The sequence below is a fragment of the Desulfogranum marinum genome (assembly GCF_016918565.1).
Classification (GTDB): Bacteria; Desulfobacterota; Desulfobulbia; order Desulfobulbales; family Desulfobulbaceae; genus Desulfogranum; species Desulfogranum marinum.
Genome location: NZ_JAFFQD010000002.1, coordinates 1 through 115,343, shown reverse-complemented (window position 1 = coordinate 115,343; position 115,343 = coordinate 1). Strand labels below are relative to the sequence as shown.

Sequence of the window (115,343 nt, the reverse complement as noted above, 5' to 3'; positions counted from 1 at the left end):
TCGGCAAAGGCAGGCATACCACCACCACTCGAGATTTAATCACACTCCCTTCAGGCGGCATGGTGATTGACAATCCAGGCATGCGGGAAATAACTTTCAGCGACGATCACGGCGCCCTTGATACAACCTTTCCGGAAATCGAATTTCTCACTCGATCATGCCGGTTTGCAGACTGCAGTCACACCCATGAACCTGGCTGTCAGGTTTTGGATGGTGTCGCCTCCGGGCAAATCCCCAGGGAACGGTTGGACAGTTATCTTAAAATGCAGCGTGAACTCGCTTTTTTCGCAAACAAAGAGCAGAAATCCGCCCCTCAGATAGAAAAAGAAACCTGGAAAGGGGTATCCCTGAAAATAAAAGCGATGAAAAAAGGAAAAAAGAAGGGATAACATTGCAAGACCAAGAGCTCGAATCAGTTATACACTCGCGGATCAGTCTCTTTAATGATCACATTGACATTTTTTTTATTAAACCCTTTATACCCATCCCGACGTTGGATATTTTCCAGGTGACTGCCGAGCACTCCTTTGTGTAAAAACTGCTCTGCTTTTTCTTGGGTAATTCTTTTTTGCTCCAGGAGATTTTGTACTCGTAAAGGATCGACCTCCCAGATCTCGCCTTTACTAAAGGCCTGTTTCAGGTACTCAAAGTCACTAAAGGGCGCCATAAACGCTACTCCATATTGCTCCACATCCTGAACAAGGTCGCCAAAGAGACAGTCCACGGCAAGGTGATGCATTCCCGCCTTAAGGATCGAATCACCATGCAGCGCGCACCACAAACCAACGGTTCCCAGCTGGTCCCGTTCTTCCAGCGGCTGGGTGGAAAAATCAACACTGACCTCTTCGGGGGCTAGATCAACATCCAAAAAAAGGGACAAACCAGCGGTACTGTTTTCCATCACCTGGGCACCCCACCCGGCTTCTTTGCCTGCGTAAAAACGCTCCCTTTTGGTAAAGCCCAACCGAATGAACAGGTCAACCAGCCGGGTAAAATATTGTCGTGAGCTGCGAAAGGTATGGTGATCGTTGTTTGCCCATCCCATACCAAGGATGTCCTGCCGCATCTTCTGGATGCGAGCCGCATAATTTCTGGAAAGCCAGTAACGACGCTCCCCTTCGCAAACAATGTGGGCGGCTAGATCCGGGCCGAAACTGCGCACAAGGCTGTCTACGGTGGCGAAAATTGCTGAAAAAGCCTGCTCTTCATCGACCAGGCCACGAGGGATAAGCTGCCACTGTTCAAGCCCGGTCTGGTATTGCTGCTGAAAGCCATCTGCAAGCGACACCGTCTGCATTGCCCTGGTTCCCCTTCTCTCTACCGCATACAGAGCGGCACCATTGTCCAGCGACACGCAGCACTGCCGAAAAGGAGCCAATGGAGCCCCCTCGATAGTTCCGTTGAATCCGTTAAACTGAATAAAGTCTGCAATATTCTCCACCCGCAGAGCCACCCCAGGATGATGGCTAAACTTGTTGGCAGAAAAAACCACTGCCGGCAACATGACACCAGGGTACACATAACTGGATACAGGTTCACTCTCTTCCCTAACAAACCCCATTTCGCTCAGTTTGGTACGGATATGGAGAGAATCCTCAACTACAAAATGATCGATCCAGTCAAAAAGACGGGTACTGGTCACAGCCTTTAACTTTGCTTCCAGCTGCTCAAGATCTCGATTATTTCCCCGAAAATCAGCAAGCAACTGAAGAAGAAAAGATTCGACTTCCGGTCGCCGTTGCCAATCAAACTGTTGCTGTTCGCCCATGGTTACCCTCGACTTTTATTATTGATGTTGTCGTAAAAAGTCCGATCTACGGTGTTACAGGTTTTACCCGAGGCTTTGACATACCATATGTATAGTCAAAGCCTCGAGCAAAACACTGCGCCTTGTATATCAAACGTTTGTACTTAGCCATCTTTAGTGAGTGATGGATTTTTTACGAGTCCATCATTACTGGGTGCAGGTTATTATTCAGCAATTCCTGAAACTGATGGATTAATGATATTGTATTTTACTCAGTATGTTGCGGATGATGCCTATTACCTGTTGAATTTCATTGCTGTTGACAATTAAATGGGGCCGAAAGCGGACGGTTTTTTCCCCGGCGCCCAACAGAAGCACTCTTTGCTTGAACAGCTCGCTCAACAACCGGTTTCTTGTCTGCTCTTCAGGCAGGTCAAAAGCGCACATCAGTCCCCTCCCCCGAGCACCGGTTACCATATGCGGGAAATCCCGGCCAAGCTTTTCCAACTCGCTGAGAAGCAGTTCCCCCTGGCGGCGACTGTTGTCCACCAGGTTTTCTTCTTCGATAATACGGAGAAGATGAGCGCATCTTGCCATATCAATCAGGTTGCCGCCAAAGGTGGAATTAATTCGGCTGGATTCCTGAAAGACATTGTTATCCACCTCATCAATACGGCGTGAGGCCAGAATGCCGCAAACCTGTGTTTTTTTGCCAAAGCACAGGATGTCCGGTCTCACGTTAAAATGCTCGTGCGCCCAAAACTTACCGGTTAATCCTACACCACTCTGCACTTCATCCATGATGTAGAGAATATCATGCTGGTCACAAATCTGCCGAAGCTGCTGCAAAAATTGTGGTCGAAAATGATTATCCCCCCCTTCCCCCTGGATCGGTTCAATAATAAGCCCGGCAATATCGTCTCCTTCAGCCGCAATCACGTCGTTAATCTGCTGGACCGCCACTCCTTCGAGTTCAGCTACCTGCTCAAGGCTTTCTTGATTGATGGGAAAAGTTATTTTTGGATTGATGATACGCGGCCACTGCAGAGAAGGGAAAAATTTTGTTTTCCGTGTATCAAAGGTATTGGTCAAGGAAAGAGTGTATCCGGACCTCCCATGAAAGGCCTGCTGAAAATGGATAATTTTGCTCCCTTTCTGGACCTTGGCTCCCTTTACAAAATTCTTACGCACTTTCCAGTCAAAGGCTGTTTTCAGTGCATTTTCAACTGCCGGGGCACCGCCTTCGATAAAAAACACATGGGGGAGAGCTGCAGGCATGGCCAGCTTGGAAAAGGTAGCCACAAATTCGGCAAAGGTTTCAGTGTAGACATCAGAACAGGAAGGCTTCTGGATAACCAGTTGTGCCAGTTGATCCTTAACCGCCAACAGTCGGGGATGATTGTATCCGACGGCCATGGATGCATACATGGAAAAGAAATCAAGGAAACGATCACCGCTGAGTTTGTCAACCAGATAGGAACCACTGGAATTTTCCAAATCCATGACCAACTCAAGCCCGTCTGCCAATATGTGCTTAGCAAGTACAGTTTTCACTTCATGGGGTTGCACCATCTGTTTCCTCCTCAAATAGCCAGAATCGTTTTCCTTCTTTTCTTTTAACCCATAATAAAGTCCTTACACTGTGCTTACAGATACGCTCGCATTCAAAGTTGAAAATTAATACCCTGAGCCAGGGGCATGGTTTTCCCGTAATTCACGGTAACAGTCTGGCGGCGCATATAGGCCTTCCAGGCATCAGATCCTGATTCACGTCCACCTCCGGTCTCTTTTTCACCACCAAAGGCGCCGCCGATTTCGGCACCGGAAGTACCAATGTTAACATTGGCAAGGCCGCAGTCAGATCCGGCAACGGAAAGAAAAGTCTCTGCCTCGCGCAGGTTATTGGTAAAAATAGCCGACGAAAGTCCCTGCCTGACTCCATTTTGCAAGGCTATGGCCTGGTTAACATCACCTTTATATTTTATCAGATACAATATGGGGGCAAAGGTTTCTTCCTGCATAATAGGCAGGTCTGCTGTTGCCTCGACCAGGGTTGGCATAACATAGCAACCAGAGGTGTACCCATTACCGGTGAGCACCTTGCCTCCGAAGAGAATTTTACCTCCCTGTTCCCTGATGGTCTCGATAGCCAGGTTAAAATCACTCACTGCTTTCCGGTTTACCAAAGGACCAACGTGATTAGTGGAATCAAGCGGATTACCGATCCGCAGGCTGCCGTAGGCCTTGACCAATGCTTTTTTCACCTGCTTATACAAGGAATGGTGAATAATAAGTCGCCGGGTGGTGGTACAGCGCTGCCCAGCAGTGCCTACAGCTCCAAATACCACTGCGGGAACGGCCAGCTCAAGGTCTGCCTCTGGAGTAATCACGATTGCATTGTTGCCGCCAAGTTCAAGAATAGATTTACCGAGCCTGCCTGCCACAACACCGGCAGCGTGGCGGCCGGTGGCAACAGAACCTGTAAACGAAATGAGATGTAAGCGGGGGTCGGCAAGCATTTTTTCCCCGATGGTTCTTCCACTGCCGATAAGCAGTGAAAAGATACCTTCCGGCAAATCATTTTTTTGCAGGACCCTGCTAATGATATGCTGCACGGCAATGGCGGTCAGGGGAACCTGTGAAGAAGGTTTCCAGATACAGACATTGCCACAGACTGCTGCAATCATAGCGTTCCACGACCAGACAGCCACAGGAAAATTAAACGCTGTCAGCACTCCCATAAGCCCCAGGGGATGATACTGGTCATACAGCCTATGCTCCGGTCTTTCCGAATGCATGGAAAAACCATAAAGCATCCGGGACTGCCCCACCGCAAAATCACAGATATCAATCATCTCCTGCACCTCGCCGTAACCTTCCTCCAGGGATTTTCCCATTTCACAGGAGACAAGGTGTCCCAAAGCCTGCTTGTGCATACGTAATTCAAGCGCTATTTGGCGAACAATTTCGCCTCGTTGCGGCGCAGGCATTTGGCGCCACATGGCAAAGCCCTCTTGGGCCCGAGCAATAATTTTTTCATATTCTTTTTTTCCTGCTCGGTTAACAGCACCTAATTTTTTTCCGTCAATGGGTGAATGTACCTCAAGCCAATCATCATTAGCCGGAGTAATCCACTTGGCTCCGCTCGCAATCCCATTGTTTCTTTTTTTTATGCCCAGTTCTTTCATGAAATCCATGGTCACTCCTCTACATCTTTGCTCTGCCATATAATGCGGATTTCCGACATGATGGAAAAGATCGTTGCAGTGGTTCATGAGAAAAAAATTGTGCATGCTGCCGTACTCTACAACAGAAGCTTTAACAATTAAACAGTGTGCATTTTACCCCGGTCAGTCAACACTAAGTAAGGAGGCTTACGCAACCTCGGCAGGTAAAAAAAAGTCTGAGAATAATTGTCGTTACGAATCGTAAATGCTCTAATGGGGAAGAGGCCCACCAGGATACGGATCATTAATCCTGGTGAGTCAAGGCTGTGCAAAGCCCAGCGAGCAGAATGTGGCTTATGTACTTGAGCACGTCACTCTATGAAGGCGTGGCAGATTACTTCTGCTCGGCTGTCTTTTTATCAGATTCGCAGCAGCTACGCAAAAAACGGCCGGATACGATCTGCTAAAAACAACTTACGTAAGCAGGTAACGGACAAGCTCCAGTTCTTCATCAGTCAGTGTAAAATCAAAAATATTGAGATCTTGTTCCATGTGCTCAACAGAACAGGTACCGGTAAGCGGTACAACATTGAGCTGGTTGAGATAGCGAAATAAAAGCTGAGGCTCTGTTTTCCCATATTTCCTTGCCATGGTCTGAATCATTGTATTTGCAAGGATATGGGGGTTGGCCGTCAAAATCCAAAACCCCTGGTAAACAATCCCCTTTTCATCACACCAGCGACGAAGAGCGGCATCAAATCCTGTTTCCCGGTAAAATCGATTTTGAACAATCGTAGGTTTCACCACTGCATCGGCATACAATGCCTTGAGCAGGGTGAGGTCATAGCAGTTACAGATACCGAGCTGACGGGCTCCACCGGATTGCTGGATTGCCTCCATCGCCCTCCAGCCGTTCATCAATGCAGAATATGGTCCAAAAGGTGAATGTAAAAGTAACGCATCGATATATTGAGTTTGCAGGTTATCTAACGAGACGGCAAAAGACTGCGCAATCTGTTGTTCCAGTGAAGCATTTTTATCATAAGGAATGTTGTGCGGATCATGTCCTGCCAGGGGAGTAAATTTAGTTTGTAAAAACAATGCTTCACGCTCAATTCCTCTTTCTCGCACCCTGTCCAGAGCAACCCCGACAAGCTTTTCATTATAGTGCTTTGGCTGACATGCGGTATCAATCCCCCTGAACCCTGAACGTACAGCCTGCTCTACCAAGTCTGCAGTCTGTTCCTTTTTCCAGGCTGTGCCGTAAATAATTGGGGGCATTATCGCTCTGGAAGCGGTATTCTCTCCTTGCTGAGATGCCATTACGTCCCTCCTGAAAACTCTAAAAAATTATTTTTTGCTCACTCCCGGGAAGCATTCCCTGCCAATACAGAAAAACAAGCTCCCTGCAACAGTGCCCCAATCAAAATGTAGAAGGATAGTATACATGTAAAAAGTAAACCAAAATAATCAACCATGAGGGGCAGCAACGGTAATTTAATGGCCCTGCTATAAAAAAAAGTCACAATCAGCCGGTCACGCATTCCATGACGGCGTAATTCTTCTATCATGGGATACCAGGCATACATAGGTCCGTGGCTTATTACACCTGCAAGGAGCGCAAGACACCATCCTTTATACCCACTCTCTCTACCAAGATGTTTTACGATCTGCCGAGGTCGCAATGCGGCATTTATTGCTGCAGTACAGACGATAACAACTACAAAAATTGGTACTATTTTGACCAATGAATGCAACCCGTTGTATAATGCGACTCGTGCAGAAGAGAAGTCCCAAACAAACATAATGAGGTATACACATACAACGGCAAGAAAAAAATATTTCCCGCGCAACGTAAAAGGCTGCGTTTGCTCTTTCATGCAAGCACCCCCATAGTCAAGGCGGTGGCCAAGGCAATGAGGACTGTACCCAAAAAGGCCAGTACATTACGATACCAGGTAAAACGCACCCCAAGTATCTCTGCCTCAGCTGGCAAATGAACAAAGCCGAGGGTGACCCAGGAAAGAATAAAGGCAGTTACCGCATAGAGTGAAATCCCTTTTCCCAGCAGCTCACCACCGATGATATAGCTCATCATCGCATTCCCGGAAGCAGCAGAACCGGCAAGGGTGCCGATCAGGGTATCGAACATTGGGTTACCGGAAAAAAAAGCTGTCAGCATCTGTGGAGTAACATAGGTTTGCATAAGCCCGACAAGGCCGATCACCCCCAGCAATATAGGTGTGATGGATAAAAACATAAGACCGCTTCTTTTCAATGCCTCTAAAAAAGACTGAGGAGGAGAATTCCCTTTTTTTTGACCTTTTTCCATACCAAGCAATTATGCGCCATCCCGCGCTTTCAATAATGTTATGGCTACCAAGAGAACAGACTCACATGTCTCCCGAAGCAGCTCTCATACAACTCATACCCATAACCGACACTATATCCTCGACGCTAACTAACTGCTATCACTTTCTTTTCTACAGACAATATCAACCCAGAAAAAGCCGATCAAAAGCCTGCAGAAGCTATATTATCGATACGTTCACCTACACGGATATGGCTCCTTTGAGACACGCTCCAGAACGTATGTAGCCCCCATCAGAGCAATATCCGGCCTCATGAGCACCAATAACCGACATTTATAACCTGGAAAAATAGTGCTCCCAACCGCTGCCGGGCTTGAGATAGTCACCTTTTCGATTGTGATGATCGGTTAAATCCTTTAAGGTGTTTCTCTACATCAAAAATACTTCAGAATCCCTCTTTACATCTCATATATATTCATTACAGGACACCTACAGATCACTCATTCCAGCACATATCGGGTAGGTATCCTTAATTCACTGTCATCTGTTAAAGCTCCTCCACAATTCTATGGCTATTGTACGAAAAAAAAGAAAATCCCAAAAAGCCCCCATGCAGTTCGTTGCTACCTGCGGGGCAGGTATTGAGTCTCTTGTTCAAGAAGAAATCATTTCCTTTGGTGGTAATGAGGTAACGATTACTCCCGGAGCGGTTTCGTGGTCCGGCTCTTTGCAGTCTGCTTACCGTGCCTGCCTCTGGTCCAGATTTGCCTCGCGCATTCTCCTCCAGATCGCCAAGTTCGATGCACCGGACACCGACATCCTTTACGAACGTGTGGGCAAAGTCCTCTGGGACGAACATTTTGACCAAAACACTACCTTTGCCGTGTTTACGACTCTGGTGGATGCAAAAATTACCCACAGCCAGTACGCCTCACTCAGGGTCAAGGATGCCATAGTTGATCAATTTCGAAAACGTTTCGGCAAGCGGCCAACCATTGACGCCTATCAACCACAGGTACGCTTTAACCTCCATGTAAACGGCGTCCATGCAACACTGTCTCTCGATCTCTCTGGAGACAGTCTTCATCGTCGCGGCTACCGAACAACCGGCGGCGAGGCACCGCTTAAAGAAACACTGGCTGCAGCACTTGTACACCTTTCCGGGTTTGTCGAGCAACTCGATGAAGACAGCTACTTGCTTGATCCCATGTGCGGTAGCGGGACTTTGCTGATTGAAGCGGCACTGATGCTCAGTAATACAGCTCCAGGACTCCTGCGCAAACGCTTTGGGTTTATGTCCTGGCTCAAGCATGATCGCCGCCTCTGGGAGCTATTGGTCAACGAGGCTCTGGAGCAGGAAGATGAGGGCGCCCTTCGCAAACTGCCGCAGATTATCGGTTACGATGCAGATCCACGGATCATTGCCGCGGCACGGCAAAATGTTATCGCGGCCGGAATGCGCGAGTTTATTACCATTCGCCACCGTCAGGCTGCCCACCTCCATTGCCCGGGTCCAAGGGGATGCATGATCACCAATCCTCCGTATGGTGACCGACTCTCTGATAAACTGGCTGTCAAATACCTTTACCGTTTTTTCGGCAGACGCTTCCGCAACGAATTCAAGGGATGGCAGATAGCCTTTTTCACCGGTAATCCCGACCTGGCCGAAATGACAACCATCCAATGGCAACAGCGCCATAAATTGTATAATGGCCCTATCAGGTGTCAACTTTTGGTTGGTGATCATGAACCGTTTCCCGAACGCCCCCAGTTGGAGTGGCACCCGGCAGAACCGGCGGAAGATTGTCAGGCACTAGACTTTGCAAACCGCCTTCGCAAAAATTTCCAAACCATTGTCCCGTGGGCGGAAAAAGAGAAGATTAGCTGCTTTCGTCTTTATGACCGTGATATCCCTGAATATAACGTCGCCATTGATATCTACGAAGAATGGGTCCATGTACAGGAATATGCGGCTCCACCATCGGTTGATCCGGAAAAGGCGGCTGAAAGGTTCACTTTGGCCATGCAGACCATCCGTGAGGTACTGGACGTACCTCGCAGTCGCATCTTCATAAAGACCAGGAAAAAACAAAAAGGAAAAGAACAGTACCAGAAAAAGGATCATCAACAGAAAAAAAGCAACAAAGCCGCACCGCTTTATGAAGTAAGAGAAGGTGGTTGCCGTTTTCTTGTCAACTTTACTGACTACCTGGACACCGGGCTCTTTCTTGACCATCGTATCACCCGCAGCCTGATCGCCGAACAAGCGCAGGGCAAGAGTTTTCTCAACCTCTTCGGCTATACCGGATCGGCAACGGTCTTTGCCGCCCACGGGGGAGCATCCGCAACTACCACGGTTGATCTTTCGGAGATCTATCTCAACCGGGCCAGGGCAAATCTATCCCTTAATGGGTATGGGTCCATCCTCCACCAGACAATAGAAGCAGATTGTATGCAGTGGTTAAAAACGGAAAGAAGCCGGTACGGCGTCATCTTTGTTGATCCGCCGACCTTCTCCAATGCCCGGCACCGTCAACAGACCTTTGATATCCAGACCGACCATGAAGAACTGCTGCAACTTGCCATGCAGCGACTATCGCACACAGGGGTGCTGTTTTTTTCAACCAATTCCAAAAAATTCAAGCTCGCAGAAACACTGTCTCAGGATTTTGAGGTCAAGGACATAACCGAGCAGACCCTGCCGTTTGATTTTTCGCGTAAGTCGCCAATCCATAGGTGCTGGACATTTACTCATCACCAGGAGGAAGAAAACGACAGTGTCGAATCAGGATTATAATCCTTCGCAGGAACGCATCCAGATTGTTGACAGAAACGATGTTCCGCTAACAAGCGCCACCCGCGGAGAGATGCGCCGGCAGCGACTTATTCACCGAGCAGCTTATATTCTTGTCTTTAATGAGGCGGGCTGCCTGTTTATTCAAAAAAGGACTATGACCAAGGATATTTATCCCGGCTACTGGGATCTTGCCGCTGGAGGGATTGTGCTGGCCGAAGAAAGTTACGAGGATGCGGCAGCCAGAGAACTAGCAGAAGAGCTGGGGGTGACTGCCGGTCCCTTCCAGCATTTGTTTGACCAGTATTTTGAGGACAGTTCCAATCGAGTTTGGGGACGGGTATTCTCCTGTACCCACAACGGCCCGTTTGTCCTCCAAAAAGAGGAAATTGAACATGGTCACTTCATCCCGCTCAGTGATATAGAGTCTCTCCACGAGCGAGAACCATTTACACCGGACAGCATGCCGCTCCTGAAACGTATTCCGGCATTAGGCAATCCTAAAAAAATGAGCAACAGGTGAGCTGAAGCATACGGAGCTGTGTTCAGTATGTTTTTATCCCTGTTTCCTTTTCCTCCATCCCTTTCTGCGTTTTAATATTTCCAGCAGCTTAAAACTCAAAAAATAGACCACAGCACCACTCACCGCTCCAGCCAGGATGCTGCCAAGAATCAAGGGAGCTATAATGTCCTTGCCCAAATGCATGAATGTCATAACCTGGGCATGGATCTCGAAGATATCAAAACTTGCCAACTTCTTGGTAATTTCAATCAGCTTACTGGAAACTTCCTTAACAGGCGGTCCCTCCAGGAAGAGGCAACCGAGCCAATAATTAAAGGTATATAGCGGTGCCATGGTCACCGGGTTGGTTATCCAGACCGGAACGACGGCAGTAACACGATTCACATTGATTAAGGTTGCCACAAACAATGCCAGTACGACCTGCACCCCGATGGTCGGCGTAAAGGCGATAAAGGTGCCCAGACCAAAACCGCCGGCAATGGCTGTTGTGGAACCACGAAGTTTGATTATCCAGCGCAGAACCGGCCTAAGCTTAAAAAGCAGGTTCTTCCTGGGTACTCCCGGCTCGCGGCCGCCGTTACTTGTCTTCATTCACTTTTTTCCTTCCCAACCTCTGAAAGCTGAGGGGTCCACCCCAGTCAGACTCCTTTTTTATTTCCAGAGTGTCAGCAATTCGTAGACACCCTTGGTCGCAAATGCAGCCATTTGTGGAAATAATTCCGGTGCAAAGGGCTGCCCTTCAGCAGTAGACTGGATCTCTATCCAGCGACCATCGCCACACATCACAAAGTTGGCGTCAACATCGGCGCTGGAGTCCAGAGCATAGTCTAGATCGAGTACCACTTCACCGCCAATAACCCCCACGCTTATCGCAGCTACCGGAAGGATCTCCGGCAAGGTAGCTATTTTCCCCTGGGCAACCATGCTTTCAATGGCTTGACGAAGTGCCAGTGCTCCACCGGTAATAGATGCGCAACGAGTGCCTCCGTCAGCATTGATTACATCGCAATCTACCCTATAGGTATATTCACCCAACTCATTGAGATCAACCATCATCCGCAAAGATCGACCGATAAGGCGCTGGATTTCATAGGTCCTTCCTGATCGACCGGAAACAGCCTCACGTCGACCTCGAGTATGGGTAGCGCGCGGAAGCATGCCATATTCTGCAGTTATCCACCCCTGCCCTTTCCCAGCAAGAAAAGAAGGTACCTTGGCTTCGACAGATACGGCACATAATACATGGGTGTTCCCCATTCGCATCAACACAGACCCCTCGGCTTGGGGCTGTACATCGTACTCCACGGAAAAAGTCCGTAAACTGTCTATAGGACGCTCTTGCATAAAGCTACCTCCACTACATGCATATTGTATTCTGGAATTTTTACAGGATGGAACATCCTTTCGGATACCCGGTAATGCTACAAGATGACCAGAGTTACCCCCGGGTTAGCTCGATTGAGATCGCGATGGTCGGCAAGAAAGGGAAAGCGGCGGAGCAACTGGCGGCCACGGCCGGAGTTGCGGGAAAAATCTTCCCCTGGAATCATATCATTAATCTGGTGCTGATGTTGAAGGTATCTGAGATACTGACGAACCTCACGCCGAATGCCGCCACCCTTGCCGGAAGAGCCATATCCATGGATCAAGGTAATAACCTTTATCCCTTGTCGCCCGCTGAAAAAAAGCTCGTTGCGCAGCCGTTCAAGTGCCTGCTCAACAAGCGGCATTCCCTTTTCCAAATTAATAATGCGATGCAGCACCCCGCCGGTTTGTTTTGTCAAAACAACGCAGGGAGTTTGACAAAAAAGACAGATACTATCCGTCGGTTTAATAGAGTTGCCGCAAACTTCGCAGATTACTGTAAAAGCCATACTCAAAAAGGCCGGTTATCAAACCCTGCGAACCTCGATCACTTCAGGCATTTGTTGTAGATGCTGTTGTAATATCTGCAACTGCTTGAGATCTACAATCTCAATGACTACCTTGATCTCAGCAATATTTTCTACATTTGTCCGGGCGGTCAATTCAACAATATCAGCATCATCAGAACTAATAGTACCACTCACCTCAGCGAGAATACTTTTCCTGTTTTCCGCTTTGATGAAAAGTTCCGTGCGATGCGTGGTTTTTAACGCTCCTGACCAACTCACATCTATCCAACGGGAGGGATCAGTGGCACGAAGATTGGGGCAATCTGCGCGATGAATAGAAATGCCGGAACCTGTGGTTATAAAGCCCATAATATTATCACCAGGAATAGGACGACAACACTGGCTGATTTTAACCAGCATGTCATCTACACCATCAATATCGATCGATTCCTTTGCGGGTGTCTGTGCTCTGTTTTCCTCTGCCCGACGGGTACGCTCAAGCATTTCCGCTTCTCTGCGCTTCTCTTCAGCCTCTCGAAACTCCTCTGGTTGAAGGGATCGTACCAACTGGGGTATGGTAATGCCGCCTGAGCCGACCTTGATCATCAGGTCATCAAGGGAGATACAACGCAGATCTTTTAAAAGCAGACGCAGATGACCACCTTTAACCAATCCACGGATGGAAATATTATATTTCCTGAGTTCTTTTTCACAAATTTCACGACCAAGCTTGAGAGAACGTTCTCGCTCTTCACGTCGTAGCCACTGTCGTATTCTTGTTTTTGCCCGTGATGTTTTAACAATCTGTAGCCAGGCGCGCTTTGGATGTTGCTCTTTCTTGGTTAATATCTCTACGATATCACCACTTTGCAGTTCCTGTTTCAGCTGGACCATCTGCCCGTTTACTTTCGCACCAACACAGGTATCTCCCACTGCGGTGTGGATTGCATAGGCAAAATCAATGGGGGTAGAGCCACGAGGGAGCTCGCGCACCTCTCCGGTGGGTGTCAATGCATAGACATCAGGCTCAAACAGTTCCCCGCGAACGGATTCCATAAATTCGCCTGGATCCTCAACATCTTGCAGCGTTTGCACCAACTTTTTCAGATCCTGGAAAAGCCGAGCATCGCTACCTGAAATCTTTTGCCCTTCTTTATAAGCCCAATGGGCAGCAACACCTTCCTGGGCGACCTTATCCATCTCTTCGGTACGAATCTGGATCTCGATAAAATGCCCATGGGGACCAGCTACGGTTGTGTGCAATGATTGGTAATTATTGGATTTTGGTGCGCTGACAAAATCTTTAATCCGGCCGGGGACCGGCGTCCATTCACCATGCACGGTACCGAGTGTTTCATAGCACTCCTTCACTGTGCGGACAATGATACGGAAGGCAACCTTGTCGTACACCCTCTCCAGTGGTATTTTCTGCACAACAAGCTTTTTATAAATAGAATAAATGTGCTTGGGACGTCCAATAATCCGGACAGGATATACCCGATTATGCTTCAGCTTGTCGTAGAGGATATTGATAACCTCTGTTACATAGGCTTGTCGCTCTTCAAAAGTACTTTCCAGATGCCTGGTAAGGTCTTCATACTCGGCAGGAAAAAGATATTTGAAAGCCAGGTCTTCCAGCTCGCGCTTCAGCCATTCAATCCCGAGACGACTGGCAAGAGGCGCATACAGATCCATGGTCTCACGGGCCTTGTGACGACGTATTTCCTCGTCTACGGAATCCATGATCAGCATGTCCTGCAGACGATCTGCAAGTTTAACCAGCAGTACCCGTATATCTGCCCCTATGGCCAGCAGCAGCTTACGGATATTCTCCGCCTGATGGGCAAGTTTTGAATTATACCGTACGTGGGTAATTCTGGTAGCGCCATCAACTATATGTGCGACATCTTGACCAAACTTTTTTTCCAATTCCGCCAGAGTAGCGACTTCTTCCTTTAAGGTCCCATGGAGCAATCCGGCAACGACCGTATCAAGGTCCAATTTCATCGCTGCCAGGCTGGATGCGACTTCAACCAGGTGCTGTATGTAGGGCTCTCCAGAGGCATGTTTCTGGTCCCCATGCCGTTCGCAGATAAACGCATAGGCGTTTTTCAGCGGAGTCAGGTCTACATCGTGCAGATAACCGGCAGTGAGTGAAAGTAGGTTATTGATATTGGTCATGCTCCCTCCCCTGTGATAAAACTCAAGTCAGGCCCTTTTGAATAAGTTGGCCAACATACTCGGCAGCCTCAGGATAGGGTATGGCTGCAGTTGTTCCGTCCTTACGGATAAGGACCTCGACCTCACCATTTTTTTCATAGGTCTTGCCTACTGTCACTCGGAAAGGGATACCTATTAGATCTGCATCCTTGAACTTAGAACCAGGTCTTTCATCACGATCATCGTACAAGACATCATATCCCTGCTGTTTGAGGTTAAGATACAGGTCTTCGGCTGCTTTGCAAGTCCCCTCATTCTTGAGACTGAGGTTAAGGACAATTACCTGAAAGGGAGCCATGGGAACAGGAAAGATAATCCCATTCCGGTCATGATTTTGTTCTATGGCTGCAGCTACGACACGACTAACTCCGATACCGTAACACCCCATCACAAAATGCTGTTCACCTCCTTCGTTATCCTGGAAGGTGGCGTTCATGGATTCGGAGTACCCCGTACCCAGCTTAAAAATATGGCCGACCTCTATTCCTTCGGTCAATCCCAAAGCACCCCCGCAAAGCGGACAATTATCCTCGGTGGTTATCTGGCGAAGGTCGCCTACAATATCAGGGGTAAAATCACGCCCGGGGACCACCCCTTGCAAGTGATGTCCTTTTTCATTGGCACCCGTCACACAGCTTGCCATTCCCATAATCTCATGATCAGCCACCACCTTCATCTCCAGTCCAACCGGCCCAAGATAGCCGGCAGGCAATTTAGTCCGCGACCAGACCTCTTCTTCGGCAACCGGTTCCACGTCGTCGGCATCTAACAGATTTTTCAATTTAACGCTCTGTACCACTCGATCTCCCCTTACAAGGGCTGCAACCACCACGTCATCGGCAAGGTAAAACATTGTTTTCACAATATCCTTGGCACTAATTTGCAATAGTTCAGCTACACGATCGACTTTCTTGGTTCCAGGAGTTGCTACTTTTTCCATCTGGGGAAGATCTTGGACAATGACGGCTTCTTCTGCAGGCGGGGCAATGGCTGCCTTTTCCACATTGGCCGCATAGCTGCATGACTTGCAGGTGACCAGCGTATCCTCACCGGTATCTGCCAGGACCATAAATTCATGGGAATAAGACCCCCCGATGGAACCTGAATCTGCCTCCACAGCCCGAAAATCGAGGCCGCACCGCTCAAAGACGCGGTAGTAAGCATCACGCATGATTTCATAACTTTTACTGGCCGCGTCATCATCCACATCAAAAGAATAGGCGTCCTTCATTACAAATTCACGGCCCCGCATCAAACCGAATCGGGGTCTGATTTCGTCCCTGAATTTTGTCTGAATCTGATACAAATTCACCGGGAGTTGTTTATACGAGTGCAGCTCTTTGCGGGCAATATCAGTAACGACTTCCTCGTGGGTGGGACCAAGGCAGTAATCCCGCGCATGGCGATCCTGAAAGCGGAGCAATTCGGGCCCATATTTTTTCCATCGGCCGGATTCCTTCCATAAATCACCGGGCTGGACCATGGGCATCAGTATTTCCTGTGCTCCAGCATTGTTCATCTCCTGGCGAACAATTTCAGTTACCTTCTGGAGAACAAGGAGCCCCAGCGGCAAATACGTATACATTCCTGAGGTTAATTTACGGATAAAGCCCCCGCGTAACAGTAACTGGTGGCTGACGACTTCAGCTTCAGCAGGTGTTTCCTTGGTTGTGGGCAATAACAGTTGTGAATATCTCATGGATTGTTCTCCGGACTAGGTGGTGTTCAAGCAACAAATATAAAAATTCTTTTTGGGTCAGGAACCAGTTCAACCTTGTTTTTGTTTTCGTTCCTGTTCCATTTTATCAAGCTCTTCTAAAAAGACAGGGAGTAGTTCTTTTTCCGGTAATTTCTTTAAAATTTCGCCTTTTTTAAAAATGATACCTACCCCATTTCCACCGGCAATGCCGATATCAGCTTCTTTTGCTTCCCCCGGTCCGTTGACCACACATCCCATCACAGCAACCTTCAGGTTACTCTCCATGGTCTGCAGGTGCTGCTCTACTTTTTCGGCAAGACTGAACAAATCTATCCGGGTACGGCCACAGGTTGGACAAGAGATCATTTCCGGACCTCGTTCACGGATACGGAGCGAACGAAGCAGTTCGTAACCGACCTTGATTTCTTCAATCGGATCACGGGTTAATGACACGCGAAAGGTATCACCAATACCATCGTAAAAAAGAATCCCTAAGGCAACACTTGATTTCACGGTCCCGGGTATTAAACCTCCTGCCTCTGTCACTCCAACATGTAACGGGTAGTCAGTGACGGCAGCAAGCTGCTGGTAACCAGCGATAGTTGTCAAGGTATCTGATGATTTTATGGAAATTTTCAGATCAAAAAAACGATGTTTTTCCAGAAGAGCGACATTTCTCAATGCGCTCTGAATAAGGGCATCAGGTTTTTCCGGGGTCGGGTATCCGTATTGCTGGAGAAGATCTTTTTCAATGGAGCCTGAATTAACTCCTACCCTGATGGAAACCCCATGCAATTTAGCGGCATCGACAACCCTGGCTAATTTGTCTTCCCCTCCCAAGTTGCCGGGATTAATTCGGATAGCCTGAGCACCGTGCTCAAGTGCCTCGACAGCCAGCCGGGAATCAAAATGGATATCTGCAATCAAAGGAATGGCAATCCGCGAACGAATTTCGGTAATAGCGCGGGCAGCATCGACATCAGGAACTGCCACTCGTATCAGCTCACAACCGACATCTTGCAAACGGTGAATCTGCTCTACGGTTGACTCCACGTCAGCGGTGTCTGTATTGGTCATCGACTGGACCACGATGGGCGCGTCACCACCAATGGCAACATTACCAACATGTATCTGACGAGTTTTTTTACGGATAATCATAGGGTACAGCCTTTTAACTAAAGGGGCTCAATGGTTGCCGGTTTTCTTTTTTTGGGTATTTATTTCCGCCTCTGACGCACGAGTATACAATGGGGTCAGCGTATCTGGAGGAGGAATATCACCTTTTTGAAGCTGTTCGGCCCCGAGAAACCCAATGAATGAGGCTCTCGGCTGTATACATGTATCAGGCAACACTTCCACCATAGGTTTGGAGAGAAATAGATCCTGATACGGTTTTCCCCCCGGCCCCCCTAAAACAGTGGGCTGGTCAATCCGCAACATCAGTTCCTCGGGCGTCAAGGCCTCGATTGCCCCTTGTCGTTGCATGCTTCGTGTCATGGAATCATACCTGTAAAAAGCGCTATAAACTTGTCCCTTCCGTGCATCAAGAACACAGCAGACCTGTTTGGTCGTTTCCATACACTGCACCGCGAGTCCATCCAGTGAGGCAACTCCAAGTACCGGGATATCAGCGGCCATCGCTATCCCTTTAGCAGCAGCCATACCTATGCGAAGCCCGGTAAAGGAACCTGGTCCGTAACTGACGGCTACGGCGTCGAGTTGGTCCCAAGTGACCTCTGCAGTCACCATTATCTGCTGTATACTTCCCAGTAAGCGTCTTGAATGGGTAATATCAGGACGATGGGTACACTCGGTTACCAGACGGCCTTCATAGATATTCCCGGATGTTAAAGCAACACTGCCACATCCGGTGGCTGTTTCGATGGAAAGAATCAGGGAGCCAGCCAACGTTGCACGATCCTTGCTATGTCATTATAAAATACAAAAACCATCAACGTTCCCAACAGAGCAATCCCTATTTTCTGACTGATTTCCATGGTGCGGTCATCGAGTGGTTTGCGACGAATCCCTTCCAGGGTTAAAAAAACCAAATGTCCCCCATCTAAAACAGGTATAGGCAGTAGATTCAATATCCCAAGATTAACACTGAGTAACCCCATAAAATAAGCAAGATTCATCCAACCCGCTTCCAGTTGCTGGCCTGCAATTTCGGCAATACGAATAGGGCCGCCAAGTTCACTGGCAGGAATAATGCGCTGGATCATTTTCACGATCCCCATAACGGTTAAATAGGATAAGTTCCAGGTCTGTACGAATGCCGCTTTACCGGATTCGAGCAAGGAAACATCCGTATATTCGAGTATCTCGTCACGGACAATGCCAAGCATATACCGCTGACCGACTTCCTCGCCAAACAAATTTTTTACCTGTTGCATTGCAGGTTGGGCGGAAATGGTCAGCTGTTCTCCTTCGCGGTTCACGACAAGGGTCACCGGATTGCCACCACTGGCTTTAATTAACTCAGATACATCCATCCATGATTGAACCTGTCGGCTATTGATTGAAACGATATCGTCCCCCGGTTGCAGCCCTGCTTTTTCTGCTGCAGAGTCAACCGAAACCTCGCCTATCACCGTTGTGTCAACCGATTCCGGTAACCCGATAAAGTTAAACATGCAAAAAAAGAGGAAAACAGCAAACAACAGGTTAAACAACGGCCCTCCGAAAACAATGCAGAATCGTTGCCAGACAGGTTTATGAGCAAATGAACGGTGCTGTTCTTGATTGTTAACAGTGTCCCCGACATGTTCACCATACATTTTCACGTACCCGCCTAGAGGAAAAGCGCTGATAAGGTATTCTGTTTCCCCCCAGGTACGGCTCACCACCTTGGAGCCAAACCCCAGAGAAAACTTTAATACCTTGACCCCAAATGCCTTTGCAATAAGGAAATGACCGAGTTCATGAACAAAAATGAGGATACCTAGAACAAGTATAAGAGAAAACAGGGAGTTCATATGGAAAAATGTGTGTAATAATAAGTACTGAAAATCAGCAGCTACAGATGCGATCGATTGCATCCAAAGCTATCTGGCGAGCTTCATGGTCGGCGGCGAGAATTGCATCGAGATTCATGTCATCTCCAGAGGCAGCCTCTTGAAGGGCAATGGCCACAACCTTGGTAATAGCAGTAAATCCAATACGTCCATCAAGGAATGCATCTACGGCAACCTCATTGGCGGCATTGAGTACTGCTGGTTGCACCCCTCCTGCTGCGAGGGCATCATAGGCCATCTGCAGGGCAGGAAAACGGCCACCATCAGGTGCTTCAAAGGTTAACTTGCCGCACTGGATGAGGTCCAGTTGGGAGAGTTTGAGATCTAAGCGTTCCGGATAAGACAAAGCATAGGCAATAGGAATCTGCATATCAGGGATACCTAGTTGTGCAACCACAGAACCATCCAGATATTCAACCAGTGAGTGAACCACTGACTGTGGGTGCACAACGACCTCTATCTGGTCCGGGGTGACATCAAACAGCCAGCGTGCTTCAATTACCTCCAGCCCCTTGTTCATAAGTGTCGCAGAATCTATGGAAATCTTTCGTCCCATGTCCCAGTTGGGATGGGATAATGCCTGATCCGGGGTGACCTTATGCAATTTGTCTTTTTCAAGGAGCCTGAAGGGACCGCCGGAGGCGGTTAAAAGGAGCTTTTTAACATCTTGTTTTCTCCCGGCTTCAAGTGCTTGAAAGATGGCACTGTGCTCGGAATCAATGGGAAAAAGCCGAACGCCCGCTTCTTTTGCCCGCTGCATGATGAGACTGCCGGCCATAACCAGAGTTTCCTTGTTGGCAAGCCCAATATCTTTACCTGCTTCGATAGCGGCAAGCGCAGGCAAGAGCCCGACACTTCCAACCACTGCAGAGACTAGCATATCTACGCAATCAAGAGCTGCGGCAACACAGTTGCCGGCATTACCACTCATAATCCGTCCCTGAAAATCTGCAGGCAAAAGGGCTGTCAGATCGTCAACAAGCCCCTCTTTGCCGATACACACCAGCTCCGGCTGGAATTCACGAACCTGTTCGGCAAGGAGGTGAATATTGCTGCCGGCTGTTAGTGCAGCTATACGGTATTGCTCAGGAAAACGACGAGCTACGGCAAGTACGTTTTTACCGATCGACCCGGTCGATCCCAAGAGAGATATTGTTTTCATCCCAGTAACCCCCACCAGACGAAATAAAAAAGTACCGGACCGGCGAACAAAAGACTGTCAATACGATCCAAAAAACCACCATGACCTGCCAAAATAGTACCTGAGTCTTTGACGTGAAAGGATCGCTTGATGGCGGATTCAGCCAAGTCACCGATCATGCCGATAACAATAAGCACAGCAGCAGCAGGGAGAAGGCGACTTAACTGGAGTTGAAGCGGTAAGAGGAGCATAATGAGCACAGCTACTCCTGTACCGATACTCAAACCACCTATGGCACCGGCAATGGTTTTTTTGGGGCTGACTGTGGGGAGAAGTTTTTTCTTACCAAAAGTCTTGCCTACATAATAGGCACCTGTATCCGACCCGGCCGTTAGTGCAAGCAAAAGTATAAGCCAGGATGCGCCATGTTCGACGCCACTGAGAAGGGAAAGGTGAGCTAGCAATGCAGAGACATAAAAAGTACCGAAAAATACGGTGCTCAAGTACGTATACACGTTATCAAAGTGAGTGTATTTTTTAAGGACAATAAGCACTGTACCTATAAGGCTGGCAACAACCCCTGCTAAAACATATTCGATAGCACCGAAAAAAGAACAACCGACAGGAACAAGAGCGACCAAAATGGTAAGGCAAAGGGTAGGACCTTTGAGCCAAGGGCATGTCATTCGAAAAAATTCAAGCAGACCGCAAGCCGCAACCAGCACAAAGATGGTCTGAATAAGAAGTACAGATCCCCAAGCGAGCAAAGCCAGGCAGCAAGCAGCCATCAAGACGCCGGGAAGGACTCGACTCATTTCTGATTCCCCAAATCCAGTTGCGCTCCGGTTTTACCAAACCTTCGCTGCCTTTGGTTAAAAACATCTATGGCTTCGAGGAGTTGCTCTTTTTTGAATTCCGGCCATTTCAAATCAGTGAAATAAAGCTCAGCATACGATGCCTGCCATAACAAAAAGTTGGAGAGTCTACACTCGCCACCAGTTCGAATAACCAGATCCGGGTCCACTTGTCCGGCGGTATACAGATGGTCCGAGAGAACCTGTTCATTGATCTCCTCTGGAAGCAAATCGCCGTCAACACATTTCCCTGCGAGTTGCCGGATGGCATGAATAAGTTCCATTCTACCGCCATAGCTCAAAGCAAGATTCAGGTTCATCGTCTGACAGGAGGCTGTTGATTCTACAGTCTGTTGCAATACCTCACGTACTTCTCGAGGGAGACGCTCCTGTTGGCCCAGGCAACGCAATCGAATATCGTTGGAGAGCATGTTCTTAAGCTCTCCAATTAGATATGTTTTCAAAAGAAGCATCAATCCTGAGACTTCACTTTGCGGCCTATTCCAGTTTTCTGTAGAAAACGCATACAGGGTGAGATATTCGACGCCAAGCTCCCGGCAGGCTTCGACAATTTCTCTCACTGAGTCAACGCCGGCTTTATGGCCAAAAAGACGGGGGCGATTACGCTGCTCAGCCCACCTGCCGTTGCCGTCCATGATGATGGCAATGTGGCGTGGTACCAGGTTCGATTTTGATGAAGTAGTCACTTTTAAAATTTCAGGATGGAATTAGACTTCCATAACCTCTTTCTCTTTACCGCTGACGATTTTATCGACTTCTTTAATAAAATCATCGGTTGCCTTTTGCGCATCATCCTGAAGACGAAACATATCATCTTCAGATATCTCTTTTTCTTTTTTCATCTTTTTTAAAGAGTCATTGGCTTCGCGGCGTACATTACGGATGGCCACCTTAAACTCCTCACCAATTTTTTTGACTTGCTTTACCAGCTCTTTACGACGTTCTTCAGTAAGAGGCGGAATATTAAGGCGGATAACATTGCCGTCATTGGCCGGCGTCAATCCTAAATCAGAGGCAAGAATTGCTTTTTCGATGGCAGGCAACATTTGCGGATCCCACGGTTTGATGGCAATCATACTTGATTCTGGAATGGTGAGTGTACCGACCTGATCCATTGGCATTTGCGAACCGTAGGCATCAACTTTAACCCCGTCAAGCAATGCTAAAGACGCTCTTCCGGTTCTAATCTTAACCAGTTCACGCTTAAAGGCATCAATGCTTGCTTCCATCTTAGAATTCATTTGTTGTATAATATCACTGGCCATGAGAGACGCTCCTCAGTGTTTATTAATATCTAAAAATCTTACTATTCAGCTTACCCATAAATGAGCTTAATGATTACTATGGTTATCGTTCGAGATCGAGGTATATCTGATTAATAATCACAGGCATATAATAGCTGTTTCAGGGATTATTATTCAGTATACCGAAGAAATTGGACAAAATGACCGTACATCAACAGGCTCATACATCATGAGCAGATAACTATACAGCATTATGCACTAATCAGGCTACCAATTCCTTCGGCGCCAAGCGCTGCCTTTGTAATATTATCACTTTCCTTCATATTAAATACAAGGATCGGCAGTTCGTTATCTCTTGCCAGGGAAATACCGGCAGCATCAAGGACCTTGAGATCATCACGAAGGACTTTATTATAGCTCAGAGTTGTATACCTCTGTGCATCGGGATAAACTTCGGGGTCTTTATCGTAGACACCGTCAACCCTTGTTGCCTTCATAATGACATCCGCTTTAATTTCTAGAGCACGGAGAACAGCGGCAGTGTCTGTGGTAAAATATGGGTTACCGGTACCTGCTGCAAAAATAACCACTCGGTTATTACCAAGATGATCAAGCGCCTTCACTCTTTCATAGGGTTCACACACATTAAGCATGGTTATGGCAGACATAACTTTACACGGTATACCTACGGTCTCAAGACCATCTTGGACAGCAAGGGAATTTATCACCGTCCCTAGCATACCCATATTATCTGCTGAGCCTCGGTCCATGCCCTTAGCAGCCCCTGCTACCCCTCTAAAAATATTACCTGCACCGATAACCATGGCAATTTCAATTCCGTGGTCGTGCACTTTTTTTATTTCAGATGACAAAAATCGAATCACCTCTGTACTGATACCATAGGAATTATCTCCCATGAGGGCCTCACCGCTTATTTTCAAGAGTATTCTCTTAAATGTCATGTTATCGACCTACTTTGATGTTGAAGAGAGGAAATACTGATACGGAATGTCTTGCCACGGATTGACACTACAGGCATTCACTACATAAGCCTGCCAATGGGGAGTGAAAGGGTTCAGGAAAACCGGGTTAACGGTTTTCCTGAAACGTATAACAGCAATGGAGAAGAGTGTTACGCTCCGATCTGAAAACGAGCAATATTTTTAACAGAAATATTTTCGCCCATCTTAGCAATCAATTCATTAAGTTTATCCTGGACGGTCAAGTCAGGATCCTTTACAAATTTTTGTTCTAACAGACAAATTTCAGAAAGATATTTTTCAATTTTACCGGTAACGATTTTTTCAACAATCTGTTCAGGTTTACCCGAATCGAGTGCTTGTTTTGTATAGATGTCTTTTTCACGATCAATCAGTTCTTGAGGTACTTCTTCTCTACTGATAGAAACCGGATTAACAGCTGCGACATGCATAGCAATATCTTTGGCAAAATTTCTAAAATCATCGGTTTTAGCGACGAAGTCGGTTTCGCACCCTACCTCAATCATAACACCAAGTTTACCTCCACCGTGGATGTATGCTTCAATAACACCCTCTGAGGTCGCACGATCAGCACGTTTTGCAGCAACGGCTAAGCCTTTTTGACGAAGCAGGTCAACCGCTTTTTCCATATCGCCTTCAGTCTCGCCTAGAGCTTTTTTGCAATCCATCATCCCGGCATTGGTCTTGTCACGAAGCTCTTTGACCATTTGGCTTGTAATCTTCACTTTAGCATCTCCTAATATCTATCTTTCAACCGCATAGCAAAAATGTTGCGGGTATACATAATGTTCGACTGGACAACAATAAGGCCGTAAAAAAGCCTTATTGAATTGTATTAAAACAGGCAAAGGCCTGAAAATTATTCGGCTGCTGGTGAATCCTGAGAAGGTGCGGATTCGGCAGCTTGCTCTACGGCGTCAACTGTCATCGCAGCTTCAAGTTCATCATTGCTGACAGGTGTTTCTTCGCCGCGACGTTCTTTACCTTCTAAGATAGCTTGACTGATAGTTGAAGTCATAAGTTTAATGGCACGGATAGCATCATCATTGCCTGGAATAACATAATCAACGCCATCGGGATTACAGTTGGTATCGGTGAGAGCAACTACAGGTATGCCCAGTTTCTGAGCCTCATTAACTGCAATATCCTCTTTATTAGGATCGATGATAAAGAGGACATCAGGCAAACTCCGCATGTTTTTAATACCACCAATATTCCTGTCGAGCTTGACTCTTTCTTTCTCCATTTGCAGGATTTCTTTTTTGGGGAACCGGTTAATAGAACCGTCTTCCTGCATGCTTTCGATTTTTTTGAGCCTATCAACAGAATTCTTAATGGTTTGAAAGTTGGTCATCATGCCACCCAGCCAACGGTGGTTGACAAAGTACATGCCACTGCGTTGTGCTTCTTCCTTGATAATGGACTGTCCCTGACGCTTGGTGCAAACAAAGAGTACCGAACCACCGTCAGCTACAACATCTGCAATATAGCTATAGGCCTTGCGGAACATTTTCATTGTTACATCAAGATTTACAATATAAATGCCGTTACGAGGACCGTAGATATACGGTTTCATTTTAGGATTCCATCGCCTGGTCTGATGACCAAAATGAAGTCCTGCTTCCAGCATCTGCCGCATTGTAATTTGTGCCATAATAAATCTCCTGGTTTTATGGTTATTCCTCCATTCCTGAGCCAAATCTCACTTGTGTGAAACACCATGTGGCGAGCGGAATGTGTGTGTTAAGCCACCGCTGATTGCAGTGGCATGTATCAAACAAAGCTGATTACTCTATCATACATCAGTAAAAAATCAAGAAACCTTTTGCAGGTATCAGGAAGAAAAAAATAGTGTGAAAAATTATTTTGGAACAAGGGTTGGTTTCCGACCAAGATAAAACTGTAGCCATTGGAATCCAAATTTAAGGAGCGCTGAATCATCTTTCTTTATACGATTACGCACCACTTTATCTACTCTAAACTGCTGCACCAACCTGTGTTGTTCTACGTATGATCGAAAATCATCGATATTATAGCAGGCCATGAATGCCAATTGCTGCAAAGGTCCTGCTTCCCCTTCGCCACGCCAAGGATTAGAGGCGAAAAAAGCATCAACTTCCGCCCAAAGTTCATTAAACAAATTGAACTCGTACAAACCTTGATCACGTTCCCATTTTTTAATGGTATAGGTTTTTTGTTCGAAATGACCTTTGCAATAAGGGTGATGAGTCATAAAATAATGAACTTTAAGCCTTGTGGTATCATTCAATTGTTCAACAGCTCTTTCAAGAGGGTAGGTACGACAGGCTGACGGTCGGTCCCGGTACACAGTGCACCCTTCATTGGATAAAAATGGACAAGGCAACCCTTCTGCCGAAGCCATATTCAACATAACCCCTGGAAAAAAAGGATGACTACCTTCCCCTATACGTGTGTATTGACGGAGGAATTGAGCGGAATGCAGATTTAAATGTTGCTTAAGACGAAGTACGTCGTAAGGAAATAAATAAATTTCGGCATTATGGCAGCATTTTAAATAGCAACTTACGCCAGGATGGCAATGAAAAGTAAAGGGCCCTTTGTCTACAAGGGTGCGCCCTTCCAGGAGCATATCAGGTGGATTTGCTTGCCCCATGACTATACCTCAAATAAATAACAAAAAAAAAGCTGGTATGATTTCTCATACCAGCTTTTGTATTCAACAATCACAATCTATCAATCGTCTGAAGTTTCGCCTTCAAGACTTTCCTGATAATTGACGAGTTCAATAATCGCCATGGGCGCGGCATCACCGGCGCGGGTACCAGTGCGGATAATTCGAGTATACCCACCCTGCCTATCCATGTATTGCTCAGACAGTTCGTTAAAAAGTTTATTCACAACTTCATCAGAGCGTATATAGGCAAGAGCTTGTCGCCTTGCATGAAGGTCGCCCCGTTTGCCTAAAGTAATCATTTTATCGGCTACCCGACGTGCTTCTTTAGCTTTGGGTACGGTTGTTACGATCCGCTCATGTTCCAATAAGGAGGTAACCATATTACGAAGCATTGCTTTTCGATGTGCGGTTGTACGATTAAGCTTACGACCTGCTTTTCTATGTCTCATTATCCTGTCCTTCTACGTGGTGTAAGGCTGCAAACTATACGTGTGAGAACGAGTATTACTAGTCTATATTCTCTTCACGCTTTTCGGGTGAAATCCATCCCTCATGCTTCATCCCGAGTGTCAATTCATGTTCAGAAAGAAGTGCCTTAATTTCATTGAGTGATTTACGCCCGAAGTTCTTAGTTTTGAGCATTTCTGCATCGGTTTTTTGAACCAACTGGCCGATATACTGGATCTGTGCGTTCTTAAGACAGTTCGCAGATCTGACAGAAAGTTCCAAATCTTCAACATTTTTATCAAGAAAAGGTGGATAGCTGACATTGTCGTCATCGCTATCCTGTCTGTCTGGAGCCTTTGCCTTTTCTTCATTGAAGTTAATGAATATGGCCATTTGCTCTTTCAGTATTTTAGAGGCAAAGGCCAGTGCATCTTCAGGAGGCACACTTCCGTCTGTTTCTATCTCTAGAGTCAAACGGTCATAATCAGTTTTTTGGCCGACACGTGCTTGACTTACAACGTATTGTACACGCACGATTGGTGAAAACATCGAGTCAATAGGAATAACTCCTATTGGCTGATCTTCTTTTTTATTCAGCTCAGCAGGTACGTACCCTTTACCCCATTTAACTTCAAGTTCGGCACGGAACGTTATATCACTAGTAACCGTACATATCACCTGGTCTGGGTTCATTACATCAACATTTGGTGCTCCGTTGATATCACCTGCAGTTACAGTTCCAGGGCCACTTTTCTCAACGACAACTGTCTGACCTTGAGGAACATTAAGTTTTAAGCGAACCTGTTTCAGATTAAGAATAATCTCTGCGACATCTTCATGAATCCCATTAATACTAGTGAATTCGTGCAGGGCATTATCTATCTTAATTGAAGTAATTGCAGCCCCCCTGATGGAGGAAAGCATAATTCTCCGCAGAGAATTCCCTATTGTTGTCGCAAAACCACGCTCAAACGGCTGACAAATAAATTTGCCATACTGCTCAGTGTGCGTTTCATCGTTAACTTCAAGACGCTCAGGAGTAATAAGGTCGTGCCAGTTTTTATAAAAGGGATTAGTATCCCGTAGTTCCTGTGCCATGTTTACCTGATGCTAATGGTTATTTAGAGTAGAGTTCGACTATCAGTTGTTCCTGAATAGGCATGGTAATCTCTTCTCTATTGGGCATAGCTTTAACGGTGCCTTGCATTTTTGGCTGATCAATTTCAAGCCAGCTGGGCACACCGCGGCGAACCGCACCCTCAAGGTTATCAACAATCAGCTCATTTTTACGGCTTTTTTCTTTCAAGGAAATCACATCACCAGGTGTAACCTGAAATGAAGGAATATTAACCTTTTTACCATTAATGAGAAAATGATTGTGCCGAACCAACTGGCGAGCCTGATTGCGGGAACTGGCAAAACCAATCCTATACAATGTATTGTCTAACCGCCTTTCAAGCATAATCAGCAGATTTTCACCGGTGACGCCTTTGGCCCTGTCAGCACGTTGAAAATATCGCTTGAACTGATCTTCAAGCATACCGTACATTTGCTTGACTTTCTGCTTTTCCCTAAGCTGGATAGCGTAGTCAGATGATTTCCTAAACCTATTCTGCCCATGCTGTCCTGGGGGAAATGCACGTCTTTCAAATGCACATTTATCAGAGTAGCACCGATCACCTTTTAAAAATAACTTTAGGTTTTCACGCCTGCACATCCTGCAGGAAGCGCCTGTGTATCTAGCCAAGATTTACCTCCGTTATATATACTGTATCACTATTGGACACAGCCTGGAGCCTTACGGCCCTATTCTATTATACTCTTCTCCGCTTGGGCGGTTTACAGCCATTATGCGGCAGCGGGGTTACATCTACTATGCGAGTTACATCAAGCTCAAGTGTCGTCAACGCTCGCAGTGCAGCTTCACGCCCAGGTCCGGGACCTTTAACCCGTACTTCAACCTTTCTCAAACCATGTTCTTTTGCTTTTCCTATCGCATCATTAAGAGCGTTTTGCGCAGCAAATGGAGTAGACTTACGAGATCCCTTGAAACCGATAACACCGGCAGTGGACCAAGCAAACGCATTACCCTGCCTGTCTGTGACAGTAATAATGGTGTTGTTAAAAGTTGAATAAATGAAGATTATACCTTCAGAAATATTTTTTTTCTCACGGCGTTTAGATTTTCCTGCCGCTTTACTGGCTTTTGCCATAATAACTCCGTAAACTCTCTGGTTAGAGCAGCCTGATCATCATCAGCAGCTATTTTTTCCGAACTGCAGCGCCACGCTTAGGACCTTTACGAGTGCGTGCATTGGTTTTTGTTCTCTGCCCACGGCACGGTAATCCTCTTCGATGCCTTCGGCCTCGATAAGCACCAAGATCCATGAGACGCTTAATATCCATAGATATTTCACGCCGCCGGTCACCCTCTACAACGTGGTCACTCTCAATAATTTTCCTGATCCTAGTAACATCATCGCCACTGAGGTCGTCACTGTTCATCTGATAAGGTAAATCAGCCTTATCAAGAATCTGGCGGGCTGAGGTCAAGCCAATCCCATAAATATAGGTTAAGGCTCGATCCATATGTTTATTGCGTGGTAAATCCACTCCAGCTATACGTGCCAAGACATTTCTCCCTGTTTAAGTCTCACTCTTACCGCGAGTTTAACCTTGCCGCTGTTTATGCTTCTTATTTTTACAGTTAACTCTTACGACTCCTTTACGTTTCAGAATCTTACAGCTACTGCACATTTTCTTAACTGATGATCGTACTTTCATAGCCTTAACCTGACATCTATTAAAAGTTTATCTTTTTGCTTTGCCGCCTTTTGCCCGAAAGGTGACCCTGCCTCTAGTCAAATCATATGGAGACAATTCAACTGTAACACGGTCGCCAGGTAATATTTTAATGTAATGCATCCGCATTTTACCGGAAATATGAGCAAGTACCTTATGCCCATTATCTAGTTCAACACGAAACATTGCATTGGGCAACGGTTCTATGATTGTTCCTTCTACTTCAATGGCCTCTTCTTTTGCCATACCTATCCACTCTCAGTAATGTGGCCGAAAAGATTTGTTATATATCTAAAACTACAGTTTTAATCAACTCTTTTCTTGCCTTTTGTTAAAAAATCAGTAAGCGGTGACTAGTAACATGCCGACAGGCTTTAATCCAATGTGCTCAGGATGAGGGGCCCGTTATCTGTGACGGCAACGGTATGTTCAAAGTGAGCGGATGGTTTCGAGTCTTCAGTTACAACAGTCCATTGGTCACGAAGAATTCTAACCTTTTCAGTACCCATATTCACCATGGGCTCAATCGCGAGCACCATGCCGGCGAGAAGCCTTGGTGAAGGCATTTTCTGTACATAATTGGGAATTTCCGGGGCCTCGTGCAATTCGCTTCCGATACCATGACCAACAAACTGACGAACAACAGAAAATCCGTTCGCCTCAGCATACGTTTGTACAGCCCTTGAAATATCAGAGATTCTATTGCCGACGAGGACCTGTTCAATACCCTTGTTTAAAGCAACCTTGGTGACTTCAAGCAACCGATCTAATTCAGGGGATATATTGCCAACGGGTAATGTAACGGCCGAATCGCCATAGAACCCCTTGTAATACGATCCAAAATCTACGGATATAATATCACCTTCTTTGAGAGTCACCTTTTGGGAAGGTATACCATGAACAACTTGTTCATTGACTGAGGCGCATAAACTGCAAGGAAAACCACGATACCCCTTAAAAGCAGGAGTTGCACCATGATCGAGGCAGTATTCCTCAGAAATTTTGTCGAGATAGTTCGTGGTAACTCCAGGGACGACCTCTTTTCTTAACATGGCCAATACACCAGCAACAATCTGGTTGGCCTGCTTCATGATTTGAAGTTCCTCTGGAGTTTTAACAGAGATCCGTTTTTTGGTACTTTGCCGGCTCAAAGACTATACCTCAACGTCTGCCTTTAATTCGACCAGCTTTCATGAAACCGTCATAATTGCGCATCACCATATGTGATTCTATTTGCGAAATAGTATCGATAGCAACACCCACTACAATCAATAGTGCTGTTCCACCAAAATAGAAAGGAACGTTAAACTTACTGATTAAAATGGTAGGCATGACACAAACAGCGCTTAGATAAATAGCACCCACCACAGTTAGCCGAGTCAATACCTTATCGATAAAATCAGCGGTCCGTTTACCAGGTCGAATTCCAGGAATAAAGCCACCGTTCTTTTTTAAATTCTCAGCAACGTCATCCGGTTTAAAAGTAACAGCTGTATAGAAAAAGCAAAAGAAGACAACCATTGCTACAAAAAGAACATAATAATATATTGTTCCCGGCGAAAGAGCGGCAGATATGCGCTGTACCCAATCAATCTGAATAAACGACCCGATGGTAGCGGGAAACATCATGATAGAAGAGGCAAAGATCGGAGGTATAACTCCGGACACATTTATCTTTAGCGGTAAATGAGAAGCCTGACCACCATAGACTCTTCTTCCAACAACCCGCTTTGCGTATTGAATGGGTATTCGACGTTGAGCGGTTTCTACAAAGATGATAAACGCAATGATAAAAAACATCGCAATGAGAATAAGTGGAACGAAAATAATGGCAAGCTCACCTGCTTTTATCAATTGGATGGTATTCCCTACGGCAGCAGGACCACGAGCAACAATACCTGCAAAGATAATTAATGATATGCCGTTACCAATACCACGTTCTGTCATTTGCTCACCTAACCACATAATAAATGCGGTCCCGGAAGTAAGTGTGAGCACAGTCATCAATTTAAACTGAATACCTGGATCAATAACAATGGCAGCTCCACCAGGTCCACTCATTCCCTCTAAACCTGAAGCAATGAAGAATCCCTGGATAACAGAAAGTACAACCGTACCATAGCGTGTGTATTGAGTGATCTTGCGACGACCTGCTTCCCCCTCTTTCGAGAGCGATTCCAACTGTGGGATGACGACAGTCAACAATTGGATAATGATCGAAGCCGAAATATACGGCATAATGCCAAGAGCAAATATCGAGAAATTCTCAAGTGCACCTCCTGAAAACATGTTAAACATGCCAAAGAGTGTACTTGCATTCTGTTCAAAAAAAGCACCTAAAGCTTCCCCGTTAATTCCAGGTGTGGGGATCTGGACACCCATACGATAGACAAAAAGCATAAAGAGAGTGAATAACACTCTCTTTCGCAATTCAGGGATGGTGGCAGCGCTGGCAAGACCGCTCATTCATTTACTCCTTTACAGAACCACCTGCATCAGTGATTTTTTGAGCTGCACCCTTACTGACCTTATCAACATCAACGGTAACCGCTTTGGTTATCTGGCCGTTAGCGAGCACTTTAACCTGATTATTGCCGTCTACTAAACCTGCATCAACAAGCGCTTGCTTGTCAACCACTGTCCCAGCATCAAATGAATCAAGGTCAGACAGGGAGACGATACTATATTCAGTTTTAAAAATATTGGTGAAACCGCGTTTTGGTAGTCTGCGGTGCAACGGCATCTGTCCGCCTTCAAATCCAGGGGCTAAGCTATAACCTGATCTTGAACGAGCACCTTTATGACCACGACCTGAAGTCTTACCAAGTCCACTTCCGTGACCGCGACCGACGCGTTTCTTATTTTTTCTCGAACCTTCGTTCGGGCTGAGATTGTTCAACTTCAGCATTATCTATTCCTCCACTCTGACCAGATGCCTGACCTTATTGATCATGCCCCGGATTTCAGGAGTGTCTTTCCTGGTAACGGTTTTGTGCATTTTAATCAAACCAAGTCCAACGAGGGTAGCCCGAATTTTCTTGGTACTGCCTATTCCGCTTTTGACCTGTGTCAATGTAATGGTATCACTCATAATTAATGACCTATAAATCGTGAGGTCTTACGCGACCATATCTTCTTTTTTCAAACCACGCAACTTGGCAATCTGTTCTGCTGAGCGCAGTTGACGAAGACCATCTATAGTTGCCTTCGCAAGATTGTGTGGGTTGTTGGAACCAAGACATTTGGTGAGAATATTGTTGACACCCGCAGCTTCCAAAACCGCTCGCACAGCACCACCGGCAATTACTCCGGTACCATCACCAGCAGGCTTCAACATAACACTCCCAGACTTAAACTTCCCAATGATGTCATGGGGAATTGAAACATCTGTGAGGGCAACGCTTTGCATATCTTTGCGTGCTTTGTCAATACCCTTGCGAATAGCTTCTGGTACCTGGTTTGCTTTTCCAAGACCGTAACCAACTTTACCTTTACCGTCGCCAACGACAACAATGGCACTAAAGCTAAAACGCCGACCACCTTTAACAACCTTTGCTACTCGGTTGATAAAAACTATTTTTTCAATGAGCTCTTCTTGGTTACTCTCTTTAGCTCTCTTAAAATCAGCCAAGAAACACCCCCGTAGGAATTATTGTTCGATTTAAAATCGGTAATTTAAAACTTAAGCCCGCCTTCACGTGCACCTTCCGATAACGCTTTAACACGGCCATGGTAAATGTAACCACCTCGATCGAAAACAACCTGCTCGATACCGGCAGCTTTAGCTTTTTCAGCAACCATGAGTCCAACTTTTTTTGCTTTCTCACATTTTCCTTTTAAATCAGCAGCGTCGAATTCTTTGTTTTCAGTAGACGCAGAAACGAGAGTAGCTTTTTTGAGATCGTCAATTATCTGCACATAAATATGTTTGTTAGAACGGAAAACACGCATACGTGGTTTTTCACTGGTACCTAACATGTTTTTTCGGATACGACGTACCCGTTTATAACGTGCAGTAACTTTTGGGTTTGTTTTAGCCATGATGTTACTCTTTCAGTTAACTATTTATTTGGCTGCACCAGCTTTACCAACTTTACGTACAATTCGCTCATCAACGTAACGAATACCTTTTCCTTTATAAGGCTCAGGTTTTCTAATAGCACGAATTTTGGCAGCAGTAAGACCAACAAGCTCTTTATCGATACCGGATAGGGAAATTTTGTTATCCTTGTCTACTTCTGCACTAATTCCTTCCGGCAGTTGAAATTCAACCGGATTTGAAAAGCCCACATTTAATGTCAGCGTGCTTTTGGCTAGGTTAGCCCGGTAACCAACGCCTTCTACTATCAGTACTTTTACAAAACCTTTATCAACGCCTTCAACCATGTTGCTAACAAGCGACCTAGTCATACCCCAAAAGGCCATAACTCTTTTGCTTGTTCCTTTTGGTGTGAAAAGCAGTTGATTACCTTCTTCAGTACACGAAATCTCAGGCCGCAGGTCTCTTTCCAACGAGCCTTTTGGGCCAGTAACCTTGACGTGTGTACCTTTGATATCAACCTTAACCCCATTTGGAACGGGGACTGGCTGTTTTCCGATTCTGGACATCGTAAACTCCTAGTCGTCAGAATTTGCAGTTACCAGACTTCACAGAGTAATTCACCACCAATACCGCGAGCTCTTGCTTCACGATCAGTGATTACACCCTGAGAGGTGGAGAGGATACCAACACCTAAACCGGTCATAACCATAGGTATATGATCGTTTTTCTTGTATTGGCGCAGCCCAGGTTTACTGACTCTCTTAATACCGGTAATAACTTGTTCATTATTTTGCCCGTACTTGAGGTCAATTTTCAGGGTGCCTTGAACCCCCTGCTCAAGAATATGAAAATCAATGATATAACCTTCTTGCTTGAGCACTTTGGCGACATTTACTTTAAGCTTTGACAGTGGCATTTCCACAGATTCGAAACGTGCTTTTACTCCGTTTCTAATGCGGGTCAGCATATCTGCCAACGGATCACTCATAGACATTGTTTTTTTCCTCTTTTAAAAAGCGTATACTCGGCAGCCGTTGTGTAACCGAAGACTATTGTAATGTTTAACAGTCACCGCCTTGATGCTGCTACCAACTAGATTTAGTAACACCAGTGATTTCGCCCTTTGAAGCGAGTTTCCGAAAACACAATCTACAAACGCCGAATTTTCTCAAAAAAGCTCTTGGGCGCCCACATAACGGACATCTGTTGTAAGAACGCACCTTAAATTTAGGTTTGCGTTTTGCCTTGGCAATGAGTGATTTTTTTGCCACTGCATCCTCCTGAAGAAATTTATTTTTTTAAAAACTGAGGGTATATGGCCCGATTACTTCTTCTTAAACGGCATTCCCATAGCAGATAAGAGGGCCCGCCCTTGCTCATTGTTCTTTGCTGATGTGACAATAGTGATGTTCAAACCACGAATCTTCTCTATTTTGTCATAATCAATCTCAGGGAATATGATATGCTCAGTAATCCCCATTGAATAATTACCCCTACCATCAAAGCCCTTTGGTGATATCCCTCGAAAGTCACGAACTCGAGGAAGAGCGATGTTAATAAGTTTGGACAAGAAATCATACATTTTATCACTACGCAAAGTTACTCGAGCACCAATTGGCATTCCTTCGCGAAGTTTAAATGTAGCTATGGATTTCTTAGCTTTTGTAATAACAGCTTTCTGTCCAGCTATCAGAGTAAGTTCATTGGCAGCTTTTTCCACTGATTTAGGGTTCTGAACTCCCTCACCAATCCCCATATTGAGTACAACTTTTTCAATTTTAGGGATTTCCATTACACTCTGGAAATCAAATTCACTTTGTAAGTGGGGCTTGATTTCAGTGTTATATTGTTCCTTAAGTGTTCCCATCATGTACTCCGTAATCAGTGAGAATCCTTACGATTTAGCGTTTTCAAGTGTTGCCTGACAACTCTTGCAAAAACGAACCTTGGTACCATCTTCCAAGAATTGTTTGCCTGTACGAACTGTTTCGGTACACTCAGGGCAGACGATCATTACATTTGAGATATGGATCGACGCTTCTCGTTCTATGATTTGGCCTGGTTGTGTCGCATCAGTTGCCTTTTGATGTTTCTTGATCATATTGATTCTTTCGACAACAACCCGATTTTTCTCTCGGTCGACACGGAGAATCTTACCAACTCTCCCTTTGTCCTTACCAGCAATAACTTCTACCTGATCGTTTACTTTAAGACTTGTTTGTCCCTGACGCATTGTTATTTCCTCGTTTCCCTCTTTCTCTCGTTAACCTTAGAGCTCTGTCTTTACAGAACTTCAGGGGCAAGGGAGATTATCTTCATAAATCCCAGCGAACGTAACTCGCGGGCAACTGGACCGAAGATACGGGTTCCGATAGGCTCCCCATTACCACTCAAGAGGACGGCTGCGTTCTCATCGAATTTAACAGTGGTATCTTCCGGTCTTTGAAGTTCTTTCTTTGTACGCACGATAACTGCGTCTAAAACATCACCTTTTTTCACCTTCGCATGGGGAATGGCTTCCTTAACTGTGACAACAATAATGTCCCCAATGCTGGCGTAACGCCTCCGTGTCCCTCCAAGCACTCTTATACATAGTACCTTTCTTGCACCGGAGTTGTCGGCAACATTTAACATGGTTTCGGTTTGAATCATAGTTCCACCTGAAATGCAAATTATTAACAGCTGCTTACGATCACTTATAAAGCACCTGATCAAACAGAGCGTTCAATGATTGACCGGACAAGCCAGCGTTTATTTTTGGACAATGGACGACATTCTTCGATAAGGACTACGTCGCCAATATTACACTGATTGGCAGCATCATGTGCCATGTATTTTATCTGACGACGGATATATTTACCGTACATCTTGTGTCGCACTTTTCTTTCAACAAGTACCACGACACTTTTATCCATCTTGTTACTAACCACGGAACCCTGGCGGGTCTTTTTTGTTGTAGCTGTCATCGCTTTAATCCTGTAGGCTTTTGCGCTCTCTTCTGAATTGTTCTATGACCTATTGTTTTTCTGCAATCACAGTCAAAACGCGTGCGATATCTTTTTTCAGTTGCGCGAGTCTTGCAGGATTTTCCAGTCGCCTGATACCATGCTGGAATTTGAGCTTAAACAGGTCTTCACGGAAGTCCTGTTCTTTTTTTCCAAGGTCCTCAAGACTCAATTCTCGTAGATCTTTTATTTTCATACTGTTTCCCTCTTAAGAACGACTTTAGTCGGGAACGGAAGTTTATAACTTGCTAATTTCAAGGCTTCAACAGCAAGATCTTCGGGAATACCTTTCAGTTCGTAAAGAACTTTACCGGGTCGTATGGTAGCTACCCAATATTCTGGGGAACCTTTACCTTTTCCCATTCGTGTTTCCGCCGGTTTTTTGGTAATCGGTTTGTCCGGGAACACGCGGATCCAGAGTTTTCCACCACGTTTGATTTTCCTGTTAATGGTAATACGTGCGGCTTCGATATGCTGAGCAGTCATTCTGCCACAGCCAACAGCCTTTAGCGCGTAATCTCCAAAGGAGATATCTGATCCGCGCTGTGCTTTACCGCGCATTCTACCTTTATGCTGTTTTCTATGTTTTACTTTGCGTGGACTTAACATTTTATTTTACCTGCACATAGGGTTATGCTTACACATTTTCTCGAACGATGGCTTATACCAATTACGGAGAGTTTACTTGCCTGCTTCCATTTCATTGTCAGCCAATACTTCGCCTTTGAAAATCCAGACTTTTACCCCTATTATGCCGTAAGTGGTCTTCGCTTCAGCAGTTCCGTAATCGATATCCGCCCGAAGGGTGTGCAGTGGCACTCGGCCCTCTTTAAACCATTCGGTACGTGACATCTCGGCACCACCAAGTCGTCCTGAACAGGAAATCTTTATACCCTGTACTCCAAAACGCAACGCAGAATTAATGGATTTTTTCATGGCGCGACGAAAGGCGATGCGTCTTTCTAGTTGCATAGCAATGTTTTCTGCAACAAGCTGTGCATCAGCTTCTGGACGGCGAACCTCTTGGATGTCGATCAGACAAGGTCTCCCGAACTTTTGCTCCAGATCCTTTTTCAAACTTTCAATTTCCGATCCTTTCTTTCCAATTACAATTCCTGGACGGGCAGTGAAAAGTTTTACTTTAATTTTTTCTCCGGTGCGCTCAATAACAATACGGGCAATTCCGGCATGATATAAACGTTTTTTAAGATATTTGCGAATAAGCTGATCCTGGTGCAGGTTATTCGCATAATCTTTATCCGCATACCAGATAGATTCCCATGAGCGGGTTATATTTAACCGCAAACCAATGGGATTGACTTTTTGACCCAAGGTGATCCTCCGTTCCCTCTATCTTTAATCTCTATGTATCCTATTACCGTTTATCAGGTCTCTTCGACCACTACGGTAATATGACTTGTCCTTTTCAATATACGAGTTGCTCGGCCCTGCGCTCTAGGACGGAATCTCTTAAGCATAGGTCCACCATTAATTTGAATCTCTTTAACAAAAAGAGTGTCAACATCAATAGCATCATTTTGATCAGCATTGGCCACTGCAGACTCAACAACTTTACGTATAATACGAGCAGCCTTTTTCGGCATAAACCGCAATGTAGTGATGGCTGTATCAACATCCATGCCACGAACCACGTCTGCAACAAGTCGTGCTTTTTGCGGTGAAATACGTATGTACTTAGCGACGGCTTTTGTTTCCATCGATTAACTCCTTCGCGCTTTCTTAAAAAATGGACCTTTTCTAGCGTCCTTTTCTGTCCGCGGCGTGACCATAGTAAGTTCTTGTCGGAGAGAATTCTCCAAGCTTATGACCAACCATATTTTCAGTGACATAAACCGGAATGAACTTTTTACCATTGTGTACAGCAAAAGTCAGTCCGACCATCTCCGGTATAATATCCGACCTTCTTGACCAAGTCTTTATGACTTTACGAGATCCACTTTCCTGCGCGTTTTCAACCTTTTTCATCAGGTGATCGTCAACAAAAGGACCTTTTTTTATGGAACGAGCCATATCCAAATTCTCCTGTTATTACTTACGTTTGGTGACTATATCTCGATCGGAGGCTTTTTTCTTGCGGGTCTTGAATCCTTTAGTTGGAACACCCCAAGGCGAGACTGGGTGCCGACCGCCGGAACTCTTCCCTTCGCCACCTCCCATTGGATGGTCTACCGGGTTCATAGCAACACCACGAACCGAAGGTCTTTTTCCTTTCCATCTGTTACGACCGGCTTTGCCTAACTTCTGACTGCTATACTCAGAGTTACCTACCTGGCCGATGCAAGCTCTGCAATCTTTGTGGAATCTGCGAACCTCTCCGGAAGGCAACTTAACTAATACCTGGTGGCCGTCTTTAGCCATTAACTGAGCGGCAGTACCAGCAGATCGAACTAGTTGGGCCCCCTTACCGATCTTCATTTCAATATTATGTATGATCGTTCCCAAGGGGATATTGATCAGTGGCATGCAGTTCCCTGGCTTGATATCAGAATCTGCTCCAGCGGTAACAGTATCACCGACAGCGATACCATTAGGTGCAAGAATATAAGTTTTTTCACCATCTGCGTATATCAGCAAAGCTAAGTGAGCTGACCGATTCGGATCATACTCTATAGCTGCTACTTTGGCAGGAATATTAACTTTATTTCTTTTCCAATCAATTACCCTGTACTTCCTTTTATGCCCCCCACCCTTGTGCCTCGAGGTGATGCGACCATATGAGTTACGTCCGCCTGTCTTTTTTAAAGGACGCAGGAGACTCTTTTCAGGTTCTTTATCAGAAAGATACTCCTGCTTTACAGAAACGTAGTGACGTTTTCCGGGTGATGTCGGTTTATGGGTTTTTATTGCCATTGTATTTCCCGTAATCGTATATCTTCAGGTGTAAACCGATTTGTTCAATTGGTTTAAAGCTCTTCTAGAAAATTAATCTCGCCCTCAGAAAGGGTAACATAAGCTTTTTTCCAATCGTTCGTCTTACCAATTGACTTCAGACCGACTCGTTTTTTCTTACCACGCATGTTAGCAGTTTTAACTTCTGCAACTTTTACATTAAACAGCTCTTCAACGGCCTGCTTAATCTCAATTTTATTTGCACGTGGATCTACCTTAAACGCGACAGTACCTTGAGTCTCTTGAAGAATGTTGCTTTTTTCAGTGAGGCATGGGCCTTTAATTACATTAAAAATCACTTTCATACCATTAACCTCTCTTCCAGCTTTTCAATACAACTCTGGACCAACATGAGTTTGGGGTATTTAAGGATATCGAATACGTTAAGGCCAGCTACCGGCAATATCTTATAACCAACCGCATTACCTGCGGATTTACTAACTACAGTATCAACATCACCGGTGACCACCAAACAATTATCAAACTCGAAATTGTCCATTACCTTGACGAACTCTTTGGTTTTAATTTCTTCAAGACCAAAATCGTCAATAACTACAAGATTACCTTCACCAAACCTGGCACTTAATGCCATGCGAAGTGCTAACTTTTTAACTTTCTTCGGTAGGCTGTAGCTGAAATCTCGAGGTTTTGGGCCAAAGACAGTTCCGCCGCCTCTCCAAACAGGGGAATTTTTCGTCCCTGCTCTAGCGCGCCCGGTCCCTTTCTGTCTCCATGGTTTAGCACCACCACCCCTCAACTCTCCGCGAGTCTTTGTGCTGGCAGTACCATTTCTTTTATTCGCACGCTGCATGCATACAATATCATGCAGAATACATTCTTTTACTTCAACACCAAACAGGTCGTCTTTGAGTTCAACTTCGCCAACTTTCTCTGCAAGGTTATTTGCGACATCACAAACTGCCATGATTATCTCCTTGTGAGCATCCCTGGTAAATTATGCTTTGGTAAAGATGCTGAGCAAACCGTTTTTTGCTCCGGGAACAGGGCCCTTCACGAGCACAACGTTGTCTTCTTCCCGCACATCGATCACTTTAAAATTTTTCTGGGTAACAAGCTCGTCTCCCATGTGCCCTGGGAGTTTTTTACCTTTTACAACACGAGCCGGCCAGGCACTGCAACCAATAGAACCAGGCGCCCGGTGAAAACCAGAACCGTGTGAAGCTTTACCACCGGCAAACCCATGTCGTTTCATGACACCTTGAAATCCGCGGCCTTTTGACTTGCCTGAGATATCAACTTGGTCACCAACTTTAAGCACTTCCTTTGCGGTAAATTCCTGCCCCACTTCATACGCATCCGGGTCTACTACCCTGAACTCGCGAATATGGTAAAAGCCTTTACCACCTGATCGCTTTGCATGTCCGGTTTCAGGTTTATTAAGCCTGCTTACCTTTTTTTCAACAAAACCAACCTGGATAGCATTATATCCTTCTTTGGCTATGGTTTTTTTCTGTAAAATCGTACAGGGTCCGGCTTCTATAACAGTGACGGGAATGGAGCGACCGTGCTCATCATAAATTCTCGTCATCCCTACTTTCCGGCCCAATATTCCTTTTGTCTTCGGCATTTGTCTACCTGTGTTCAATTAACAACTCACTATGCAGATGAACTTTCCGCCTGTATTGCCAATTAGCTAAGCATCAGGGAATCTTGATTTCTACATCTACACCAGCAGAAAGTTCAAGTTTCATGAGTGCATCTATTGTCTGCTGTGTTGGCTCCAGAATATCAAGGAGTCGACGGTGAGTTCTCATTTCGAACTGTTCACGCGACTTTTTATCGACATGTGGAGACCTCAGTACAGTGTACTTATTCTTACTTGTCGGCAACGGTATTGGGCCAGCAATTGTGGCTCCGGTTCGCCTTGCTGTTTCAACGATTTCCCGTGTTGAAAGGTCAAGCAATTTATGATCGTAGCCTTTCAGCCTAATACGAATCTTATCTGCCGGGATCATAGCACTCCTCTTATTCGATTATTTCGCTGACTACACCTGCGCCTACAGTTCGGCCACCTTCGCGAATTGCGAAACGGAGACCGGCTTCCATGGCGATAGGAGTAATCAACTCTCCAGTGATATGTACGTTATCACCTGGCATTACCATTTCCACGCCTTCCTCAAGCGTAACAATACCAGTCACATCAGTTGTACGAAAATAGAATTGAGGACGGTAACCGTTAAAAAATGGTGTATGACGTCCGCCCTCTTCCTTATTCAAAATATAGGCTTCTGCCTTAAACTTTTTATGCGGGGTTATTGAACCTGGCTTAGCAAGCACCTGACCACGTACGATTTCCTCGCGTTTTACCCCACGTAGAAGAGCACCAATGTTATCTCCGGCCTGCCCTTCGTCGAGCAGTTTACGAAACATCTCAACACCAGTACAGGTAGTTTTTGCAGTGTCACGGATACCTACAATCTCAATTTCATCACCAACATGGATGATTCCACGTTCTATTCTACCTGTCGCAACAGTACCGCGACCTGAAATGGAGAAGACGTCTTCAACCGGCATCAGGAAAGGTTTATCAACATCACGCTCCGGCTCAGGAACATATCCGTCAACAGCTTCCATCAACTCCCAAATACATTTTGCCTTTTCTTCATCTTCCGGATTTTCCAATGCAAGCAGAGCAGAGCCCCGGATAATTGGAATATCATCACCAGGGAAGTCGTACTTATCCAGCAGTTCACGGAGCTCCATTTCCACAAGCTCGATCAACTCCTCGTCATCTACCATGTCGCATTTGTTAAGAAAGACAACCATCGCAGGTACACCTACCTGCCGTGCCAACAAAATGTGCTCACGAGTTTGAGGCATAGGCCCATCGTCAGCGCCAACCACAAGAATAGCACCGTCCATCTGTGCTGCACCAGTGATCATGTTTTTGATATAATCGGCATGACCTGGGCAATCGACGTGAGCGTAATGGCGATTTACCGTTTCATACTCAACATGAGCTGTTGCAATGGTGATACCACGTTCCTTTTCTTCAGGTGCTTTATCAATATCGCTAAAGTCTGTGAAGGATGCTTGTCCTTTTGTGGACAGTACGCGAGTAATTGCCGCAGTCAATGTTGTCTTACCATGGTCAATGTGGCCAATTGTTCCTACATTGACATGCGGTTTAGTCCGCTCAAATTTTTCCTTTGCCATTGCAGCTACCTCTTAAGCTGTTATATCCGGTTAAAAGCCTTTAATCTTTTGTATAATAGCCTCAGCTTTTCTAGCAGGTACATCTGCGAAAGCTGAGAACTGCATCGTAAATACCGCTCGACCTTGGGTTGCTGACCGTAAATCCGTGGAGTAACCAAACATTTCAGATAAAGCCACTTCGGCGTGTATGGTCTGCCTGTCTTTATCAGCATTGACACCGTTTATTTGGGCACCTTTTCTGTTGAGGTCGTTTATAACCTCTCCCAAATAATCATCAGGAGTTATCACCTCAAGGGCCATAATGGGTTCCAACAGAACCGGGTCACCTTCTGCTGCGGCTTTTCTACAGGCCATCGTAGCCGCGACCCCAAACGCCATTTCAGTGGACCGTTCTTCATCGTACGAACCACCGACTAAAACTGCTTCGACATCTGCCATCGGATAACCGATCAGCGGGCCGGAATCCAAACTATCTAAAACACCCTTTTCGATCGCCTGACGAAATTCTTTAGGTATCAGTTTGTCATCTATATCAGAAGTAAAACTCGTCCCTGTTCCTTTCTTGCCAGGTCTAAGCTCTATCTCTACGTGACCGTACTGTTCTTTGCCGGTAACGTGGGTCTCAAACCTTCCTTCTGCACGAGAGCATTTTTTTATTGCTTCTCGGTATGCGACTTGAGGCCTGCCGACATTTGCAGCAACTTTGAAATCACGAATCAGCCGGTCTACAATTATCTCAAGGTGGAGTTCCCCCATTCCGGAAATAATCGTTTGCCCAGTGTCTTCATTTATGGACACTTTAAAGCTGGGATCTTCCTTTGTGACCTTGTCCAGACTGTCCATTAATTTACCCTCGTCTGCTTTAGACTTGGGTTCAATGGCTACACCAATTACAGGTTCAGGAAAGCTCATTTGCTCAAGGATTATATAATCCCCGGAACTACAGAGCGTATCGCCGGTAGTGGTGAATTTCAGCCCAACAATGGCACCAATATCCCCGGCACCGAGCTCTTTGACTTCTTCACGCTTATTCGCATGTAATTTAATCAATTTCGAGATTTTTTCCGTTTTCCGCTTTAGCGGGTTAAAGATCTTGTCCCCAACCTTAAAGGTTCCGGAATAGACTCTAACAAATGCTAAATTCCCTACAAACGGATCAGTTTGCAGCTTAAAAACCAAGCCGCAAAATTTTTCGCTCCTCTCGGATTTGCGGATAAGGGGCGCACCGTTCTTATCCGTCCCCTCAACTGGGGGAACATCTTCGGGTGATGGTAAATACCAGGCAACAGCATCAAGTAAGGGCTGGATTCCTTTATTCTTAAAAGCGGATCCACATAAAACTGGAACAAGGTCCATATTAAGAGTAGCCTTTCTCAATGCCCTGCGTAAATCACCGGGAGCAATCTCTTTGTCTTCTAAATAATATTCCATGACCTCCTCATCGAAGTCGGCCAACTTCTCGAGGAGCGCCATTCTGGCGGCCGATGAATCTCCTAACAACTCTTCAGGAATGCTTTCCATGGTTACGATTTCCCCCATGGATGCTTCATCAAATTTAAGCAGCTTCTGTTCAACAAGATCCACAATACCACTGAAAGAATCTTCTGAACCGACAGGAATTGCTATCGCTACAGGCACAGCACCCAATCGTCGTTCGATCTGCTCTAGACATTTCTCAAAAGAGGCCCCTGTACGGTCCATCTTGTTGACAAATGCTATGCGAGGTATGTTGTATTTGTCAGCCTGCCTCCAGACAGTCTCTGACTGTGGCTCAACCCCGCCTACTGCACAAAAGACGGCTACTACACCGTCCAGCACCCTCAGGCAACGCTCGACCTCTACTGTGAAATCAACGTGGCCGGGAGTGTCAATTATATTAATGGCAATATCTTTCCACTGACAGGTGGTAGCAGCAGAGGTAATGGTTATACCACGCTCTTGCTCCTGCTCCATCCAGTCCATGACGGCATTTCCGTCGTGCACTTCACCAAGCTTATGCGACTTGCCGGTATAAAAAAGAATACGTTCAGTGGTGGTAGTTTTCCCAGCGTCGATATGGGCCATAATGCCGATATTGCGCACCTTGGACAGCGAAGGTGATCCAGCCACAATTTACACCTGTATTCTCTTTAATCATTTTCTGATTATTTAAATTCAAAAAACGAAAACTGTTTACAGTAGACAAAACCTCCTGTCAACAGTTTTCTATGGTTTTTCAAAAAGATCCTTACCAACGATAATGAGCAAAAGCCTTATTTGCTTCTGCCATCTTGTGGGTATCGTCTTTCTTCTTCACAGAACCACCACGACTACTGTATGCATCAAGTATTTCAGCAGCAAGTTTCTGGGCCATTGTCTGGCCGGACCTACTCTGAGCGAACCCCACGATCCACCTGATCGCCAGAGCGTTACGACGCTCAGGACGAACTTCAATAGGTACCTGATAGGTTGCACCACCAACACGACGACTCTTGACCTCAATCCGAGGACGCACGTTCTCCATGGCCTCTTCAAAAATAGTCAACGGCTCTTCGTCAGCGATCTTTTGATCAACTATATCCATCGCATCGTAAAATATTTTACGAGCAGTGGTTTTCTTACCGTCCTGCATCAGACCATTGGTGAACTTGGAAACCAGCACCGAGTTAAACCTTGGATCTGGAGCAACCGGGCGCTTATCTAATAATTTTTTTCTAGGCATTTCATCCCCTACTATACCTTAAAGCAACCTCACTTAGGCCGCTTAGCTCCATACTTAGACCGACCCTGACGACGATCACTAACACCAAGGGTATCCAAGGTACCTCTGACTACATGATAACGAACACCTGGTAAATCCTTCACACGACCGCCTCTAATAAGAACGACCGAGTGCTCCTGCAAGTTATGTCCGATACCTGGTATGTATGACGTTACCTCTATACCATTAGTCAACCTGACCCTGGCAACTTTCCGCAATGCAGAGTTAGGCTTCTTGGGCGTTGTAGTATAGACACGGACGCACACACCTCTTTTCTGCGGACAACTCTGCAAGGCAGGAGTATTAGACCTCTTGGTGGTTTTTTTGCGTCTCTTCCTGACAAGTTGATTTATTGTGGGCATTCAAACCACTCCTTTAAAAATAAGCTTCATAACCATCAATTGGACACGAAAGGTTGGATATATAAACGAAACAATACTAAAGGTCAAGTTTATTTTTCAATTAACTGATTTCTTTAACCCGATATCGATCGAGCCCTGTTCCCGCTGAAATCAAGCGACCCATGATTACATTTTCTTTAAGACCGGACAGGTCATCAATTTTTCCTGCCATTGCTGCATTGGTCAGCACCTTGGTTGTTTCCTGGAAAGAAGCAGCAGAAATAAAAGAATCTGTAGACAAGGAGGCCTTTGTCACTCCTAGCAAAAGCGGTTCGGCAGAGGCAGGCTGTGCCCCCTCTTTGAGTAACCTTTCATTTTCTTCCTGGAACTTCCACCACTCCACCTGTTGATCAAGCATAAAAATAGAATCACCTGGATCGGTGATGCGAATACGCTTGAGCATTTGGCGAACGATCGTTTCAATGTGTTTATCATTAATCTTAACACCCTGAAGACGATATACTTCCTGGATTTCGTTCACTAAAAATTTTGCAAGTTCTTCTGCTCCAAGAACACGCAGGATGTCATTGGGAAGGACTGAGCCTTCCATAAGACGTTCGCCTGCCTTAACATAATCACCTTCGTGGGCGGTAATATGTTTGATCTTTGGTACAAGATATTCTTTTGGTTCTCCTGTTTCAGGAGTAACAATAACCCTTCTTTTCCCTTTCAGGTCTTTACCAAAGGTTACGCGACCGTCAATTTCCGTGATAACCGCCTGCTCTTTTGGTTTACGAACTTCAAAAAGTTCGGCAACCCTGGGAAGACCACCTGTAATATCTTTAGTTTTGGTTGTTTCCCTTGGAATTTTCGCAATAATAGTACCTGGCGTTATTTCATCCGACTCGTTAACAGTGATAACAGACCCTACCGGCAATGGGTATCTGGCAGCTAAATCACCAGCGGGAAGTTTAAGGGTTCGTCCTCGTTCATCTTTGATGGAAATTCTGGGATTCATCTGCTTAGAAGACGAACCAGGAGTAATAACCTTGCTGGCTTTACCGGTAATCTGGTCAACCCGTTCTTGCATGGTATCGCCTTCAACCACGTCACCATATTTAATTTTCCCTCCCACCTCTGTTACGATAGGAATGGAAAAAGCGTCCCAATCAGCAATAATAGTCCCAGGGTCCACTTTACTTGCTTCCTCCACACGAAGTACTGCACCGTATGGGATTGGAAAGCGTTCCCGGTCAACACCTTGGTCATCCAGGACCGTCACCTCCGCATTACGAGTCATGACGACAAGAAATCCTTCATCATTTCTAACAGAGTGAAGTTCCTTATATTGAATTTTGCCACCACGCTGAGTACGCACTTCAGCCTGCTCGACAGCCCTACTCGCAGTTCCACCGATGTGAAAGGTACGCATGGTAAGCTGAGTGCCTGGCTCACCGATAGACTGAGCAGCTATAATACCCACAGCCTCGCCAATATTTACCATATGGCCACGGCCGAGATCCCGGCCATAACACATAGCACAAACGCCCCTCTTAGCCTCACAGGTTAAGACCGAGCGAATCATAACCCGGTCAACACCAGCTGCTTCTATGGCCTCAACTTTTTCCTCTGTGATTTCTTCATCCATCTCTACCAGGACTTCACCGGTATGTGGATCGATGATATCTTCAAGGGCAACCCTTCCTAGGATACGCTCCCCAATGCGGACAATGACCTCACCACCTTCAATCAGTGGTTCAGCCTGCACCCCTCGCATGGTACCACAATCTTTAATAACAATGGTCGAATCTTGAGCTACGTCGACCAGACGCCTTGTCAAATAACCTGAGTTTGCTGTCTTAAGAGCGGTATCTGCCAGACCCTTTCGAGCACCATGAGTAGAAATAAAATATTCAAGGACATTCAGCCCTTCACGAAAGTTAGCTTTAATTGGTGTCTCAATAATTTCGCCTGATGGTTTAGCCATCAGACCACGCATACCAGCTAACTGGCGAATCTGATCCTTAGATCCACGAGCTCCAGAATCAGCCATTATATATACAGCATTGAAGCTCTTAATTTCCTGCACTTTACCAGAGAGATCAGGGGCGTATTCTACGGCCATTTCATCCATCATCTCTTTGGTGATCTTGTCAGTCGCCTTTGACCAAATATCGATAATCTTGTTGTATTTTTCACCGTCGGTTATCAAACCGTCAGTATACTGCTGGTCTACTTCTGCAGCCTCTGTTTCGGCATCTTCAACAAATTCTTCCTTTTTAACAGGAATCATCATGTCATTTATGCAGATGGAAATACCGGCTTTGGTCGCATTTTCGTAGCCTAAATCCTTCAGTCGATCAGCAAGGATAACCGTGTCTTTTGTGCCGGCATGGCGATAGGTATAATCTATGAGGAATGCAAGTTCCTTTTTGGAAAGTTCCTTGTTGACAAGTGAAAAAGGAACAGGACCAGGTAGCAGTTCGCCGACAAGCATTCGCCCAATGGTGGTTTGCACCAAACTGCCTTGAATACGAATTTTGACCCTTGCTTGCAAATGAGCAGCCCCGTGATCGTAGGCCATCCGTGCTTCCACGGGTGAACTATACACGGCCCCTTCGCCAATGACTCCGAACCGTTCCCTTGTCATGTAATACAAACCAAGAACAATATCCTGGCTTGGGATAATAATAGGGCCACCGTTGGCAGGGGATAAGATGTTATTTGTTGACATCATGAGAACCCTGGCTTCAACCTGCGCTTCAACGGAAAGCGGCACGTGGACGGCCATCTGGTCTCCATCAAAATCAGCATTGAAAGCAGCACAAACCAGCGGATGCAGCTGAATAGCCTTTCCTTCGATTAATACCACTTCAAAAGCCTGCATGCCGAGACGATGCAGCGTTGGCGCACGGTTCAGGATAACGGGATACTCTCTTACGATATCATCCAATACGTCCCATACTTCTTTCGCGCCTTTTTCAACCATCTTTCTGGCGCTCTTTATAGTAGTCACATACCCTTTTTGCTCAAGCCGATTGTAAATAAAAGGCTTGAACAACTCCAGGGCCATCTTTTTAGGTAATCCACATTGATGAAGCCGAAGATGAGGCCCAACAACGATAACGGAACGACCCGAGTAATCGACACGCTTACCGAGCAGATTCTGCCGAAAACGACCCTGCTTCCCTTTGAGCATATCGGAAAGAGATTTAAGCGGACGCTTATTGGGCCCGGTGATGGTGCGTCCTCTCCTACCATTATCAAAAAGAACGTCCACGGCTTCCTGAAGCATTCTCTTTTCATTACGAATAATAATATCAGGGGCATCAAGTTCGAGCAGTCGTTTCAGACGATTATTTCTGTTGATTACCCGCCGATAGAGATCGTTAAGATCTGAGGTTGCGAACCGGCCACCTTCAAGAGGTACAAGTGGACGCAAGTCGGGTGGCAAGACGGGAATAACCTCAAGGATCATCCACTCCGGCAAATTTCCTGAGTCACGAAACGCCTCTACTACGTTGAGTCTCTTCCCATACTTGGCTCGTTTGGTTGCAGACCCGGTTTCCTTCATTTCCCGGCGAAGGGTTTCAGAGAGCTCAACCAGGTCGAGTCCCATCAGCATCTCGCGAATAGCCTCAGCCCCTATGCCGACCCTAAAGGCGCCGGGATGATCCTCAAGAGCAGTTCGATATTGTTCTTCATTAAGCAAAGTCGCCACCGGCAGTTCTTCTACAGTGGAAGAGACAATTGCATAGGATTCAAAATAGAGAATGCGCTCCAGTTGCTTGAGCGTCATATCGAGAATGGCACCAATTTTCGACGGAAGGCTTTTCAAAAACCAAATATGAGCCACGGGGGCTGCTAACTCGATATGTCCTAAACGTTCACGACGAACTTTTGACTGAATAACTTCAACGCCACATTTTTCGCAGACAACGCCGCGGTGTTTCATGCGTTTATACTTACCGCAATTACACTCATAGTCTTTGACTGGTCCAAATATCTTTGCACAAAACAATCCATCGCGTTCCGGCTTGAACGTTCTGTAATTAATTGTTTCCGGCTTTTTAACCTCTCCATGGGACCATTCTCTGATCTTTTCAGGAGATGCTAAGGATATCTTTACTTTACTAAAACTGACGGGGCCTTTGGGCTTTGCAAAGAAGCTGAACAGTTCTTCCACGAATTCACCTATATATTTTCAAAAAAGTCATTGACGGTAGAAACGCACGTTGCATTTATTTGCTGGTAGTTTAAGTGCGCTATTCCTGCAGCTCTACATCAAGACAGAGCCCTTTTAATTCTTTAACAAGAACATGAAAGGATTCAGGGAGACCGGTTTCAAGAAAATTGTTGCCTTTAACAATCTTCTCATACATGGTTGTTCGCCCTTCTACATCATCTGATTTAACGGTCAAAAATTCCTTCAACGTGTACGCAGCACCATAGGCTTCCATAGCCCACACTTCCATTTCACCAAGACGCTGACCGCCAAATTGTGCCTTACCACCCAATGGCTGTTGTGTAACCAAGGAGTATGGTCCAGTGGATCGTGCATGGATCTTATTATCAACAAGATGGTGCAACTTTAGCATGTACATGATGCCGACAGTAACTTGATTGTCAAAAGCTTCACCGGTCAACCCATCATACAGGGTTGACTGGCCGACTTCATCTATTCCTGCCTCAACAAGTAATTGTCGAATTTCAGACTCGGATGCTCCATCAAATACCGGGGTAGCCATGTGTAAACCTGTACGAGCTTTACGGCCGAAGTCGAGCAATTGATCGTCGTCAAGTCCTTGCGTGAGTGCTTCATATTCTTCGACAGAATAGATTCTCTGCAACTGCGCTTTCAGCATATCGAGTTCATAATTTCTAGAGAAATTATAGATCTTCTCACCAAGTTTTTTTGCTGCAAAACCTAAATGACATTCAAGCACCTGGCCGACATTCATACGTGAAGGCACACCCAGCGGGTTCAGTACCAAATCGACTGTTGTCCCATCAGCAAAAAAAGGCATGTCTTCCTCAGGAAGCAGTCTGGATACCACACCTTTATTACCATGCCGACCTGCCATTTTATCGCCGACAGCGAGTTTACGCTTGGTAGCCACATAGACTTTAACCATCTTGACGACACCAGGGGGAAGATCATCGCCTTTTTCCATACGTTCGGCTATGCCTTCATATCGGGAACGGACAACTGCAGCCTGGCTGTTATAATTGGTAAAGACATTTTCAATCTGTTCGCTGTACTTTGCTTTCTCAGCAAAATCAAGCACAGGAAGCGCTGCAAAACTTACTTGGCCAAGAACTTTTTCGGTAAGTTGTTTACCCAGTGGCAGTATAACGTTGCCGGATTTGTCTACAATGTCGGATTTGGCAGTACGACCAACTAAAAAGGTAGAGAGTGTATTACGTACGCCTTTCTTGAGACTTTTCAGCTCGTCTTCCATATCACGGTTGAGACGTTCAATCTCATTTTCCTCAATCATGAGGGTACGTTCATCTTTATCGACACCCTTGCGTGAGAAGACCTTGGCATCGATAACCACACCTTCCACCCCGGGTGGGACACGAAGAGAAGAATCTTTAACATCTCCGGCTTTTTCGCCAAAAATAGCGCGTAAAAGTTTTTCTTCAGGGGAAAGCATGCTTTCACCCTTGGGAGTTACCTTACCTACCAGCATATCGCCGGGACCAACCTCAGCCCCCACCCTGACGATTCCCGACTCATCGAGATTACGCAAACCATCTTCACCGACATTTGGTATATCGCGCGTAATTTCCTCTTTCCCGAGCTTTGTATCCCGGGCCATGGTTTCGAAAATTTCGATATGGACAGAAGTAAATGTATCTTCGCGAAGCAACCTTTCGTTAATGAGGATAGAATCCTCAAAGTTGTATCCTCGCCACGGCATGAACGCTATTGTCACGTTTTTTCCAAGGGCAAGTTCCCCGATTTCACACGAAGGACCGTCTGCCAGTACAGTTCCTTTGGTTACCTTTTCGCCGGGCAAAACAAGCGGTTTCTGGTTAAAGCAGGTATTCTGATTGGACTTTTTATACTTAGAGAGCCTATATACCCCAATTCCGGTGTCAAAGCCATCGACTCCAGGTTCATCGTATCGAACGACAATCCTACAGGAATCTACCTCTTCAACCACACCGTCTCCACCCGCAAGAAGACATGCGCCTGAATCTCGAGCCACGTATTTTTCAACCCCGGTGCCGACAAGAGGGGAGCTGGGTTTTAACAGTGGTACTGCCTGGCGCTGCATATTCGACCCCATCAACGCACGGTTAGCATCATCATTCTCAAGAAAGGGTACAAGCGATGCAGCAACAGAAACAAGCTGATTAGGAGCAACATCCATCATGGTGACATCGCTGGAAGGCACCATCGATACTTCATTTTCCTGCCTTGCAATCAGATATTCCGTGGAGATCTGATTGCCATTCATCTCTACCTTAGCAGGAGCAATAGTATGTTTTTCTTCTTGTATAGCAGAAAGATACTTATACTCATCAGAAACAAGCCGCTCCTGAACATACCTGTAAGGAGTCTCAATAAAACCATATGGGTTTACTTTGGCATAGGTGGCCAGGGAAACGATCAAACCGATATTAGGTCCCTCAGGTGTTTCAACAGGACAAATTCTGCCATAATGAGTAGGGTGAACATCACGTACCTCAAACCCAGCACGCTCGCGGGAAAGACCACCAGGCCCAAGAGCGGAAAGTCGCCTTTTGTGAGTCACTTCGGAAAGGGGATTGGTCTGATCCATAAATTGTGAGAGCTGTGAGGTACCGAAGAATTCCTTAATCGCAGAGGTTACAGGCTTAGGATTAACAAGGTCATGTGGCATGAGAGTCTCAATCTCTTGCAACGTCATCCGTTCTTTGGTAGCACGCTCCATGCGGACAAGACCCATGCGATACTGGTTCTCACACAATTCACCGACGGTCCGCACTCTTCTGTTTCCAAGATGATCAATATCATCACCATCCTTAGATTCGTCTTTAATACGCACTAGATGCTGAACACCTTTAAGTATATCTTCCTTGGTAAGGGTACGGTCTTCAATAGGGGTATCTAACCCTAGCTTAGTATTGATTTTATACCGACCGACCTCAGAGAGATCATACGTCCCTGAATTAAAGAAAAGATTTTCAAAAAATGATTGGGCAACTTCAGGCGTTGGAGGACTAGAGGGTCGCAATCTCCTGTAAATTTCAATAAGCGCTTCTTCGGTATCTCTGACTTTATCAACAAAAAGTGTCTTACGGAAAGACTCACTGACACTTACGCCATCGATAAATAAAAGAGAAAAAGAATCAACGGGGTGTTCTTCTATGGATTCTAAAAATGCAGCAGTAATAGGTTCATTACACTTGGCAATAACCTCTCCGGTCGTATTATCGACGATATCTTGTGCAAAAAATCTTTCGAGCAACTGGTCAGGTTCAACAGCAACTTCCTCAATGCCGGCTTCAATAATCCTTTTGGAAAGCGCTTTAGATATTTTACGGCCTTTCTTTCCAATAACTGAACCATCTGCCGGACTAATCAGGTCAATATTAAGACGCTGTCCGGTGAACGTTTCAGGATTAAATTTGATACTGAACTGTCCATCTTTATAGTAGACAATATCAGATTTATAAAACTCCTGTAAAAGACTCTCATCATCGTATCCCAACGCCTTAAGCAGTACTGTAACAGGGAGTTTTCTCCGTCTGTCAATACGAACATACAGAACGTCTTTAATGTCGAACTCAAAATCAAGCCACGAGCCTCGAACAGGAATAATCCGCGCAGAATAGAGCCTTTTCCCTGAGGAGTGCGATTTACCGTTGTCATGGGTAAAGAAAAGTCCGGGAGATCGCTGCAGCTGGTTCACAACGACTCTTTCCGTACCATTGACAACAAAAACACCATCTTGGGTCATGAGCGGCAAAGCGCCAAGAAAAATTTCCTGTTCTTTTATGTCGCGTACAGACTGCACTCCGGTCTCTTCATCAACATCAAAGGTAATTAGCCTGACAGTGATTTTGACAGGCACCTCATAGGTCATTCCTCTTTCGACACACTCATCAACAGTATATTTAGATTCACCAAACGAGTATCGGACGAACTCAAGGGAGCATAGCCCGTTAAAATCGGTAATGGGAAATATATCTTGAAAAATTGCCTGTAAACCATGGAGTTGACGTTCGTCAGGTGGTATATCTCTTTGCAAAAAATGCTCATAAGATTCTCGCTGCATTGCTATAAGATGCGGCGGTTCAACAACGTGGCTTGTTTTGGCAAAACTTTTACGTACTCTTTTCATCGTTTTCCTCGAAATTTCCGCGAAATCTGGGGCCAGCAAAGAAACTTACTACTAACCGCCTGATGTTACGAATATATTTCCCCGTGTCTTAACTTCTACCCGCAAACGCAAGAACGCTACAGGATGATTAACCCTGTAGCGTTACCAGCGATGTAAGCTTTGTTGACGGGATAAATCCCGATCAACACGAATGAATATATTTTTATTTTATTTCGACTGCGCCACCAACGCCTTCGATTTGAGACTTAATCTCTTCAGCTTCTTCTTTGGTTACACCTTCTTTAATAGGTGCTGGTGCACCTTCAACCAGAGCCTTAGCTTCTTTCAAACCGAGAGAAGTGATGGCGCGTACCTCTTTAATGACTTTTATTTTCTGATCGCCAGCGGCGGTCAAAACAGCATCAAATTCGGTCTGCTCTGCTGCAGCGGCACCTTCATCGCCACCACCAGCACCAACAGCAGCAACTGCTACTGGTGCTGCTGCAGATACACCAAATTTGTCTTCAAGTTCCGTGATGAGCTCTGAAAGCTCAAGTACGGTCATATTGGAAATAAACTCAATTACATCTTCTTTAGTTACAGCCATTGTCTTTCCTCCGGACAAAATGTTCCCATAAATAGAATAATCTGGTACCACATGATTAACAGATTACAATTAGTTTTCTTTCTGCTCCTTGATGGCTTGCAGACCATAAACAAGTTTTTGCGGTATACCGTTAAGTACACGAACAAAACCTGTAGGAACAGCAGCCATTGTCCCAAGTAATTTACCAAGAAGTTCATCTTTACTTGGCAGCTTGGAAAGCGCGACAACATCTTCAGCGCTTAAAACACTTCCTTCCAAAGCAGCAGAACGAATCTCTAACGCTTTGAATTCTTTACTGAAAGCAGCTAATGCCTTCGCAGGTCCAACAGGTTCTTCAAAACTAAAAGCAATAGCTGTTGTTCCGGTAAAGGATTCCGTCAGTCCTTCATACTCTGTGCCTTTTACAGCAAGTCGCAGCAGTGTGTTTTTTGCAATCTGGAACTGCGCATCATTCTCACGCAGTACGTGGCGCAACTTCTCCAGTTCCGTAACCTTCAATCCTCGGTAGTCTGTAACTACTGCGAATTTTGCTTTGGAAAAGGTCTCGTTGAGCTCACTGACCAAACCGGTCTTTTCGTTGCGATCCAACGTAATTACCTCCTAAATGTCACGGGATTGTCAAAGTTGCAGATAGAGGAAACGACAAGACAATCTTTCGATACAGAAGTATCAACTTCGGCCTCGGCAGGATACTCCCAGTTGAGAGTAATTAAACATCCGTACCTGCTGTCTCTGACCATCCCAGGTTTAAAACCAATACAAGGTGAAAATTAGCTTAAAATTCTCCAAGTATAAAAAAGCTATCTAATCCCATAGTAAAAAGTATGAGATCAAGAAGCACTAAGCACCCTTGATTAAGGACCTGACCTGTAATGGGTCAACTTTAAAACCAGGTCCCATGGTGCTGGATAAGCTGATAGTTCTCAGATAAACCCCTTTACTTGAAGAAGGTTTCAGCTGTATCAATTTATCAACAAAAGCAGAAATGTTTTCACTTAACTTATCTACGCCAAAAGAAACCTTACCAATGGCGGCATGTACAACACCAGCTTTATCAACCCTGAAGTCAACTTTTCCCATTTTGACTTCCTTGACAACACGTTCGATATCAAAGGTAACGGTACCAAGCTTGGCATTAGGCATAAGATTTCTTGGTCCGAGAACGCGACCAATTTTACCTACTTCACCCATCATGTCAGGAGTGGCAATGGTTTTGTCAAACTCAAGCCATCCTTCCTTTATTTTCTCAACGAGTTCATCACTTCCGGCGAAATCAGCTCCAGCAGCAAGTGCCTCAGCTTCTTTTTCTCCTTTTGCGAAGACAAGCACCCTCACCTCTTTACCCGTTCCGTGGGGTAGGATTACACTTGAACGAACCATTTGATCAGCGTGACGTGGGTCTACACCGAGTCTCACTGCAATATCGACAGACTCGTCAAACTTTGCATATTTACCCTTGAGCATCAAATCGATAGCTTCGTCTAGGTCATACAGGTTGAGGGGATCCCTATCTTTAATACTATTCTTATAATTCTTTCCGCGTTTCGGCATTTTAACTCACCCTAATTAAATTCTCCCTGGCACAAGGTGAACTGTGCAGGTATAACGAACCGGTTGAAAATATCAAACAACCGTTATGCCACAGCTTCTGGCAGTTCCTTCAACAATACGTACGGCCTGATCAACTGTAAAAGCATTAAGATCAGGCATCTTGATTTCAGCAATCTCTTTAATCTGATCCTTACTCAGTTCAGCAACACGTTCGCGTTTTGGATTACTTGACCCCTTATCCAGGCCGGCAGCTTTAAGCAGCAAGACTGAAGCCGGTGGGGTTTTTGTAATAAAACTGAATGATCGATCATTATAAACCGTTATAACAACCGGAATAATGGTATCCCCTGCGCTCTGCGTCTTCGCATTGAAGGCTTTACAGAAATCCATTATATTCACACCATGCTGTCCAAGTGCGGGGCCAACAGGAGGTGAAGGGTTAGCCTTACCGGCTGGAATTTGCAATTTAATATATGATTGTACTTTTTTTGCCATGATATACTCCTACACTAAACTCAACGTGCCTAGTTATTACTTACCTGTATATATTCAAGCTCTACAGGGGTTGATCGCCCGAATATAGACACCATTACCTTTACGCGTCCTTTATCAGGATAAACTTCCTCTATAACACCTTGGAAATTTGCAAAAGGACCGTCAATAACCCTAACCGTATCACCTTCAGCAAAGACAACTTTTGGTTTTGGCTTGCTTGCTCCCTCGGCTATACGGCCGATAATTTGCATTGCCTCCTTATCTGTCAGAGAGGGTATCCGTTTAAAAAGCTCTTCGCCGGCAATAGCTTGATTCGCGTTAACACCAACAAAACCAGTCACACGGGGTGTTTCTTGAACTGTGTGCCAAGTATGCTCGTTCATTTCCATGTTTACCAGAATGTAGCCTGGAAAGAATTTGCGCTCTGAGGTTTTCCTTGACCCCTTTACCATCTCAACCACCTGCTCAGTAGGCACGAGCACTTCACCGAACATCTCTCCTTGTCCCGCATTTTTAATGCGTTCCTCCAGAGTAGCTTTTACCTTATTTTCGAATCCGGTGTGGGTGTGTACAATATACCAGTGCTTTGCCATATATTTAGGAGGGGCAGAGAGTTAATTAAGGAGAGTGGAAACGAACTTGCCTAACAACAAATCAACCATCCCGAGATAGAGTGAAATGATGACGACCAAAACAATAACAAAACCAGTAAGGCCAACAGTCACTTTCTTTTGAGGCCAAGCAATCTTATTAAACTCAACCTGCACTTCCTGAATGAATGCTCGAATAGCGGAAGGTGAAAAACTTGCTTTTTTTCCTGACGTGGCAATGTCTTTCTTGCCAACACTTTTCGCCTTGATACTCCGGGATTTTTTCTTAGCTGTCATTATCTCTGACGGGTGAGTTATCTTAAGTTGATACTGCTGACAAATAATGGCAGGCCAGGAGGGATTCGAACCCCCAACCCCCGGATTTGGAGTCCGGTGCTCTACCAATTAGAGCTACTGGCCTGCAGACTATTTTGTTTCCTTATGAGGAGTATGCGTTTTACAGAACGGACAGTACTTCTTCAACTCCAGCTTATGTGGAATTGTCCGCTTATTTTTGGTGGTGGTGTAATTTCGCTGCTTACAATCTTGGCAAGCAAGCGTGATAATATCTCTCATGATACATCCCAATAGAGTGACTAAAGCCGGGACAATGCCCGGCTACAAGATCCACTACACTAAAGTCCATCCTGCCCGATACAGCAGGAAAAAACTATTTTATTCAATTATTTCGCTTACAACTCCAGCGCCAACTGTTCGACCGCCCTCGCGGATTGCAAAACGTAACCCTGCTTCCATCGCGATTGGAGTTATGAGCTCTCCGGTAATATGAACATTATCACCAGGCATAACCATCTCAACTCCTTCCTCAAGCGTAACAATGCCGGTCACATCCGTTGTACGGAAGTAGAACTGCGGACGATATCCGTTGAAAAATGGAGTGTGTCGACCACCTTCCTCTTTATTGAGGATGTAAGCCTCAGCTTTAAATTTCTTATGAGGTGTAATCGAACCTGGTTTAGCAAGAACCTGACCACGGACTATTTCTTCGCGTTTCACACCACGAAGTAACGCTCCGATATTGTCACCAGCTTGCCCCTCATCAAGGAGCTTGCGGAACATCTCAACACCGGTACAGGTTGTCTTTGCAGTATCTTTAATACCAACAATCTCAATTTCATCACCAACGTGGATAATCCCTCGCTCTACACGGCCTGTAGCAACAGTACCTCGACCCGAAATAGAGAAAACATCTTCAACAGGCATCAAGAAAGGTTTATCAACATCACGCTCCGGCTCAGGTACATAGCTGTCAACAGCTTCCATCAGTTCCCAAACGCACTTAGCCTTTTCTTCATCTTCAGGGTTTTCCAGCGCCAGAAGTGCGGATCCACGAACGATCGGAATGTCATCACCAGGGAAGTCATACTTGTCAAGCAACTCACGAAGCTCCATCTCTACCAGCTCGATAAGCTCTTCGTCATCTACCATGTCACATTTATTAAGAAAAACGACCATGGCAGGAACGCCGACCTGACGAGCAAGAAGTATGTGCTCACGGGTCTGAGGCATTGGACCATCATCTGCACCGACAACCAAAATAGCGCCGTCCATCTGAGCGGCACCAGTGATCATGTTCTTAATGTAATCAGCATGCCCTGGACAGTCTACATGCGCATAGTGACGAGCTTCAGTCTCGTACTCTACATGAGCCGTGGCAATCGTGATACCGCGCTCCTTTTCCTCAGGAGCCTTATCGATATCACTAAAGTCAGTAAATGCTGCCTGCCCTTTTGTAGAAAGTACTCGAGTGATTGCTGCGGTGAGTGTTGTCTTACCATGGTCAATGTGGCCGATAGTCCCAACATTGACATGTGGCTTCGTCCGCTCAAATTTTTCCTTTGCCATTTAACGTCTCCTCGGACAAAATTTCAACTTGACTCAGCCGACCTATTAGCGCAATCGACTGATACTTGGAGCCCACGACCGGACTTGAACCGGTGACTTCCTCCTTACCAAGGAGGTACTCTACCACTGAGTTACGTGGGCCCAGAATCTTTGTGTACACACAATAAAGCTCCCTATTATTTACACGCTGGAGCGGGAAACGAGACTCGAACCCGCAACCCTCAGCTTGGAAGGCTGATGCTCTACCAATTGAGCTATTCCCGCCCGTGCTTAGCAAACAACAAAAGGAGCAAAAACTTATTACTTTTTCCAGTAATCAGATGGTGGAGGGGGGAGGATTTGAACCTCCGAAGGCTACGCCGACAGATTTACAGTCTGTTCCCTTTGACCACTCGGGAACCCCTCCACTATATATTTCTTTCAGGCACCACTTGAATCCCTGCGCCTGCTCATCTCAACTTGGAGCTGGCGATGGGACTTGAACCCGCAACCCCCTGATTACAAATCAGGTGCTCTGCCAGTTGAGCTACGCCAGCCTGAAGTCAGCCATTATACAGCTATTTTTTCCTTTGTCAATCTTTTTTTCACTTTTCTTGACTCCAACTAGTAACACTTGCGGATACAAAGACTGGATCTTCCAAAGAGATGTTTGGCAATCGACTTACCATCACCAAAAAATCGGTGCACATCTCTTTATCCTATTGCGATCGAAAAAACAACAAAAAAAAAGCCGGAGGCAAAAAGCCTCCGGCTTGCACAACAAACTTGGCAGATTATGTTTAATCGTTCAACGGATCCTTAACATATGCAGATTCGCGGAATCGCTCAAATGCCATGGCAAACGTCCTGAAAACGATATGAGCAAATTTTGTATATGGTAGATACAAAAACAGCATCATAACCGAAACAAGATGCAAATAATATACAACATATCCCAGGGAAGGTATACCAACCAAACGAAGCAGCTCGGCTGCCAAACCAGTAACACCGACACCTGCGATCATCCAAATGAGGAACCAGTCGTAAAAGGTGTTACTCGCCTTCCCTTCAGCCTCCATTTTTGTGCGGTTCATCCACAGTATTCCAATACCTACAATCATCGCCACAGCAGAAACATTGGCAAGGAGCTTTATAGGGTTCCACATGGATATAGGTCCATGCATCGATGGAATAAAGATGCCTATTACATCCTGGGTAAAGGCTGAATAAATGGTTACGATAAACAAACCAATAAAAGCGAGCATCAGGGGTAAATGTCCACGAACCCTGTCTACATTAACGGTACACTCACGAAACCGGTTATGTGAAACTATTTCCTTGAGTGATGGCCAGAGAAAATCCTTGATAAACAAAGAAACTGAAGGTCTGTAGAGCACTTCACCTATGCCAAGATTCTCTTCCATTTTTTTCCACATGGAAGAAATAGCCTTGTATAAAGAAAAGGCTGCAATACCAACGGCCGAGAGCATTATGATATCAATAAAAAGTACATTTTTTGATAACAATCGAAAATCCCAGTGCCCAAAAAAATGGGTGTATCCTACATGGGCAAATTTCTCACCGGCAGGAATATGCATTCCTCCGGAAATAAGCCATAACACAAATATAGTTACAGCAGGTATGCCTATGAGCATGGGCAAATTTTTTGCGCTGCTGCATAATTTGGCCAATCCACTTGGCCATCCATAATGCTGATAAGCGTATGCTCTAATCGCACCAAGTACATCACCTGGTTTTGCTCCCCTTGGACATGCATCAGAGCAATCACCGCAGTGATGACAAAGAAAAACATTGGGATCTGCAAGGAGCTTTTCTTTCATTCCCCACTGTGCGAGAATCATTTCTCTACGGGGAAAAGGGTCACCGTCTTTTGACAGCGGACAAGCGACTGAACAAGTGGCACACTGGTAACACTGCTTTAGAGTATCACCACCAGCCTCCTTCATAGCCTTAATAAAATTAAAATCCGGCTGTACGTTCATAGATATAATTTCCTCCTGTTATGAAATATGCCAAACCATTATCATTTTCACTGTAACAATGCCAAACGAAAGAAATCTCTGCAGCCCATTCATATATGGGCCGCAGAGCGTGGAACGGGAACTAGAAGCCCTTAAATGGGTTTGGTCCCATTTCAATGATAGACTCCACAAACTCATCAACGATGGCTGGGACTTTATCATAGTCGGAGATGGCTATTTCATGCACTCCACATCTTTCAGGCTCAAGACCGAGGGAACCGAGAGTCTCGCCGATATTTTCCATACGTTTAGTCGCAATTTCAGACCCTTTGACAAAGTGGCACTGATAATCGTCACCATATTTACAGCCAAGTAACAGTGCACCATCCATTCCTGAAGACATGGCATCTTTAATCCAGACCATGTTAACGGAACCAAGACAGCGTACCGGAATGAACCGAACCAACGTGTTCATTTTATTACGGTGCATTCCAGACATGTCGATCGCTGGATATGCATCGTTTTCACAAACAAAGACAGCAATTCTCAGTTTATCTTCATCATCATCGGGTACCTCAATAGCCTTAACCATTGAACCGATCATGTCGATACTGTAATCAGCAAAATTGATAATACGTTCCGGGCAAGCCCCCATACAGGTACCACAACGACGACAGCGGGTCGGATTCGGTAATGGAGTACCTTTTTCGTCATCATCGAGAGCGCCAAAAGGACATTCTTCCGTACAGCGCTTACACTGCGTACAGCGAGACATGAAAAAGTCCGGATAGGTCTGATCACCGGAACGCGGATGGACGGAAACACCACGATTAGCAGACTCAATACACTGGATTGCTTTGAGAGCAGCACCAGTAGCATCATCTATGGTCTCTTCCATGGTTTCAGCTTTACGAACACCACCACAGGTGTAGACACCGGTTCGACGGGTCTCATAAGGAAAACAAATAAAATGAGAATCCGCATAACCATCGAAAAGATCAAGATCCAAGAAGGCAGGTCCCTGACGATACGCCAGATTAATCACTGACTCCTGAGCAGTTGTAGGTTCCATACCAGCGGCCAGAACCACCATATCAACTTCAAGGGCAAGGTCTTCACCAAGCAAGGTATCCTCTGCAGTGACAACAAGCCCACTGCCTGATTCCTCTACTTTGGTTACAGCAGCCTTGGTCATGAAAACGCCGTCTTTGGACTGCATTCCTTTATAGAACAGTTCAGCATTACCAGGTGTACGCATATGCTGGTACAAAATAAAGGCCTGACCATTTTCAGGATTATCATCTACTACATAGTTAGCCTGCTTCAGTGCGACCATGGAAGTAACAGAGTTACAGAAAGGAAAATCCTTGTCACTTTCTTTGGCACCAGGGCTTAAAACAAAAGCAACCCTTGCAGGTACACTCCCTTCCTTGGCGAGCTTTTCAAATTCAGCGTTGGTGACTACTTTAGCGTATTGATCGTAGCCAAGATGTTCGAATTCTGAAACAGAAGCCGGCTTCCAGCCTGTGGCAAGTACCACAGCACCAAACATCTCACCATTCGGATTAAGTTCAGTATATTTAACAAGGCCATCATTGGGATCTTCCAACTCACCCTTATCGATCTTTTCTTGTTGATCTACGGTTACCTTCTCGGGTGCATCCCATTCGGTAGCAACGCCGGCGTCCTTAATAGTAACATTAAATGCTCCTGGTGAACCACCAATACGAGCTACTTCTGCTCCGGTTTTAATGGTGATTTTCCCATTAGACTGAACGTCAGCAATCATCTGCTCGATATTAGGGGCTTCAAGCTCTGCATAAGGGTAGGCGGTTGGGAACATCTTTCTCCAGCCCAGAGCTTTCCCGCCGATTACAGCCTCTTTTTCAACTATAGTAACCTCATAACCAGCCTTGGCAGCTTCGCTGGCAGCAGTGATACCTGCAATACCGCCACCCATGACAAGAATTTTCTTGCTCAGGGTTTCCATCAAATAAGGTTCGGGCTTCTCAGTCTTCTTTGCACGGGTAACTGCCATACGCACGTAGTCTTCGCCCATTTCCTGAATAAATTCGTCGACCTCCTCAGAGGCCTCCTCACCTTCTTCAGGCTCACCAACAGTCCATGCAACATGCTCACGCAAGTTACCGCGAACAGTGATGGTATCTTCACCAAAATTAAATTCATCCTGCATTACACGGGGAGAACAGGCGCAGACGACGATGGTATTGACCCCATTATCTGCTATATCCTGCTCGATAAAAGAACGTCCGCCTGCACCACAAAGGCAGGCGTGTTCTTTCATTTCAATGCCGGTTTCAGATGCTGCTTCCTTGAGTCCGTCTACATCCAGGACATCACCAATGCCGCACCCTGTACAAAGATATGCACCATATACTTTATCCATTGTCTCTCCTCCTAGCGTCCGATCTGAATTGCTTTAAGAGCCGCTGCAGTAGAAGACTGGCCGCTGGTGTACACGTCAACAGCAGCTTTTGCACAGCCAGCAGATATCATCCCTTTTTCAGGCTCGGAAACAATAAAGCCATTACCATCGATGGTAAGACCAAGTTCCTGCCCTTGAGCCATTGCCGGCTTCATACCTGTTGCAAGAACACACATGTCAACTTTCTGTTGAACCTTGTTTGCAGTCAAGGTGTCCTCAGCGATTACTGTAACACCACCGTCACCCTCAGCTACGATATCGGCTACTTTTCCTTTGATGAAAGTAGTGTTCTCGTCGGCTGTGAATTTTTCACGGAAACTTTCGTATTTACCCGGGGTACGAAGGTCAATATAGAATACATAAATCTTAGCTTCCGGATACTGTTCGCGGATATAGGATATCTGCTTGAATGTTGCCATGCAGCAGATATAGGAACAATGTTCCATATGATTTTCATCACGAGAACCGGCACACTGCACAAACGCAAACGATTCAGGCTCTTTATCATCACCTGGACGAAGGATTTTGCCGGCTGTAGGACCGTTGTCAGCAGCCAGTCTTTCCATCATCATGTTGGTAATGATAGCAGGAGAAGAATTGAATTTGAGATTTTCAATTTTCTCGGCATCATAAGGATTCCAACCTGTAGACCAGATAATAGCACTCACATTCAAAGTGAATGTTTTACTCTGCATTTCCGTATCAACAGCATCGTATTTACAGGCAGCTTTTACAGCCTCAAGACATTCGGCGGAACAGGCTTCCTTATCAAGCACATAACGACGTGGAAAAGCCATTTCATGCGGTAAATAAGCAGCCTTGATTTTTCTCATGCCAAAGTTAAAAGGGTCATCAATTTCATCAGTACAGGCGGCAGCACAATCACCACAGGCAGTACAGTTGGAATTAATGTAGCGCGGTGCTGTTTCAAGTTCGACTTGAAAGTTACCAGGTCCACCAGAAACCGATTTGACGGTTGTCATGGTGTAGGTTCTGATTCCTCGATTGTCCTTGATACGTTTAAAGTTAATCTCAAGACCACAAGTCGGCGGACAAAGTTTTGGGAAATATTGATTTAACTGTGCCACACGACCGCCGAAATAGGGATTTTTATCGATTAGATACACATCTTTACCGACTTCCGCAGCCTCCAAGGCAGCTGTCAGGCCGCTAATACCACCGCCGACAACCAGTACTGCACCATTTCCTGCAGTGTCACTCATGCCAAACCTCCATAACTGCTGATAATTAATGAAAGGAGTTTTTTGTTTCAATTGATCCGAAGAGAAGAGTTAACCTATCTTCTGTATCAACTCAAACAAAATTACCCCCGCCATACAAAAAATCTCCAGACCCCATAAAGGAGTCTGGAGATTCGTAGGTCACACTATCAATATCGAACTGAAATTAGATCCAAGGATCTGTTTCAATGATGTTGATGCATTCAACCTTTTCACACTTCCACTCTTCGGTCTTAGGATCGTAGGTGGAGTTAACGAAAGCTTTCCAGTTTTCGTCATCACAGGTTGGGTAGTCAGAGCGGTAGTAGAATCCTGGGTAACGGGATTCTTTACGGAACTCAATGTGACGGATGTGGGTTTCAACACACCAAATGCGATGGTAGTTTTCCCAAGCACGCATCAATTCGTGCAGGTCGCCGGCTGCCATTTTCGCAGCATCTTCACGCAGCATCTCAAGGAGATCCAAACAGATGTTGAGAAGCTTACCGGAGGTCATATAGTATGTAGCAACACCACCACCATACTCATCGGTAGCCTTCATCAGGCGCATCATCATACCTGCAGGCTTGCAGTAGTTAGGATTGACGTTTTCAGCTGTAGAAGCGCCAACAAACTCATGGTAACGCTTAACTGGTGCATAAATCTCATCAGCCAGTTCCTGAGCGGTTTGAGCCAGTTCAGGAGTGAAATCAGCGTTGTCACGACAGTACTTAACCATCTGCTTAGCACAAATACGACCTTCAGCGTGAGAACCGGAGGAGAACTTATGTCCGGAAGCGCCAACACCATCACCAGCGGTGAAGAGACCGTTAACGGTGGTCATACGGTTATAGCCCCACTTGTACTGATGAGAACGAGGACCATCTACAGAAGGTACCCACTCTTCTTCAGGACCGGATGTCCAGATACCACAACAACCGGAGTGAGATCCGAGCATGTATGGTTCGGTAGGCATGATTTCAGAACCTACTTTTTCCGGCTCAACGTTCATACCGGCCCAGAGACCAGCCTGACCGACGGACATATCAAGGAAATCTTCCCAAGCTTCTGACTCAAGGTGTTTCCAGAACTTCTTAACAGCTTTCTCATCTTTACCGGCAGCGCGCTGGTCATCGAGGAAAGCGTTCAAAGCAACGTCGGTAGCCATGTAGATAGGACCGCGACCTTCTTTGAGTTCATTGATCATCAGGTGGTTACGCAGACAGGTAGGAGTAACCGCAGAGGCACCGTAAGGCATGAACTTCTCGAGTTCGTCCTTAACTGCGTCTGTGTTTGCATAGAACTCACCAAGACCATTCTGTACTTTAGCTTTGAACAGAAGGAACCATGCACCAACAGGACCGTAACCATCTTTAAAACGAGCTGGGGTGAAACGGTTTTCCATCATGGTCAAGGTAGCGCCAACCTGAGCACACATTGTGTAGGTGGAACCAGCATTCCATACAGGATACCATGCGCGGCCTTTTCCTTCACCAGTTGAACGTGGACGGAAAATATTTACTGCGCCACCACATGCAACCATAGCGGTTTTACATTTGTATACGTGAACTTTATTTTCACGGGTAGAGAAACCTACAGCACCAGCAATGGTATTCTCTTTGTTCTTGTCAAGCAGCATCTTAACGATGAATACACGCTCGTGGATATTGTCTTCACCAAGGGCTTTTTTCGCAGGCTCAGCTACGATACACTTGTAAGACTCACCATTGATCATGATCTGCCATTTACCTGTACGTACAGGGGCTCCGCCCTCACGCAGGGTTGGAGCAGGCTTGGCGCCATCAAGGTTCTCGCCAGCATCGTTCTTCTTCCAAACGGGCAGACCCCACTCTTCGAACAACTTAACAGACTCATCAACGTGACGACCAAGGTCATAGATAAGGTCTTCGCGTACAACGCCCATAAGGTCATTACGTACCATTTTTACGTAATCTTCGATGGCGTTCTCACCGATGTAGGTATTGATCGCGGACAGGCCCTGAGCAACAGCACCGGAGCGCTCAAGAGAAGCTTTGTCACAAAGGATGATTTTCATTCCTTCTGGGGCCCACTTGCCGATCTCAAAAGCTGTACCACAAGCAGCCATTCCGCCACCTACGATCAACACATCACACTCATGCTCTACAACTTCTGGATCCACTACTGCAGCGAGTTCGCCCAGTGGCTTATTTGGTAATGCCATAATTTCTATCTCCTAATAATTATCTAGAATAGAGTTATCAATTCATCCCTTAACAAACTAAGCTTACGCCAGTTTGCTAGGTGTAGGCAGATCGCTCTCAAGAAGCAAACACTCGTCATCAAGGTTTGCACCTGTTTCACCAGGATATTCGTTGGCAGCACCTTCAGCAGTTGTCCGAATAGGGAACTTGAAGCGCTTCATGTTGCCATTACGGAACTTAACTGTCCACATGATGGAGTCAGAAGACCGCATTGGATGAACTTGGCCACCCATTGGTACAAAGTCATCATAACCACGAACAAAGATTGCGCCCTGTGGACAAATCTTAACACAGGAATAACACTCCCAACATGCATCTGGCTCTTGATTGTACGCCTTCATTTCCTCAACATTGAGGACCATCAGGTCGTTTGGACAGATGTACATGCAGGCAGTCTTGTCGCCGCCCTTGCAGCCATCACATTTTGAAGGATCTACGTAACTTGGCATTAAACTACCTCCTCACTTGTTTTTTCCTTTATGGTGCCCGTAGATGGGCAACCAATAACCTCTAGCTTGATATTTCGAAGAAAAACAAAATCATATTTAAAAACGACTTGTTCTTCACCGCAACCCGCAACCAGTAACTTGTTAGTTTTACTAACTTTTAGCCAGCCCCACTTTTAGGGGCGAAAAAATGAACAGCCACTCATTAAAGGTGAACCGCACATTTAATTTGTTGCCTGCTCAATGTCAAGAAAAATCGTCAAATCAAGGCTGAACAGCAAAATTTATAAAAAGCATCAGAAATATGCATATATACTGATGATTCTCTTGCTTTACCTGAATTTTTTCTTGAAAAAAAAATAAATATTGGTCTTTTTGACCCACAAAAAAGACAAATTTACTGTCCAATCACATTTCGCTGTAATCCGATCTTGCCAGCACTTCTCTTGGCCTCGACCCATCAGCTGGGCCGACGATTCCTTCTCGCTCCATAGTTTCTATCATTCTCGCTGCCCGGTTATACCCTACTCGTAGCCGCCGCTGAACCATGGAAATAGAGGCTTGACCTGTTTCAGTCACAACGGCAACAGCCTCGTCATATTTTTCGTCATACTCTTCAGACGATGTATCATTGCCATTTGATTCATCTTCTACGCTTTTGAGCACGGTATCATCGTACTCTGCCTTTCCCTGTTCCTTGAGAAAATGAATAATGCGCTCTGTTTCCTGCTCTGAAATAAATGCACCATGAATCCGCTGTAGTTTCGCGGCTCCCGGAGGTAGAAAGAGCATGTCGCCCATTCCTAACAAATGTTCTGCCCCTGATCCGTCCAGAACCGTTCGTGAATCAACCTTTGAAGAAACTTTAAACGAAATCCGGGTTGGAAAATTTGCTTTAATCAGTCCGGTCAAAACATCCACCGAAGGTCGCTGGGTAGCCAAGACGATGTGCATCCCTGCAGCCCTTGCCATCTGCGCCAAACGAGCAATTGACGTTTCGACGTCTTTTGAGGCCACCATCATCAGGTCTGCAAGTTCATCCACAATGATGACAATATAAGGCAGTTTTTCTTCTGCAACCTGGTTATAGGTATAAAAAGATTTCACTCTTTTTTCTTCAAGCAGCCGATAGCGCCGCTCCATTTCGCGCACAGCCCAAATAAGCGCTCTAGAAGCCATTTTTGCCTCCACCACTACCGGATGAAGAAGATGGGGAATATCATCGTATACCGACAATTCAATCCTTTTAGGATCAATCATCAGCAACCTGACCTCTTCCGGGGTCGCCTTGTACAAAATAGAGGCGATAAAGGCATTTATAGCTACAGATTTACCGGCTCCGGTAGCACCGGCTATCAACAGATGAGGCATTTTTGACAAATCCGCTACCACTGACCGCCCGACAACATCATACCCTAAAGCGAGAGTGAGCATGGATTTCGAAGCTCTATATTCCTTTGAAAGGAGAATATCGCGAAGAAAAACCATTTTTCTGGAAGGATTTGGTATTTCAATACCAATAGCTGCTTTTCCTGGGATGGAGCCTACAATACGTACCCGATCAACTTTCAGGACCATCGCCAGATCATCGGCTAGCGCAACGATTTTATTTATCTTTACACCTGGTGCCGGGGCATACTCGTAGGTCGTAACCACAGGGCCGGGTGATATGCCGACAACGACCCCCTCCACACCAAAATCAAGTAACTTATCTGCTAAAACCTTACTGATCTCAAGGTAATACTCACGACTTACCTTGACATTCTCCTGTGTATTCTCATTCAGTAACGATACGGAAGGAAGCCGATATTGGCCGGCTTTTATTGGCTTTAAAGAAAACCCCTTTTCCTCTTCCAGTTTTTCCGGCTCACATAGGACCGGCTCATGAACCGCAGGTGGTGCGGGGGCAATGGGGGGCAAATTTTTTGCAACAGAGACCGGCTGTTGCTTTTCTACAGGTTCTTTCCTTGTGACTGCTTTTTTCAGGTAAGTACAAAGAGATAAAAACAACCCCAGACTTCTTTTCCAGCTCCAATGCATGGTGCCCAGCAGTGAAAAACGAACAGCGGCCATCAACGACAAAACAAGCACCAGAGTTAACAGCAATATCGAACCGACGTTACCGACGGCCCCGCTTAAAGCCGTCCAAAGAAACACACCCACAAATCCACCAGGGGTAATATATCGCCCTATTCCCCCCCATGCCCCGGACATACCAAGCAGCCCAGCTGAGGACAAAAGCGTCCCTGTAATACCCACCACTACATATGGTATTCGATTTAGCTCAGACCAAGAGAATAAAAATGCGCCTGAAACGTAGCACAAAATACCTACCGCAAAAAAAGCAGCCAATCCCAGAAAAGAAAAAAGATAATGTGCGCTGAAAAAGCCTATGGATCCACACCAATTGGCAGCTGGTTCCTGCAACCCTTGACCAGGCTTAAGTAACGGAAGCAAGTAACTGACAAGACAGAGCAAAAGAAATAAAGCAAAAAAGATAAAAAAAAGTGCTGCGGTTTCCCTCAAAATCCTTGATTCTTTCCTCACTGAACGTGCCATTGACTAAATATTCTCTCCGTATACGTGGTCGGTTGATAGGTCAGCAGTTTTGCTTTCGCCGATATACATCGTCTTTCCGGCGCCTGATTTCAAAAAAGCAGACAGCTGCCGACCGGTGCCCGACGGTCTACACTATTTGAAAATAAAAATCAAAATATCCCCGCAGTTACTGTCATGCGGGGATAGAGAGGGAACTACATAAGAAGAGAAAGAAACTGTTTTTTGGGGCTACTGCTTTGAGACAAGCATAGCCTGAACTGAATCGAGAATCCCATTGATAAAGGCTATCGACTCCTTTACAGAATAGCGCTTTGCAATTTCAAGCGCTTCATTGATGGCGACCTGATTGGGCACGTCACGGCCATACTCCATTTCATATACGGCAATGCGCAAGATGTTTCGATCCACCACAGACATCCTTTCCACCCGCCAGTTGTGCGAATGCTTGGCAATAAGCTCATCTATACCATCCCGGTATTTGCAGAGTCCCTGCACAAGCTCGCTCCCGTACGGTAGGGCTCTTTTGTTTGTTTCAAATACTTGGCAAAAAACATCCAGCGACTCGGCCACGGCTTCAGGAGCGCAAGAACACTTCTGAAAATCGTGACCATACAGAAACTGAAGGGCCAATTCTCTTGATTTACGTCGTAATCCCATTCAAACCGCCCTTACGTACTGTTTCTTAATCACTCTATAAAAACGACCATCCAGACAGATCACCATAGCAAACATTGATCAGCCGACGGCTTCCATGAGGTTGACCATTTCAAGTGCAGCAACGGCTACATCCGACCCTTTGTTGCCCGCCTTGGTTCCGGCACGTTCTATTGCCTGCTCAATGGTCTCGGTCGTCAAAACGCCGAAAAGAACAGGCACGCCGGTATCAAGCATAACCTGGGCCGACCCTTTGGCGACTTCCCCTGCGACAAAATCAAAATGCGGGGTTGCCCCTCGGATGACTACTCCGATGCAGATAACAGCATCATACTTGCCTGATTTGGCCATTTTTTGTGCAACGAGCGGGATTTCAAATGCGCCTGGGACCCGGGCAACATCAACATCATCAGTGTTGACACCGGATCGTGTTAAACTGTCCAATGCACCTTCAAGTAATTTCTCACAAATAAAAGAGTTGAATCGCGCAACAACAATGCCGATCTTTCGTCCAGTACCCTGTAAATTTCCTTCAATATAATTTGCCATTATCAATCCTATATACTATTCAATTCTCAGGGCTCATTGCGCACATAGCCAATTGGCAGTTCACCATACAACTCAAGCATATGCCCCATTTTATCTCGTTTAGTCTTGAGATAATTCCTATTATCCTTATCACCGGGCACTTCGATCGGTAGCCTTTCCACAACCTCCAGTCCATACCCTTCAAGACCGATTATTTTCTTAGGGTTGTTCGTCAGCAGACGCATCTTGCGTACTCCCAGATCGCGAAGCATCTGTGCCCCCATCCCGTAGTCACGAAGATCAGGCTTAAAGCCGAGACGAGTGTTTGCCTCTACGGTGTCCAGCCCATCCACATCCTGAAGTTCGTATGCTTTCAGCTTGTTAACAAGACCGATGCCACGCCCCTCTTGCCGCATATACAGAATAACGCCCTTGCCCTCCTGTTCAACCATCCGCATAGCAGCATGCAACTGAGAGCCGCAATCGCATCGTGCTGAGCCGAATACATCACCGGTAAGACACTCTGAATGTACTCGAACCATGACCGGCTCATCAGGACTAAACTCGCCCATTACAAGGGCAACGTGCTCGTCATGATCCACCTCGTTGGTGTAGGCAATGACTTTGAACTGTCCTGCGTGGAAGGTCGGCAGACGAGCTTCGGCCGCACGAGTTACCAATGTATCCTTGGTGAGACGATAAGCTACCAGATCAGCTATAGTCGCAATCTTTATGTCATGCTCCTTAGCAAACACCTCAAGATCAGGCATCCTCGCCATTGTGCCGTCTTCGTTCATGATTTCGCAAATAATCGCAGCAGTTCTCATGCCTGCTATTCGCGAAAGATCTACAGACCCTTCTGTCTGTCCGGTACGAACAAGTACTCCTCCTTCGCGAGCTCGCAGTGGAAAAACATGACCAGGGCTGATTATATCACGCGGAGTTGCATCGGGTGCAACCGCGGCTTCGATTGTTCTCGCCCGGTCAGCAGCAGATATACCAGTGCTGACGCCGGTTCGAGCTTCGATACTGATAGTGAATCCGGTTCCGTACGGTGATTGATTATTTGACACCATCATCGGCAGACCAAGCTGCTCGATAATATCCGGGCTCATTGCAAGGCAAATTAACCCACGGCCGTGCGTTGCCATAAAATTGATAGCTTCCGGCGTGACTGCTTCCGCAGCCATACAGAGGTCACCTTCATTTTCCCGGTCTTCATCATCAACCAGGATTACCATTTTACCGGCCCTAATATCCTCAACTACTTCTTCAATTGAACTGACAGCCATCGTGTGCTCTCTTGTGGGACCATGAAAATCCCAACATTACTTTTTCGTATTGCGCTGTTTGGGTAAATTACAAAAAACCATGCTCAGCAAGAAAAGAGGAACTGATTACACTTTTTCCGCTTTGGGCATTAACATTTCCACCAAGCAGTTTTTCCACATATTTGCCGATGATATCCACCTCGATATTCACCTTATCCCCCTGCTTCAAATCGCCCAGCGTAGTTGTGGACAACGTATGTGGAATAATAGATACCGAGAAACGGGAATGCTCGCAACTGTTCACCGTTAAACTGACGCCATTAATGGTTATTGATCCTTTTTCAATAACATACTTTGTCAAACCCGGGTCCAAAGAAAAGATGAACAAGGTGAAGTCACCCACAGTTCGTCGCTCTTCAACCGTAGCCAATCCGTCTATATGACCGCTGACAAGATGACCACCTAAACGGTCACTTAGACGAAGTGCACGCTCGAGATTTACCCTCGATCCGACGGTCAGACTCCCCATTCCTGTACGGGACAAACTTTCCGGGGAGACATCCGCAAGAAAACGGTTACCGGCGATATTTCTGGCTGTTAGGCAGGCGCCATTAACGGCTATAGACTCCCCTTCTTGAGGGTCGGTTAAATCAAAATCCGCCTCCAGGCCGAACACCGCACCTCCGCCTGCAGCTCGCTTCTCCACTACAGTACCAAACCCTTGAACAATACCGGTAAACATAGCAAACCTTATTTCAGGGCGTCTGCACGCTCTTCAAATTCCCGCGCCAGCCGTTCATGCTTAAAATTAGCATGAATGCCGGATATGGTTCGATAGGTATCAGCAGCGTTGGCAGCGTCACCGGTCTCTTCATATAACTTGCCGATGGTTTCAAGTGTCTCGACGACGCCTTTTGGGTTACTGATTAATCGGTAATGTTCCAGGATATCAAAAAGCAATTCAAAGGCATTGTCCGGCTCACCCATTTTCCTGTAGGCGACAACCATTTTTTTGTGCAAAGATGTCTGCGAAAAAGAATCGTCCTCCTGTTCACAAATTTCAGCAGCACGTTTGAAATGCTTTACAGCCATCTCGTATTCTTCGCGGATCATACAGGTGTCGCCCAGTCTGTCAGCGGCATTGGCTACTCCTTGAGTATCACCGTCCTCTTCGAAGCCAAGCAAGGCATTATGAAAACAGATAACAGCTTGGGTATAGTCTCCTCCGGAAAAATGTTTTCTCCCTGCCATGTAATCTCGCCTGGCAGGATTTTTGAGTTCATTTTCCCTATTCATATCTTCAGTCATCGGTCTTATGGAATCCATAGACTGAATGGAATCACTCACCATTTTTTTCTCCCTTATGGATATTCTCTATAGCGGTTGCAGCCACCTCGGCGACAGATGTTTCCAGCGGCTGCCCCTGCTCAAAAATTAGTATCGGAGTTTGATCCTGCTGTAACGGTAGCAGCTGCAGACCGGCCTCTTTAGCTGAAATCCTACCAAGCATACGTGCCACAAGAGCCCGGATTTCAGGCTTTTCATGGCCAAGCAAGCCGAAAAGCGAGTAAAAAGGCGTTTTCCGGATAAGATCAGGGCGGGTTGTAGCAATCTCACCAAGGCCCCAAAGAACAGCTTCCTGGGTAGCGGAATCATTTAAAAAATTATACAAATGCCGTGTGAATGCACCGTAGATATCCGGTCTACAGGCTACAATGGCACCAATGGCCTCGACCATCCCCCATGACGTTGACGCCGAATCCGAGCACGATTGAAATAATCGGTGCAGTTGATCTGCGACCGGTGCCGGCTCACGGGTGGAGATCCTTGCGCAGACTTCCCCCATTGTCCAGGCTATATTATATCGATCTTTCGCTACAGGCTCATAAAGAAGACGTTGCAGAAAACGCAGGGTTCGCTTGTCATCAAAACAAAGGTCGACGAGTCCATCCAAATCCCCCTTTTCAGCCAGTTCCTTGACCTGTTTTTTACTCGCCCGTTTTCGGGTTCGTTTCGGATCGCGTTCAGGCTCTAATTCTCGAATAGTGCTGCCTGCAGCACCCTCGCCCCTGGGTGCTTTGGCAAGTTTCTGCTGGTTTTGATCGTACCGCTCAACAATCTCAGCAAGCCCCTTGTGCAAACGGATAAAAAAAAGTACCCCCCGCGCAGCACGTCCATCGATGTTGCGTTTCGGACAGACCTGATGGGAGATATCATCGTAGTCTTCGATGCGCCCGGTAAGATAGTCTTCTTCTGCGACCAACTCCCAGGCAAGATCCCATTCGTCATTGCAGGCATTGACAAGGCACTCAACCATAGCAGCGCCGACATTGTGCCCGGTCGCATCACAGACATACACTGCTCCACACTCACATCTTCCCATTGGGAATTCGTTCAACTTTCGCTGAACAGCATCTGTGGGGCGACCAATATCCATCCCGCAAAAAGGACACCATGGCTTGAGATTGGATTCACCTTTATTTGCCATGATGTTTATCCAAGTTTTTCGTTAAGTGCGTCAACAAACCTGGAATCAATCGAGTAACCAAGCTCTTTGGCCTTTTCTAAATTTTGTTTGGACTCTGCATAGTCACCTTTAAAATACAAAGCAACTGCAAGGTTATTTCTTGCCATGGCTGAATCCGGCTCTAAGGTGACGGCTTCTCTCGCTGCTTCAACCGCTTTTGCGTCTTCCTCGTTCATGGTGTATGCAGAAGTCAAATTTATCCATGCAGTTATCAATTTTGGATCAATTTGAATAGCCAGAGAATAACTCTTAATGGCTTCAGCAACATCATTTTGATGCTGACGAATCAAACCTATATTAACATGCGCCTCTGCCATTTTCGGTGAAATGGCAAGTGCCTGTTCATTAAGCTCAAGCGCTTTTTTGGTATCTCCCTGATCAAAATAAATTGCTCCGAGATTGATCAGGCTTTCCATGGACTGATTGTCCAGTTCAAGTGCTTTTTCAAGCTGGAAAATTGCATCCTCAATACGGCCTACCTGACGGTATACCAGTCCCAGGTGGTGCCTGGCCACGACGTTTTCCGGCTTCTCTTTTACAACTTTTTCCAAATCACTGATTACGGTAGCTAAATCAGTCTTTTTTTCCACCTCAGACATAAAAAACCCTTTGTATCTTGGTTATAAAAAATATCGCAATATACGATTATTAGGTATCGACACCGCACTTTTTCCAACAAAAAAAAGCCTGGATTAAAAAAAGAACGTAAAATTCTACTTAAAAAAAACTTTAAAAAAGCAAAGCAGCGTACATTATAGGCATAAACCAGCAGGAAGCAAGGCTCTGAAAGGGAATAATTCACCCCCCTTCCGCCAACCTTGCATTGTTTGGCAAATGATCATGAATGATGAGCTATCAGTTTTTTTTCTCTTGCTTTTGCCAGCACCTTATGCGCAACAGCTATATCCTTACTGATTTGTCTAATCAGGCTGTCAGGTCCGTCAAAGGCTATTTCCGCCCGCAAATGTCGGAGAAGATTGATTTTTAAAGGGCGACCATAGATGTCGGCGTTGAAATGAAATATATGCGTCTCGGCAATCAATTTATTCTGCCCAAAGGTCGGATTGTAACCAATATTGGAGATACCTCCATACTGCTTACCGCCATACAGCACCTGGGTGACATACACGCCGGTTTTAGGACAGAGATCTTCTTCAGAAATGCACAGATTAGCGGTTGGAAATCCCAACTTCCGCCCTCTTTGGTGTCCCGGCTGAACCAAACCACGAATTTGGTAAAACCTGCCAAGTAACTTGTGGACATCACGCATTCGTCCTGCAGCGACCAACTCCCGTATTTTTGAACTTGATACGATTTCTCCCCCCACGTATTGCGCCTCCACAACCTGTACCGGAAAGCCTTTCTTCTCGCCCTGCTCTTTGAGAAAAGTTATGTTCCCCTGCCTTCCTTTACCTAGGGCGTAGTCGTACCCGACCACCAGGTATTGCATCCCTATTGTATCAATCAGGACATGATCAAGAAAATCCATAGCAGTAACAGCGGCCACTTCTCGTGAAAACGGGATAATCACCAGCACATCGATCCCGGATTTTTCAATCAGCTCGATTTTTTGATTGGTGGTTGAAATAAGACGAATCCCATTGGGACTGAGGACCTTTAGCGGGTGAGGGGAAAATGTTACGGCAACACTTGTTCCTTTATGCACGCGGGCACGCTCAACAACCGTGTCAAACAAGACCTTGTGCCCTAAATGAACACCATCAAAATTACCGATAGTGACATGGGCATGAGGAAAAGGAGCCTTTATATCTTTTAGATCAGTATAAATTTCCATACATGCCGCCTACCCACCTGGAAGATGAATTTACCCCTGATTTTGCTAGGCCGAAGTGAGGCCGATAGATTTGAGGTTCTGAAGTGCATCCATAATTTTCTGTAACGCTGCTACCCTTTTCCTTTGCAGCGCCGAAACTATGGTTCATTCACAATGAAGAGCGTAGTAAATATCTGCAGGTCAGGTAATGTATAAGTATAGTAAGCGCCAATAACTTCCGTGGCAACTCTGTTACCCTATATTTTTCACTACCTGACAAGAGAAACATAACAACAAAATGAAACTGTGTTTGAAAAAGAAGGCATATGTACCCTAATTCAGAGAAACAAGCAAATCCTTCATTTTCCATTTGTCGCTTCTACTCAACCTTCCCAGCTTAATTAATTTCTCCGGACGCACTAGGGACGTTGAAAATGGTGAAATTGTCTTTTTCATCCACGATTCTCCTTTTCCCCATATATCAATTACAAACAGTCGGTCCCACAATGAACCAGACCATATTCTTTGTTTTTATTCATCTTGCTGACAAATAAATACTTGACAAAAATGCGATCTGCGAGCATATTCTCCCTCGCATTGCCGAAGTGGCGGAATTGGTAGACGCGCTAGGTTCAGGGTCTAGTGGGCGCACGCCCGTGGAAGTTCGAGTCTTCTCTTCGGCACCAAAAACGTAAAAGCCTTGTAGTCCTCACCGATTACAAGGCTTTTTCTTTTGGTATATGCGGTAATATGCGTTTTTCTCCTGATGGCTGCTCAACCCGTAAAGCAGTGTCCACGTCAGGTCTTCCGTGCCCATCCATCCAATGACTATAGGTTCCGACAGTAATTTCAATGGAGCTGTGTCCAAGCTGTTTTTGGACATAAGCAGGACTGTGATGATCCATTAGTAACCAACTGGCATAAGTATGTCGAAGATCGTGTGGGCTTGTTCGTTTTATATTGGCACTTGCGCAAATCTTGCGCATAGCTCCCTGGACCTTTCTGTGGCTGTACGGTCGGCCAAGCTTCTTTTTATCTGGAAACAACAGGCTGATATCAGCAGATCTTCCATTGTTTAACTTTTCCTTCTTTAAGGAAAGTTCCTGCTGGCGTAACCCCTGAAGTAAAAAATCTGGTAAATCTTCACCAGCGAGTGTTCCCTGACTTGGGCTTTGAAAATGTACCGCGTTTGTAGGGTTTCCTTAACGTGATATGCCCGTTTATTATAGTCCAGGTTTTCAGCTTTGAGCGCTATCGCCTCACCCAACCGTAATCCACCGTGGAGCATCACTTTAATGATTAACTCCAAAGGCTTGGAGCAGAGCTTTTCGGCCTTCTGTATAAAAGGTGCGGCGTCGTCCCTTTCAGAAATCACTCCAGCTGAGGGCAGGGCAAGGGCATAAAATTCTCAGCTAAATAGCACCTTTGCATGGAATGTGTTATCGCAAGCTGATCTGAATTATTTCTGTTCGATACTCATTTTTGTTTTCTCCCGCTGTAACAGGTTGCACGCTATATGGCGCAACCCAGCGAAATTTTCGAGAGCATTACCTTTTCTAATCCTGCATTCATCTTCTCGAAAAACAACATCAAGCACATAATGCAGCGAATGGAGAGTAGGCCGAAGGAATCACACCCCCAGCCTCTCGCAGAACGGTGCGTGAACCTCTCAATTCACTCCATTGGGTTTCGGACGTGGCCTTCCGTGAAGATGAATCAAGGGTACGCAAAAGAAGGTCCTGAGAATCTGGCAGTTTTAAGACACATAACTCTTACCCTTATGCGCCGGGAGAAAACTGCCAAGCTTGAAGTCAAAAACAAGAGACTCAAGGCTGGGTGGGATGACAACTACTCGGCGAGGGTCGTGTTTGGACAATGAGTTTGATGCAATTGCCCTGTCGGGCAGCCCAGGAGCAGCTTTGTCTCAAATTAACTTCCCTTGGCGCACGGCTTCCATCGGGCTAATGGCTGGTTTTAGAAGTTGGAGATAATCCATCCTAAAAAGTATCCAAAAATCAGGTCATCTCGGAACCCATTTTACGAGGTCTGCAGTAGTATCTTTTCACGACTTTAGAATAAAAACTCAAATCCTTATTAAGGAGATCCCCATGTCTGATTCCTACCCCCAATGTGCCGTGTGTCCTTATGACTGGCCCGAGCGTTATTGCCGTAAATCCGGCGGTAAAGGCCCAAAGAGTTGCCCCTCAATTCAGATGAGGGATGCTTTAACCCGAATTTCTCATGAGTTTTTTGTTTTTCGACTTAAGCTTTTGATATTTATAGAAAATACGGTAGTGCTAAAAAAACAGACTGTTTTTTCGTCGATAATCAACAAAACTCACCCTCCGGGTCAGCGGATTTTTGCGCAGACTCTTTGTCGCAGGCCATTTCCGGTAGCTTACTATCGGAGTCTACCTTACCTGCTGCGTGTCCTGCGCCTCGATCTGAGAAAAACTTCACTGATGAGAAATCCGGGTTAAAACGTTCTAATATTGCTACTTTAAGTGAGGCTATAATCCACTGGGAGCAGTGTGTCAGATTGACTCATGTTACCGTTACCTGAAAAATATTTAGCTTTGTCTTTGCAAAGCCTACCAACTCATTTATAAACACTCCTACGTACTCCAACATAAGCTTCGATTGTAAGATTTTGTTGAGGTCGAAGTAAATACAATATAATCAAATTCATTAACAAAATTGAACAAGGTCAATAATCATGGCAATTGATCCCACGTTATTGGAGAAGCTCAATCGCAGAAGGCAGGCAGCCTTTGAAGGCGGGGGCAAGGCCAAACTGGCCAAAATGAAGGAAAAAGGGCTGCTGACAGCAAGGCAGCGGCTTGACATCCTGTTTGATACCAACTCATTCCAGGAGCTTGGCATGCACGCCAAGAGCAGTGCCCGCGGCTTTGGCATGGAGAAAAAAAATCTTCCAGGTGATGGTGTGGTTACCGGTATTGGCTATGTCGATGGTCGGCAGGTTGCGGCCTACGCGCAAGACTTTACCGTCAGTGGCGGGTCTCTGGGCCACACCCATGCTAAAAAGATCTGCCACCTCATGGATTATGCCATGAAGGCAGGGATTCCAGTAGTTTGTGTAAACGACTCCGGTGGCGCACGTATTCAGGAAGGGGTACAGGCGCTCTCTGGTTATGGTCAGATTTTTTTCCGAAATGTCCAGGCTTCCGGTTTGATACCACAGATATCGGTGATTGCCGGCTCTTGTGCCGGTGGTGCAGCATATTCACCGGCACTAACCGATTTTCTTATCATGACAAGAGAAAATTCCAATATGTTCATCTGCGGGCCGCAGGTCATTCAGAGTGCCACTGGTGAAAAAGCGGAGCTTGAGCAGTTTGCGAGTGCAGCAGCCCACGCATCGGTGAGTGGTAATATTCACCTGGTAGCCGAAAATGACCACCACGCTCTTGAGCTTTCCAAAGCGTTGCTCTCCTACCTACCGCTAAATAACATAGATGAACCACCGCACCAACTCGCTGAGCAGATCATCCTTGAGGAAGAAGAGGGTTTTAACGAGCTGATTCCTGAAGATCCCAAAATGGCCTTTGATGTCCTTAAGGTGATTGATTTGCTGGTGGACCGGGGCAGTTTTTTTGAGATCATGAAGGATTTTGCCAAAAATCTGGTCATAGGTTTTGCAAGAATCGATGGCATGGTGGTCGGCATTGTGGCTAACCAGCCAGCCTATAAGGTCGGTTGTCTGGATATTGATGCCTCTGACAAAGGGGCACGTTTTATCCGGGTATGTAATCTTTACCAGATTCCCATAGTCACCCTGGTAGATGTACCCGGGTTTATTCCAGGGCTTGCCCAGGAGCAGGGCGGCATTATCCGCCATGGCGCCAAAATGCTTTTTTCCTATGCAGCAGCTACTGTGCCTAAAATCACCTTGATTATGCGTAAGGCTTATGGAGGTGCTTACCTTGCCATGTGCAGCTCAGATTTGGGTGCTGATCTTGTTTATGCCTGGCCAACAGCGGAGATCGCGGTCATGGGGGCAGATGGCGCCGTAAAGATCATTTATGGCAAGGAACTTAAAGATGCAGAACATCCCGAAGAGCTCATGGCTGAGCTCAACGTACAGTACCGAGAAGAGTTCGCCTCACCCTATCAGGCTGCCGAAAATGACCTCATTACTGATGTCATTAACCCAGCCTCAACCAGAGGAATGATTTCTCTTGGTTTGCGGAGCCTGTACTCCAAGCGGGAAACCCGCCCACCGAAAAAGCACGGCAATATTCCGCTGTAAAAGGAGCGATTATGGAAAACATTGCAACAACACCTGGCTTTACCGATGCAATTCCGTATTTATCTGGTTTTTTATTTGTAATGTTGGTGCTGACGGTACTCTGGCTGGTGGTGACAGCTATCGGCTTCTGGTTTTGCAGCCAGAAAAAAAAGAATACTGCCGCTCTTTCTGCCACAGAAAAACTCGTTCCCACTCCTGCACCACCTGCTGGTCATCCGGATCAGCTACCGGAAGAACACCTAGTTGCGATTACTGCTGCAGTTACGCTGATGCTAGGTAGCCAGTATCGTCTGGTATCTATCCGCAATGCAAGTGCAAACTGGGGCCGTGAAGGTCGCAGGCAACACCTGCACTCGCATAGTTTTAGATAATCTCACAATATTTGTATATATAGGAAGAATTACCCATGAAAAAAAGAATGCGTATCACCGTAAACGGCCAAACCTATGAGGTTGAAGCAGAGATCCTTGATGATCAGCAAACTGCTTCGTCTGCCGCTCCTGCAGCCGTTGAAGCAGCAGCCACCGTCGTGACTCCCACCGCAGCGCCAAAAACAAAAGTTGTGAGTAGCGGCACATCTGGAGTTGTGCCAAGCCCCATTGCCGGAACTGTTGTCTCTATAGCGAAGCCGGCAGGAAGTGAGGTAGCTGCGGGTGAAGTACTTCTGGTGCTGGAAGCAATGAAAATGAACACAGAGGTGACCGCTCCCTCATCAGGCAAAATAACAGAAGTGAATGTTAGCCAGGGAGAAAGTGTTGAAGAAGGACAGGCTCTCATGACCATTGCTTGATAGGTCAAAGGAGACCTTATTATGGAACAAATACTTGCTACCCTCCAGGCCGGAGGGTTTTCCTTACTGACCTGGCAAATGTGTTTTATGTGGGTGATTGTGGCTGCGTTGCTGTACATGGGTATAGGTAGGCAGTATGAGCCGCTTTTGTTGGTGCCTATTGCCATGGGTGCCCTGCTTGCCAACCTCCCCATAGAGCATATTATTCTTAAAGAACCTGTCTATGAAGCGGGGCACCTGATTGAAGTTGGCGGCCTGTTTTATTATATCCAGCAGGGCGTCAAGCTGGAGCTCTTCCCACCAATTATTTTTCTAGGTGTGGGCGCACTGACGGACTTCGGGCCGCTCATTGCCAATCCAAAGACCCTGCTTTTAGGTGCAGCTGCTCAGTTTGGTATCTTTGCCACTTTTCTAGGGGCGGCATCCAGTGGCCTTTTTGGTCTTACTGAAGCCGCCGCTATCGGTATTATAGGTGGAGCAGATGGGCCGACCTCAATTTTTGTTGCCAATAAGCTTGCACCTGATCTCATGGGAGCGATCGCTGTGGCTGCTTATTCGTATATGGCCTTGGTCCCTGTAATTCAACCGCCCATCATGAGGCTGCTCACCACAGAGAAGGAACGTTGTATTCGGATGAAATCGCTGCGCCAGGTAGGGAGGTTGGAAAAACTGGTCTTTGCTTTGGTGGTGATGGTGTTTTGTCTGGTTTGTGTGCCTGATGCAGCTCCTCTAATTTCCATGCTTTTTATTGGCAATATCCTGCGGGAGTGCGGTGTTACCGAGCGATTGGTTAAAGCTGCGCAAAATGAGATTATTAATATTGTCACGATCTTTCTTGGCCTGACTGTTGGCCTGAAAATGTCTTCAGCGAATTTTCTCGATGCCAAGACTATGGGCATACTGGTGCTCGGCATCTTTGCCTTTGGGATTGCCACGGCATCAGGAGTTTTTATGGCCAAGCTTATGAATCTTGTCTGGCGGGAGAATAAAATAAATCCCTTAATCGGTTCAGCAGGTGTCTCAGCGGTTCCCATGGCTGCTCGGGTAAGCCATGTGGAGGGGCAAAAGGCGGACAAATCCAATTTTCTGCTTATGCACGCCATGGGCCCCAATGTTGCCGGAGTCATCGGCAGTGCCCTTGCTGCAGGCTACTTTATCTCGTCAATGGGTTAACCTGGGTTTTTCATGAATATTGTGACCCTGCTGTAAAAGTGGGCATTCGGTTACATTAATCGTAATCAAGTCGATTTTGAGAATGCCCATTTTCAGGTTCTATAAACCGTATATTCAAAGCACGGCCTTACCTTAATGCTAAAATTGTCAACAAATGGGGTCGGAGTAAAATTAAAGGCTCTCTTTCGGCACGTTTTAATTATACTCTGACCCCATTTATTGCACAGGTTAAAACACCATACAAACAAGTATCAATTACCTTTCATCTCCCCAATTCTCTACCCGCTGGGGAATACAGCTGCAATATACCTTGTCGCCAAAACTAAAAGTGGTATTTTGCAAAAGTAAGTACACAAATCAATGCCATCAGGGGGAGCCCCTGTAAACCGTTTGCAAGGTATAACGATGTATAATTATTTATTTGGCCCAGTGCCCTCACGTCGACTAGGTATTTCCCTGGGCGTAGATCTTGTTCCTCACAAGACATGCACTCTTGACTGTATCTATTGTGAATGTGGTGAAACAACCAACCTCACCATGGAACGGCAGGAATATATTCCGGTAGACGAGGTACTTAAAGAGCTTGAAGATTATTTTCAAAACAATCCGGATCCTGACTATATAACTTTTTCTGGTGCTGGTGAGCCCACGCTCAACTCACGGATAGGAGAAGTCCTTGCCTTTATCCGCGACCATAAGCCCCATGTCTCTATAGCCGTCCTGACCAACGGAACCCTCCTCGGCCGGGAAGAGGTAAGAAAGGCACTGCTTCATGCTGATCTTGTTATGCCCTCTCTGGACGCGGCATCAGCCTCTGCCCTGCAAACCATTAATCGTCCCCATGCTTCAATTACTCCGGAGAGTTACATTGAAGGCCTGGCATCTTTCAGCAATGAATTTACGGGAACATTCAACCTGGAAATTTTCATACTCCCGGGCTCCAACGACAGTCCCCAGGAACTTGCTGCCTTAAAAGCCGCTGTCCAAAAAATAAATCCTGATCTGGTGCAGCTGAACACCCTTGATCGTCCGGGAGTCATCCCGGGCATTCGAGCTGCAGACCAGGAAACGATGCAACGAATCGCTGATTTTTTCAAACCGATTCCAGTTGAGATTATTGCAGCTGCTCCCCAACGAAAAGGTGTCAGCTCTTATCGAAATGATATGGAAGCTGCCATTGTTGAGACAATCATGCGAAGGCCCTGCACACTCGAAGATCTAGCAAGCATCCTGGGATCCCATGTTAACGAAATTAATAAATACCTCGGCTCACTTGAAGAACAAGGAAAGATAGAAGCAGTTCGGCAGGAAAGAGGTCTTTTCTATCAAGCGAAAAACAAATTCTCCGACAATTGACGCACTACCTACCACCGCCCTTTTTTCACTCAAAGGGCGGTGCTGCTGCAACTAACCAGAATTTCTCATGAACATTGTGTCAACCTGCCAAATTGCAAAAATTTTATACCTAAATCCTGCAATTGCCAAGTTTGCCGAAGGTGCGAGGCTGCGTACACGCAGACGTACTGTAGTACTTCAAGTGTGCGCAAACAAAGCAGATTCGGTAAAATCGGCAATCCCGAAGGGTGGCAAGCATGAAAAAAATGCTCTTAAACCTAACTCACATTAAAAGTGAACTGATTTCTTGTTGATAAAACCGATAACAGTCTGGAAAAACATAACTAAAAGCGTTTTTGTCATGTTTGACATGCAAGATTTAGGTTATACGTTATACAAACTAAGATGAAGTTGAAAGTTTTTGACAATGTTCACCAAAGGTTAGTCCATCCGGCACCATTTTCTGCAGTATTTTGGCAATGAATATAGGCGACTATCGGAGTCTGCGCTTACCCGGAGTCTACGCTTACCCGGAGTCTACGCTTACCTATTCATTACCAAAAACTTTGAACCTGGCACGGCCTGAACTGATGAGAAATCCGGGCTAAAACCGTCAACTTACCCCGAACCGTCACCGTTCAGCAGTGCTCCAAATCTCTGCTTACCTCATTCACCTTTTTTCCAGCTAATCCGGCTCAAACGAGTTTTCTTTACGTGAGAATCCCCAAAAGGACCTCCCCTACCATGAAACATACATTTGATTATTACGAAACAAACGCCAAGAGTTATTATAAGCAGACATGCAATATCGACCCTACCCCCTTTCTCACCGTGGTCACTAAACGATTGTCACCTGGAGCCAAAATACTGGATGTGGGGTGCGGATCAGGAAGAGACATACTGTGGCTAAAGCAAAAAGGTTATCACGTACAAGGATTGGAGCGTGCACCACACATGGCCGAACTTGCAACCATCCACTCCGGTTGCCAGGTTATTGTTGCGAATTTTGAAACATATAATTTTTCGGACCTTGAGTGTGACGCCATCCTTCTGGTAGGATCGCTTGTCCATCTGCCGCATCTAAAACTCCCTGCTGTATTAAAACGCATTCTGGATGGCCTCAACAAAGATGGTTATATGTACCTGTCCCTTAAACAGGGAAAAGCAACATCGGTAACACACCAAGGACGAACGTTCAGCCTATGGCAACGTAACCAACTGGAAGCGGTTTTCTCGGATGTAGGATTACAACCTGTCCATTTTTCAAAAAACATTTCACCCATATATCCCAGTGATGTCTGGTTAGGTTACCTGCTCAGTCGTAAGACCTGACTATCATCCCCGTCTCGGCAACTGAGTATACACCACACCTCTTTTACCATACCAAACCGCAACACTTGGGTTGCACCCATCTCTTCCTCTCGAGCAAAGAGACTATACAGTGCACTGAATTTATTACAGAAAAAAACAGTGCGCCAGAAAAGTTGCACTATATTACTGCCTTTTTCCGGCCACGCTAAAATTGCTGCATTCGCAGCTATACAGTCGATACCCAGTGCTTGTTCTCTATAAAACACCTCAAACTGCAACATTTGGGTTGCACATTTTCAGTGAACACATCAAGTTGAAAAAAAAACAATTTGTTTACAGGAAAAAGCAACTCCACTAACCCATAGATTTTAGGGCTAAAACACAGACTCTATCACGAAACCCTTCACGCTTGGCATGAATAGTGCCTTTAACTCAACAAAATGAGACGCCTATGAAAATGCTATCCACCATCCGACATACAGGGTTATTCATTGTTGCCCTGCTGCTCGTCCCAGACCATGCTTGGGCGCTACAGCCCCATGGCGCCCCTGAGGGACTTTATGTACACCAAATGTCTCATGTATTGTTCACAGGAGCATTAATCTATCTGTACTGGCATACCCGCCGTACTCCAGAGTTGAGCAACAAGGGATGGCACTACCTGCAGCTGTTCTGCATCCTTTTTGCCGGATGGAATATGCTGGCCCTGGTCGGCCATGAAAGTGCCCGCCTCCTGAATCCCTCTGATTTCATAGACAAAGCGAGTTGGAACGAGCAGGTAGCAGGACCTATCACGCCAATCAAGATGGTGTATTTTATTACTAAAATGGATCATCTGCTGTATGTGCCTGCCTTGCTGGCTTTGGTTATCGGCCTGCGGAGCTTAAGCAAAGATGCCCAAAGAGAGGCTGATAAATGAACGCCCTCTCTCTGTTGCCTGCAAATATAATCGATATATGTGGCTCAGGGCTTGCTATTTTTCTGTCCTTCATGGCTCTGCGCTACTCTAGAATCTTGGTAAAAATAGAACCCAATAACTTTATATGGGGCTTTCTCTTTTATTTCTGCGTTGCAATGGCGGCCTTCTCCCTGTCCCGTGGCGTCGGTCACATTGCCCGCATTTTACTGGTATTCAGTGGATATGGGGCTTTTTGGAAACAGCTTTCGCCCTATTCAGGTGGTTTCAACACCATGCTGATTATCTCTACGGCTGCGGTTACTATTTATTACCATAAAGGCCTTGATGCCTATAAAGCGATCCGATCAGAAGCGGAAAAGCTGTCCGATGCCAACACCAGACTGTTTGCCAGTGCCACCGAGCTTAAGCTGCTCAACACGCACCTTGAAGAAATAGTGGAAGAGCGTACTCGCAACCTTTCCAAATCAGAAAAAAAGCTGCGCAACTTCTTCGAAAATTCCAAAGATATCATCTATTTTTGCGACGAACTTGGCTACCTTTCCAGCGTTAACAGCAGTGGAAGAAGACTGCTGGACATAGACGAATCACTGGAAAAAGTTAGTTTTTTCGATCTCTTTGTCAATAAAGATGACCGTGAGCGGTACGTGGGAGAGCTGAAAAAAAACGGCTTTGTTCGTGACCTGGAAATAGAGTGCAAAGGCAGGGATGGTTCCATCCGCAATATTCTTTTCACATCCAATACCGTGTACGACGAAAACAACAACATGGTCGGTTGTGAAGGAATAGGAAAGGATATGACCAGATTGAAAACTATCACCGACCAACTCATTAATCGTGAAAAAATGGCTTCTGTCGGTGAAATGGCAGCAGGAGTAGCTCACGAGATCAACACCCCTCTGGGCATCATCCTCGGCTATACGCAGTTGATGATGGATGATTATGAGCAAGGAAGCGAAGCTTACACCAACCTTGAAGTAATGGAGCGCCAAACCAAAGCATGTCGCAAAATCGTTGCCGACCTGCTCAAGTTTTCCCGCCAGGCGGAAAGCGTCAAGACAGCACTGGATATCAACGCTCTTATCGAAGAAGTATTAGCCGTGACCGAGCACTCTTTAAACATTGAGCAGGTTGAGGTTATCCGCCATTTTTCCCCGGAACTGCCGCAAGTGACAGGGGATACCGAAAAGCTGCGCCAAGTAATTATCAACCTCTGTAATAATGCCCAGTACGCCCTGGCGGAAAAAGGAGGTGGCCAGATCATTATCTCCACCCAGGAAAACCAGGACACTGTACAAATCACAGTCATGGATACCGGCACGGGTATCCCCGATGAAATTAAAAACAAAATATTTGATCCGTTTTTCACCACCAAAGCCGTTGGAAAAGGCACGGGTCTCGGCCTGTCAGTCATCTATGGCATCATTCAGGAGCATGGCGGCACCATCACCGTGGAGAGTCCGGTAAATGATCCGAAAACCGGCAAAGAGATTAACGGAACCGCATTTCATATTCGTCTGCCGCTGAGTGCAGCAGCAGACAGCACAACCAGGGAGAATACCTAACAATGGCTGAAATACTCGTATTGGATGACGTACAGGACGCAGTGGTTCTCGTCAAAAAAGTACTTACCCGTCAGGGGCATAACGTACAAACATTCACTGAGGAGCAGGAGGCAATAGACCACGTGGGGAAAAATCACGTCGACCTGGCCATCCTTGACATCAAGCTAAAGAAAATGAACGGCATCCAGGTTCTTGAAGAAATGAAAAAGCTCAAGCCTGAGTTAAAGGCGATCATGTTGACCGGTTATCCTACCCTTGAAACAGCCCGAACTGCGATTGAGCTGGGAGCAGGTGAGTACTGTGTGAAACCGATTGATATAAGTGAGCTGAAAGAAAAAGTAACAGACGTTCTTGCCGGCTAAAAAACGACAATTTTCACATTCGAAAAAGAAAACGAGGAGAGTTGTATGAAACAATCAGTTTACTCCATATGCGGGATGTGCACAGTTCGCTGTCCTATCCGGGTGGAGTCTGAAAATAACGAAGTAACATGGATAGAGGGCAACCCGCATCAGCTGGACGGAGCCCTGTGTGCCAAAGGTTCTGCCGGCGTAGCCCTGCTCAATGATACCCAGCGCCCCCAGCAGCCGCTCATCCGTGAGGGTGCACGCGGTGCCGGACGCTGGCGCGAGGCAAGTTGGGAAGAGGCACTGGACTACGTGGCGGAAAAGCTGCAGCGCATCAAAAGCGAATATGGTCCGGAATCGGTCGTACTCTCAAGCCGTGGCGGTCCCTGGCAAGGTATGTACAAAGCCTTTATCCATGCCTTTGGCTCTCCCAACTATACCAATCACGACTGCACCTGTGGCCGAAACACCCACCATGCAAGTCTTTCCATTAATGGCGTTGGTCGTAAAGGCTTTGCTTATGACATAAAAAATGCCAAACACCTGGTGCTTTTCGGCCGCGACATGTTCTCGGCACTACGTATTGCCGAGAACAACCAGACCCTGGATATGCTGGATAACGGCGGCCGCCTGACCTACGTCGATGTTCGCCAGACCATGACCGGCGCCAAGGCTACTCGCTTTTTCCAGGTCCGTCCGGGAACGGATTATGCTCTCGCCCTTGGTGTCATCCATCAGGTGATCAAACAAGGTTATTACGACAAAGAGTTTATTAGCAACTACGTCACCGGATTTGATGAACTGTGCAGTTTCATCGAACAGTACACTCCAGCCTGGGCAGCCAAAGAATGCAATATTAAGGAAAAGGATCTGTTGGCCTTTGTCGAGGAAATAGGGGAAGACCGGCCCAACGTTATTTTTCATCCGGGGTGGAACCTGGCCCGCTACAAAGACTCTTTTTACGCCAGCCGCGCCATGCATATTCTCAATGTCCTGATGGGCAATATTGAGATGAAAGGCGGCCTGTTCATCCCCAAAGGGGCCGGCGACTGCGGTAAAAAAGGTATCCGTTCCATAGATTGTGCCAAGCCGGATATCAAACGCGGCGACGGTATTGGTTGGAAATACAATCACTTTGACAAGGGTCCTGGTCTTGCACATCTGTTTTTCAACAACATGCTCAAGGAGGATCCCTACCCCATCAAGGCCTGGATCGCCATGCGGCATGATCTGTTCAGCGGCATGCCTGATCCAGAGCAACAAAAACGGGCGCTGGATAAATGCGATCTCCTGGTCTCCATTGATGTCAACTACAGTGAGTTCGGCTGGTACAGTGACGTTATCCTTCCGGAATCAACCTATCTCGAAAGAGACACCCCCATTGTCCAGCAAAAAGGACTCAAACCACGACTTGCAGTTCGCCGTAGGGCAGTAGAACCAAAATGGGACACCAAGTCTTCCTGCGAGATATTTACCGGTCTGGCCTCTCGCCTAGGCCTGGAAGAGACCTTCCCGTTCAAAACCATGGATGAGTTGTGGGCATGGCAGCTTGAGCCCACTGGCTATACCATGGCTGACTTTGATGAAAAAGGTTTTATCGAATTAAGCGAAGAGCAAGTGTTCTTTGATCGCGATAAACTCGATGGTCAGTTCAAGACCCCAAGCGGTAAAATTGAAATCGTCAGTGAAAAACTGGACAAGGCGGGACTCCCGTCCTTAAAACCATTTGAAGCTCCTGAAATACCCAAAAAAGGTATGTTCCGTCTCATCTACGGCAAGGTGGCAGTGCACACCCAGGGACATACCACCAACAACCCGTTGCTGTCTGAGCTGATGCCGACCAATACAGTCTGGATCAACACCAAGCAGGCCAAAAAACTAGACATTCAAACAGGGGATCTGGTGGAACTTTCCTCTGCTGATAGATCCTACAATGCCACAGCAGAAGCGCATGTAACCGATCATGTGCATCCAGAGGCAGTGTTTACCGTCCATGGATTCGGCAAAGAAATTCCCCGTCAGAGCAGGAGTTTCATGGCCGGCATCAGCGACCAGAAGTTGATGGTCGGTAAACTCGATGAGTGGGATCAGGCCGGAGGCGGAGTCAATCTATGTGACGCCTTTGTCTATGTAACAAAGAGTATCCGCAACACCAAGAGGAGAGTGGAACTGTGAAAAAATATATGATTCATCTCAACAGCCGCAGATGTATTGCCTGCCATGGATGTACGGTGCACTGCAAAGTGAACAAAAACCTGCCGGTAGGTCCCATCCTCTGTGACATCAGCTGCACTCCTTTACAAAAGGTGGGTGGGATTCCAAAAACAGAGATCACCTTCTCTGCTTGCAGGCACTGTGAAGATCCACTGTGCGTTCCGGTCTGCCCTAAAGATGCCATGATCCAGCGCGAGGACGGTATTGTTTATATTGATCAGGATAAATGCATAGGATGCATGGCCTGCCAAAAAGCATGTCCGTGGGAAATACCCGTCATGAATCCAGCGACAGGCAAAGCCGTTAAATGTGATTTGTGCATGGACCGTCTCGATGCAGGCCTCAAGCCTGCCTGTGTAACCAAGTGCACCACCCATGCCCTGCAACTGGTAACCCTGCAGACGACTTAATGTCTTCTGTTAGCAATAATCGTATAAAAACCGGCAGCAGGGACACTTCCTGCTGCCGGTAAAGAGAGAACCATGAGTTCACCCAGGCCCAACATAGAAAGTGATTACCTCACTGTCTTCCAGGAAGTGACCCGCCTTATCAGCACGGTTCATACCTCGCAAGAGGTTATGGATCTGGTGGTCAGACGACTCCCTTCCCTGCTCGACGTTGATGCAGCCACCATCAGGCTGCTTGATGCAGGGACCAACAGCTTTGTCCTGGGTGCTGCTTGGGGTGTCTCTGATGAATATCTTTCCCGCTCCACCATTGACACCAAAGAGGTGATGGATACGCTGATGGAGGGACGACCGACAGCGCGTAAAAATATTGACGTCACCTGTGACCATGACAGCTGTGCTTTCATATCCAACGAGGGTGTCAAAAGTGCGATGTCCCTGCCTATCATTTTTCAAGGTCAGATAACCGGATTGCTCCGCCTTTTAACCAAAGATCTGCGAGAATTCTCAGACCCTGAGATCAATTTTGCCATGTCTCTGGCCGAGCAGGTGGGCATAGCGATTTCCAATTGCCACATGTTCCAGGAGATGAAAAACCAGGTCACCTTTTTTAAAGCCCAACGAGAAATTTCACAACTGGTTAACTCGACGCTGAACCTGGACCAGATTCTTGGTGCAATTGTAAAAAAGCTGCCGGGGATAATGGGGGTCATGGCATGCACCATTCGCTTGCTGCAGCCGGCAACCAACCGTTTGGAGCTGGTAGCGGCTTCAGGGGTTTCCGAAAAATATCTCAAAAGAGGCAATATCAGCCGCGAAAACTCGATATTCAAAGTCCTCAAGGGCGAGCCGGTCGCTATCTATGACGCTCCCAATGACCCAAGAGTAAACTATCACGACGAAATAAAGGAAGAAGGCATAAAGTCGATCCTTGCCGTGCCTATTAAAAATGATCAGGAAATTATCGGTGTGCTGCGATTGCTCACCGATAGCCATCGCTCCTTTTCAGCAAGTGACATTCACTTCGCTGTAACAGTGGCTGAAGAAGGCGGCAATGCCATTGAAAAAGCCAGGCTCTACCGTAAAATCACGCTCCTCTTCAACCAAATTGAGGAGCATGAGCGTTTTTTGCAAACCATTCTCGACTCCCTTTGGATGGAGTTGCTGGTAGTTGACCCGGACAAACGGGTCATAATGGTAAACAAACAGTTTCTTACCACACACCAACATACGGAAGAGGACATCCTTGGCCGTCTTTATCGGTCTATATCGCCACGCACAGTCGAAGATGAGCAGCAGTTCCATCTTGAGCAAGTCTTAACCTCGTGCAAGCCCGTCACCGTGGTGAAGCAGTATCAGGAAGGAGACCAAGAAAAATGGTATGAGCGCCACTTGACACCGATCCTGAACAGTAACGGCCAGGTTGATTTTGTAGTCGAAGCAGTCAACGACATCACTGATCAGGTGATGCTGGAACAGGAGCATTCGCAACGGATGAAGCTCCAGGGTGTTATTGAGATGGCCGGGACGGCGGCTCATCAGTTGAACACTCCCTTGTTTGCAGCTCTGGGAACAGCCCAGTTGCTCCGTGATGATCTTTCTTCAGAGGAAATGATAGAGGAGATGGACCTGGTAATCAGCAACCTGAAAAAAATGGGTGAGCTAACCCGGGAAATGATTGATGTCACCGGATATTCGAGCAGCGAATATGTGGGGGAAACCAGGATTGTGGATCTTACACCAGCAGAAAATAAATGAACAACCAGCGCAGGCGACACCTTTCAGGGAACTTGGCTGGAGGAATTGACAACACAGGAGGTTGCAGTGATTGAAATGTGTATTGATGGAGCCAGAACAGTGGTGGAGAGATGGAAACAATTTCTTCTCTCCCCTTTAGGTATATACCTCTACTCCCTTATAACAGGTGCTGTCGGCATCGTTATTCTGCTGATGTTTTTTTCCATGGTGCTCTCACCCGCTGCTCTGTTGATCCTATTACCAGGCATAATAGGTTTTAATGGGGCAACAGCCGGTTATGGCCTCCTTGATAAATGCAGCAGCTTTCCCAGGCCGGCAATAGCCCTGACAAGCATTTCCCTGCTGTTAGCCATTATCGGCTGTGCCGTCATTGCAGTGCTCCAACCGTGGGAGCCGCCAATTGCCGCTCTACGCTCTTTACTGGCGACACTCTTCGCCCTTTCCGGCACCTTTTCCGGTGCCTGGATAGCAAAGAAAAAAACACGATTAAACAAATAAACATTTACCATTTTTTGCAGAGGAGGAGCCCAGTACATACAACCCACCTTTTACCTATGCGCAACTGAACACCAAATAACAATAAGGAGATAACAGTATGAAAACCATGCGCATCCCGTTTTTTACGGCGATGAGTCTCGCTGTCTTTCTTTTGGCGAGCTTCAACCCGGCATTTGCCGAAACAAAAGTAACCACTGATGGCAAAGTAGGCGACACCGTCACCATTGAAGGCACGATCGAACCAGGACAGGAACTATACCTGGCTATTGCTCAAAAGGAAGAATTCAAGCCTGCTGATGCAACCATGCCTCATGAGAAAAAACGTTTTGCCAAAGAAACCGATAAAAGAGGTTTTGGCATGGACTCCTCCATTCCGCCTCTTTATTATGTCCTCACCACTAACCCCACCGCCTTTGGTAAACGAGTCGACGACACCAAGTTCGGTGGTCCTTCCGTACTGCTTGGCAAAGGCCGTACAAAAGGTCTTTACTCTACCTACAGTTATCTGTTGGAAGAAGACTTTGATGCTATTGATGCCACAGCAAAGGCCGGTCTTGGTCCCATCAAAACAAAGGACCAGTGGACATTCCTTAAATGGGCCAACGAATCCAGCTACGGTATTAACACCATCGTTAAAGAAGGCAACCGGGTTGGAAAAATTGTTATTTTCTCCAGAACCGTGCTTCAGGATGATTCCAGCGGTAACTACTGGGATGAAGGCACCAAAATCAACCTGGACAAAGCTACCGGCAAATTCACCGCCACCTTCAAAAGCTTTCGTCATACTCCTCCGGATACCACCTTTGACATCTATGTCAATGGTAGTCAGTCCGGTTCTTTTGCATTGGAAGGCAAAGGCTTCTGGCTGGCTAAAGGCTTTCGCTACATGAACCCTCTATGGATCGTGCTCGGTGCTATCGCTGTTGGTACCTACTTCTCCATGATCGGCGCCGCAGGCGGCCTGCTCATGGCTGCTTTCCAGGTGCTTGTTGTCAACACCATGGGACCGGTAGGGGTAAACGCTGCTAACGTACTCAAACCTTCCAACATGGCGCTGACTCTTTTCTCCCCGCTTGGTTCTTTTTACCGTTTTGCGGTGGTCGAGAAACGTGTGGCATGGCCGATCGGCATTTCTTTCGGCGTCGGAATCTTCATCGGATCGATCTGGCTGGGTAAATATGTTTCTGCAATCCTGCCAATGGCGGCCTATAAGGAATGGCTGGCGGTTTTAGTCGTGCTTATGGGTATAAAAACCGTCCTGGAAATGACCCCAAAGGCCATGGACAAGCGGAAAAACATCAAGGCCATGACCCAAAAATTTAACGCTGCCGTAAAAAGTGCCAAAGAAACCGGCGGTGTCATGGAAATGGGATCCATTGAGCCGATAAAGACAGGCTTAACCGATTACCGTTTTAAATTCTGGGGTGAAGAGTTTAAGATCAACCCACTCCTGTTTGCATTTCTCGGCGTACTTATCGGTATTGTTTCCCGTACCTTCGGTGTCGGCGGTGGTTTTCTCCTCGTACCGGCAATGACCTCTCTTGGCGCATTGCCAATGTATGTTGCAGTGCCTATTTCTCTGATAGGAACCTGTTTTTCCAGTATCGGGTCCTTCTTAGGCTATGTTATGATTGGTTACTGGCCTGACTGGGTACTTGCAGGTGCTATCATTATCGGTGGTTTTGCCGGTGGTATGCTTGGTAGCCGTGCACAAAAGATGTTCAGTGAGATACAGCTCAAGGTTGTCTTGGCAGCCACACTGTTCTTCCTCTTTTTCCGTTTTTTCAAAATCGAAGTTTGGATCTGAGAAAAAGAGCACTTGGATGTACAGTCTGCCGGGGATTTTTTTCCCCGGCAGTACTCATTTTATTATTTTCTTAAGCCCCACAAATATTACAGAGAGTATTATCGATGGATGCCGTTCTTGACACAATTTGGGAATATCTGGTAATCGGTTTCGTCCTGCTTGGAGACACAATGTTTTCCACTCTGCAGCACCTTCACTCGCTCGGACCTGTTTTTCTCATCTCTCTGCTTGGTCTGTGTACAGTAGGTCTTACAAAACTGCTCAACCGGTTTATTATTACCAAGCGTTACCTGGAACTGGAAAAAACCTACACCCATTGGCTGAAACTGCGTCAGGAAGCTATGCGCTGTGAAGACACCGAGAAAGGGAGTAGAATGGCACGTAACATTGACAAAGCCGAACTCAACAAAGCCTACTACGATTATTTTTTTGAGGGATTACTCCTTGGTATTGCACGCAAGGTACTGCCTATCTTTTTTATTTTTGCTTTTATCAACGAGTATTATCGTCCCGAAAAAATGCTCAACCTCTTTGGCAGGGAATATGTGATCCAAATCAGTTCCACCGGCAGCGAACCGATTCTTATCGGTTCTGTGTTCTGGTACTTTATCTCACTACTTACCTGTTACCTATTATGGAGCCTCACAGCCACACTGCTAAAAAAATACAAAAACGGAAAAACAACACAGATGGTAGGAATGGTAAAGGAGATAAACGCCTGACATTTCCTTACATCTGCCTGTCTTCCCTGCCTTTTACAAGGAGAAAACATGCTGCTTAACGCACTTTTTAAGCATTGGAGCTACCGTCTGTTTGCCCCAGGAACCATGCTGCGGGAAAAGTACGAGGCTCTGAAGCAGCTATTGAATTTCGATATTGCCTGCCATGAGCAAATGGCTGAATTTCAGGATATGCTCCATGGAGGTTTACCGGTAGACCTGGCCGCCATCCGTAAACGCTTTACCCACTTTTCCCTCCAGGTTTACGGTATGATCGATGCCTTGGAGACAATGGCACCCGGCAGTTATGTTTCCCTCAAGAGCTATCATAAAAAATTTGACTTCTATACCCGCTTCCTGTTGGCACCTCCCAAAATAGATTTTGCTCCCCCTTTTGTACTTACCCTGCAGGAAATAGCATCTGACAATAACCAAATAGGCAGCAAGGCAAAAAATCTTGCCATTGTGCAAAACGAACTGAATATCCCAGTCCCTAATGGTTTTGCCGTTACCTCCAGCGCCTTTCACTACTTCATCGAATATAACAATCTGCGCCAGCCGATAGACGAACTGCTTGCTGAAGTAAATATCCATCAACCGCAATCCTTAAGCAAATCATCCCGCAAACTGCAGGAGCTCATCCTCAACGCTGAAGTCCCACCAGTGATTACCGAGGCAATGCTGAATGCTTATGACAGCTGGACAACTACAGATGATAACCCGATTACAGTGGCAGTACGCTCCAGTGCCATCAGCGAAGACGGCATTTTTTCCTTTGCCGGCCAGTATGCAACCGTGCTTGATAACCAGCGCCAGGATATATCGCAGGCCTACCGGAAGGTCATTGCCTCCAAATATTCGAGCCAGGCACTCTTTTACCGCATCACGCACGGTCTGGGTGATGAAGAGACAGCGATGTCCGTACTCATTCAGGAAATGGTTCCAGCCAAATGCAGCGGGGTCCTCTATACCAGTGGAATAAATGACGAACAACCCAATACCACACTCCACCTGCATGCTGTTCTCGGCCTTGGCGACAGGCTGGTCAGTGGACAAGAAAATCCCGATACCTATAAGTTATCCAAGGACCATCCTCCACAACTGATTTCAGCATTACCCGACAAGCCCATATTGTCTGCAGAGCAGGCGGCCAAAATTGCACAGATCGGGCTCCAGATCGAAAACTATTTTACAGGTTCTCAGGATATCGAATGGGCCATAGATACCGCCAACATGGTTTTTATTCTCCAGGCACGTCCTTTACATCTCTCCAGCAAAAGCTGTTCGTCTGCAGAGCCCGGCCGGCACGACAACCTGCTTTTACTTGATGGCTGTCAACAGGCATCACCCGGCGTTGGCGCTGGATCAGTGTACCAGCTTGACAGCACTCACTCGCTGCAAGATATTCCTGAAGGAGCGATACTCGTTACCCGAGACAGCCCACCGGAATACGTGCAGGTCATCAACAGACTGGCAGCGGTTCTGGCCGAGCGAGGCAGCCGGGCCAGCCATTTCGCAACGGTTGCCCGAGAGTTCGGCGTCCCATACCTCACTGGGATTAATCAGGTGTGCGAGCGTTTTCATCAAGGCCAGATCGTTACCGTGGATGCCTGGAAAGGGGCTATCTATGAAGGAAGGATCGAATCTCTGCTAAGCCATAGCAGCCAAGCAATCCACCAGGGGCAGTACCCCCGGATTCTTCAAGAGGCATTGAAATTCATTACCCCTCTGGAACTTGTTGATGCCGCTGGAAAAAATTTCAAGCCCGAAGGATGCCGCTCCATGCATGACATTATCCGGTTCTGTCATGAAAAAGCTCTGGTCTCCATGTTTACCACCGGCAGACCGGGCACAGGCAGGGGTGCCTTGCGCCTGGTTGCCGATATTCCACTGGATGTCTTTTTATTTGATGTGGGCGGGGGATTCTCTACAGAGGTCAACAAGCGGCAATCAATTCCCCTTGAAGAGGTAGCCTCGGTTCCCTTTCACGCGGTATGGAAAGGGTTAACCAATCCTGGTGTTCAATGGAAACAAAAGCCTTTTGACTGGGAGGCGTACGACAAAATTGAACTGGCAGGTGGTGTCCCTCCCAAAAGAGACAGTTTCGCCTTTGCCAGTTATGCTGTGATCGGAACCGATTATCTCCATTTTAATATCCGCTTTGGTTATCATTTTACCGTGCTTGATGTCATGTGCGGAGAAAACGAAGCGGAAAACCACTGTATGCTCCGCTTTGCAGGCGGCGGAGGTGATTATGAACAGAGACTGTTACGGATTGATTTTATCGCCGGAGTACTGGAAGGCCTTGAATTCACCGTCGACAAAAAAGCAGACCTCCTGGAGGCAAAACTGCCTCCTCTTCCCGCCGGTATCATGAAAGAAAAACTGGATATGACAGGCCGTCTGCTTGGGGCCACCAAATTGATGGATATGGTCCTGGTGGACCAGCAAATGGTTGCCGAATATATTCAAGACTTTTATAAAGGACGATATTCATTCTCACAGGAAGGATAAATGCTGCAGAGCGTAAAGAGCTGTACACGGTTTTTATACAGCAAACCGGTTTTTACAGGATAAGGCGATGTCTACATATAAGCTCACATGGATAACCGACCATCTGGCAGTGGGCCACGCCCCTATGTCCTATGATGACTTTGACAGTATCAAAGAACAGGGGATCACTGGTATTGTCAACCTCTGCGGTGAATTCTCCGACCTCCATGAACTTGAAGAGGCCGCTGGTTTTGAGGTTTTCTATCTCCCTATTCCAGATGAAACCGCACCTAAAATGGAACTGATGGAAAAAGGGTTGGAATGGCTGGATGAAGCCGTTTACCTTGGGAAAAAAGTCCTTGTCCACTGTAAGCTAGGCGTTGGTCGTACCGGAACGTTTGTCACTGCCTACATGCTTCGCCGAGGATTCAATCTGAAAAAAGCAGGTAAACTCCTCAAAAAAACGCGGGCCAATCCCACCAACTATTCCCAGTGGTGGCTGCTGAGAAAATTCGGCAAAAAAGAAGGCCAGCTCAAAATGGGAGAGCCCTCTGCCAACAATCGTTCCGGAGCCGATCTCAGCTTTTTTTATGCCCGCTATGAGCAGCTCCTTGAACGAGTTGATGCCCAACTCAGCAACAAATCAAGTGAATGCTGCAGTCAAGACAGCAGTCCATGCCCTCAATCATTTAAGCTTTCACTGATCGAAGCTCTTTACCTTAACCATAAGGTTAATATCGCGCTTTCCTCTGCACGAAGAAACCAAGTTATCCAGAAGGCGGCAGCAAACATCACTGCTAAAGAAAATGCAGATGGAAATATTGTCCGTATCCCTGACAATCCCAATGCTCTTGAGGCAGGCACTAAAAATAGCTGTCCTTTAAGAGAGGGCGACAAATGCCTGCTCCATCAATACCGACCCATTCATTGCCGGACCAACAGCGAGAAAACAGAGCTACAGATGGAGGAAATCAATAAAGAGCTGGCCCTCTTATCCAAAGCGGTGTTTAGCGCCCTTTTTGAAACGGACCCACAGAGTGGGGTAATTCTTCCTGAAGTAAGCAACCAGGAGACAATTTCCGGCAAATTCATTCAACGATATTTTCAGTACCTTGTTTCCCAAAAAAACAGGCAATGACAGAGAATAAAACGGCATTACCAGACAACGATCGTACATTGGTGATGATCGTCGACGACGAACCTGATATGCTCTCCATGTTACGTCTGGTTCTGCAAAAAAAATGCAACTGTGATGTGATCACCGCCTCTTCCGGCAAAATAGCACTATCACTGCTCAATGAAAGCTCTCCGGATGTCATCGTTTCCGATATAAAAATGCCGGATTTGGATGGGCTTGAGTTACTGAAAAAAGTACGCTTGCATGATCCAACCATCTCTGTTGTTATTATGACCGGCTACGGAACCATTGACATGGCTGTCCAGGCCTTGAAGGATGGAGCCTACGATTTTCTGCAAAAACCGTTTGAAAAAGATCACATCGTCAGGATTGTGAGCAACTGTCTTGAGCGCACCTCCCTTCTTCGTACCAATATCCAACTCAAGGAGCGCCTGAAAGACCTCAGCCTTCCTCAAGGCTTCATCGGGCAAAGTCCTGCCCTCAAAGGGGCACTAGACCTTTTGACTCGAGTGGCGGATACAGATGCAACAGTACTTATCAGAGGGGAAAGCGGCACCGGCAAAGAACTGGCTGCCCGCGCCTTGCATGACCTGAGTAGTCGGAAAGAGAAAAAGATGATTACGGTTAACTGCCCCGCCCTGCCTGAAAACGTACTGGAAAGTGAACTTTTCGGTTATTGCAAAGGAGCTTTTACAGGGGCAATGCATGACAAAAAAGGTCTTTTTTTAGAGGCGGAAGGCTCCACCATTGTCCTTGATGAAATTGCAGACATCCCGGTTGCCATCCAGACCAAACTACTGCGAGTACTGCAGGAAAAGGAAATACAACCCCTGGGACAAAACAAGACCATCAAGGTCAATGTGAGAGTAGTCGCCTCTACCAACCAGGATCTGGAAGCAAAAATAAAAGCAGGAGAATTTCGTGAAGATCTCTTTTACCGGCTCAACGTGGTGACCGTAGTTATGCCGAGTTTACGGGAGATGAAAGAGGATATCCCGCTCCTGGTCCATCATTTCCTGTCCCAGTTCAAACACCAGTACGCTAGAGAAAAGTTGTCCTTGCCGACCGAGGTACTTCAGCATCTCTATAAGTTGGAGTGGCAGGGAAATATCAGAGAACTTCGTAATGCTATTAAACGGATAGTACTCCTGGCTGGAGAAGGAGACGTTGTTTTGGATGATCTGTTACCGCTGCTCCCCGACAATGGGAAAAAACAGGCTCCGTCCGGAGGAGAACCGAATCTCCGAGCCTATTATCACACACCCTATAACGATGCAAAAGCTGAGCTGGTCGGTCACTTTTCCATTGGCTACATCTCCAACAAACTCACCGAGCACCAAGGCAATGTCACCAATGCCGCAGCGGCCAGTGGCATGGAGCGCCAAGCTCTGCAACGGCTGATGCGTCGATACCAGATAGTATCGACCCGGTTCAAGCCTTCCACATAACCGCCTGGCTTCATCAAGACCGGTAACAACGGCTTTTTTCCTGAATTTTAACAAGTCAGTGCAGCCTCTGATAGTGAAAATATTGTAACAATTCAGCAGCACTCCAACTCTCCACGATCTGCCCGCCCAGCATACCGATGTATCGAAGTCGGGGCATCTACTAAATCAATCAGCTTGTGAACATTTGGAGCACTGCTGATCAGAAACGATAAATGATACGAGCAAGTTTATGCGCTGTATCGGTAATTGCTTTTGGAGTTCCATTTTTGGCTCGTTTTCGTCGATAATAATTGCAGAGGTAAGCGTTGCTGTGGCTTAAAGACATTGCTGCCACTTTTAATGCCAGAGCTAACCTGTTCTTCCATGGAAGGGTGCATGAGGATAATATTTTTACACCGCTGATTTTGTGCCCCGGACATATATTTAATTAATATATGCCTGCCCCATGTTAAAATATGCTGCGGTAATTTGCTTTCGCCGATAATTGCTCAGTTTTTATGCGAAAAAGCGGTCAATAGTTTCTCGACCTTTACTTTATCCACCCCAAAGAACCTTGGAACGTTTCAGGTCATAAACGATTTGCATATCTTCTTCCCTTGGAGTAGAAAATTTCATCAATTCCGATATGCGTAAGCCCTCGCATCTTTCGCCACTCTATGGACTTACGTTCGGCCGAAATTTCCCGCAAAGCTCCTCGACAACTGGATTGAATGGGCCAAAGAGACGGACTTAAAGCCATTGATAAACTTCGCCAAAGGTGTAGACCGCGATAGAAATGAAATCCTGGCCTGGATTAAGCACCGGGTAACCTCGGCTAAACTCGAAGCATTCAATGCCACAATCAGCAGGATCGTAAAACAAGCATGCGGGTACCGTTATCTCGATTACCTTTACTTGAAAATCAGGCAGGAGGCTTTACCTCCTCCGCAACTATGACAAAAACCAAAAAAAGTTATGTTGCCTACCAAACGATGACTTTTTGAGGACACTCTATTTATAATGGATCGACATCTATATCTCACAGGCCTGCATTTGGATAATGATAAGCAGGCCGAGGGACTGAGTTAAGTTTTCTCTGTGATCAAATCTGTGCACTGACTATTTTAGTGAGCTAAAATCAAATGAGAACGTTACCATCGCGATGAGCTTACCTACAAAAACAAACCCAAAATGGGAAGAAATTGTGACGGGTAAAAGAACCTATACCCTTAAGTTTCTCGGTGCGAAAATACTTCTTGGCCGGTTAATTCGTACCATTGACGCAGACCCATCACCCCATAATATATCAGTAGCTGTTAATGAATTGCATGCCTTGTACTCAAAAAATGTAACAATACAATCAGCTAAAGACGATCTTAGAACTATTTTTGGATAAGGAAAATATGCACCAAGGATTATTTAGCATTGATGAGGCTCGCCAACTTATTCTAGATGGCAAAACGCTTTTAATTGCAGGGGCGGAAGAGTTGCTAGCGCAATTACCACTGGGCGACTGGATAGGAGGTACTAGCCCCTATTTTATTGCCCCTAACCATAATGGCATGATTGCTCATGAGCAACTCTTTATCTCTGATATTTCCAAGATTGCTGATTCCTGCTATATAAAAGCCTACGATAAAAATGAACTGACCTCTATTTATAATGAGGCTGGCGAGGGGGGTTTTAGTGTTATAATTATTCCAGCCACCAGTTCCGTACATGCAAGCTTTGCTTTGGATGCACCGACCTATGATAATTTTGGTAGCCAGCCTTTGATAGGATGGATTGCGGGTGCTCCTATTGACCAGTTAGGAGAAAGACGCCCTAGAGTATTCAATGGCAAGAAGGGGGAATCATACATTGACCACGCAATTATTATGCATGTTAATATTGTAAAAAGTAAAAGCATTGATATAGGTCATATTAATATTTTCAGCCAAGGTGCTGGAGACACGTTAACTTTTCTTGAAGATGGTTTTTCCTTTACCCATGTATTGGTCAATGGAGTGAAGGTTAACTTCACGGATTATATTGTCACAAATGATATAGATATTCGATTACCGCTTATCGCTGATTATTATGGAGCATTAGTTAATATAAGCCTGCAAGATGTAGATGCGAAAAGAGGCGTTCGGTTTTACGCACCAGTATTTACTGGAATTAAGTATAAATGGGCTGCGCCACTTGGTAATTATGGAGAAACATTATCAAACAAGATCAAATCGATTGATTTAGAATCATCTGAAATCGTATTTTCTTGTAACTGTATACTTAATTATTTACACTCTCACCTAGAGGGTAACAAAAATGAACAATTCACAGGACTGATCTCTTATGGCGAAATAGCGTATCAACTCCTAAACCAAACATTGGTCTATCTCATAGTTTCAGACATTTGACATATTGACCTTCTATTTAATTCAAAAAAACCTCATAAAGAAAATTATATATTAATCACAGACTCCTAGGAGGATTTCCGAGAATAGAAAGTACGCTTTTTGCGCCGGAAAATTTTAGTTTAGAAAATCAAATGATGGGATTGAATACAGTTGGAGTTTCTCTCTGCTGAGGTATATTGAGATTAACAAAATCGCAAGAAAGGTTTCCTCATGCCAATTCCATTCAGAAATAGCCCAACAGAATTCAGGTAAAGGCAACTATTCCCGAGCAATGTTTTTACCCTACTTCCAGATGATCATGAGTGCTAGTTGTACCATGATCTTTTCCAGCAACTTGATACCTTGAGTCTGGAAAAACGCTACAGTAAAAGACGCCTGAACGCCTATCATCCCAGATTGATTGTTTCGATTCTAATATATTCGTACAGCAATGGGGTTTTTAGTTCCAGGCAGATATAGCGGCGATGTAATGAAGACCTTTCTTTTATGTATATAGCCGGGATGAACTGTCCGGATTTTCGAGTTTTGAGTGACTTCAGAAAGAATAATACAAAGTTTTTTCATAAGTGCTTCAAACAGAGCGTCTTTCTGGCAATGAAACTGAGACTTGCATCTCTTGACCATGTCGGTTTAGATGGCTCAAAACTTAAAGCTGACACCTCCAAACATAAAGCCATGAGTGATAAAAAAGACGCCTCTTAAGAATGTTTTTGTGCTAATTTTACATCCTTCCTCAATAGCAACCCTGCGCACTCTCTTGTTAGTTAGAGCACGCAAGTTTTTACCTGAAATTCCCTATTCTCGGACAGCCTCTTAGAAGCACATATACACTATTGTCCATAAAACCTTGGGGTTATCATGGAAAAAAATAAACATTTGAGATTTTTTCTAACCCTTGCCGTTGTTTTTCATACAATTATATTCCTTTTTACTAGTTGCAGTTCAAATAAACCTATTAGAATTGGCTTTATTGGAGGAACGACTGGGAGGGTTGCTGACCTTGGTCTTTCAGGGCGAGATGCTGTCCAGATGGCGATTGAAAGTGTCAATACTAATGGAGGTATCCATGGAAGACAAATTCAGCTGATTGTAACGGATGATCAGCAGAACCCGGACAAGGCAAGGCAGGTAGTTGAAGAGTTAATCAAGGAGCAGGTTGACGCTATCATTGGACCAATGACTAGTGATATGGCAATGGTCGTTGCTCCTCTGATAAATGCAGCAAAAATAGTTACTGTTTCTCCCACTGCCAGTACTGCCAAACTTTCCGGACAAGATGATTATTTTTTTAAAATTTCAACAAGCACCCGGCAAAACGGGGCAAAGAGCGGAGCTTACCATGCTCAAGCGGGAAAGATGCACAGGCTTGCAGTTCTGCATGATTTGGGTAACCAGGCATATAGCGAAAGTTGGCTTAAGAATTTTACCCGACCCTTTCTTGAAAGAAAAGGTAATGAAATTGTAGGGGTTATTGGGTTTGATACCCGGCGAGGTATAACCTTTACAAAAGTTGTTAATAAAGCGTTTGCTCTGAATCCAGATGGAATTTTAATTATTGCAAATTCAATGGATTCTGCTCTTATTTGCCAACAAGTACGCAAAATCAATTCTAGGGTACATTTAACACTGGCAGATTGGGGGGCAACAGAGCGACTTCTAGAGCTTGGTGGCAAGGCCGTTGAAGGAGTGACTGTAATCCAAGTATTTGACAGGAAGAGTAAAAAACCTCGTTACCTGGCATTCCGGGAAAAATATATTGAGCGTTTTAAACAGGAGCCAGGTTTTGCTGGTGTGTTGGGATATGATGCCGCAACAGTTGTCATAAACGCATTGCAGTACCAAAAAAAAGGCCAGTCTTTAAAGGATGTACTTCTTGAAACTGAATTTGAAGGCCTTCAGGCGGTAATAAATTTTGATACATTTGGTGATAGAGGGCAGACAACGGCAACTATGGGCATAATTTCTCACCAGAAATTTATGTCTTTAGAGTAAGTAATGGCAAAACATATCTCTCTTCTCCACTACATAGCCAGGCGATTTGCTCTGGTCACTCTATTTCCAGTAATTGTTATTACAGCGATGGTTTGGTTCGCTCTTTCTCCTGTTATTCGAAGTAATATCATTAGTCAGAATCAATCGTTGGCAAGAACTGTTTCAGGCCAGATATCTGCCCACCTCGATGGTGGTGAACGTCAGTTAATTGCTCTCTCAAAAATAATAACTGACAACGGTGGGCTGGAAAGTGACACAATAATCGCCATGCTCGACCATGCCTGCGGCGATGGTGAGCTTTTTGAGACAGTTTATATAACTTCTGATCATGGGGAGCGCATCAGGTATGTTGGTTTGGCGAGTTCAAGGCGTTTTCAACGCGATGACTTTCTGGGGCTAGATATATCTAGTCGTAATTTTTATTCCAGTGACCTTCAAACCGGCCAGTTGATCTGGTCAGATCCTTTCCTTTCAACAGTTAGCGGGTGGCAGGCGGTAGCTGTTGCCGTACCTCTTTCACACAGCGTGCTTGTAGGGGAAATTACCCTGGAACGCCTCTCTGCATTTATCAGTAATCTACCTCTTGAAGCACAATTTCGTACATTTGTATGGGACAGGAAACAGCGTATCCTGGCAGATTCCAAAATGTTGCTTGCTGGTCAGCACCTGACCGGCACGTTAATTTTCTCTTCTGCTGATAAGAGTAAAGACAAGGTGTTGCATTCTTTTAGTGTTGCAGGGCAAAAATTTGTTGGATCCACAACGGGTATAACTAAACTTGGGTGGACTGTGCAGGTCGCGCAGCCTTCTCAGTATGCCTTTCAACCTATTGTAACTACTTTTATCATTATCATTATGGGGCTGATTATCAGCCTTGTGTTCATTACATTTGTTTCTATACAGCAAGGGATAATATTTTCTGAACAAATTGCAAATTACATTGAATATGCACGCTCCATAGCAAGTGGGGAGTACAACATTAAATGGCCATCATTTAGAATCTTGGAGTACCAGGAATTAGCCAACAGTCTGCAGTCAATGGGAGTAACGATTCATGAGCGTGAGCAAAAGCTTATGGAAAGTGAGAATTATATGCGTATTACACTAGATTCCATTGGGGATGCAGTTATTACAACTGATACACAAGGGGGGGTCACCCAACTTAATCCTGCCGCGGCCATGCTTACCGGCTGGGAGGCCACAGAGGCGACTGGCCGTAAACTAACAGACGTGTACCAGGTTTTTGACCTTGATTCAAGGTTACCGGTGGCTGACCCTGTAGAAAAAGTACTGGCACCAGACTCTACTGTTGAGAGGCCTGGAAATGGTATTTTGATCAGTCGTGAGGGGAATGAATATCTGGTCACAGAGAATATATTCCCAATTCTTGATGCTGAAGATAACAGTATTGGTTCGGTGCTTGTTTTTCGTGACGTAACTGAAGCATATACCCAGGAACTGATCATCCGCGACAACGAAAGCAGGCTTAGACAACTGACTGAAAATATACCCGGTGCTGTTATCCAGATACGAACAACAGTTGATCATGTATTCCAGAATGAATTTCTGAGTGCAAAAACGAGTCAAATATTTGGGCTTGATGTAAAAGGTGACAACCTGCTGGATCAATTTTTTCAATGCATTCCTGACGAAGATAAAGAGTGTTACACTCTCTCTATGCAACAGGCTGTTGAGAAAGTTGTTCCATGGCATTATGAGGGCCGTTTTAAAAAACCGGATGGTCAGGAAATTTGGTTTAGTGCAGATGCAAACCCTAGGACTGATGGTGACTCCGTCATCTACTATGGGGTGTTAAGAGATATTACATCCAGAAAGTTGATCGAACAGCAATTGCAAGATAGCGAGGAACGTTTTCGTTTACTTGCAGAATCTTCGCTTACCGGTATTTATCTTATCCAGAATGGTCGGTTTACATATGTAAACAATGCGATGGCAACAATGTTCGGCTACGAAGTGAATGAGGTCGTCGATAACATGCATGTGGAAAAACTGATTTATCAGGAAGATATATCTTTGGTACATAAAAATATACGACAGAGAGTCTCGGAAGAGAAGGAGTCAGCACGTTATCTATTTAGGGGACTGAGAAAGGACGGTCAAATATTTCATGTTGAAGTACACGGTCGTGCCATCGTGTACCAAGGCGCGCGTGGAATAATCGGCACACTGGTAGACGTTACCGATCGAATACACTTTGAACAAGCTTTACAGAAGAGCGAGAAACGTTTCAGGAGCCTATTTAACGGTGCCCCCATGATGTATGTGATAACAGATGACAGTCCTGATCGAAAAATAGTTGATGTGAATGATACTTTCCTAAAACGTCTCGGGTACTCAAAGGAAAGCGTTTTGAATACCCCTTTGACCATATACTATACGGACGACTCGGTTGGACTCATGGCAAAGAGACAGGAAATGGAACAAACTCCTGAAGTTGGCAAAGTACCGGTAGAGAGACAACTTCTGACTATTGATGGGCAACTGGTTTCAGCACTCGTTGATTCAGTCCCTGAGTATGATGAAGAGGGCAATATTACAGGTATGCGGATTATGCTGCTTGATGATACTGAGCGAAGAAAAGCCGAAGAGGAAGTAAATAAATTACGAACCTTTCTTACCAACGTTTATAACTCAATGCCCTCTGTTCTGATAGGTGTGGATACTCATTTGCGGGTGACTCAATGGAACAAACAGGCAGAGCATTATACAGGTGTTGTTTTTTCAGATGCCGCACTTGAGTTACTGTCCGACGTGTACCCCAAAATGGCCGAACATAACAATGATATAAGAAAGGCCATTGCAACAGGACAAACCATTTTAACCTCAAAAATCCCTACTACAAGAGATGGAGTGACCAGGTTTGAAGATATCTCAATCTACCCAATCTTAGGGGGTAAGGAGGGAGCTGTTGTTCGCATTGAAGACGTCACTCAAAGGGTACATATGGAAGAAATGATGATCCAGAGTGAAAAAATGCTTTCTATTGGTGGGCTCGCTGCAGGAATGGCACATGAAATAAACAATCCACTTGCAGGTCTTATGCATAACTCTCAAATATTGGAAAACAGACTCTTCGGTGACCTACCGGCAAATATTAAGGCAGCCCAGGCTGTTGGCCTTGATATAACAGTTCTCCATGACTACATGCAAAAGAGAAAGCTGCCTAAGCTGCTCGGGCATATGCAGGATTCCGGTGCCCGAATTGCAGCTATTGTCAACAATATGCTCAGTTTTTCTCGAAAGAGTGAAAATGTTCGCTCAACCCATGAATTATGCAGCCTGCTTGACCAAAGCGTCGAACTGGCCCAAACAGACTATGACATGAAAAAGGGGTATGATTTCAAATCTGTTGAGGTGGTAAGAGAATATAAACAAAAAATATCTGTTGCTTGCGAAGAAAGTAAACTCCAGCAGGTTTTTCTTAATATATTGAAGAATGGGGCTGAAGCTATGGCTGATTCTCCAGGTGATGCACCCCCAAAATTTACTCTAAGGGTTATAGAGGAAGGAGGTTGGGCAAAAATTGAAATAGAAGACAATGGGCCCGGCATGGATAAGATAACCCGAAAGCGAATATTTGAACCGTTTTTTACTACTAAAGAAGTAGGAAAGGGAACAGGCCTGGGATTGTCCGTTTCTTACTATATTATTACAGAAGATCATGGAGGGAAAATGCAGGTACAGTCAACATCTGGTCATGGTTCTACATTTATCATTCATCTTCCTAAAGCTTAAGCACTAAGCACCGGAAGAAATATTACAGGCCCTGTTATTGATATGAGTGACCCGCGTATTTTGATAATTGATGATGAGCGAGCGATTCTAGAGTCGTTTGAAGAATACCTTGAAGACTATGGCTACGATATTCTCACAGCCTCAAGTGGTCGCGAAGGTATGGAAATCTTCAAAGAAGAGAAGCCCGATTTGATCCTTGTTGATCTTCGTATGCCTGAAGTAGATGGTCTTGAAGTCTTGAAAAAGGTAAGCGCCTCGTCTCCATTGACCCCTCTTATAGTAGTATCGGGGACAGGTAATGTGGGTGATGCCGCCCAAGCGTTACAAAATGGCGCATGGGATTATTTGTTAAAACCTGTGGAGAACTTGTCTTTTTTAAGGCATGCAGTGGAAAAAGGGCTTGAAAAATCACGGCTCAAGAAAGAGAACCTTCAATATAAAGACTACCTGGAAAAGCTTGTTTCAGAACGGACACTTGAACTAAAGCATGCTAATAGCCATCTTGAGGAGGTTAATCAGCGCTTACGCAACATCGTGGACACCATCAAAGCCCTCTCTTTTTGTAAGGATATGCAAGAATTTGGTGTCTTGCTCCTCAAGGAGTTTAGCCAGCATATGAAGGCTGAAGGGGGATCTATTTACTTGAAGAAAATAAATGGATTACACTTGCTCCATTCTATTGAGGGAAATCACGCGACAACTTTTATTCCATTTCCTTTACCTGAAAACTCAGTTTTTGACCGGGCTGTAAAGGCGAAAAAACCTGTGCTGCAGAATAATCTAGGTGCAGGTGATCCGGTTACCCAAAGCGGGTGGGAAGGGTATAAAAATACCAGTGTATTGGCCTTCCCTATACAAGATGAAACAGGAGACCTAGCGGCACTCATCACTTTTCATGATAGGGTATCGCCTCCTTTTAAAGAACAGGATATTGAAATTGGTAATATTTTAGCTTCTTACATCGGGGAGGCATTACATGCTGTTAAAAGTAATGAGCAGTTAGCAGATAGTGAAATGCGTTTACGCCAAATTCTGGATTTTCTTCCGGTAGGGATTTTTATCATTGATGCGGAGACTGATACTGTAAAGTACAGCAACCCTCATGCGGCATCTATTCTTGATAAAAAAACTGATGATATTGTAGAAAAAAAGTATAGAGATGTACTCCATTTACAAAGACTGCAACGGCAGGAACAATATCAGCTAGATAAAGGGGAGCAGTTGCTTCTGCATGTAAATGATAAAGAAATCATTGTGTTGCGGCAAGTAGCTCTTGCTGTGATTGAGGGACGTGAATCATACATTGAGTGCGTTTTAGACATTACAGATCAGATTAAAACTAAAGAGGAGAAAGAAGCCTTACATAAGCAGCTGTTGCATGCTGACAAAATGAATGCTCTTGGGACTCTTGCTGGTGGGATAGCGCATGATTTTAACAATATATTAAGTGCAGTAATTGGGTATTCAGACTTGTGTTTGCTTGAAGTGAAAACTCAGGAAGGGTCAATTTACAAGAAACTACAGGCGATAGTAGGAGCAGCAAACAGGGCAAGAGAGCTTGTTGAGCAAATCAGAGCGTTTAGCCGTATACAACAGCAATTAATGATTCCTTTAAACATTGATCCTGTTATTCGTGAGGTCGTAAAATTTCTTTCTTCTTCATTACCGGCAAACATTAAAATTGAGACATATCTTAATAGCAATAAACCTGTACTTGGTGATCCAACCCAAATTCATCAGATAATAATGAACCTGTGCACCAACGCTTATCAGGCTATGGAAGAGACCGGTGGCACCTTATCGATAGAACTGGCAGAAATAACAATAAATGAGCAGCAACTAATTGCCGCGCCGCATCTTCAACCGGGTTCCTATTTAGAGCTTACAATCACTGATACAGGGACGGGTATATCCCATGACATTCTCGACAAGATTTTTGATCCCTACTTTTCAACAAAAGGGAACATACTAGGCACAGGGTTGGGGCTTGCGATTGTCAATCGCATTATCAATCAACACAATGGGACGGTATCAGTTCAAAGTAAAATAGGCAAGGGTACAACTTTCCATATTTACTTACCTGTTACCAATGCAGAAGTGGGTGAGGAGGAACATCAAGGCCGCACGCTTAGTAAGGGTACTGAGCATGTGCTGTTTATTGATGATGAAGAAACCCTTTTGCAGATTGCGGCAGAAATGCTTCAGCATTTGGGCTATAGTGTCACAACAGAAAGTAACAGTGTGGATGCTGTAGAATGGTTTAGAAAAGATCCTGACCAATTTGATGTTATTTTTACAGACTATGATATGCCTGATTTAAATGGCATGCAGTTGGCCCGAGAGTTACATATTGTTCGTCCAGATATACCGATAATACTTTGTACCGGTTACTCTGATCAAATTGATCAATCAAGAGCGAAAGCCGTAGGGATAAGAAAAATTGTACGAAAGCCTTTTTCAATGAGTGAGCTGGCAGAGGGCGTCAGAGAAGCTCTAGACACATGACTTTTCATTTTGAGAAGAGGCGTTTTTTTATAATCTTCAATACACTTACTATTATCAGGTGGTAGGATTTTCGTGGTTTTTTATCTTGTATGGCAAGCAGTTCTTGTTACTATCATTGAGAAACGGTTTTGGAGTTATAAGGCTTAGGATATGCCAAAAAATATTTTAATTATTGATGACGATAAGACCCTCTGCTTAATGATAGCCAGTTTGTTGGACACATCAGGGTATGATACGCAAAGTGCATCCTGTTTAAACGAAGGGTACGAAATAGCTTTAACTAGCAATTTTGATATTGTTATGCTTGATGTACAACTACCTGATGGGAATGGCTTGGAATCCATTCCTCGTTTCTCAACACTCCCGTCACGGCCAGAAATCATTATTATGACGGCAGCCGCCGACTCCGATGGCGCTCAAAAAGCTATCGAATCGGGAGCCTGGGACTACCTGGAAAAAACCAACATCATCAAGGAACTCATGTTGCCGGTTACCAGGGCCTTGCAGTATAGGGAAGAGAAAAATAAAATTGCGGCAGCCCCAGTTATTCTCAAGCGAAAGAATATCATAGGTGACAGTAGCGCTATAACTCAAAGCCTGGAGCAAGTAGCTTACTCGGCCGCCAGTGATGCCGCTGTTTTAATTACCGGCGAAACCGGAACAGGTAAAGAGGTCTTTGCCCATGCAATCCATAACAACTCAAAAAGAGCAAAAAACAATTTTATTGTTGTCGATTGTGCTGCACTACCGTCAACATTAATAGAAAGTAATCTTTTTGGTCATTCTAAGGGAGCATTTACAGGGGCTGATCAAAATAGCAGCGGACTTATACTTCACGCTGATAGCGGTACACTTTTTCTGGATGAAATTGGTGAACTCCCTTTGGAGACCCAGAAAAAGTTCCTCAGAGTCCTCCAGGAACAGCGCTATCGGCCTGTTGGCAGTACAAAAGAAGTTACTTCTGATTTTCGTGTAATTGCTGCTACAAATCGCAATCTAGAGGAAATGGTAGCAAAAGGTAAATTCAGGGAAGATTTACTGTTCCGTTTAAGATCCTTCCATATTGAGCTCCCCCCACTTCGCTTTCGGGAGGGAGATATCCCGGAGTTAACTCATTTTATTTTAGATAAGCTGTGGCAACGACAGTACCAGGATCCCAAAGCTATAAGCCGGGAATTTATTGAGTACCTTGAGCTGTATGATTGGCCGGGTAATGTGCGTGAGTTGCAGCAAACCCTTGAAGAGGTTGTCGCTCGTTCGCAAGGTCATCAAACATTATTTGGCTTTCATTTGCCTGGCAGAATTCGAATTAAGGCGACGCAGGCAAACCTAAGCAATAAGGAAAAAGCGACTCCTGTAAAAGGTAAAATAGGGCCTAAAAGCAAGCCCTTAAAATGGAAACAGTATAAGGAAGATATGGAGTCGCAATATCTTAAACAACTTATGGCCTATTGTGAAGGTGATGTGAAGCTGGCTTGCGAAGAGTCCGGGATATCCCGTGCAAGGCTCTATGAACTTTTAAAAAAATAAACTTTCGTCTGGAAAAGCAGATTTATCTGGTTTCCCAGAATATATTCTTTTTACCTCTGTTTTAGATCGCAGATGCGCAATAGAGCGTATTTTCGATATCCCAACATTCTTTTTTTTTCAAACTCTTTCTCGAAAAACAAGGCTTTCAACTTCTAATAGTAAAAGCTATGAGTTGCGGCTCTTCCCCTAACACACTGTATTTAACAGTTTTCTCATGCTAGCTACAGTGTTTTTCTAGGTTTGGCACATATTCTGTAAGAGTTCTTTTGATTTAATTTATTCAATTAGGACAGAACTATGAACCTGTTTTTTTACAGTTTAACCGATAGTGCGCAACGATCTCGGCTTCTTAGTAAGTTCGAGCTTATTCTCCCCCAACACCCGATTACAGACTTAGGTGTTGGCAGGGGCGTTGTTTCGCCACTATCTTGTACCATCCGTAGTGGAGATGTGATCATTGTGTATGTGGCTGAGCTCTACGAACTTGAGATTTTAGTGGGAGCACGGGAAAAGCTAGAAAGCTTCAGGAAAATCCTACTATTGGAAAGCGAAGAGCTAGATCGTTATTGGTTCTCTCTTTGCCGGCAGTTATATCCCCGCTATATAGCTCATGGGTATTGCGCTGTGGAGGAGACAGCAATTGTAGCATCCAAAATGATGAAGAATTGCCAGCCTTATATGGCAACTCCCGTCCAATATGCTCATGATCAGGCTGAAGGTGAGCAGAAAGGTTAAGCGGCAGGTGCAATTGGATGGGAGGCTGGTCATTTTCAATGCCTGTATTTTATTCCCCTTAGATCAACTGGATATTAAGGGGTCTATACAGCAATAGGAGTATTGGTATTCCGTGAAAGAATTTTCTAAATCTATCCTTCCTTTCCATTCTGGCGTTATTGTTCTTATATGTTGCATTGCATATTCTTCGGCTTGGGGGTTTGAGCGAAAAAGAAAGTTACTGGTTTTACATTCATATCACCAGGGTCTACAGTGGACTGATAATGTCTCGGAAGGTATCCAATCTGTATTCAAACAGCTCCAGGGTTCGTATGAAGTTCATTTTGAGTATTTGGATGCGAAGAGAAGCTCGGCAAGCCGTTATCAAAAGAGATTACTTGAATACATTGAAGAGCCAAATCATTTCCACTATTTTGATGTTATAATTGTATCCGACAACATGGGCCTGGAGTTTGTTGCCAGCAATTACCCTGCTTTATTCGAAGATATTCCAATCGTATTTTGTGGCATCAACGGCTACAGACCCCAGATGGTCGATTTTACACCTAAGATTACGGGAGTAATTGAAACTACCGATTACCGTGCCACAATAAAATTGATGCTGGAACTCCACCCGGAGAAAAAGAAAATTCTGGTCATTCTTGACCGAACACCGACAGGAAACTTAATTGCTCAAGAAATCAAAAGAGTTGAAAAACAATTTGATCATATTTCTTTTGAGTACTATCGAGACTTCGTGCTTCAAAATGTACCTACTAAACTGCAATCATTGGACGATGATTACTTGATATATCAGTTGACATTTAATCGAGATAAGAATGGTGCTTTTATCTCATACTCTGAAGGGATAGAGGTGGTCAGTAGGTATTCGCAAGTCCCTGTATATGGATCATGGGATTTCTATCTTGGTAAAGGAATAGTAGGGGGTGTTATTACATCAGGATATTGCCAGGGCCAAACTGCGGCGGCCTTAGCTTTGCGGATTTTGCAAGGTGAGCCCGTCGAAAGTATTAGCATCATCGACAATGCTCCTACCAAGGTCATGTTTGATCATACCTATCTCACTCACTATGGCGTGAGCCCATCTCGCCTACCAAAGGATTCTGTTATAAGGGAATCTCGAATAAATGGTTTATTCCCCAGCGTCTTTAATTATGCGATAAATATGGAAATCAGGGTCAATTCAACATTTAAATTTTCGTGTTTTTGGGGTTGCAGCGAACAACTCAATCGCCCCGAAACCCATTTCCCTGCTATGTTACAAGCAATGTGCCCAGCCGATCCATATTGTACGCAAGGTTTCTCATCCCAATCTTCACCGTCGCCCTTGCCAGGCCGACTGTTCTTACAAGCAAATTTCCTGCCTTCTGGGTTTGCGCACCGAAAACATGCTCAACCCTTACACGAACCTTCGATTTGGTCCTGTTACTCTTCTGTTCCCGAGCTGTCAGCTTTCGGTTCCGAGTGC

At 45.6% G+C, this 115,343-nt stretch carries 112 protein-coding genes, 6 tRNA genes and 3 pseudogenes (1 of these 121 running past the window's edge); 33 read left to right on the top strand and 88 right to left on the bottom strand.

Going from position 1 to position 115,343, the window contains the following annotated elements; genetic code table 11:
- Nucleotides 1-389, top strand: the 3' end of a protein-coding gene (rsgA, locus tag JWH17_RS02405) for a ribosome small subunit-dependent GTPase A (protein ID WP_205220958.1). It extends 724 nt beyond the left edge of the window; 389 of the gene's 1,113 nt are visible here — the last part of the coding sequence; its start codon lies beyond the left edge, outside the window; it ends in the stop codon at nucleotides 387-389.
- A gap of 23 nt (nucleotides 390-412) precedes the next feature.
- On the opposite strand, the gene JWH17_RS02400 is transcribed toward rsgA, so the two are convergent.
- From JWH17_RS02400 to JWH17_RS02375, 6 genes are all read right to left on the bottom strand, one after another.
- The gene (locus JWH17_RS02400; RefSeq protein WP_205220957.1) at nucleotides 413-1,768 is read right to left on the bottom strand and encodes a hypothetical protein; all 1,356 of its coding nucleotides are present in this window, start codon (nucleotides 1,766-1,768) and stop codon (nucleotides 413-415) included.
- Between the two features lie 231 nt (nucleotides 1,769-1,999).
- Entirely contained in the window at nucleotides 2,000-3,319 is a 1,320-nt protein-coding gene (lat, locus tag JWH17_RS02395; RefSeq protein ID WP_205220956.1) for an L-lysine 6-transaminase, read from the bottom strand.
- Between the two features lie 92 nt (nucleotides 3,320-3,411).
- On the bottom strand, nucleotides 3,412-4,944 hold the full coding sequence (amaB, locus tag JWH17_RS02390) for an L-piperidine-6-carboxylate dehydrogenase (protein WP_205220955.1): 1,533 nt from the start codon (nucleotides 4,942-4,944) through the stop codon (nucleotides 3,412-3,414).
- A 444-nt stretch (nucleotides 4,945-5,388) separates the two neighbouring features.
- Complete coding sequence (locus JWH17_RS02385) at nucleotides 5,389-6,237, bottom strand: aldo/keto reductase family protein (RefSeq protein ID WP_205220954.1); 849 nt, start codon at nucleotides 6,235-6,237, stop codon at nucleotides 5,389-5,391.
- 38 nt (nucleotides 6,238-6,275) lie between these two features.
- A complete protein-coding gene (locus JWH17_RS02380) occupies nucleotides 6,276-6,794 on the bottom strand; it encodes a permease (protein WP_205220953.1) in 519 nt (172 codons plus the stop codon).
- Nucleotides 6,791-7,174, bottom strand: coding sequence for a permease (locus JWH17_RS02375; RefSeq protein WP_232370838.1), 384 nt, complete (start codon nucleotides 7,172-7,174; stop codon nucleotides 6,791-6,793). The genes JWH17_RS02380 and JWH17_RS02375 overlap by 4 nt, the downstream gene beginning before the upstream one ends.
- Nucleotides 7,175-7,794: 620 nt before the next feature.
- Between JWH17_RS02375 and rlmKL the strand changes: the two genes are divergently transcribed.
- Together rlmKL and yfcD are read left to right on the top strand one after the other, a co-directional pair.
- Nucleotides 7,795-10,023: a bifunctional 23S rRNA (guanine(2069)-N(7))-methyltransferase RlmK/23S rRNA (guanine(2445)-N(2))-methyltransferase RlmL gene (gene rlmKL, locus JWH17_RS02370; RefSeq protein WP_205220951.1), complete on the top strand. Its 2,229-nt coding sequence runs from the start codon at nucleotides 7,795-7,797 to the stop codon at nucleotides 10,021-10,023.
- Entirely contained in the window at nucleotides 10,004-10,543 is a 540-nt protein-coding gene (yfcD, locus tag JWH17_RS02365) for an NUDIX hydrolase YfcD (RefSeq protein ID WP_332468353.1), read from the top strand. The genes rlmKL and yfcD overlap by 20 nt, the downstream gene beginning before the upstream one ends.
- Nucleotides 10,544-10,576: 33 nt before the next feature.
- Here yfcD and JWH17_RS02360 read toward each other — a convergent pair whose 3' ends face one another.
- The 79 genes from JWH17_RS02360 to JWH17_RS01970 form a co-directional block, all read right to left on the bottom strand.
- A complete protein-coding gene (locus tag JWH17_RS02360) occupies nucleotides 10,577-11,134 on the bottom strand; it encodes a DUF2062 domain-containing protein (RefSeq protein ID WP_205220950.1) in 558 nt (185 codons plus the stop codon).
- 60 nt (nucleotides 11,135-11,194) lie between these two features.
- Entirely contained in the window at nucleotides 11,195-11,887 is a 693-nt protein-coding gene (gene rph / locus JWH17_RS02355) for a ribonuclease PH (protein WP_205220949.1), read from the bottom strand.
- Between the two features lie 77 nt (nucleotides 11,888-11,964).
- Nucleotides 11,965-12,417 (bottom strand): Smr/MutS family protein, encoded by a 453-nt coding sequence (locus JWH17_RS02350; RefSeq protein ID WP_205220948.1) that lies wholly within the window; start codon nucleotides 12,415-12,417, stop codon nucleotides 11,965-11,967.
- Nucleotides 12,418-12,435: 18 nt separating this feature from the next.
- Nucleotides 12,436-14,598 (bottom strand): RelA/SpoT family protein, encoded by a 2,163-nt coding sequence (locus JWH17_RS02345; protein WP_205220947.1) that lies wholly within the window; start codon nucleotides 14,596-14,598, stop codon nucleotides 12,436-12,438.
- Nucleotides 14,599-14,620: 22 nt separating this feature from the next.
- A complete protein-coding gene (locus JWH17_RS02340) occupies nucleotides 14,621-16,336 on the bottom strand; it encodes a proline--tRNA ligase (protein ID WP_205220946.1) in 1,716 nt (571 codons plus the stop codon).
- A 69-nt stretch (nucleotides 16,337-16,405) separates the two neighbouring features.
- Nucleotides 16,406-17,494 (bottom strand): flavodoxin-dependent (E)-4-hydroxy-3-methylbut-2-enyl-diphosphate synthase, encoded by a 1,089-nt coding sequence (gene ispG / locus JWH17_RS02335; RefSeq protein WP_205220945.1) that lies wholly within the window; start codon nucleotides 17,492-17,494, stop codon nucleotides 16,406-16,408.
- Between the two features lie 27 nt (nucleotides 17,495-17,521).
- Complete coding sequence (gene tsaB / locus JWH17_RS02330; protein ID WP_205220944.1) at nucleotides 17,522-18,244, bottom strand: tRNA (adenosine(37)-N6)-threonylcarbamoyltransferase complex dimerization subunit type 1 TsaB; 723 nt, start codon at nucleotides 18,242-18,244, stop codon at nucleotides 17,522-17,524.
- Nucleotides 18,229-19,314 carry an RIP metalloprotease RseP gene (gene rseP, locus JWH17_RS02325; protein WP_205220943.1) on the bottom strand — a complete coding sequence of 362 codons (1,086 nt, stop codon included), beginning with the start codon at nucleotides 19,312-19,314 and terminating at the stop codon, nucleotides 18,229-18,231. Before rseP ends, tsaB begins: the two co-directional genes overlap by 16 nt.
- Nucleotides 19,315-19,348: 34 nt before the next feature.
- Entirely contained in the window at nucleotides 19,349-20,515 is a 1,167-nt protein-coding gene (locus JWH17_RS02320; protein WP_205220942.1) for a 1-deoxy-D-xylulose-5-phosphate reductoisomerase, read from the bottom strand.
- Entirely contained in the window at nucleotides 20,512-21,309 is a 798-nt protein-coding gene (locus tag JWH17_RS02315) for a phosphatidate cytidylyltransferase (RefSeq protein WP_205220941.1), read from the bottom strand. The genes JWH17_RS02320 and JWH17_RS02315 overlap by 4 nt, the downstream gene beginning before the upstream one ends.
- Nucleotides 21,306-22,055: an undecaprenyl pyrophosphate synthase gene (gene uppS, locus JWH17_RS02310; protein WP_319549943.1), complete on the bottom strand. Its 750-nt coding sequence runs from the start codon at nucleotides 22,053-22,055 to the stop codon at nucleotides 21,306-21,308. The genes JWH17_RS02315 and uppS overlap by 4 nt, the downstream gene beginning before the upstream one ends.
- A gap of 21 nt (nucleotides 22,056-22,076) precedes the next feature.
- Nucleotides 22,077-22,634: a ribosome recycling factor gene (gene frr / locus JWH17_RS02305; protein ID WP_205220940.1), complete on the bottom strand. Its 558-nt coding sequence runs from the start codon at nucleotides 22,632-22,634 to the stop codon at nucleotides 22,077-22,079.
- Between the two features lie 230 nt (nucleotides 22,635-22,864).
- On the bottom strand, nucleotides 22,865-23,575 hold the full coding sequence (gene pyrH, locus JWH17_RS02300; protein ID WP_205220939.1) for a UMP kinase: 711 nt from the start codon (nucleotides 23,573-23,575) through the stop codon (nucleotides 22,865-22,867).
- A gap of 170 nt (nucleotides 23,576-23,745) precedes the next feature.
- Nucleotides 23,746-24,339: a translation elongation factor Ts gene (tsf, locus tag JWH17_RS02295; protein WP_205220938.1), complete on the bottom strand. Its 594-nt coding sequence runs from the start codon at nucleotides 24,337-24,339 to the stop codon at nucleotides 23,746-23,748.
- A gap of 134 nt (nucleotides 24,340-24,473) precedes the next feature.
- Entirely contained in the window at nucleotides 24,474-25,268 is a 795-nt protein-coding gene (gene rpsB, locus JWH17_RS02290; RefSeq protein WP_205220937.1) for a 30S ribosomal protein S2, read from the bottom strand.
- A 207-nt stretch (nucleotides 25,269-25,475) separates the two neighbouring features.
- Nucleotides 25,476-26,249, bottom strand: a complete 774-nt coding sequence (locus JWH17_RS02285; protein WP_205220936.1) for a YkgJ family cysteine cluster protein — start codon at nucleotides 26,247-26,249, stop codon at nucleotides 25,476-25,478.
- An 80-nt stretch (nucleotides 26,250-26,329) separates the two neighbouring features.
- Nucleotides 26,330-26,719 (bottom strand): 50S ribosomal protein L17, encoded by a 390-nt coding sequence (gene rplQ / locus JWH17_RS02280; RefSeq protein WP_205220935.1) that lies wholly within the window; start codon nucleotides 26,717-26,719, stop codon nucleotides 26,330-26,332.
- A gap of 58 nt (nucleotides 26,720-26,777) precedes the next feature.
- Nucleotides 26,778-27,815, bottom strand: coding sequence for a DNA-directed RNA polymerase subunit alpha (locus JWH17_RS02275; RefSeq protein ID WP_205220934.1), 1,038 nt, complete (start codon nucleotides 27,813-27,815; stop codon nucleotides 26,778-26,780).
- A gap of 19 nt (nucleotides 27,816-27,834) precedes the next feature.
- Nucleotides 27,835-28,464: a 30S ribosomal protein S4 gene (gene rpsD, locus JWH17_RS02270; protein WP_205220933.1), complete on the bottom strand. Its 630-nt coding sequence runs from the start codon at nucleotides 28,462-28,464 to the stop codon at nucleotides 27,835-27,837.
- 67 nt (nucleotides 28,465-28,531) lie between these two features.
- Nucleotides 28,532-28,930 carry a 30S ribosomal protein S11 gene (rpsK, locus tag JWH17_RS02265; protein ID WP_205220932.1) on the bottom strand — a complete coding sequence of 133 codons (399 nt, stop codon included), beginning with the start codon at nucleotides 28,928-28,930 and terminating at the stop codon, nucleotides 28,532-28,534.
- A 49-nt stretch (nucleotides 28,931-28,979) separates the two neighbouring features.
- Nucleotides 28,980-29,348 carry a 30S ribosomal protein S13 gene (rpsM, locus tag JWH17_RS02260; RefSeq protein ID WP_205220931.1) on the bottom strand — a complete coding sequence of 123 codons (369 nt, stop codon included), beginning with the start codon at nucleotides 29,346-29,348 and terminating at the stop codon, nucleotides 28,980-28,982.
- Between the two features lie 39 nt (nucleotides 29,349-29,387).
- Entirely contained in the window at nucleotides 29,388-29,501 is a 114-nt protein-coding gene (gene rpmJ, locus JWH17_RS02255) for a 50S ribosomal protein L36 (RefSeq protein ID WP_205220930.1), read from the bottom strand.
- 27 nt (nucleotides 29,502-29,528) lie between these two features.
- Nucleotides 29,529-29,765, bottom strand: a complete 237-nt coding sequence (infA, locus tag JWH17_RS02250; protein WP_205220929.1) for a translation initiation factor IF-1 — start codon at nucleotides 29,763-29,765, stop codon at nucleotides 29,529-29,531.
- 128 nt (nucleotides 29,766-29,893) lie between these two features.
- The gene (gene map, locus JWH17_RS02245; protein ID WP_205220928.1) at nucleotides 29,894-30,670 is read right to left on the bottom strand and encodes a type I methionyl aminopeptidase; all 777 of its coding nucleotides are present in this window, start codon (nucleotides 30,668-30,670) and stop codon (nucleotides 29,894-29,896) included.
- A 10-nt stretch (nucleotides 30,671-30,680) separates the two neighbouring features.
- A complete protein-coding gene (gene secY, locus JWH17_RS02240; RefSeq protein WP_205220927.1) occupies nucleotides 30,681-31,985 on the bottom strand; it encodes a preprotein translocase subunit SecY in 1,305 nt (434 codons plus the stop codon).
- Nucleotides 31,986-31,989: 4 nt separating this feature from the next.
- Nucleotides 31,990-32,424, bottom strand: a complete 435-nt coding sequence (gene rplO / locus JWH17_RS02235; RefSeq protein ID WP_205221098.1) for a 50S ribosomal protein L15 — start codon at nucleotides 32,422-32,424, stop codon at nucleotides 31,990-31,992.
- 6 nt (nucleotides 32,425-32,430) lie between these two features.
- On the bottom strand, nucleotides 32,431-32,610 hold the full coding sequence (gene rpmD / locus JWH17_RS02230) for a 50S ribosomal protein L30 (protein ID WP_205220926.1): 180 nt from the start codon (nucleotides 32,608-32,610) through the stop codon (nucleotides 32,431-32,433).
- A 27-nt stretch (nucleotides 32,611-32,637) separates the two neighbouring features.
- Nucleotides 32,638-33,150, bottom strand: a complete 513-nt coding sequence (rpsE, locus tag JWH17_RS02225) for a 30S ribosomal protein S5 (protein ID WP_205220925.1) — start codon at nucleotides 33,148-33,150, stop codon at nucleotides 32,638-32,640.
- Nucleotides 33,151-33,194: 44 nt separating this feature from the next.
- The gene (gene rplR, locus JWH17_RS02220) at nucleotides 33,195-33,560 is read right to left on the bottom strand and encodes a 50S ribosomal protein L18 (protein ID WP_205220924.1); all 366 of its coding nucleotides are present in this window, start codon (nucleotides 33,558-33,560) and stop codon (nucleotides 33,195-33,197) included.
- A gap of 24 nt (nucleotides 33,561-33,584) precedes the next feature.
- Entirely contained in the window at nucleotides 33,585-34,127 is a 543-nt protein-coding gene (gene rplF, locus JWH17_RS02215; protein ID WP_205220923.1) for a 50S ribosomal protein L6, read from the bottom strand.
- 29 nt (nucleotides 34,128-34,156) lie between these two features.
- A complete protein-coding gene (gene rpsH / locus JWH17_RS02210; RefSeq protein ID WP_205220922.1) occupies nucleotides 34,157-34,555 on the bottom strand; it encodes a 30S ribosomal protein S8 in 399 nt (132 codons plus the stop codon).
- Nucleotides 34,556-34,646: 91 nt separating this feature from the next.
- Nucleotides 34,647-34,832 carry a type Z 30S ribosomal protein S14 gene (locus JWH17_RS02205; RefSeq protein WP_205220921.1) on the bottom strand — a complete coding sequence of 62 codons (186 nt, stop codon included), beginning with the start codon at nucleotides 34,830-34,832 and terminating at the stop codon, nucleotides 34,647-34,649.
- Nucleotides 34,833-34,885: 53 nt separating this feature from the next.
- On the bottom strand, nucleotides 34,886-35,428 hold the full coding sequence (rplE, locus tag JWH17_RS02200; RefSeq protein WP_205221097.1) for a 50S ribosomal protein L5: 543 nt from the start codon (nucleotides 35,426-35,428) through the stop codon (nucleotides 34,886-34,888).
- 27 nt (nucleotides 35,429-35,455) lie between these two features.
- The gene (gene rplX / locus JWH17_RS02195; RefSeq protein WP_205220920.1) at nucleotides 35,456-35,794 is read right to left on the bottom strand and encodes a 50S ribosomal protein L24; all 339 of its coding nucleotides are present in this window, start codon (nucleotides 35,792-35,794) and stop codon (nucleotides 35,456-35,458) included.
- Nucleotides 35,795-35,844: 50 nt separating this feature from the next.
- Complete coding sequence (gene rplN, locus JWH17_RS02190; protein WP_205220919.1) at nucleotides 35,845-36,213, bottom strand: 50S ribosomal protein L14; 369 nt, start codon at nucleotides 36,211-36,213, stop codon at nucleotides 35,845-35,847.
- A 59-nt stretch (nucleotides 36,214-36,272) separates the two neighbouring features.
- Nucleotides 36,273-36,527: a 30S ribosomal protein S17 gene (gene rpsQ, locus JWH17_RS02185; protein WP_205220918.1), complete on the bottom strand. Its 255-nt coding sequence runs from the start codon at nucleotides 36,525-36,527 to the stop codon at nucleotides 36,273-36,275.
- A 49-nt stretch (nucleotides 36,528-36,576) separates the two neighbouring features.
- Entirely contained in the window at nucleotides 36,577-36,762 is a 186-nt protein-coding gene (gene rpmC, locus JWH17_RS02180; protein ID WP_205220917.1) for a 50S ribosomal protein L29, read from the bottom strand.
- Nucleotides 36,759-37,175 (bottom strand): 50S ribosomal protein L16, encoded by a 417-nt coding sequence (rplP, locus tag JWH17_RS02175; RefSeq protein WP_205220916.1) that lies wholly within the window; start codon nucleotides 37,173-37,175, stop codon nucleotides 36,759-36,761. Before rplP ends, rpmC begins: the two co-directional genes overlap by 4 nt.
- A gap of 72 nt (nucleotides 37,176-37,247) precedes the next feature.
- Nucleotides 37,248-37,898 carry a 30S ribosomal protein S3 gene (gene rpsC / locus JWH17_RS02170; RefSeq protein ID WP_205220915.1) on the bottom strand — a complete coding sequence of 217 codons (651 nt, stop codon included), beginning with the start codon at nucleotides 37,896-37,898 and terminating at the stop codon, nucleotides 37,248-37,250.
- Between the two features lie 53 nt (nucleotides 37,899-37,951).
- Nucleotides 37,952-38,284 carry a 50S ribosomal protein L22 gene (gene rplV, locus JWH17_RS02165; protein WP_205220914.1) on the bottom strand — a complete coding sequence of 111 codons (333 nt, stop codon included), beginning with the start codon at nucleotides 38,282-38,284 and terminating at the stop codon, nucleotides 37,952-37,954.
- A 40-nt stretch (nucleotides 38,285-38,324) separates the two neighbouring features.
- The gene (gene rpsS, locus JWH17_RS02160) at nucleotides 38,325-38,597 is read right to left on the bottom strand and encodes a 30S ribosomal protein S19 (protein ID WP_205220913.1); all 273 of its coding nucleotides are present in this window, start codon (nucleotides 38,595-38,597) and stop codon (nucleotides 38,325-38,327) included.
- 18 nt (nucleotides 38,598-38,615) lie between these two features.
- Entirely contained in the window at nucleotides 38,616-39,437 is an 822-nt protein-coding gene (rplB, locus tag JWH17_RS02155; RefSeq protein ID WP_205220912.1) for a 50S ribosomal protein L2, read from the bottom strand.
- Between the two features lie 53 nt (nucleotides 39,438-39,490).
- The gene (locus tag JWH17_RS02150; protein ID WP_205220911.1) at nucleotides 39,491-39,781 is read right to left on the bottom strand and encodes a 50S ribosomal protein L23; all 291 of its coding nucleotides are present in this window, start codon (nucleotides 39,779-39,781) and stop codon (nucleotides 39,491-39,493) included.
- Entirely contained in the window at nucleotides 39,778-40,401 is a 624-nt protein-coding gene (rplD, locus tag JWH17_RS02145) for a 50S ribosomal protein L4 (protein ID WP_205220910.1), read from the bottom strand. Before rplD ends, JWH17_RS02150 begins: the two co-directional genes overlap by 4 nt.
- Nucleotides 40,402-40,431: 30 nt before the next feature.
- Nucleotides 40,432-41,064 (bottom strand): 50S ribosomal protein L3, encoded by a 633-nt coding sequence (gene rplC / locus JWH17_RS02140; RefSeq protein WP_205220909.1) that lies wholly within the window; start codon nucleotides 41,062-41,064, stop codon nucleotides 40,432-40,434.
- Nucleotides 41,065-41,137: 73 nt separating this feature from the next.
- Nucleotides 41,138-41,449 carry a 30S ribosomal protein S10 gene (rpsJ, locus tag JWH17_RS02135; RefSeq protein ID WP_028585188.1) on the bottom strand — a complete coding sequence of 104 codons (312 nt, stop codon included), beginning with the start codon at nucleotides 41,447-41,449 and terminating at the stop codon, nucleotides 41,138-41,140.
- A gap of 13 nt (nucleotides 41,450-41,462) precedes the next feature.
- The gene (tuf, locus tag JWH17_RS02130) at nucleotides 41,463-42,653 is read right to left on the bottom strand and encodes an elongation factor Tu (RefSeq protein WP_205220908.1); all 1,191 of its coding nucleotides are present in this window, start codon (nucleotides 42,651-42,653) and stop codon (nucleotides 41,463-41,465) included.
- Between the two features lie 30 nt (nucleotides 42,654-42,683).
- Nucleotides 42,684-44,762, bottom strand: a complete 2,079-nt coding sequence (gene fusA, locus JWH17_RS02125) for an elongation factor G (protein WP_205220907.1) — start codon at nucleotides 44,760-44,762, stop codon at nucleotides 42,684-42,686.
- Nucleotides 44,763-44,880: 118 nt separating this feature from the next.
- Nucleotides 44,881-45,354, bottom strand: coding sequence for a 30S ribosomal protein S7 (gene rpsG, locus JWH17_RS02120; protein ID WP_205220906.1), 474 nt, complete (start codon nucleotides 45,352-45,354; stop codon nucleotides 44,881-44,883).
- A gap of 29 nt (nucleotides 45,355-45,383) precedes the next feature.
- Nucleotides 45,384-45,755 (bottom strand): 30S ribosomal protein S12, encoded by a 372-nt coding sequence (gene rpsL, locus JWH17_RS02115; protein ID WP_205220905.1) that lies wholly within the window; start codon nucleotides 45,753-45,755, stop codon nucleotides 45,384-45,386.
- 100 nt (nucleotides 45,756-45,855) lie between these two features.
- Nucleotides 45,856-49,920 (bottom strand): DNA-directed RNA polymerase subunit beta', encoded by a 4,065-nt coding sequence (gene rpoC, locus JWH17_RS02110; protein ID WP_205220904.1) that lies wholly within the window; start codon nucleotides 49,918-49,920, stop codon nucleotides 45,856-45,858.
- A gap of 79 nt (nucleotides 49,921-49,999) precedes the next feature.
- A complete protein-coding gene (gene rpoB / locus JWH17_RS02105) occupies nucleotides 50,000-54,073 on the bottom strand; it encodes a DNA-directed RNA polymerase subunit beta (protein WP_205220903.1) in 4,074 nt (1,357 codons plus the stop codon).
- Between the two features lie 202 nt (nucleotides 54,074-54,275).
- Nucleotides 54,276-54,659, bottom strand: a complete 384-nt coding sequence (gene rplL, locus JWH17_RS02100) for a 50S ribosomal protein L7/L12 (RefSeq protein ID WP_205220902.1) — start codon at nucleotides 54,657-54,659, stop codon at nucleotides 54,276-54,278.
- A gap of 69 nt (nucleotides 54,660-54,728) precedes the next feature.
- Nucleotides 54,729-55,247 (bottom strand): 50S ribosomal protein L10, encoded by a 519-nt coding sequence (rplJ, locus tag JWH17_RS02095; RefSeq protein ID WP_205220901.1) that lies wholly within the window; start codon nucleotides 55,245-55,247, stop codon nucleotides 54,729-54,731.
- Nucleotides 55,248-55,499: 252 nt separating this feature from the next.
- On the bottom strand, nucleotides 55,500-56,210 hold the full coding sequence (rplA, locus tag JWH17_RS02090) for a 50S ribosomal protein L1 (protein WP_205220900.1): 711 nt from the start codon (nucleotides 56,208-56,210) through the stop codon (nucleotides 55,500-55,502).
- Nucleotides 56,211-56,282: 72 nt separating this feature from the next.
- Nucleotides 56,283-56,705 carry a 50S ribosomal protein L11 gene (rplK, locus tag JWH17_RS02085; protein ID WP_205220899.1) on the bottom strand — a complete coding sequence of 141 codons (423 nt, stop codon included), beginning with the start codon at nucleotides 56,703-56,705 and terminating at the stop codon, nucleotides 56,283-56,285.
- Nucleotides 56,706-56,734: 29 nt separating this feature from the next.
- The gene (gene nusG, locus JWH17_RS02080; protein WP_205220898.1) at nucleotides 56,735-57,298 is read right to left on the bottom strand and encodes a transcription termination/antitermination protein NusG; all 564 of its coding nucleotides are present in this window, start codon (nucleotides 57,296-57,298) and stop codon (nucleotides 56,735-56,737) included.
- A 21-nt stretch (nucleotides 57,299-57,319) separates the two neighbouring features.
- Nucleotides 57,320-57,592, bottom strand: a complete 273-nt coding sequence (secE, locus tag JWH17_RS02075) for a preprotein translocase subunit SecE (protein WP_205220897.1) — start codon at nucleotides 57,590-57,592, stop codon at nucleotides 57,320-57,322.
- A 47-nt stretch (nucleotides 57,593-57,639) separates the two neighbouring features.
- Nucleotides 57,640-57,716, bottom strand: a tRNA-Trp gene (locus JWH17_RS02070).
- 5 nt (nucleotides 57,717-57,721) lie between these two features.
- The gene (rpmG, locus tag JWH17_RS02065) at nucleotides 57,722-57,871 is read right to left on the bottom strand and encodes a 50S ribosomal protein L33 (RefSeq protein WP_205220896.1); all 150 of its coding nucleotides are present in this window, start codon (nucleotides 57,869-57,871) and stop codon (nucleotides 57,722-57,724) included.
- A 99-nt stretch (nucleotides 57,872-57,970) separates the two neighbouring features.
- Entirely contained in the window at nucleotides 57,971-59,161 is a 1,191-nt protein-coding gene (gene tuf, locus JWH17_RS02060; protein ID WP_205220895.1) for an elongation factor Tu, read from the bottom strand.
- 66 nt (nucleotides 59,162-59,227) lie between these two features.
- Nucleotides 59,228-59,302 (bottom strand) — tRNA-Thr (locus JWH17_RS02055).
- A gap of 47 nt (nucleotides 59,303-59,349) precedes the next feature.
- Nucleotides 59,350-59,425: transfer RNA gene (locus tag JWH17_RS02050), tRNA-Gly, on the bottom strand.
- Between the two features lie 57 nt (nucleotides 59,426-59,482).
- Nucleotides 59,483-59,567 (bottom strand) — tRNA-Tyr (locus JWH17_RS02045).
- A gap of 54 nt (nucleotides 59,568-59,621) precedes the next feature.
- Nucleotides 59,622-59,697, bottom strand: a tRNA-Thr gene (locus tag JWH17_RS02040).
- Between the two features lie 243 nt (nucleotides 59,698-59,940).
- The gene (gene qmoC / locus JWH17_RS02035; RefSeq protein ID WP_205220894.1) at nucleotides 59,941-61,143 is read right to left on the bottom strand and encodes a quinone-interacting membrane-bound oxidoreductase complex subunit QmoC; all 1,203 of its coding nucleotides are present in this window, start codon (nucleotides 61,141-61,143) and stop codon (nucleotides 59,941-59,943) included.
- A gap of 121 nt (nucleotides 61,144-61,264) precedes the next feature.
- The gene (locus JWH17_RS02030; protein ID WP_205220893.1) at nucleotides 61,265-63,529 is read right to left on the bottom strand and encodes a hydrogenase iron-sulfur subunit; all 2,265 of its coding nucleotides are present in this window, start codon (nucleotides 63,527-63,529) and stop codon (nucleotides 61,265-61,267) included.
- An 11-nt stretch (nucleotides 63,530-63,540) separates the two neighbouring features.
- Nucleotides 63,541-64,791: an FAD-dependent oxidoreductase gene (locus tag JWH17_RS02025; RefSeq protein WP_205220892.1), complete on the bottom strand. Its 1,251-nt coding sequence runs from the start codon at nucleotides 64,789-64,791 to the stop codon at nucleotides 63,541-63,543.
- A gap of 184 nt (nucleotides 64,792-64,975) precedes the next feature.
- Entirely contained in the window at nucleotides 64,976-66,991 is a 2,016-nt protein-coding gene (aprA, locus tag JWH17_RS02020) for an adenylyl-sulfate reductase subunit alpha (protein WP_205220891.1), read from the bottom strand.
- Nucleotides 66,992-67,054: 63 nt separating this feature from the next.
- Nucleotides 67,055-67,480: an adenylyl-sulfate reductase subunit beta gene (gene aprB / locus JWH17_RS02015; RefSeq protein WP_205220890.1), complete on the bottom strand. Its 426-nt coding sequence runs from the start codon at nucleotides 67,478-67,480 to the stop codon at nucleotides 67,055-67,057.
- 405 nt (nucleotides 67,481-67,885) lie between these two features.
- Nucleotides 67,886-70,036, bottom strand: a complete 2,151-nt coding sequence (locus JWH17_RS02010; RefSeq protein WP_205220889.1) for a DNA translocase FtsK — start codon at nucleotides 70,034-70,036, stop codon at nucleotides 67,886-67,888.
- Nucleotides 70,037-70,264: 228 nt separating this feature from the next.
- Nucleotides 70,265-70,693, bottom strand: coding sequence for a transcription antitermination factor NusB (gene nusB / locus JWH17_RS02005; RefSeq protein ID WP_205220888.1), 429 nt, complete (start codon nucleotides 70,691-70,693; stop codon nucleotides 70,265-70,267).
- A 78-nt stretch (nucleotides 70,694-70,771) separates the two neighbouring features.
- On the bottom strand, nucleotides 70,772-71,239 hold the full coding sequence (ribH, locus tag JWH17_RS02000; protein ID WP_205220887.1) for a 6,7-dimethyl-8-ribityllumazine synthase: 468 nt from the start codon (nucleotides 71,237-71,239) through the stop codon (nucleotides 70,772-70,774).
- A gap of 26 nt (nucleotides 71,240-71,265) precedes the next feature.
- A complete protein-coding gene (locus tag JWH17_RS01995) occupies nucleotides 71,266-72,510 on the bottom strand; it encodes a bifunctional 3,4-dihydroxy-2-butanone-4-phosphate synthase/GTP cyclohydrolase II (RefSeq protein WP_205220886.1) in 1,245 nt (414 codons plus the stop codon).
- 67 nt (nucleotides 72,511-72,577) lie between these two features.
- On the bottom strand, nucleotides 72,578-73,231 hold the full coding sequence (locus JWH17_RS01990) for a riboflavin synthase (RefSeq protein WP_205220885.1): 654 nt from the start codon (nucleotides 73,229-73,231) through the stop codon (nucleotides 72,578-72,580).
- An 8-nt stretch (nucleotides 73,232-73,239) separates the two neighbouring features.
- Complete coding sequence (locus JWH17_RS01985) at nucleotides 73,240-73,839, bottom strand: tetratricopeptide repeat protein (protein ID WP_205220884.1); 600 nt, start codon at nucleotides 73,837-73,839, stop codon at nucleotides 73,240-73,242.
- A complete protein-coding gene (locus JWH17_RS01980; RefSeq protein WP_205220883.1) occupies nucleotides 73,829-74,977 on the bottom strand; it encodes a DVU0298 family protein in 1,149 nt (382 codons plus the stop codon). Before JWH17_RS01980 ends, JWH17_RS01985 begins: the two co-directional genes overlap by 11 nt.
- 5 nt (nucleotides 74,978-74,982) lie before the next feature.
- The gene (locus JWH17_RS01975) at nucleotides 74,983-75,615 is read right to left on the bottom strand and encodes a tetratricopeptide repeat protein (protein ID WP_205220882.1); all 633 of its coding nucleotides are present in this window, start codon (nucleotides 75,613-75,615) and stop codon (nucleotides 74,983-74,985) included.
- Nucleotides 75,616-75,854: 239 nt separating this feature from the next.
- Nucleotides 75,855-76,811, bottom strand: a complete 957-nt coding sequence (locus JWH17_RS01970; protein WP_205220881.1) for a bifunctional riboflavin kinase/FAD synthetase — start codon at nucleotides 76,809-76,811, stop codon at nucleotides 75,855-75,857.
- Nucleotides 76,812-77,389: 578 nt separating this feature from the next.
- On the opposite strand from JWH17_RS01970, the gene JWH17_RS01965 reads away from it, so the two are divergent.
- A tRNA-Leu gene (locus JWH17_RS01965) sits at nucleotides 77,390-77,476 on the top strand.
- A gap of 30 nt (nucleotides 77,477-77,506) precedes the next feature.
- On the opposite strand, the pseudogene JWH17_RS01960 reads toward JWH17_RS01965, so the two are convergent.
- A pseudogene (locus JWH17_RS01960) lies at nucleotides 77,507-77,887 on the bottom strand (tyrosine-type recombinase/integrase); the annotation flags it as partial.
- A gap of 419 nt (nucleotides 77,888-78,306) precedes the next feature.
- Here JWH17_RS01960 and JWH17_RS24845 point away from each other — a divergent pair.
- The 7 genes from JWH17_RS24845 (at nucleotide 78,307) to JWH17_RS01925 (ending at nucleotide 85,690) form a co-directional block, all read left to right on the top strand.
- The gene (locus JWH17_RS24845; protein ID WP_205220880.1) at nucleotides 78,307-78,669 is read left to right on the top strand and encodes a hypothetical protein; all 363 of its coding nucleotides are present in this window, start codon (nucleotides 78,307-78,309) and stop codon (nucleotides 78,667-78,669) included.
- Nucleotides 78,670-79,506: 837 nt separating this feature from the next.
- Nucleotides 79,507-81,060, top strand: a complete 1,554-nt coding sequence (locus JWH17_RS01950; protein ID WP_205220879.1) for an acyl-CoA carboxylase subunit beta — start codon at nucleotides 79,507-79,509, stop codon at nucleotides 81,058-81,060.
- Nucleotides 81,061-81,071: 11 nt separating this feature from the next.
- A complete protein-coding gene (locus tag JWH17_RS01945; protein ID WP_205220878.1) occupies nucleotides 81,072-81,431 on the top strand; it encodes an OadG family transporter subunit in 360 nt (119 codons plus the stop codon).
- 35 nt (nucleotides 81,432-81,466) lie between these two features.
- Entirely contained in the window at nucleotides 81,467-81,850 is a 384-nt protein-coding gene (locus JWH17_RS01940) for a biotin/lipoyl-containing protein (protein ID WP_205220877.1), read from the top strand.
- Between the two features lie 21 nt (nucleotides 81,851-81,871).
- A complete protein-coding gene (locus JWH17_RS01935; protein ID WP_205220876.1) occupies nucleotides 81,872-83,023 on the top strand; it encodes a sodium ion-translocating decarboxylase subunit beta in 1,152 nt (383 codons plus the stop codon).
- A gap of 405 nt (nucleotides 83,024-83,428) precedes the next feature.
- Nucleotides 83,429-84,379, top strand: a complete 951-nt coding sequence (locus JWH17_RS01930; protein ID WP_205220875.1) for a radical SAM protein — start codon at nucleotides 83,429-83,431, stop codon at nucleotides 84,377-84,379.
- A 723-nt stretch (nucleotides 84,380-85,102) separates the two neighbouring features.
- Nucleotides 85,103-85,690, top strand: coding sequence for a class I SAM-dependent methyltransferase (locus tag JWH17_RS01925; RefSeq protein ID WP_205220874.1), 588 nt, complete (start codon nucleotides 85,103-85,105; stop codon nucleotides 85,688-85,690).
- Here JWH17_RS01925 and JWH17_RS01920 read toward each other — a convergent pair.
- Entirely contained in the window at nucleotides 85,666-85,950 is a 285-nt protein-coding gene (locus JWH17_RS01920) for a hypothetical protein (protein ID WP_205220873.1), read from the bottom strand. The genes JWH17_RS01925 and JWH17_RS01920 overlap by 25 nt on opposite strands.
- A 170-nt stretch (nucleotides 85,951-86,120) precedes the next feature.
- Here JWH17_RS01920 and JWH17_RS01915 point away from each other — a divergent pair, with 170 nt between their 5' ends.
- The 22 genes and pseudogenes from JWH17_RS01915 to JWH17_RS23590 form a co-directional block, all read left to right on the top strand.
- Nucleotides 86,121-86,588: a hypothetical protein gene (locus tag JWH17_RS01915; protein ID WP_232370834.1), complete on the top strand. Its 468-nt coding sequence runs from the start codon at nucleotides 86,121-86,123 to the stop codon at nucleotides 86,586-86,588.
- A complete protein-coding gene (locus JWH17_RS01910) occupies nucleotides 86,585-88,150 on the top strand; it encodes a PAS domain-containing sensor histidine kinase (RefSeq protein WP_205220872.1) in 1,566 nt (521 codons plus the stop codon). Before JWH17_RS01915 ends, JWH17_RS01910 begins: the two co-directional genes overlap by 4 nt.
- Before the next feature lie 2 nt (nucleotides 88,151-88,152).
- Nucleotides 88,153-88,512: a response regulator gene (locus JWH17_RS01905; protein WP_205220871.1), complete on the top strand. Its 360-nt coding sequence runs from the start codon at nucleotides 88,153-88,155 to the stop codon at nucleotides 88,510-88,512.
- A gap of 45 nt (nucleotides 88,513-88,557) precedes the next feature.
- On the top strand, nucleotides 88,558-90,672 hold the full coding sequence (locus JWH17_RS01900; RefSeq protein ID WP_205220870.1) for a molybdopterin-containing oxidoreductase family protein: 2,115 nt from the start codon (nucleotides 88,558-88,560) through the stop codon (nucleotides 90,670-90,672).
- The gene (locus JWH17_RS01895; RefSeq protein ID WP_205220869.1) at nucleotides 90,669-91,121 is read left to right on the top strand and encodes a 4Fe-4S dicluster domain-containing protein; all 453 of its coding nucleotides are present in this window, start codon (nucleotides 90,669-90,671) and stop codon (nucleotides 91,119-91,121) included. The genes JWH17_RS01900 and JWH17_RS01895 overlap by 4 nt, the downstream gene beginning before the upstream one ends.
- A gap of 72 nt (nucleotides 91,122-91,193) precedes the next feature.
- Nucleotides 91,194-92,876 (top strand): GAF domain-containing protein, encoded by a 1,683-nt coding sequence (locus JWH17_RS01890; RefSeq protein WP_205220868.1) that lies wholly within the window; start codon nucleotides 91,194-91,196, stop codon nucleotides 92,874-92,876.
- 66 nt (nucleotides 92,877-92,942) lie between these two features.
- Nucleotides 92,943-93,374, top strand: a complete 432-nt coding sequence (locus JWH17_RS01885) for a hypothetical protein (protein WP_205220867.1) — start codon at nucleotides 92,943-92,945, stop codon at nucleotides 93,372-93,374.
- A gap of 97 nt (nucleotides 93,375-93,471) precedes the next feature.
- Nucleotides 93,472-95,181, top strand: coding sequence for a sulfite exporter TauE/SafE family protein (locus JWH17_RS01880; protein ID WP_205220866.1), 1,710 nt, complete (start codon nucleotides 93,472-93,474; stop codon nucleotides 95,179-95,181).
- A 104-nt stretch (nucleotides 95,182-95,285) separates the two neighbouring features.
- Complete coding sequence (locus JWH17_RS01875; RefSeq protein WP_205220865.1) at nucleotides 95,286-95,903, top strand: hypothetical protein; 618 nt, start codon at nucleotides 95,286-95,288, stop codon at nucleotides 95,901-95,903.
- A gap of 48 nt (nucleotides 95,904-95,951) precedes the next feature.
- Nucleotides 95,952-98,414, top strand: coding sequence for a PEP/pyruvate-binding domain-containing protein (locus JWH17_RS01870; RefSeq protein WP_205220864.1), 2,463 nt, complete (start codon nucleotides 95,952-95,954; stop codon nucleotides 98,412-98,414).
- Between the two features lie 67 nt (nucleotides 98,415-98,481).
- On the top strand, nucleotides 98,482-99,531 hold the full coding sequence (locus JWH17_RS01865) for a protein-tyrosine phosphatase family protein (protein WP_205220863.1): 1,050 nt from the start codon (nucleotides 98,482-98,484) through the stop codon (nucleotides 99,529-99,531).
- Complete coding sequence (locus JWH17_RS01860; RefSeq protein WP_205220862.1) at nucleotides 99,528-100,979, top strand: sigma-54-dependent transcriptional regulator; 1,452 nt, start codon at nucleotides 99,528-99,530, stop codon at nucleotides 100,977-100,979. The genes JWH17_RS01865 and JWH17_RS01860 overlap by 4 nt, the downstream gene beginning before the upstream one ends.
- A 657-nt stretch (nucleotides 100,980-101,636) precedes the next feature.
- A pseudogene (locus JWH17_RS24520) lies at nucleotides 101,637-101,915 on the top strand (transposase); the annotation flags it as partial.
- A gap of 205 nt (nucleotides 101,916-102,120) precedes the next feature.
- Nucleotides 102,121-102,354, top strand: a complete 234-nt coding sequence (locus JWH17_RS01850) for a hypothetical protein (protein ID WP_232370833.1) — start codon at nucleotides 102,121-102,123, stop codon at nucleotides 102,352-102,354.
- A complete protein-coding gene (locus JWH17_RS01845; protein ID WP_232370832.1) occupies nucleotides 102,347-103,357 on the top strand; it encodes a DUF6976 family protein in 1,011 nt (336 codons plus the stop codon). The genes JWH17_RS01850 and JWH17_RS01845 overlap by 8 nt, the downstream gene beginning before the upstream one ends.
- Before the next feature lie 309 nt (nucleotides 103,358-103,666).
- Entirely contained in the window at nucleotides 103,667-103,816 is a 150-nt protein-coding gene (locus JWH17_RS24985) for a transposase (protein WP_499776902.1), read from the top strand.
- A 399-nt stretch (nucleotides 103,817-104,215) separates the two neighbouring features.
- On the top strand, nucleotides 104,216-105,349 hold the full coding sequence (locus tag JWH17_RS01835) for an ABC transporter substrate-binding protein (RefSeq protein WP_205220860.1): 1,134 nt from the start codon (nucleotides 104,216-104,218) through the stop codon (nucleotides 105,347-105,349).
- Between the two features lie 3 nt (nucleotides 105,350-105,352).
- Nucleotides 105,353-109,105: a PAS domain S-box protein gene (locus JWH17_RS01830; RefSeq protein WP_205220859.1), complete on the top strand. Its 3,753-nt coding sequence runs from the start codon at nucleotides 105,353-105,355 to the stop codon at nucleotides 109,103-109,105.
- A 42-nt stretch (nucleotides 109,106-109,147) separates the two neighbouring features.
- Nucleotides 109,148-111,610 carry a response regulator gene (locus tag JWH17_RS01825; RefSeq protein ID WP_205220858.1) on the top strand — a complete coding sequence of 821 codons (2,463 nt, stop codon included), beginning with the start codon at nucleotides 109,148-109,150 and terminating at the stop codon, nucleotides 111,608-111,610.
- Nucleotides 111,611-111,760: 150 nt separating this feature from the next.
- Nucleotides 111,761-113,140, top strand: a complete 1,380-nt coding sequence (locus tag JWH17_RS01820) for a sigma-54-dependent transcriptional regulator (RefSeq protein ID WP_205220857.1) — start codon at nucleotides 111,761-111,763, stop codon at nucleotides 113,138-113,140.
- A gap of 297 nt (nucleotides 113,141-113,437) precedes the next feature.
- Complete coding sequence (locus tag JWH17_RS01815; RefSeq protein ID WP_205220856.1) at nucleotides 113,438-113,875, top strand: hypothetical protein; 438 nt, start codon at nucleotides 113,438-113,440, stop codon at nucleotides 113,873-113,875.
- 439 nt (nucleotides 113,876-114,314) lie between these two features.
- A pseudogene (locus tag JWH17_RS23590) lies at nucleotides 114,315-114,941 on the top strand (ABC transporter substrate-binding protein); the annotation flags it as partial.
- Between the two features lie 187 nt (nucleotides 114,942-115,128).
- On the opposite strand, the gene JWH17_RS23585 reads toward JWH17_RS23590, so the two are convergent.
- The coding region (locus JWH17_RS23585; protein WP_205223768.1) for a transposase at nucleotides 115,129-115,343 on the bottom strand (215 nt) is incomplete at its 5' end.

Excerpts from the sequence above, each read along its gene's own strand:
- JWH17_RS02400 (WP_205220957.1), bottom strand. The coding sequence starts at position 1,768 with ATGGGCGAACAGCAACAGTTTGATTGGCAACGGCGACCGGAAGTCGAA.
- lat (WP_205220956.1), bottom strand. The coding sequence starts at position 3,319 with ATGGTGCAACCCCATGAAGTGAAAACTGTACTTGCTAAGCACATATTG.
- amaB (WP_205220955.1), bottom strand. The coding sequence starts at position 4,944 with ATGGATTTCATGAAAGAACTGGGCATAAAAAAAAGAAACAATGGGATT.
- JWH17_RS02385 (WP_205220954.1), bottom strand. The coding sequence starts at position 6,237 with ATGGCATCTCAGCAAGGAGAGAATACCGCTTCCAGAGCGATAATGCCC.
- JWH17_RS02380 (WP_205220953.1), bottom strand. The coding sequence starts at position 6,794 with ATGAAAGAGCAAACGCAGCCTTTTACGTTGCGCGGGAAATATTTTTTT.
- JWH17_RS02375 (WP_232370838.1), bottom strand. The coding sequence starts at position 7,174 with ATGTTTTTATCCATCACACCTATATTGCTGGGGGTGATCGGCCTTGTC.
- rlmKL (WP_205220951.1), top strand. The coding sequence starts at position 7,795 with ATGGCTATTGTACGAAAAAAAAGAAAATCCCAAAAAGCCCCCATGCAG.
- JWH17_RS02360 (WP_205220950.1), bottom strand. The coding sequence starts at position 11,134 with ATGAAGACAAGTAACGGCGGCCGCGAGCCGGGAGTACCCAGGAAGAAC.
- rph (WP_205220949.1), bottom strand. The coding sequence starts at position 11,887 with ATGCAAGAGCGTCCTATAGACAGTTTACGGACTTTTTCCGTGGAGTAC.
- JWH17_RS02350 (WP_205220948.1), bottom strand. The coding sequence starts at position 12,417 with ATGGCTTTTACAGTAATCTGCGAAGTTTGCGGCAACTCTATTAAACCG.
- JWH17_RS02345 (WP_205220947.1), bottom strand. The coding sequence starts at position 14,598 with ATGACCAATATCAATAACCTACTTTCACTCACTGCCGGTTATCTGCAC.
- JWH17_RS02340 (WP_205220946.1), bottom strand. The coding sequence starts at position 16,336 with ATGAGATATTCACAACTGTTATTGCCCACAACCAAGGAAACACCTGCT.
- ispG (WP_205220945.1), bottom strand. The coding sequence starts at position 17,494 with ATGATTATCCGTAAAAAAACTCGTCAGATACATGTTGGTAATGTTGCC.
- rseP (WP_205220943.1), bottom strand. The coding sequence starts at position 19,314 with ATGAACTCCCTGTTTTCTCTTATACTTGTTCTAGGTATCCTCATTTTT.
- JWH17_RS02320 (WP_205220942.1), bottom strand. The coding sequence starts at position 20,515 with ATGAAAACAATATCTCTCTTGGGATCGACCGGGTCGATCGGTAAAAAC.
- JWH17_RS02315 (WP_205220941.1), bottom strand. The coding sequence starts at position 21,309 with ATGAGTCGAGTCCTTCCCGGCGTCTTGATGGCTGCTTGCTGCCTGGCT.
- frr (WP_205220940.1), bottom strand. The coding sequence starts at position 22,634 with ATGGCCAGTGATATTATACAACAAATGAATTCTAAGATGGAAGCAAGC.
- pyrH (WP_205220939.1), bottom strand. The coding sequence starts at position 23,575 with ATGACATTTAAGAGAATACTCTTGAAAATAAGCGGTGAGGCCCTCATG.
- rpsB (WP_205220937.1), bottom strand. The coding sequence starts at position 25,268 with ATGGCACAAATTACAATGCGGCAGATGCTGGAAGCAGGACTTCATTTT.
- JWH17_RS02285 (WP_205220936.1), bottom strand. The coding sequence starts at position 26,249 with ATGGGGCAAGCAAATCCACCTGATATGCTCCTGGAAGGGCGCACCCTT.
- rplQ (WP_205220935.1), bottom strand. The coding sequence starts at position 26,719 with ATGAGACATAGAAAAGCAGGTCGTAAGCTTAATCGTACAACCGCACAT.
- JWH17_RS02275 (WP_205220934.1), bottom strand. The coding sequence starts at position 27,815 with ATGGCACAGGAACTACGGGATACTAATCCCTTTTATAAAAACTGGCAC.
- rpsK (WP_205220932.1), bottom strand. The coding sequence starts at position 28,930 with ATGGCAAAAGCCAGTAAAGCGGCAGGAAAATCTAAACGCCGTGAGAAA.
- rpmJ (WP_205220930.1), bottom strand. The coding sequence starts at position 29,501 with ATGAAAGTACGATCATCAGTTAAGAAAATGTGCAGTAGCTGTAAGATT.
- infA (WP_205220929.1), bottom strand. The coding sequence starts at position 29,765 with ATGGCAAAAGAAGAGGCCATTGAAGTAGAAGGAACAATCATAGAACCG.
- secY (WP_205220927.1), bottom strand. The coding sequence starts at position 31,985 with ATGAGCGGTCTTGCCAGCGCTGCCACCATCCCTGAATTGCGAAAGAGA.
- rpmD (WP_205220926.1), bottom strand. The coding sequence starts at position 32,610 with ATGAGTGATACCATTACATTGACACAGGTCAAAAGCGGAATAGGCAGT.
- rplR (WP_205220924.1), bottom strand. The coding sequence starts at position 33,560 with ATGGCTAAAACAAACCCAAAAGTTACTGCACGTTATAAACGGGTACGT.
- rplF (WP_205220923.1), bottom strand. The coding sequence starts at position 34,127 with ATGTCCAGAATCGGAAAACAGCCAGTCCCCGTTCCAAATGGGGTTAAG.
- rpsH (WP_205220922.1), bottom strand. The coding sequence starts at position 34,555 with ATGTCTATGAGTGATCCGTTGGCAGATATGCTGACCCGCATTAGAAAC.
- rplE (WP_205221097.1), bottom strand. The coding sequence starts at position 35,428 with ATGGGAACACTTAAGGAACAATATAACACTGAAATCAAGCCCCACTTA.
- rplX (WP_205220920.1), bottom strand. The coding sequence starts at position 35,794 with ATGCGTCAGGGACAAACAAGTCTTAAAGTAAACGATCAGGTAGAAGTT.
- rplN (WP_205220919.1), bottom strand. The coding sequence starts at position 36,213 with ATGATTCAAACCGAAACCATGTTAAATGTTGCCGACAACTCCGGTGCA.
- rpsQ (WP_205220918.1), bottom strand. The coding sequence starts at position 36,527 with ATGACAGCTACAACAAAAAAGACCCGCCAGGGTTCCGTGGTTAGTAAC.
- rpmC (WP_205220917.1), bottom strand. The coding sequence starts at position 36,762 with ATGAAAATAAAAGATCTACGAGAATTGAGTCTTGAGGACCTTGGAAAA.
- rplP (WP_205220916.1), bottom strand. The coding sequence starts at position 37,175 with ATGTTAAGTCCACGCAAAGTAAAACATAGAAAACAGCATAAAGGTAGA.
- rplV (WP_205220914.1), bottom strand. The coding sequence starts at position 38,284 with ATGGAAACAAAAGCCGTCGCTAAGTACATACGTATTTCACCGCAAAAA.
- rpsS (WP_205220913.1), bottom strand. The coding sequence starts at position 38,597 with ATGGCTCGTTCCATAAAAAAAGGTCCTTTTGTTGACGATCACCTGATG.
- rplB (WP_205220912.1), bottom strand. The coding sequence starts at position 39,437 with ATGGCAATAAAAACCCATAAACCGACATCACCCGGAAAACGTCACTAC.
- JWH17_RS02150 (WP_205220911.1), bottom strand. The coding sequence starts at position 39,781 with ATGAAAGTGATTTTTAATGTAATTAAAGGCCCATGCCTCACTGAAAAA.
- rplD (WP_205220910.1), bottom strand. The coding sequence starts at position 40,401 with ATGGCAGTTTGTGATGTCGCAAATAACCTTGCAGAGAAAGTTGGCGAA.
- rplC (WP_205220909.1), bottom strand. The coding sequence starts at position 41,064 with ATGCCGAAGACAAAAGGAATATTGGGCCGGAAAGTAGGGATGACGAGA.
- tuf (WP_205220908.1), bottom strand. The coding sequence starts at position 42,653 with ATGGCAAAGGAAAAATTTGAGCGGACTAAACCGCATGTCAATGTAGGA.
- rpsG (WP_205220906.1), bottom strand. The coding sequence starts at position 45,354 with ATGCCTAGAAAAAAATTATTAGATAAGCGCCCGGTTGCTCCAGATCCA.
- rpsL (WP_205220905.1), bottom strand. The coding sequence starts at position 45,755 with ATGCCCACAATAAATCAACTTGTCAGGAAGAGACGCAAAAAAACCACC.
- rpoB (WP_205220903.1), bottom strand. The coding sequence starts at position 54,073 with ATGAAAAGAGTACGTAAAAGTTTTGCCAAAACAAGCCACGTTGTTGAA.
- rplL (WP_205220902.1), bottom strand. The coding sequence starts at position 54,659 with ATGGCTGTAACTAAAGAAGATGTAATTGAGTTTATTTCCAATATGACC.
- rplA (WP_205220900.1), bottom strand. The coding sequence starts at position 56,210 with ATGCCGAAACGCGGAAAGAATTATAAGAATAGTATTAAAGATAGGGAT.
- rplK (WP_205220899.1), bottom strand. The coding sequence starts at position 56,705 with ATGGCAAAAAAAGTACAATCATATATTAAATTGCAAATTCCAGCCGGT.
- nusG (WP_205220898.1), bottom strand. The coding sequence starts at position 57,298 with ATGGCAAAGCACTGGTATATTGTACACACCCACACCGGATTCGAAAAT.
- secE (WP_205220897.1), bottom strand. The coding sequence starts at position 57,592 with ATGACAGCTAAGAAAAAATCCCGGAGTATCAAGGCGAAAAGTGTTGGC.
- rpmG (WP_205220896.1), bottom strand. The coding sequence starts at position 57,871 with ATGAGAGATATTATCACGCTTGCTTGCCAAGATTGTAAGCAGCGAAAT.
- tuf (WP_205220895.1), bottom strand. The coding sequence starts at position 59,161 with ATGGCAAAGGAAAAATTTGAGCGGACGAAGCCACATGTCAATGTTGGG.
- qmoC (WP_205220894.1), bottom strand. The coding sequence starts at position 61,143 with ATGAACGTACAGCCGGATTTTAATTTTATTAAGGCTATGAAGGAGGCT.
- JWH17_RS02030 (WP_205220893.1), bottom strand. The coding sequence starts at position 63,529 with ATGGATAAAGTATATGGTGCATATCTTTGTACAGGGTGCGGCATTGGT.
- JWH17_RS02025 (WP_205220892.1), bottom strand. The coding sequence starts at position 64,791 with ATGAGTGACACTGCAGGAAATGGTGCAGTACTGGTTGTCGGCGGTGGT.
- aprA (WP_205220891.1), bottom strand. The coding sequence starts at position 66,991 with ATGGCATTACCAAATAAGCCACTGGGCGAACTCGCTGCAGTAGTGGAT.
- aprB (WP_205220890.1), bottom strand. The coding sequence starts at position 67,480 with ATGCCAAGTTACGTAGATCCTTCAAAATGTGATGGCTGCAAGGGCGGC.
- JWH17_RS02010 (WP_205220889.1), bottom strand. The coding sequence starts at position 70,036 with ATGGCACGTTCAGTGAGGAAAGAATCAAGGATTTTGAGGGAAACCGCA.
- nusB (WP_205220888.1), bottom strand. The coding sequence starts at position 70,693 with ATGGGATTACGACGTAAATCAAGAGAATTGGCCCTTCAGTTTCTGTAT.
- ribH (WP_205220887.1), bottom strand. The coding sequence starts at position 71,239 with ATGGCAAATTATATTGAAGGAAATTTACAGGGTACTGGACGAAAGATC.
- JWH17_RS01995 (WP_205220886.1), bottom strand. The coding sequence starts at position 72,510 with ATGGCTGTCAGTTCAATTGAAGAAGTAGTTGAGGATATTAGGGCCGGT.
- JWH17_RS01990 (WP_205220885.1), bottom strand. The coding sequence starts at position 73,231 with ATGTTTACCGGTATTGTTCAAGGGTTTGGTACTGTAGTGGAGAAGCGA.
- JWH17_RS01985 (WP_205220884.1), bottom strand. The coding sequence starts at position 73,839 with ATGGTGAGTGATTCCATTCAGTCTATGGATTCCATAAGACCGATGACT.
- JWH17_RS01980 (WP_205220883.1), bottom strand. The coding sequence starts at position 74,977 with ATGGCAAATAAAGGTGAATCCAATCTCAAGCCATGGTGTCCTTTTTGC.
- JWH17_RS01975 (WP_205220882.1), bottom strand. The coding sequence starts at position 75,615 with ATGTCTGAGGTGGAAAAAAAGACTGATTTAGCTACCGTAATCAGTGAT.
- JWH17_RS01970 (WP_205220881.1), bottom strand. The coding sequence starts at position 76,811 with ATGGAAATTTATACTGATCTAAAAGATATAAAGGCTCCTTTTCCTCAT.
- JWH17_RS24845 (WP_205220880.1), top strand. The coding sequence starts at position 78,307 with ATGGCGCAACCCAGCGAAATTTTCGAGAGCATTACCTTTTCTAATCCT.
- JWH17_RS01950 (WP_205220879.1), top strand. The coding sequence starts at position 79,507 with ATGGCAATTGATCCCACGTTATTGGAGAAGCTCAATCGCAGAAGGCAG.
- JWH17_RS01945 (WP_205220878.1), top strand. The coding sequence starts at position 81,072 with ATGGAAAACATTGCAACAACACCTGGCTTTACCGATGCAATTCCGTAT.
- JWH17_RS01940 (WP_205220877.1), top strand. The coding sequence starts at position 81,467 with ATGAAAAAAAGAATGCGTATCACCGTAAACGGCCAAACCTATGAGGTT.
- JWH17_RS01935 (WP_205220876.1), top strand. The coding sequence starts at position 81,872 with ATGGAACAAATACTTGCTACCCTCCAGGCCGGAGGGTTTTCCTTACTG.
- JWH17_RS01930 (WP_205220875.1), top strand. The coding sequence starts at position 83,429 with ATGTATAATTATTTATTTGGCCCAGTGCCCTCACGTCGACTAGGTATT.
- JWH17_RS01925 (WP_205220874.1), top strand. The coding sequence starts at position 85,103 with ATGAAACATACATTTGATTATTACGAAACAAACGCCAAGAGTTATTAT.
- JWH17_RS01920 (WP_205220873.1), bottom strand. The coding sequence starts at position 85,950 with ATGTTGCAGTTTGAGGTGTTTTATAGAGAACAAGCACTGGGTATCGAC.
- JWH17_RS01915 (WP_232370834.1), top strand. The coding sequence starts at position 86,121 with ATGAAAATGCTATCCACCATCCGACATACAGGGTTATTCATTGTTGCC.
- JWH17_RS01910 (WP_205220872.1), top strand. The coding sequence starts at position 86,585 with ATGAACGCCCTCTCTCTGTTGCCTGCAAATATAATCGATATATGTGGC.
- JWH17_RS01905 (WP_205220871.1), top strand. The coding sequence starts at position 88,153 with ATGGCTGAAATACTCGTATTGGATGACGTACAGGACGCAGTGGTTCTC.
- JWH17_RS01900 (WP_205220870.1), top strand. The coding sequence starts at position 88,558 with ATGAAACAATCAGTTTACTCCATATGCGGGATGTGCACAGTTCGCTGT.
- JWH17_RS01890 (WP_205220868.1), top strand. The coding sequence starts at position 91,194 with ATGAGTTCACCCAGGCCCAACATAGAAAGTGATTACCTCACTGTCTTC.
- JWH17_RS01880 (WP_205220866.1), top strand. The coding sequence starts at position 93,472 with ATGAAAACCATGCGCATCCCGTTTTTTACGGCGATGAGTCTCGCTGTC.
- JWH17_RS01875 (WP_205220865.1), top strand. The coding sequence starts at position 95,286 with ATGGATGCCGTTCTTGACACAATTTGGGAATATCTGGTAATCGGTTTC.
- JWH17_RS01870 (WP_205220864.1), top strand. The coding sequence starts at position 95,952 with ATGCTGCTTAACGCACTTTTTAAGCATTGGAGCTACCGTCTGTTTGCC.
- JWH17_RS01865 (WP_205220863.1), top strand. The coding sequence starts at position 98,482 with ATGTCTACATATAAGCTCACATGGATAACCGACCATCTGGCAGTGGGC.
- JWH17_RS01860 (WP_205220862.1), top strand. The coding sequence starts at position 99,528 with ATGACAGAGAATAAAACGGCATTACCAGACAACGATCGTACATTGGTG.
- JWH17_RS01850 (WP_232370833.1), top strand. The coding sequence starts at position 102,121 with ATGAGCTTACCTACAAAAACAAACCCAAAATGGGAAGAAATTGTGACG.
- JWH17_RS01835 (WP_205220860.1), top strand. The coding sequence starts at position 104,216 with ATGGAAAAAAATAAACATTTGAGATTTTTTCTAACCCTTGCCGTTGTT.
- JWH17_RS01830 (WP_205220859.1), top strand. The coding sequence starts at position 105,353 with ATGGCAAAACATATCTCTCTTCTCCACTACATAGCCAGGCGATTTGCT.
- JWH17_RS01825 (WP_205220858.1), top strand. The coding sequence starts at position 109,148 with ATGAGTGACCCGCGTATTTTGATAATTGATGATGAGCGAGCGATTCTA.
- JWH17_RS01820 (WP_205220857.1), top strand. The coding sequence starts at position 111,761 with ATGCCAAAAAATATTTTAATTATTGATGACGATAAGACCCTCTGCTTA.
- JWH17_RS01815 (WP_205220856.1), top strand. The coding sequence starts at position 113,438 with ATGAACCTGTTTTTTTACAGTTTAACCGATAGTGCGCAACGATCTCGG.